Source organism: Kitasatospora sp. NPDC002551, from assembly GCF_040296005.1.
Taxonomy (GTDB): domain Bacteria; phylum Actinomycetota; class Actinomycetes; order Streptomycetales; family Streptomycetaceae; genus Kitasatospora.
Map to the genome: position 1 here is coordinate 1 of NZ_JBEOWI010000016.1, position 115343 is coordinate 115343.

98 protein-coding genes, 2 pseudogenes and 2 riboswitches (1 of these 102 running past the window's edge) are annotated in these 115343 nt (G+C 74.4%); of the genes and pseudogenes, 51 read left to right on the forward strand and 49 right to left on the reverse strand.

Going from position 1 to position 115343, the window contains the following annotated elements; genetic code table 11:
- The first annotated feature begins 1858 nt into the window (after positions 1-1858).
- Positions 1859-2197: a hypothetical protein gene (locus ABT093_RS16240; protein ID WP_350564664.1), complete on the forward strand. Its 339-nt coding sequence runs from the start codon at positions 1859-1861 to the stop codon at positions 2195-2197.
- A gap of 413 nt (positions 2198-2610) precedes the next feature.
- Here ABT093_RS16240 and ABT093_RS16245 read toward each other — a convergent pair whose 3' ends face one another.
- From ABT093_RS16245 to ABT093_RS16270, 6 genes are all read right to left on the reverse strand, one after another.
- The gene (locus ABT093_RS16245) at positions 2611-2877 is read right to left on the reverse strand and encodes a hypothetical protein (RefSeq protein WP_350564666.1); all 267 of its coding nucleotides are present in this window, start codon (positions 2875-2877) and stop codon (positions 2611-2613) included.
- 137 nt (positions 2878-3014) lie between these two features.
- The gene (locus ABT093_RS16250; RefSeq protein ID WP_350564668.1) at positions 3015-3782 is read right to left on the reverse strand and encodes an AAA family ATPase; all 768 of its coding nucleotides are present in this window, start codon (positions 3780-3782) and stop codon (positions 3015-3017) included.
- On the reverse strand, positions 3779-5545 hold the full coding sequence (locus tag ABT093_RS16255; RefSeq protein WP_350564670.1) for a TnsB C-terminal domain-containing protein: 1767 nt from the start codon (positions 5543-5545) through the stop codon (positions 3779-3781). The genes ABT093_RS16250 and ABT093_RS16255 overlap by 4 nt, the downstream gene beginning before the upstream one ends.
- Before the next feature lie 63 nt (positions 5546-5608).
- Positions 5609-6955, reverse strand: coding sequence for an AAA family ATPase (locus tag ABT093_RS16260; protein ID WP_350564672.1), 1347 nt, complete (start codon positions 6953-6955; stop codon positions 5609-5611).
- 229 nt (positions 6956-7184) lie between these two features.
- Complete coding sequence (locus tag ABT093_RS16265; protein ID WP_350564674.1) at positions 7185-7793, reverse strand: hypothetical protein; 609 nt, start codon at positions 7791-7793, stop codon at positions 7185-7187.
- Complete coding sequence (locus ABT093_RS16270; protein ID WP_350564676.1) at positions 7794-15233, reverse strand: polymorphic toxin-type HINT domain-containing protein; 7440 nt, start codon at positions 15231-15233, stop codon at positions 7794-7796.
- Positions 15234-15516: 283 nt separating this feature from the next.
- On the opposite strand from ABT093_RS16270, the gene ABT093_RS16275 reads away from it, so the two are divergent.
- Positions 15517-19986 carry a LamG-like jellyroll fold domain-containing protein gene (locus ABT093_RS16275; RefSeq protein WP_350564678.1) on the forward strand — a complete coding sequence of 1490 codons (4470 nt, stop codon included), beginning with the start codon at positions 15517-15519 and terminating at the stop codon, positions 19984-19986.
- Between the two features lie 83 nt (positions 19987-20069).
- Here ABT093_RS16275 and ABT093_RS40970 read toward each other — a convergent pair.
- Positions 20070-20491, reverse strand: a pseudogene (locus ABT093_RS40970) (transposase); the annotation flags it as partial.
- Between the two features lie 137 nt (positions 20492-20628).
- Here ABT093_RS40970 and ABT093_RS16290 point away from each other — a divergent pair.
- Positions 20629-20855 (forward strand): annotated as a pseudogene (locus ABT093_RS16290) (VOC family protein); the annotation flags it as partial.
- A 271-nt stretch (positions 20856-21126) separates the two neighbouring features.
- On the opposite strand, the gene ABT093_RS16295 reads toward ABT093_RS16290, so the two are convergent.
- Entirely contained in the window at positions 21127-21288 is a 162-nt protein-coding gene (locus ABT093_RS16295; RefSeq protein ID WP_350564682.1) for a hypothetical protein, read from the reverse strand.
- 472 nt (positions 21289-21760) lie between these two features.
- On the opposite strand from ABT093_RS16295, the gene ABT093_RS16300 reads away from it, so the two are divergent.
- On the forward strand, positions 21761-22003 hold the full coding sequence (locus ABT093_RS16300; protein WP_350564684.1) for a hypothetical protein: 243 nt from the start codon (positions 21761-21763) through the stop codon (positions 22001-22003).
- Between the two features lie 525 nt (positions 22004-22528).
- Here ABT093_RS16300 and ABT093_RS16305 read toward each other — a convergent pair.
- Complete coding sequence (locus ABT093_RS16305; RefSeq protein WP_350564686.1) at positions 22529-22765, reverse strand: hypothetical protein; 237 nt, start codon at positions 22763-22765, stop codon at positions 22529-22531.
- Between the two features lie 435 nt (positions 22766-23200).
- Positions 23201-23878, reverse strand: coding sequence for an Imm21 family immunity protein (locus ABT093_RS16310; RefSeq protein WP_350564687.1), 678 nt, complete (start codon positions 23876-23878; stop codon positions 23201-23203).
- 128 nt (positions 23879-24006) lie between these two features.
- On the opposite strand from ABT093_RS16310, the gene ABT093_RS16315 reads away from it, so the two are divergent.
- From ABT093_RS16315 to ABT093_RS16325, 3 genes are all read left to right on the forward strand, one after another.
- Positions 24007-24321, forward strand: a complete 315-nt coding sequence (locus ABT093_RS16315; RefSeq protein WP_350564689.1) for a hypothetical protein — start codon at positions 24007-24009, stop codon at positions 24319-24321.
- 605 nt (positions 24322-24926) lie between these two features.
- On the forward strand, positions 24927-26117 hold the full coding sequence (locus tag ABT093_RS16320; protein WP_350564864.1) for a GDSL-type esterase/lipase family protein: 1191 nt from the start codon (positions 24927-24929) through the stop codon (positions 26115-26117).
- Between the two features lie 423 nt (positions 26118-26540).
- Positions 26541-26693: a hypothetical protein gene (locus ABT093_RS16325; protein WP_350564691.1), complete on the forward strand. Its 153-nt coding sequence runs from the start codon at positions 26541-26543 to the stop codon at positions 26691-26693.
- Positions 26694-27237: 544 nt separating this feature from the next.
- Here ABT093_RS16325 and ABT093_RS16330 read toward each other — a convergent pair.
- From ABT093_RS16330 to ABT093_RS16350, 5 genes are all read right to left on the reverse strand, one after another.
- Positions 27238-27426, reverse strand: coding sequence for a DUF6296 family protein (locus ABT093_RS16330; protein ID WP_350564692.1), 189 nt, complete (start codon positions 27424-27426; stop codon positions 27238-27240).
- 87 nt (positions 27427-27513) lie between these two features.
- Positions 27514-27912 carry a DUF2267 domain-containing protein gene (locus ABT093_RS16335; RefSeq protein WP_350564694.1) on the reverse strand — a complete coding sequence of 133 codons (399 nt, stop codon included), beginning with the start codon at positions 27910-27912 and terminating at the stop codon, positions 27514-27516.
- Between the two features lie 56 nt (positions 27913-27968).
- Positions 27969-28373, reverse strand: a complete 405-nt coding sequence (locus ABT093_RS16340; protein WP_350564696.1) for a DUF2267 domain-containing protein — start codon at positions 28371-28373, stop codon at positions 27969-27971.
- 46 nt (positions 28374-28419) lie between these two features.
- Positions 28420-28635, reverse strand: a complete 216-nt coding sequence (locus ABT093_RS16345) for an STAS domain-containing protein (RefSeq protein WP_350564698.1) — start codon at positions 28633-28635, stop codon at positions 28420-28422.
- A 268-nt stretch (positions 28636-28903) separates the two neighbouring features.
- The gene (locus ABT093_RS16350) at positions 28904-29338 is read right to left on the reverse strand and encodes an Hsp20/alpha crystallin family protein (protein WP_350564700.1); all 435 of its coding nucleotides are present in this window, start codon (positions 29336-29338) and stop codon (positions 28904-28906) included.
- Positions 29339-29448: 110 nt separating this feature from the next.
- Between ABT093_RS16350 and ABT093_RS16355 the strand changes: the two genes are divergently transcribed.
- The 6 genes from ABT093_RS16355 to ABT093_RS16380 all read left to right on the forward strand — a co-directional run bounded on the left by ABT093_RS16355 (position 29449) and on the right by ABT093_RS16380 (position 33926).
- Positions 29449-30159, forward strand: coding sequence for a hypothetical protein (locus ABT093_RS16355; protein WP_350564702.1), 711 nt, complete (start codon positions 29449-29451; stop codon positions 30157-30159).
- Positions 30134-30382, forward strand: a complete 249-nt coding sequence (locus ABT093_RS16360; RefSeq protein WP_350564703.1) for a hypothetical protein — start codon at positions 30134-30136, stop codon at positions 30380-30382. Before ABT093_RS16355 ends, ABT093_RS16360 begins: the two co-directional genes overlap by 26 nt.
- A gap of 1100 nt (positions 30383-31482) precedes the next feature.
- The gene (locus ABT093_RS16365) at positions 31483-31935 is read left to right on the forward strand and encodes a hypothetical protein (RefSeq protein ID WP_350564705.1); all 453 of its coding nucleotides are present in this window, start codon (positions 31483-31485) and stop codon (positions 31933-31935) included.
- 121 nt (positions 31936-32056) lie between these two features.
- The gene (locus tag ABT093_RS16370) at positions 32057-32197 is read left to right on the forward strand and encodes a hypothetical protein (protein WP_350564707.1); all 141 of its coding nucleotides are present in this window, start codon (positions 32057-32059) and stop codon (positions 32195-32197) included.
- Positions 32198-32668: 471 nt separating this feature from the next.
- The gene (locus tag ABT093_RS16375) at positions 32669-33136 is read left to right on the forward strand and encodes an RICIN domain-containing protein (protein ID WP_350564709.1); all 468 of its coding nucleotides are present in this window, start codon (positions 32669-32671) and stop codon (positions 33134-33136) included.
- Positions 33137-33236: 100 nt separating this feature from the next.
- A complete protein-coding gene (locus ABT093_RS16380; RefSeq protein ID WP_350564711.1) occupies positions 33237-33926 on the forward strand; it encodes a hypothetical protein in 690 nt (229 codons plus the stop codon).
- 252 nt (positions 33927-34178) lie between these two features.
- On the opposite strand, the gene ABT093_RS16385 is transcribed toward ABT093_RS16380, so the two are convergent.
- Both ABT093_RS16385 and ABT093_RS16390 read right to left on the reverse strand, forming a co-directional pair.
- On the reverse strand, positions 34179-34850 hold the full coding sequence (locus ABT093_RS16385; protein WP_350564712.1) for a response regulator transcription factor: 672 nt from the start codon (positions 34848-34850) through the stop codon (positions 34179-34181).
- Positions 34847-36103 carry a sensor histidine kinase gene (locus ABT093_RS16390; protein WP_350564714.1) on the reverse strand — a complete coding sequence of 419 codons (1257 nt, stop codon included), beginning with the start codon at positions 36101-36103 and terminating at the stop codon, positions 34847-34849. Before ABT093_RS16390 ends, ABT093_RS16385 begins: the two co-directional genes overlap by 4 nt.
- Before the next feature lie 263 nt (positions 36104-36366).
- Here ABT093_RS16390 and ABT093_RS16395 point away from each other — a divergent pair, with 263 nt between their 5' ends.
- Positions 36367-37653 carry an alpha/beta hydrolase family protein gene (locus ABT093_RS16395; RefSeq protein WP_350564716.1) on the forward strand — a complete coding sequence of 429 codons (1287 nt, stop codon included), beginning with the start codon at positions 36367-36369 and terminating at the stop codon, positions 37651-37653.
- 1965 nt (positions 37654-39618) lie between these two features.
- Positions 39619-41241 (forward strand): alpha/beta fold hydrolase, encoded by a 1623-nt coding sequence (locus ABT093_RS16400; protein WP_350564718.1) that lies wholly within the window; start codon positions 39619-39621, stop codon positions 41239-41241.
- 380 nt (positions 41242-41621) lie between these two features.
- Here ABT093_RS16400 and ABT093_RS16405 read toward each other — a convergent pair whose 3' ends face one another.
- A complete protein-coding gene (locus tag ABT093_RS16405; RefSeq protein ID WP_350564720.1) occupies positions 41622-43232 on the reverse strand; it encodes an amidase in 1611 nt (536 codons plus the stop codon).
- A gap of 570 nt (positions 43233-43802) precedes the next feature.
- On the opposite strand from ABT093_RS16405, the gene ABT093_RS16410 reads away from it, so the two are divergent.
- Both ABT093_RS16410 and ABT093_RS16415 read left to right on the forward strand, forming a co-directional pair.
- A complete protein-coding gene (locus tag ABT093_RS16410) occupies positions 43803-44138 on the forward strand; it encodes a hypothetical protein (RefSeq protein WP_350564722.1) in 336 nt (111 codons plus the stop codon).
- Positions 44139-44146: 8 nt separating this feature from the next.
- Complete coding sequence (locus ABT093_RS16415) at positions 44147-44368, forward strand: hypothetical protein (RefSeq protein WP_350564724.1); 222 nt, start codon at positions 44147-44149, stop codon at positions 44366-44368.
- A 289-nt stretch (positions 44369-44657) separates the two neighbouring features.
- Here ABT093_RS16415 and ABT093_RS16420 read toward each other — a convergent pair whose 3' ends face one another.
- Positions 44658-45017 carry a hypothetical protein gene (locus ABT093_RS16420; RefSeq protein ID WP_350564725.1) on the reverse strand — a complete coding sequence of 120 codons (360 nt, stop codon included), beginning with the start codon at positions 45015-45017 and terminating at the stop codon, positions 44658-44660.
- 467 nt (positions 45018-45484) lie between these two features.
- Between ABT093_RS16420 and ABT093_RS16425 the strand changes: the two genes are divergently transcribed.
- Positions 45485-45853, forward strand: a complete 369-nt coding sequence (locus ABT093_RS16425) for a hypothetical protein (RefSeq protein ID WP_350564727.1) — start codon at positions 45485-45487, stop codon at positions 45851-45853.
- Positions 45854-46048: 195 nt separating this feature from the next.
- Positions 46049-47398 carry a serine/threonine-protein kinase gene (locus tag ABT093_RS16430; protein ID WP_350564729.1) on the forward strand — a complete coding sequence of 450 codons (1350 nt, stop codon included), beginning with the start codon at positions 46049-46051 and terminating at the stop codon, positions 47396-47398.
- Positions 47399-48359: 961 nt separating this feature from the next.
- On the opposite strand, the gene ABT093_RS16435 is transcribed toward ABT093_RS16430, so the two are convergent.
- From ABT093_RS16435 to ABT093_RS16450, 4 genes are all read right to left on the reverse strand, one after another.
- Positions 48360-49070: an NUDIX domain-containing protein gene (locus ABT093_RS16435; RefSeq protein ID WP_350564731.1), complete on the reverse strand. Its 711-nt coding sequence runs from the start codon at positions 49068-49070 to the stop codon at positions 48360-48362.
- 128 nt (positions 49071-49198) lie between these two features.
- Positions 49199-49525, reverse strand: a complete 327-nt coding sequence (locus tag ABT093_RS16440; RefSeq protein ID WP_350564733.1) for a MazG-like family protein — start codon at positions 49523-49525, stop codon at positions 49199-49201.
- A 247-nt stretch (positions 49526-49772) separates the two neighbouring features.
- Positions 49773-50438, reverse strand: coding sequence for a maleylpyruvate isomerase N-terminal domain-containing protein (locus ABT093_RS16445; protein ID WP_350564734.1), 666 nt, complete (start codon positions 50436-50438; stop codon positions 49773-49775).
- Between the two features lie 191 nt (positions 50439-50629).
- Positions 50630-51079 carry a hypothetical protein gene (locus ABT093_RS16450; protein WP_350564736.1) on the reverse strand — a complete coding sequence of 150 codons (450 nt, stop codon included), beginning with the start codon at positions 51077-51079 and terminating at the stop codon, positions 50630-50632.
- A 536-nt stretch (positions 51080-51615) separates the two neighbouring features.
- Between ABT093_RS16450 and ABT093_RS16455 the strand changes: the two genes are divergently transcribed.
- Together ABT093_RS16455 and ABT093_RS16460 are read left to right on the forward strand one after the other, a co-directional pair.
- Complete coding sequence (locus tag ABT093_RS16455) at positions 51616-51960, forward strand: hypothetical protein (RefSeq protein WP_350564738.1); 345 nt, start codon at positions 51616-51618, stop codon at positions 51958-51960.
- Between the two features lie 43 nt (positions 51961-52003).
- Positions 52004-52318 carry a hypothetical protein gene (locus tag ABT093_RS16460; protein WP_350564740.1) on the forward strand — a complete coding sequence of 105 codons (315 nt, stop codon included), beginning with the start codon at positions 52004-52006 and terminating at the stop codon, positions 52316-52318.
- Positions 52319-52388: 70 nt separating this feature from the next.
- On the opposite strand, the gene ABT093_RS16465 is transcribed toward ABT093_RS16460, so the two are convergent.
- From ABT093_RS16465 to ABT093_RS16500, 8 genes are all read right to left on the reverse strand, one after another.
- Positions 52389-53180: an ABC transporter ATP-binding protein gene (locus ABT093_RS16465; protein ID WP_350564742.1), complete on the reverse strand. Its 792-nt coding sequence runs from the start codon at positions 53178-53180 to the stop codon at positions 52389-52391.
- On the reverse strand, positions 53177-54313 hold the full coding sequence (locus ABT093_RS16470) for a FecCD family ABC transporter permease (RefSeq protein WP_350564743.1): 1137 nt from the start codon (positions 54311-54313) through the stop codon (positions 53177-53179). Before ABT093_RS16470 ends, ABT093_RS16465 begins: the two co-directional genes overlap by 4 nt.
- A complete protein-coding gene (locus ABT093_RS16475) occupies positions 54310-55269 on the reverse strand; it encodes an ABC transporter substrate-binding protein (RefSeq protein ID WP_350564745.1) in 960 nt (319 codons plus the stop codon). The genes ABT093_RS16470 and ABT093_RS16475 overlap by 4 nt, the downstream gene beginning before the upstream one ends.
- Before the next feature lie 179 nt (positions 55270-55448).
- A riboswitch (cobalamin riboswitch) is annotated at positions 55449-55531 on the reverse strand.
- A 72-nt stretch (positions 55532-55603) separates the two neighbouring features.
- On the reverse strand, positions 55604-56353 hold the full coding sequence (locus ABT093_RS16480; protein ID WP_350564747.1) for a class I SAM-dependent methyltransferase: 750 nt from the start codon (positions 56351-56353) through the stop codon (positions 55604-55606).
- Positions 56322-57581, reverse strand: a complete 1260-nt coding sequence (locus ABT093_RS16485; protein ID WP_350564749.1) for an MFS transporter — start codon at positions 57579-57581, stop codon at positions 56322-56324. The genes ABT093_RS16480 and ABT093_RS16485 overlap by 32 nt, the downstream gene beginning before the upstream one ends.
- Positions 57574-58839, reverse strand: a complete 1266-nt coding sequence (locus ABT093_RS16490; protein ID WP_350564750.1) for an ATP-grasp domain-containing protein — start codon at positions 58837-58839, stop codon at positions 57574-57576. The genes ABT093_RS16485 and ABT093_RS16490 overlap by 8 nt, the downstream gene beginning before the upstream one ends.
- Positions 58836-59858, reverse strand: a complete 1023-nt coding sequence (locus ABT093_RS16495; protein ID WP_350564752.1) for a cysteine synthase family protein — start codon at positions 59856-59858, stop codon at positions 58836-58838. The genes ABT093_RS16490 and ABT093_RS16495 overlap by 4 nt, the downstream gene beginning before the upstream one ends.
- Complete coding sequence (locus tag ABT093_RS16500; protein WP_350564754.1) at positions 59855-60754, reverse strand: GHMP family kinase ATP-binding protein; 900 nt, start codon at positions 60752-60754, stop codon at positions 59855-59857. Before ABT093_RS16500 ends, ABT093_RS16495 begins: the two co-directional genes overlap by 4 nt.
- 204 nt (positions 60755-60958) lie before the next feature.
- A riboswitch (cobalamin riboswitch) is annotated at positions 60959-61198 on the reverse strand.
- Positions 61199-61420: 222 nt separating this feature from the next.
- Between ABT093_RS16500 and ABT093_RS16505 the strand changes: the two genes are divergently transcribed.
- Positions 61421-62407 (forward strand): ferric reductase-like transmembrane domain-containing protein, encoded by a 987-nt coding sequence (locus ABT093_RS16505; RefSeq protein ID WP_350564756.1) that lies wholly within the window; start codon positions 61421-61423, stop codon positions 62405-62407.
- A 37-nt stretch (positions 62408-62444) separates the two neighbouring features.
- Here ABT093_RS16505 and ABT093_RS16510 read toward each other — a convergent pair whose 3' ends face one another.
- The 5 genes from ABT093_RS16510 to ABT093_RS16530 all read right to left on the reverse strand — a co-directional run bounded on the left by ABT093_RS16510 (position 62445) and on the right by ABT093_RS16530 (position 72173).
- Positions 62445-63428 carry an ABC transporter ATP-binding protein gene (locus ABT093_RS16510; RefSeq protein WP_502884236.1) on the reverse strand — a complete coding sequence of 328 codons (984 nt, stop codon included), beginning with the start codon at positions 63426-63428 and terminating at the stop codon, positions 62445-62447.
- Positions 63425-66241, reverse strand: a complete 2817-nt coding sequence (locus ABT093_RS16515) for a hypothetical protein (protein ID WP_350564757.1) — start codon at positions 66239-66241, stop codon at positions 63425-63427. Before ABT093_RS16515 ends, ABT093_RS16510 begins: the two co-directional genes overlap by 4 nt.
- A gap of 88 nt (positions 66242-66329) precedes the next feature.
- Positions 66330-69689 carry an FtsX-like permease family protein gene (locus ABT093_RS16520; RefSeq protein ID WP_350564759.1) on the reverse strand — a complete coding sequence of 1120 codons (3360 nt, stop codon included), beginning with the start codon at positions 69687-69689 and terminating at the stop codon, positions 66330-66332.
- A 310-nt stretch (positions 69690-69999) separates the two neighbouring features.
- Positions 70000-70581: an NADAR domain-containing protein gene (locus tag ABT093_RS16525; protein ID WP_350564761.1), complete on the reverse strand. Its 582-nt coding sequence runs from the start codon at positions 70579-70581 to the stop codon at positions 70000-70002.
- 50 nt (positions 70582-70631) lie between these two features.
- Positions 70632-72173, reverse strand: a complete 1542-nt coding sequence (locus tag ABT093_RS16530; RefSeq protein WP_350564763.1) for an alpha/beta hydrolase — start codon at positions 72171-72173, stop codon at positions 70632-70634.
- A gap of 537 nt (positions 72174-72710) precedes the next feature.
- On the opposite strand from ABT093_RS16530, the gene ABT093_RS16535 reads away from it, so the two are divergent.
- On the forward strand, positions 72711-73901 hold the full coding sequence (locus ABT093_RS16535) for a CapA family protein (RefSeq protein ID WP_350564765.1): 1191 nt from the start codon (positions 72711-72713) through the stop codon (positions 73899-73901).
- A gap of 147 nt (positions 73902-74048) precedes the next feature.
- Positions 74049-74870, forward strand: coding sequence for a universal stress protein (locus ABT093_RS16540; protein WP_350564767.1), 822 nt, complete (start codon positions 74049-74051; stop codon positions 74868-74870).
- Positions 74871-74965: 95 nt separating this feature from the next.
- Here the strand turns inward: ABT093_RS16540 and ABT093_RS16545 are convergent, their stop codons facing one another.
- Positions 74966-76957 carry a hypothetical protein gene (locus ABT093_RS16545; protein ID WP_350564769.1) on the reverse strand — a complete coding sequence of 664 codons (1992 nt, stop codon included), beginning with the start codon at positions 76955-76957 and terminating at the stop codon, positions 74966-74968.
- Positions 76958-77340: 383 nt separating this feature from the next.
- The gene (locus ABT093_RS16550; RefSeq protein ID WP_350564771.1) at positions 77341-78684 is read right to left on the reverse strand and encodes an SMI1/KNR4 family protein; all 1344 of its coding nucleotides are present in this window, start codon (positions 78682-78684) and stop codon (positions 77341-77343) included.
- Between the two features lie 307 nt (positions 78685-78991).
- On the opposite strand from ABT093_RS16550, the gene ABT093_RS16555 reads away from it, so the two are divergent.
- From ABT093_RS16555 to ABT093_RS16570, 4 genes are all read left to right on the forward strand, one after another.
- Complete coding sequence (locus tag ABT093_RS16555) at positions 78992-79633, forward strand: dihydrofolate reductase family protein (protein WP_350564773.1); 642 nt, start codon at positions 78992-78994, stop codon at positions 79631-79633.
- A gap of 4 nt (positions 79634-79637) precedes the next feature.
- Positions 79638-80480 carry an alpha/beta fold hydrolase gene (locus ABT093_RS16560; RefSeq protein ID WP_350564775.1) on the forward strand — a complete coding sequence of 281 codons (843 nt, stop codon included), beginning with the start codon at positions 79638-79640 and terminating at the stop codon, positions 80478-80480.
- Positions 80481-80723: 243 nt separating this feature from the next.
- Positions 80724-81176 (forward strand): AraC family transcriptional regulator, encoded by a 453-nt coding sequence (locus tag ABT093_RS16565; protein ID WP_350564777.1) that lies wholly within the window; start codon positions 80724-80726, stop codon positions 81174-81176.
- Positions 81177-81314: 138 nt separating this feature from the next.
- On the forward strand, positions 81315-82298 hold the full coding sequence (locus ABT093_RS16570) for an LLM class flavin-dependent oxidoreductase (RefSeq protein ID WP_350564779.1): 984 nt from the start codon (positions 81315-81317) through the stop codon (positions 82296-82298).
- Positions 82299-82481: 183 nt separating this feature from the next.
- Here ABT093_RS16570 and ABT093_RS16575 read toward each other — a convergent pair whose 3' ends face one another.
- A complete protein-coding gene (locus tag ABT093_RS16575; RefSeq protein WP_350564781.1) occupies positions 82482-83399 on the reverse strand; it encodes an NAD-dependent epimerase/dehydratase family protein in 918 nt (305 codons plus the stop codon).
- A 96-nt stretch (positions 83400-83495) separates the two neighbouring features.
- On the opposite strand from ABT093_RS16575, the gene ABT093_RS16580 reads away from it, so the two are divergent.
- Positions 83496-84026: a MarR family winged helix-turn-helix transcriptional regulator gene (locus tag ABT093_RS16580; protein WP_350564783.1), complete on the forward strand. Its 531-nt coding sequence runs from the start codon at positions 83496-83498 to the stop codon at positions 84024-84026.
- Positions 84027-84102: 76 nt separating this feature from the next.
- Positions 84103-84516, forward strand: coding sequence for a GvpU-like protein (locus ABT093_RS16585; protein WP_350564785.1), 414 nt, complete (start codon positions 84103-84105; stop codon positions 84514-84516).
- 16 nt (positions 84517-84532) lie between these two features.
- Here ABT093_RS16585 and ABT093_RS16590 read toward each other — a convergent pair whose 3' ends face one another.
- Positions 84533-85963 carry a peptidoglycan-binding domain-containing protein gene (locus ABT093_RS16590; protein WP_350564787.1) on the reverse strand — a complete coding sequence of 477 codons (1431 nt, stop codon included), beginning with the start codon at positions 85961-85963 and terminating at the stop codon, positions 84533-84535.
- A gap of 203 nt (positions 85964-86166) precedes the next feature.
- On the opposite strand from ABT093_RS16590, the gene ABT093_RS16595 reads away from it, so the two are divergent.
- The 3 genes from ABT093_RS16595 to ABT093_RS16605 all read left to right on the forward strand — a co-directional run bounded on the left by ABT093_RS16595 (position 86167) and on the right by ABT093_RS16605 (position 89646).
- A complete protein-coding gene (locus ABT093_RS16595) occupies positions 86167-86466 on the forward strand; it encodes a trypco2 family protein (protein WP_350564788.1) in 300 nt (99 codons plus the stop codon).
- Positions 86467-86549: 83 nt separating this feature from the next.
- Positions 86550-87770 (forward strand): glycosyltransferase, encoded by a 1221-nt coding sequence (locus ABT093_RS16600; protein ID WP_350564790.1) that lies wholly within the window; start codon positions 86550-86552, stop codon positions 87768-87770.
- A gap of 514 nt (positions 87771-88284) precedes the next feature.
- Positions 88285-89646 carry a TolB family protein gene (locus tag ABT093_RS16605; RefSeq protein WP_350564791.1) on the forward strand — a complete coding sequence of 454 codons (1362 nt, stop codon included), beginning with the start codon at positions 88285-88287 and terminating at the stop codon, positions 89644-89646.
- A gap of 76 nt (positions 89647-89722) precedes the next feature.
- Here ABT093_RS16605 and ABT093_RS16610 read toward each other — a convergent pair whose 3' ends face one another.
- A complete protein-coding gene (locus ABT093_RS16610; protein WP_350564793.1) occupies positions 89723-90427 on the reverse strand; it encodes a metal-dependent hydrolase in 705 nt (234 codons plus the stop codon).
- A gap of 127 nt (positions 90428-90554) precedes the next feature.
- On the reverse strand, positions 90555-91730 hold the full coding sequence (locus ABT093_RS16615; RefSeq protein WP_350564867.1) for a hypothetical protein: 1176 nt from the start codon (positions 91728-91730) through the stop codon (positions 90555-90557).
- A 212-nt stretch (positions 91731-91942) separates the two neighbouring features.
- On the opposite strand from ABT093_RS16615, the gene ABT093_RS16620 reads away from it, so the two are divergent.
- A complete protein-coding gene (locus ABT093_RS16620) occupies positions 91943-92854 on the forward strand; it encodes a LysR family transcriptional regulator (RefSeq protein ID WP_350564794.1) in 912 nt (303 codons plus the stop codon).
- A gap of 3 nt (positions 92855-92857) precedes the next feature.
- Here the strand turns inward: ABT093_RS16620 and ABT093_RS16625 are convergent, their stop codons facing one another.
- From ABT093_RS16625 to ABT093_RS16645, 5 genes are all read right to left on the reverse strand, one after another.
- Positions 92858-94057: an MFS transporter gene (locus ABT093_RS16625; RefSeq protein WP_350564796.1), complete on the reverse strand. Its 1200-nt coding sequence runs from the start codon at positions 94055-94057 to the stop codon at positions 92858-92860.
- 250 nt (positions 94058-94307) lie between these two features.
- Positions 94308-95180 (reverse strand): LLM class flavin-dependent oxidoreductase, encoded by an 873-nt coding sequence (locus tag ABT093_RS16630; RefSeq protein ID WP_350564798.1) that lies wholly within the window; start codon positions 95178-95180, stop codon positions 94308-94310.
- Position 95181: 1 nt separating this feature from the next.
- Positions 95182-95562, reverse strand: a complete 381-nt coding sequence (locus tag ABT093_RS16635) for a SchA/CurD-like domain-containing protein (RefSeq protein ID WP_350564799.1) — start codon at positions 95560-95562, stop codon at positions 95182-95184.
- Positions 95563-95633: 71 nt separating this feature from the next.
- The gene (locus ABT093_RS16640) at positions 95634-96596 is read right to left on the reverse strand and encodes an SDR family NAD(P)-dependent oxidoreductase (RefSeq protein WP_350564801.1); all 963 of its coding nucleotides are present in this window, start codon (positions 96594-96596) and stop codon (positions 95634-95636) included.
- A gap of 61 nt (positions 96597-96657) precedes the next feature.
- Positions 96658-97701 carry an amidohydrolase family protein gene (locus tag ABT093_RS16645; protein ID WP_350564803.1) on the reverse strand — a complete coding sequence of 348 codons (1044 nt, stop codon included), beginning with the start codon at positions 97699-97701 and terminating at the stop codon, positions 96658-96660.
- 410 nt (positions 97702-98111) lie between these two features.
- Here ABT093_RS16645 and ABT093_RS16650 point away from each other — a divergent pair, with 410 nt between their 5' ends.
- The 13 genes from ABT093_RS16650 (at position 98112) to ABT093_RS16710 (ending at position 108068) form a co-directional block, all read left to right on the forward strand.
- The gene (locus tag ABT093_RS16650) at positions 98112-98576 is read left to right on the forward strand and encodes an anthrone oxygenase family protein (RefSeq protein ID WP_350554376.1); all 465 of its coding nucleotides are present in this window, start codon (positions 98112-98114) and stop codon (positions 98574-98576) included.
- 89 nt (positions 98577-98665) lie between these two features.
- Positions 98666-99121: an ester cyclase gene (locus ABT093_RS16655; RefSeq protein ID WP_350564805.1), complete on the forward strand. Its 456-nt coding sequence runs from the start codon at positions 98666-98668 to the stop codon at positions 99119-99121.
- Positions 99122-99218: 97 nt separating this feature from the next.
- Positions 99219-99551, forward strand: a complete 333-nt coding sequence (locus tag ABT093_RS16660) for a TcmI family type II polyketide cyclase (protein WP_350564807.1) — start codon at positions 99219-99221, stop codon at positions 99549-99551.
- Between the two features lie 102 nt (positions 99552-99653).
- Positions 99654-99923, forward strand: coding sequence for a phosphopantetheine-binding protein (locus ABT093_RS16665; protein ID WP_350564809.1), 270 nt, complete (start codon positions 99654-99656; stop codon positions 99921-99923).
- 3 nt (positions 99924-99926) lie between these two features.
- Entirely contained in the window at positions 99927-100418 is a 492-nt protein-coding gene (locus ABT093_RS16670; protein ID WP_350564811.1) for an SRPBCC family protein, read from the forward strand.
- A 5-nt stretch (positions 100419-100423) separates the two neighbouring features.
- Entirely contained in the window at positions 100424-100852 is a 429-nt protein-coding gene (locus ABT093_RS16675; RefSeq protein ID WP_350554386.1) for a cupin domain-containing protein, read from the forward strand.
- Positions 100849-102135: a beta-ketoacyl-[acyl-carrier-protein] synthase family protein gene (locus tag ABT093_RS16680; protein ID WP_350564813.1), complete on the forward strand. Its 1287-nt coding sequence runs from the start codon at positions 100849-100851 to the stop codon at positions 102133-102135. Before ABT093_RS16675 ends, ABT093_RS16680 begins: the two co-directional genes overlap by 4 nt.
- Positions 102132-103367: a beta-ketoacyl synthase N-terminal-like domain-containing protein gene (locus ABT093_RS16685; RefSeq protein ID WP_350564815.1), complete on the forward strand. Its 1236-nt coding sequence runs from the start codon at positions 102132-102134 to the stop codon at positions 103365-103367. The genes ABT093_RS16680 and ABT093_RS16685 overlap by 4 nt, the downstream gene beginning before the upstream one ends.
- A 34-nt stretch (positions 103368-103401) precedes the next feature.
- Positions 103402-103767, forward strand: a complete 366-nt coding sequence (locus tag ABT093_RS16690) for an antibiotic biosynthesis monooxygenase family protein (protein WP_350564817.1) — start codon at positions 103402-103404, stop codon at positions 103765-103767.
- Between the two features lie 4 nt (positions 103768-103771).
- Positions 103772-105199 (forward strand): FAD-dependent oxidoreductase, encoded by a 1428-nt coding sequence (locus ABT093_RS16695; RefSeq protein ID WP_350564819.1) that lies wholly within the window; start codon positions 103772-103774, stop codon positions 105197-105199.
- A gap of 60 nt (positions 105200-105259) precedes the next feature.
- Positions 105260-105658 (forward strand): nuclear transport factor 2 family protein, encoded by a 399-nt coding sequence (locus ABT093_RS16700; RefSeq protein WP_350564820.1) that lies wholly within the window; start codon positions 105260-105262, stop codon positions 105656-105658.
- A 32-nt stretch (positions 105659-105690) separates the two neighbouring features.
- Positions 105691-106869, forward strand: coding sequence for an RCC1 domain-containing protein (locus ABT093_RS16705; protein WP_350564822.1), 1179 nt, complete (start codon positions 105691-105693; stop codon positions 106867-106869).
- Between the two features lie 149 nt (positions 106870-107018).
- Positions 107019-108068: a methyltransferase gene (locus ABT093_RS16710; RefSeq protein WP_350564823.1), complete on the forward strand. Its 1050-nt coding sequence runs from the start codon at positions 107019-107021 to the stop codon at positions 108066-108068.
- A gap of 145 nt (positions 108069-108213) precedes the next feature.
- Here ABT093_RS16710 and ABT093_RS16715 read toward each other — a convergent pair whose 3' ends face one another.
- Together ABT093_RS16715 and ABT093_RS16720 are read right to left on the reverse strand one after the other, a co-directional pair.
- Positions 108214-109068: a GNAT family N-acetyltransferase gene (locus ABT093_RS16715; RefSeq protein WP_350564825.1), complete on the reverse strand. Its 855-nt coding sequence runs from the start codon at positions 109066-109068 to the stop codon at positions 108214-108216.
- A 65-nt stretch (positions 109069-109133) separates the two neighbouring features.
- A complete protein-coding gene (locus ABT093_RS16720; protein ID WP_502884238.1) occupies positions 109134-110039 on the reverse strand; it encodes an SDR family NAD(P)-dependent oxidoreductase in 906 nt (301 codons plus the stop codon).
- Positions 110040-110228: 189 nt separating this feature from the next.
- Between ABT093_RS16720 and ABT093_RS16725 the strand changes: the two genes are divergently transcribed.
- From ABT093_RS16725 to ABT093_RS16740, 4 genes are all read left to right on the forward strand, one after another.
- A complete protein-coding gene (locus ABT093_RS16725; protein ID WP_350564829.1) occupies positions 110229-111893 on the forward strand; it encodes an MDR family MFS transporter in 1665 nt (554 codons plus the stop codon).
- Between the two features lie 319 nt (positions 111894-112212).
- Positions 112213-113187, forward strand: coding sequence for an NAD(P)-dependent oxidoreductase (locus tag ABT093_RS16730; RefSeq protein WP_350564831.1), 975 nt, complete (start codon positions 112213-112215; stop codon positions 113185-113187).
- 31 nt (positions 113188-113218) lie between these two features.
- Positions 113219-114850 (forward strand): outer membrane protein assembly factor BamB family protein, encoded by a 1632-nt coding sequence (locus ABT093_RS16735; RefSeq protein WP_350564832.1) that lies wholly within the window; start codon positions 113219-113221, stop codon positions 114848-114850.
- 77 nt (positions 114851-114927) lie between these two features.
- Positions 114928-115343 carry the 5' portion of an NAD(P)-dependent oxidoreductase gene (locus ABT093_RS16740; protein ID WP_350564834.1) on the forward strand. It continues 214 nt past the right edge of the window, so only the first 416 of its 630 coding nucleotides appear in the window; it begins with the start codon at positions 114928-114930; the stop codon falls past the right edge of the window.

A 115343-nucleotide genomic window follows, 5' to 3' on the forward strand; every position in this document is an offset into this window, starting at 1 on the left:
CTTGAGCTCCCGCTGGCGCGGGAGCGGCGGTGCTGACGCACCGCCAGGTGCGGGGGTGCCGGCTACGCCGTCACCGTGCGTGGTGTGACCTCGGCTACGCCTCGGCAGGTGGGTGCGGGGTTGGGGGAATTCGCCGGTGGCGAATTCGTGGGTGTGTGCGGGTTTTTGTGGGTGGGGGTTGGGCGTCGCTGCGCTCAGCCTTTCCGGTGGCTTTCTCCCGGGCCTACGGCCCGTCAATCGTTCTGCTTTCCGGTCTTTGCTGGGCCGGTGTTTTCACGGCCCTACGGGCCGGTTTGCTGGCAGGGTTTCCCGGGCTGCGCCCGGGGGTGAGCGTTGACGATGTGACGCGGAATTCGGGTAGTAGGCCATCCCTCCGGGCGGGCGGGGTGCCGGCCGGGGCCTGCGGCCCTCGGCGTTGACGATGTGTCGCGGACTTCCGGTATCAGTCACAACCCCACCCCCGGGGGGCCTCCCCCGGTCCCGGCCGGTGGCCGGTCCGCCGCCTGGTTGCTGGGCTGGCGGCCCATCCGGTGCCCCTGGGGCGGGGCCTGCGGCCCTCGGGAGCAACCTCCGGGCCACCCGGTCCGGCTCGGCCTTCCCAGCCCCAGTGGCGGGCCCTCACGGGCGCCCTGGACGGCGGTCCCTGACGGGCCCCCGACCGCAGACTCCCGGAGGGAATCCGAAGCGAATCCGGTGGCGTTTCCCCGACTTCCGTACAACCCTGTCATACCGACCCCCGGACGGGCTCGGGACGGGCGCGGGACATGAACAGGCAACCTCGCGGCAACCGCCCATCCAGGCCCTATCCGGCCGCACTTCCGGCGGGAATCTGAATTACCTTCCACTCCCTTTCAGGCGGCAATCGGAAAGCCTCGCGGGGCGCAGCGGCGATGAATCGAATTCAGGCACACCGGAAAGGGGCCTACGGCCCTCGCCACCGACACGGCGACCGCCATTCCAGACCGCCCAGGAAATCCCGTCCGGCGTCAACGGAGCAATTCCCGGAGCAGCGACACCAAACCGAACACCGAGCCAGGACGGCGGCCAGGGCGGGCCCCGAGACGGCCGAGCAACCCAGGGGCCAGGACGGGCGGCCAGGGCGCAGCAGCAGGCCGACCCGGCGGCGGGCGGGGACTCCACCAGGGCGGGCGCGGGCACGGCGGGCAGGACGGCCACGTCGGGCGCAGCGGGACGGCCTGGCGGCCGACCAGGACGGCGACCAGGCCCAGCAGCAGGACGGCGGGGCGCGGCACCGGGCGACGCGGGCAGCCGGGCGCGGGCCGCCGAGGCCGGCCAACCGGCCCAGCCCGGCGCAACACGAAGTGCAACACACCCACCCGCCCCCACTCCCAGCCACATAACACCTGGTCAGACCCGCAACACAGCCCCGCGTTGCACCCCACCGCAACACCGCGTTGCACCCCCACCCGCCCCCGCCGCCGAGCACCCAGCCACCGAGCACCACCACCAGGACCAGGCCGCCGACAAGGCCGGCCTTCCCGGGCGGCCGCCGTCCCGGCCGTGCCCCGCCGCCCCGGACAGCGCGCCCCGGACGGCGGCCAGGACCGCCAGCACCTGGCGGTCGTCGGCACCCGGAAGCGGCCACCACCCAGCAGCAGCCGCGGCCCCGCCCCGACACCCTGTCCCACCCACCTGTCGCGCCCGGACCACACACAGGGGAACAGCGGTATCCGCCCACGTCACAACACACGACAGCACCCCACGCGACAGGCAACGCGACAGCACCCGCGACAACCCCCACCCACCCCCGGGGAGCACTTCGGCGATTCACACCACCTGACACACCATCAGCAAGGACGATCAGAATGCCCCACCCGACACACCAGAGGAGCAGCCCATGAGCGACACCGACCCGACCCTGCCGACCCCCGTCGTCGAAGAAGCCGACGGAGTCATCCTGACCCCCATCGACGGCCAGGACGTGACCGTCACCATCGCCCCTTACCCCAACATGGAGGCCGGCGACCAAATCCAGCTGTTCTGGAACGGCCGCAGCGCCCCCGTCCAGCACCAGGTGACAGACGCACAGGACGGGGAGCCGATCAACATCACCATCCCCCTGAGCACCATCCAGGCCGCCGGTGACGGGACCTTCTACCTCCGCTACACGATCCAGGACCAGGCCGGCAACACCAGCAGGTCCGCCCCCACCCAGATCACCATCGAACAGCCATAGACCCCAACACCCCGACCGTGGTCGGCCCCGAACCACTGGGGCCGACCACACCCAGAGCCGACAGCACGGCGTCGCCAGGAACAGCCAGGGCCCGGACGGCACGGAGGCCCGGCAGCTCCACCCCGGACGAAACCGAACACCCACCCCGCCACCGCAATTCCGACCCGAATTCAGACCACAATCGGCAGCCAATCCGCCAAAACAGCCGAACGGAATTACTGGCGGAATTAACACCCCAAAACAAGCCCACAACACCGGACCGACCCCTCAGCGCGCCGACCCGACCCCCAACCCCACACACAGTCACCACCCCGAGCGAGTGGACGGCGCCAACCAGACACCCCAACAGGTCCAACCAAAGGTCCAGACAACTCACCGTGCGAGGCCATTTCACGCCCAAACCGGCCAACAGGTCACACCCTGCGGCCCTTCGCCGGGTAGAGCTTGGCGTGCAGCACGCGGTCTTCCCACCAGGGGTCATCCGGGGTGGAGACCAGTGCGGCCATCTGCTCGCGCTTGGTCGGGACGGGCAGCACCAGCGGGCCCAAGTCCTCGACGGCGCGGTCCTGCAAGCACTCGGGACACTCAAGCCGATCCGGGCCGGCCTTCTCGGTCAGCTCCAGCTTCGAGCCCTCCTTCCCGCCGATCGAGCCCCGGCACGTCCAGCACGGGCGCAGCACGGCGTTCGACCCCCGGGCCGCTTCCAGCGGCGAAGCGGCAGCGACCGGGCAAGGCGCCACAGTAGACGGGACGGCGGCAGGTCGGGCCGTAGGTCAAGGATGAACAACGGCACGGCCCGACGCCCGGCGACGGCGGCTCAGCCTGTCGGGCCGAGGCGGCTGAAGGCCCACCGGAGTACTTCCTGGTCGACGCGGGTGCGGCCGGTGCGCTGGAGGGCTGTGTGGGTGTGAGCGGTCAGGCGAGCCCAGTTGCGGAAGTTGCCGTGGGCCGCGTGCTGGTCGGCGAAGGCGATGTCGCCGGGGTCGGCTTCGGCCCAGATGGGGTGGTAGAGCGGGATGACGCCCAGGACCTCGTCGGAGGTGAGGCGGGCGAGGCGCTGCCAGATGAAGATCCTGGAGGAGAGCATCGGTTCCTTGCGCAGGGTCTGGTAGCAGCCTTCTCCGCCCACGAAGACGACGGCGAGCTGGGTGTAGGCGTCGTCCCAGAGGTAGCGGACGTACTCCAGCTGGTCGCTGGAGAGCCATTGGGCCTCGTCCAGGACGAGGGTGCGAGGGTGGGAGGAGAGCGCGGTCTTGAGGAGGTGGTCGAACTCGCTGGCGTAGCGCGGGGGCTGGCCTGGTAGGCCGAGGCTGGTGAACAGCTCGTGGCGCACGGCGCGGGTGGTGGGGCGGGCGTGGAAGGTGATGCGGTGGATCTCTTCGCCGGGTTCGAGTTCGCGCAGGCAGCTGGTCACCGCGACGGTCTTGCCGAAGCCGGCGCCACCGTGGATGCACATCATGGCGCGGGCGGCGATGGTGTCGGCGAGGTTCTCGCGCACGGTGAGCAGCGCGCGGGTGGCCACGAGGCGGGCCTGGGGAAGGGTGACGTACTGGTCAGTGGGTGCGGGCGGCAGGCGGCGGGTCACGGGGTGTCCTCGCGGTCGGTGGGCGGGGCGGGCCGGGCGGCGGTTCTCACGGTGGCCGGGGTGGGCCAGTCGGCGGGTGGCGGGGCGGGTGGGATCAGGTCCGGCAGCGCCAGCGCGGCGAGGTCACTCTCGTGGTGGCGGGACAGCTCCCGTGCCGCCTCGGCGGCGGTGGCGGCATGCAGGCGGCGCGGTGCGGTCGGGGTGGTGGCGGGGGCGAAGCGCTGGTGGCGCAGGTGCTCGGCCGTCTTGGCTTCGGCCCGCAGGCGCTGGGCGCGCCGGGTGCGGGCGCGGCGCAGCGCGCCGAGTTGTTCGGGGGTGGCGTGGTCGGCGAGGTGGGCGGTGCCCAGGCGGTGACCGGCGGGGTCGCAGATTTCGATCTCGTGGGTGTGGTGGGGCATGAACCGGACCTGGACTGCGCGGCCGGCCTGGCCGGTCATCCAGTCGGCGAGGTAGTCGCGGTTCTTGAAGCGGACCCCGTGGCTGGTGATGACGCGGGGTCGGCCGTCGTCTTCGAGCGTGAAGGACCACAGGTCCGTGGGCGGGATGTCGGTGATCGGTGTCGGGTCCGTCTGCCACGCCTGGAGCGGGGTGTGGCCGTTCAGGCCCTGTGGGTGGTGTTCGGTGTTCCACCAGGTGACGTAGGCCAGGACTTCGGCGGTGAAGTCCTCGAACGACAGGGCGGGTGCGGTGGGGAGGCGGTCGGGGCGGCGGCGGGGCTGCTTGGTGCGGTAGCCGGGCAGGGCGGCGAACAGCATCCTGGCCGCGCTGCGGTTCAGGTGCTCGATGCTGCCCTTCAGATGGGGGCTGTAGGCCGGCAGGTCGTCCACGGTCGTTCCGAACGCGTCGAAGGCCGCGGTGACGGTGCGGGAGAGGAAGTCCTTGCCGCGGTCGATCCGCACCGTCTCCGGCCGGCCCCCGACAGGCCCGTACGCCCCGGTGCGCAGCACCGCACAGCGCAGCGCCGCCAGGATCGACGCGCGCGACGGGCAGCCCGGGGTCACCGCCACCCCGGTGATCGCTTTCGTCGCGCAGTCGATGAACCAGGTGACGTACGGCCGCACCAGCTGCCCGTCGGCGACGACGCGCAGCGGGGCCTGGACGTGGTCGCCCTCCCAAACGTGGTTGCGCCAGGTGCGGGGGCGTTTGCCGAACACGTCCAGCGCGCGGGCCGCCTCCGGGCCACGGCGGTACCCGGCCCGCTCCCCCGCCGTCAGATCGCGGCGCACCGCGCGCAGGAACGTCGCCAGCGACGGAACCCGCTCCAGCACCGGAACGGCCGTCGGCGGCGCGCCGCCGGGGATCGCCGGGCCGGCCGACCGAGGCGGGAATGACGGCGTGGTGGCGTCACTGGTGGTGGTACCGGCTCCGGCGGCCGGAGTGTCGGCCCTGGTGGCCGAGTGGGCGCGGGCGACAAGCTCGCGGTGGACCGCGGAGGCGTTGCCGCGCCAGTAGGCCAGCAGCACCCGGACCTCAGGAGTGATCTCGAACCGATCGATGCGGCGCGCCCCGGGATCGTCCGCGCTGGCGGGTGCGGTCGTGGCGTCGGCCAGCCACCGCCACACCGTCCGGTCGGAGACCGCCAGGCACTGCGCCGTGGTGTGGACGTGCCCGCGGGTGAGTCGGCCCTCGGCACGCAGAGCGAGCAGACGGCGCACCGCGGGAACACGCAAGGCCTTCAACGACACCGGGTCCAGGACGGGCTCGGCCCCGGTCGGCGCAGGCGCCGCGACGGTGGTGGTGGCGTCAGGGGCGGGGGTGTTCACCGGTGTCCTTTCCACAGCGTGGCGGTCGGCACGGCAGCGCGGTGGCGACCAGGGTGGCGGGGGTCATGGGTTGGGGCCGAGCCGGGAGCACGCCCTGGACAACAGCGCGCCATCGGCCCCGGTACCCGGGCGCTGGTCCAGCGCCGCGTAGGCATGAGAGGTGATCTTCGCCCAGGTCCGAAAGTTCCCCCGCGCACAGGTCTCGTCCGCGTACAGGAGGTCGGCGTCGGCCGCGGTGTGCCACAGCGGATGGAACAGACGCAGCACGGCGGGAACCTGGGATGCCTCCAGGCGCGGGACGTGCTGCCAGGTCAGCACCCGCGAAGCCAGCGCCGGGGCCCGGGCCAGCGTGCGCTCGGCCCCGGCCCCGCACAGCACCAGCGAGGTCTGCGTGGCGGGAGCGTCCGCGAGCAGCCGCAGGTAGTCCAGCTCCGGGGCGGCGATGCGCTGCACGTCGTCGATCAGCACCACCCCCGGGGAGCTGAAGGCGTCGATGAGCGCGCGGTCGGCCGCATCCGTGCGGTTCGTCAGCGCGGTCGCCGGCAGGCCGAACGCGGTCAGCAGCGCGGCACGCAGCTGCGGCAGAGCCGGCTTCACCGCCACCTGCGCCTGGCGAGCCGGCACACGGCGCGGCAGCAGAGCCAGAGCCTGATGGATCGCGACCGTCTTGCCCTGCCCCGCATCCCCGTAGACGCAGGCGATCCCCCGCGCGGCGACCGTGTGTGCGAGTGCTTCCGTCACCTCGCCCAGCTGGCTCGTCGCGACGACGTGGGCGCCGGGAACGTACAACCGCACTCCCAGCGGCACGACCCCCGCGGAACCATCGGGCACAACCGCCTGCACGGGTTCGGTGGCGGGCGGGGCCTGGCCGGCCTCATCGACCGTGCCTGGCAGCGCCAGCTCCGCGAGCGCGCGGTCGTACACCGCCGACTCCACCCGACCACGCCCATGGCGCACGCCCTGCAGAACACGACCGGCCCGCTGTTCCCGGCGCACCGCCCGGTGCAGCGTCCCCAGCGATGGCACCGGCCTTGGGCCGTTCCCCGCCTGTGCGGTCAGTTCCCGGTGCAGCGCGGCGACGTTGCCGCCCAGCTCGGATAGCCGGTCCCACAGTTCGTCCGAGACCGTAAACCCCTTGCGGCGCGGAGCCATCTCCACCCGGCCCGTTTCCCGGGCCTCGGCCAGCCACCGCCACACCGTCCGTACCGACACCCCGGCCGTCTCGGCCGCGATCCGCACATGCACCGACGACAACTGCCCGACCTCATCCACCGCAAGCAGACGCCGGACCACCACCTGGCGGGTGAGCGCCCGCTCCCCCGAACGAGACACCAGCGGGTCCTGCGGCCTGGACGCCGCAGCAGCCCTGGAGCTCGGATCGGACGACACGGGCAAAGGCGCAACGGTCATGAGTACCAGCCCACTCCCCCACCGGGGCCGGTCGCACAGGAACGAGCGTCCTCATGTCAGCCACAGTCCTGGTGTGCTACGCCGAATCAGCGCGTCATGACAGCGAGATGGTCACCCCATGACAGCCAGGACCTGTGACGTCCCCAAACGAAAGTCGAGATCAGCAGCCCTCCCTTCTAATTTCAGGCGCTGCTGACCAACCCGCTGACACCACCCCACCCACTCACACTCATAGAAGGTCTCTAATATTCATCCAGGCATCGATGGATTGCTTCACGTCCGCGCTTTTCACCGCAGATGAGATCCACGGAAGAGCGGACAAAACCAGCTCAACATCTTGCAATTCAGGGAATCCGGTACGTGCTTCATGATTCACTGAGAAATCTTGCCCGACAGGCGCATAGAAGTCATCACCCGCCGCCAAGTAGGCTGCTTTCCTGGATTCCGATTCCTCGATCACCTGATCACGCGAAAGCGGCATTCGGCTTAGCGCCCACGACGCGGCCCCATCCGGCGAAAGAAGGGCAGGAAGCCCTCCGAGCGGCGGGTTGAAGCGAAGCGCAATGGCCGCGAGTCGCAGCATCCAGTACGCACCCACAGCAGGCCCGACACTCCCGGTGGATACGGCCAAGCTCACGACTTCCACTCCAATCTCGAAGTCACGCCTGACTTGACGCGGATCCGCGCCCCTTGCAGGGCTTACGCTGGTCTCCAGTGACTCGAAGACGGCCCGCCACCATTGCGGAGATGCCTCACCGGGAAGCCGATCAAGGATCCAGCGCGAAATATCAGGAACTGGAATTTCGCGAATCTCGTAAAGGATGTTCTCTATTTCCACTTACGGAGCCTTCCCGCCGTAGTCTCGAATCACTGCCAGAGGGACCCTTGCCCCCGCACCAGCGAAAGCATCAACGCCTCTACTGATGAACGATGCGGCACACTGTGCACACGGAGGCGTGTAGTGGCCCGTGAAGTTATCGAATGATGTAACCCTACCGCCACTTCCGAATGTGATCTGCCCCGCGCCAACAACTGGCGTCCCACCACTGGCGATGGTGTGATGCACACCCGGGAGGTCTTGAACGATATTTAGGTTTCCATGCTCCCCGACAGTCCACAGGTACCTTCCCCCGCCAGCAACCGCATTCGAGAACTCGGGAGACCCGGCTGCCATCGCGGATACGCCTTCAAAATCAGCCGCCATTTGCTCAAATGGAAGGTCATCGGGCTTGCTGTTGGCGACCACGCCATCGCCGCAATTGTGGACCAGGACCGGCGTGGTCCCTGCGAGCACATAGTACGTGTGGAGGTTGGCGACGGTGAGGTCGTGGGCTTCGGTCGGGGGGAGGTCGTAGTTGCGGACGGACTGGACGGTGATGGTGGTGCCGTCGTCGCTGCGGAGGGTGTGGCCGGGCTGGAGGTCGGCGGCGGGGGTCCAGCGGGAGGTGGTGGTGTCCCAGTAGGGGTGGTGCTGGGTGGAGGTGAGCGTGCTGGAAGTAGCGGTGGTGGAGGTGAGGGTGAGGTCGGTGAAGAGGGTGTCGTCGGGCGTGACGATGGTGTTGAGGACGGTTTCGGCGGAGGTGGTGTTGGTCTGGGGGTCGGTGGCCAGGACCTGGTCGCCGGCGGTGATGTCGCCGATGGGTTTGGTGCTGCCGTCGGCGAGGAGGACGGGTGTGGCCGGTGGGAAGCTGTGGGGTGCGCGTATGGGGAGCGGGCAAGCGGCGGCTGCGGCGTCTTCGGCTTCCTTGGCGGCCTTGGATTCGCGGCGCCAGGTCTTGAGGCCGTCGAAGAGTTCGCCGGCGAGGGTCTTGAGGGTCTTGGCGAGTTCGTAGGCCTTGTTCCAGCGGAAGGCGTACTTGGCGAGGAGCTTGGTGAGGGGGCCGCCGCTGAACATGCTGGTCACGACGTTGAGGGCGGTTTCGCCGCAGGAACCGAGGTCTCCGGTGGTGACGCAGTCGATGGCGTCGGTGATGCCCAGTTCATCGGCAACGATCTTGGCGAGCTTCTTGCCGGCGTCCATGACCTTCGTCTTGGCGTCCGAGGCCTTCTTGGCGCTCGTGTTCACCGGGGCGGGAGCACCACCGCCCCCGCTACCGCCAGTTCCCCCGCCTCCGCCACCGCCACCGCCACCGCTGGTGATGGCGGGCGCGTAGCCGGGAGCGCTTTGGTGCAGTCGGTCAAGAGCTTCCTTGGGAACGTTGTTCGCGGTGGTCTGCGCCGCGTTGTTCATGGTGATGGTGCCGGCGGGGCCGCAGGCGTAGAGGGTGCCGCATTCCTCGGAGCGCAGGCCGCTGGGGTCGGACTTGTTGACCGGGTCGTTCTCGGAGTAGGCGTAGCCGTTCCACTGTTGGGGGTCGCCGGCGTCGAGGACGGGGTCGAGGCTGAGGAAGCGGCCGGTGGTGGGCTGGTACTGGCGTGCGCCGAGGTTGGTGAGGCCGGTGACGTCGTCCTTGGTGCCGTTGACGAAGCCGTGGTCGCCGGCCCAGATGGAGGGCTGGGTGCCGCGGGGGTTGCCGAAGGGGTCGGTGGGGCGGCGGCTCTCGGTCAGGGTTCTGGCGTTGATGGCCAGGGTGTTGCTGCCGTGGTGGTCGGCGAACTGGTAGGTGAGTTCGTTGCCGCCCTGGCGGACCAGGGTGATGCCGCCGGGGATGGCGTAGTAGCGGGAGGCGGTGAGGGTCTGGGTGACGGTGTTGTAGACGAGTTCGTCGCCGTTGGCGAGGTTGATGGTGGTCTTGCCGGGGTTGCGGCGTACCAGTTGGTTGCCGTCGGCGTCGTAGACGTAGGTGGTGGTGCCGGCGCTGGTGCTGGTAAGGGATTCGAGGCGGTCCTCACCGTTCCAGGTGAGGGTGGTGGTGCCGGCGGTGTCGGTGACGGCGGTGGTGTGGCCGGCGGCGTCGTACTGGGTGCTGCTGGTGGTCGGGGTGTTGGTGCCGACGCGGTTGGTGGAGGTGAGCAGGGCGTGCGGGCCTCCGGTGCCGCCTCCGGTGCCGGGCGCGGTGGTGGGGGTGTTGCGGGTTCCGGGGGCCGGGAAGGTCTGGGTGGTGGTGACGTCCTGGGAGGTGTCGCCGCCGGGGTTGTGGGCGACCATGCCGGTGCGGTTGCCGGTCAGGTCGTACTGGTAGCTCTGCCAGTAGGGGGCGGAGCCGCCCACCGTGGTCTGGGCCGGGGCCTGGGCGCCGCTGGTGGGGGTGGTGTTGGCGCAGCGGCCCTGGCCGCCGACGGCGGGGTTGGGGTCCTGGTTGAGGCGGCCGGTGTCGCTCCAGGCGGTGGTGAGGCGTCCGAGGTGGTCGTAGGTGAAGCACTGCAGGTCGGTGGCGGCGGGGGTGTTGTTGGGGATGGTGCGGATGGCCGTGATGCGGCCGACCTGGTTGTAGGCGTAGGTGGTGTGCTGAACGGTTCCGGTGGTGGCGGTCTGCTTGTCGACGAACTGGTTGATCTGGCGGCCGGTGGGTTCGTCGTAGGTGTTGGTGGTGACGATCTGGGTGCCGTACGGGTTCATCGTGGAGCGGATGGTGCGGCCGTAGGCGTCGTAGTCGGACTGGACGTCGTAGGCGATGCCGCCGAGTCCGCCGATGTCGTGCAGGAGGCCGTATTCCTCGTAGTTGTAGGTGACCGTCTCGGTGAAGAGGTCGCCGACGGCGGGCAGGGACTGCTTGGTGGGTGCGCCGGTGATGGGGTTGTAGAGGGCCTGGTAGGTGAAGGTGAGGGGGCCGGTCTTGCCGACGTCGCTGCCGGGGATGGTGATGGTGGTCTTGGTGGGCCGGTAGGCGGTGTCCATCGCGGTGATCGCGGTGGTGTAGGCCGTGCCGTTCTGGCCGCCGACGTAGCGGGTGGAGGTGGCGGGTTTGCCCTTGGCGACGGTGTCGTAGGTGTTGCCGGTGAGGCGGTTGGCGGGGTCGGTGGTGTCCTGGTAGGTGCCGGTGCGGCGGCCGAGCAGGTCGTAGGTGGAGACGATCTTCTTGCCGCGGGCGTCGGTGGTGGTGGCCACGCGTCCGGCGGTGTCGTAGGTGCTGGTGCTGGTGCCGGCGTCGGGGTCGCTGGTGGTGGTGCGGCGCCCGCGCTGGTCGTAGGCGTAGGTCCAGGTGTTGCCGGCGGCGTCGGTGCGGGAGGTCTCGGTGCCGAGCTGGGAGTAGGCGTAGGAGGTGACGTCCGCGTCGGCGGGGTTGCCGGTGGGTGCGGGCGTGCGGTACTGCCACAGCTGCAGGGTGCGGCCGCGTGAGTCGCTGACGGTGGTGGTGGCCCGGCCGCCCGGGGGCGGGGTGACGTCGACGCGGTCGGCGCCGGGGTAGGAGGTGGCGGTGGTGGTCTGCAGGACGCCGTAGGCCAGGGACTGGCCGGCGATCACGCGGCCCATGCCGTCGTAGACGTTGCGGGACTGGCTGGGGACCTTGGAGCTGTCGGGCTCGAAGCGTGTGGTGCTCGGCGGGTTGAGGCTGTTGTAGTACGTGTTGTTGGTGGCTGCCGGGCGGCCGTGGGTGTCGTAGAAGGTGTCGGTGACCAGGCGGCCCGCGTAGGCGGAGATCGCCGGGTCGCTCTGCGTCTGCACGACGCGGGCCAGGGCGTCCAGGATCTGGATGGACTGCTGGTAGGTCTTGTTGGCCCGCAGCGTCTGCGTGGTGATGGAGGAGGGGCCGTTGTTGCGCAGCTGGTAGGTGAACTTGTAGTCGGCGGGCTCCGTGGTGGTGCGTCCGGCCTGCCAGACGGCCGTCAGGCGGCCGAGGGCGTCGTAGGTCTGGGTGACGGTGCGGCCGTTGGCGTCGGTGGTGGTCAGCGGCAGGGAGCGGGTGGGGTCGAGGGTGACGGTGGAGGTCCAGCCGGTGGCCGCTTCGGGGGTGCCGGCCGGGGCGGGGGCGATGACGGTGTTCTTGTTGGGCAGTTCGCCCGGCGCGGCGGGGGTGTAGAGGGTGGTGGTGGCGGCGCCGTTGGGGTGGGTGGTGTCGGTGGTGGTGGGGTCGGTGACGGTGGTGGGGCGGCCGTAGGCGTCGTAGGCGCTGGTGCCGGTGGTGGTCCACTGGGGGGTGCCGGCGGCGTCGTACTTCTCCAGCACCTGGAGGCTGGTGGCGGACGCGGTGGCGCCGACGGTTTTGTGAGGCTGGTTGTCGTAGAGCGTGCGGCCGGCGGAGACGGTGTTCGCGGCCGTGGGGGTGGCGTTGCAGGCGTCGGGGCCGGAGATGGTGTAGGTCTCGGCGACGGCGTTGGTGATCGGGGAGCCGGGGCTGGTGGCGTAGGTGGTGCGCACGCACGCGTCGGGGGTGCCGTCGGCCTGCTGGAGGACCTTGCCGGGGAGGTAGGGCAGGGCCGTGTCGGTGAAGGTGGTGTCCGTGGTGGTGCGCCAGCTTCCGTCGGCCTTCTTGGCCCTGGCGGTGACGGTGCTCTGCTGGGGCGCGGCGTAGCGGGCCTTGAGGGCAGGCAGGGCGGGGCCGCGGCTGTGGGTGGCGGTGATCCTGGGTCCGCCGTCGTCGCCTGTGGGGTTGGTGCTGGTGTTGACGCTGCTGGCGGTGGGGGTGGTGGCGTTGGCGTCGGCGTAGGTGTCGGATTCGAGGACCTGGCCGGCGAGCCAGTCGTGGTCGGTGACCGGGCCGCTGGTGGGGCCCTGGACGGTGCGGGTGGCGGCGCCTGGTGCGTCGTCCTGCATGCCCTGGTGGTAGTAGGTGGCGGTCTTGGTCTGCGGTTCCTGCGGCAGGTTGGGCGCGCCGGTGACGGAGGTGACGGAGGCGAATCCGCGGAACTGGTCCCAGGTGCGGTAGTCGGTGTCGATGCCTTCGGCGTCGTTGCGGTGCCAGGCGGCGGGGCCGTAGGTGTAGGTGGTGGTCTGGCCCAGCGATCCCCGGATGAAGTCGCGCGGGTCGACGGTGACGGTCCTGACGGGGTAGCGCAGGAACCAGTCGTCGACGAGGGCGTGGGTGTTGGGCTCGTTCCACTTGACGTTGTAGCAGGCCAGGGTGTTGTTCTCCGGTGAGGCCGGCATGACGTTGCTGGTGCGGGAGCAGGACTGGCCGATGTACTCGACGCGGATGGCGCCGCCGGTCTCCGTGGTGATGGCGGAGATGCGGGGGCGGTGGAACTCCGAGCGTGCGGGGGTGGTTCCGTCGACGCGGTTGCGCAGGGGGAGGGCGGAGAAGGTGACCGGTTCCAGGGTGACGTCGCTCTGGCCTGTGCTGTGGCCGGTGCGCTGGATGGAGACGAGCCAGGGGATGCGGGGTTCGATGGCGGAGGGGCTGCTGGGGTTGGTGCTGGTGTCGTAGGTCTTTTCGAGGGTGTGTGTCAGCTGGTAGGTGTCGACGGGGCGGTACTCGCCGTTGACGCGGACCTTGGTGGTGATGGTGGTGAGCCAGCGGGTGGTCCAGAAGCTGGGGCCGGCGTTGGCGCAGGGGTCGGTGGCCGAGCACTGCTGATCGAGGGGGACGTCGGGCCAGTTGCCGGCGTTGGCTGGGATGCGCTGGTCGGGCTGGCAGCCTCCGGCGAGGCAGCGCTCGGCGGTGTCGAAGACGACCTGGGAGGCGCTGGGGTGGTTGCCGTTGGCGCTCAGCTGGTCGGACAGGAGCTGGCCGTAGGCGATGGACTTAAGGGTGCCGGCGCGGGTGTAGGGGGTGTTCGTGCCGGTGCCGTGGTTCTGGCCCGCCCCGCGAGCGTAGTGGTTGGTCTCGGGGGCGTAGGTGAAGGTGGTGAGGTTGCCGTGGGGGTCGACGATGTGGTCGAGGTTCCAGCGCCAGGCGGCTTGGCACCAGGAGGCGTTGCCCTTGGCGGGGTCGTAGCAGGGGTCGCCGGGCTTGGGGGAGAAGACCGGGACGGTGAAGGCGGAGCGGGTCTCGGGGCCGGTGCTGGTGGGGGTGCCCTGGGCGGAGGGGAGGTGGTTGAGGCCGAAGTAGTAGACGGTGCCGCCGGTGTCGGTGACCTTGAGGTAGGAGCCGTTCCAGGTGCCGTTGTCGGCGCCGGTGAGGAACTGGACCGTGGTGCCGTCGTCGGACTGCAGGCGCCAGGTGCACTTGGACAGTTCGTTGCGCGGGTCGGCCGTGTCGCAGGAGCCGTCGTCGGGGACGAGCTGGCCCGAGTGGCCGGCGAGGGACATGGTCAGGTTGGCCCCGGCCCAGCACTGGTCGGCGGAGTTGTCGATGCCGGCCTTCGGGCAGGGCTGGTAGGAGCGCTCCACGAAGCCCGAGCCGAGGTCCCAGCCCTCGCCGATCCAGGACGCCTGGGAGTTGGTCGCGGAGGTCTTGCCGTCGACGGACGCGGAGTCGTAGGACAGGCCGATCTGCGGGACGCCGCCGCCCAGGCTCGGGGGCATCTGGACGGGGTAGCTGTAAGTGAACGAGCCGGAGGATCCGCCGGCGGACCAGCCCTGGCTGGGGTTCAGGCTGGTGGCGCTGTAGGTGCCGGCTTCGCCGCCGGCGGCTCCCTGCAGGGCGAGGACGGTCGCCGGCGCCGTGGTGGCGGAGCCCTGCGCGGGGGCGGTCGGGGCCTTGGCGAGCGGCGAGGCCGAGGGCTGGGCGGCGGGCAGGTCGATGTCGGCGACGATCCTGGCGCTCTGCGGGTCGTAGCGCGAGGGCACGGGGGTGCGGGTGCGGCACTGCTGGTCGCCCGGGCTGGTGAGCGCGCAGGCGGGCATGGCGACCAGGGTCGCGCGGCTCGCCCAGTCGCCGCCGTAGGCGGGGGCGAGCTGGGCGGGGTCGAGGCTCACGCGTGCGCCGGTCGCGGGGTGCTGGTCGGCGAGGGAGAGGGCGAGGAGCGCGCCGCTGACGCCGGCGGCCTTGGTGGTGGCGGCGTCGGCGACCGTGACGTTGACCTTCGGGTTCGTGTCCTGGGTCCTCGCGGCGCCCGAGCGCGGCGTGGGGGTCGTGGCGCCGTCGGCTATGGAGGCCACCCACACCGGGAGGTCGCCGGCCTGGGTGGCGGGCGCCGCGGCCGCTTCCCGCGCTGTGGTGCCGAGGCCGTCGGAGCGCGCGGTGGCCGCTTCGGTGGCGGGGGCCGGTGCGAGGGCGACCGTCGCCGTGCCGGCGGGTGCGGTGCGGCCGCTGTTGTCCGCGGGTTTGGCCGGGGCGGCCTTCGCGGCGGGCGCGGCGGGGGCCGGGGCGTCTTTGCCGGTGACCGAGGCGGTGCCGGGCAGCGGCGTGTTCGGGGGTGACCAGACACGGTGGTAGTCCGGGGCCTGGGCGAAGGCCACTCCCCCGGCGGGCACCACGAGTGAGGCGATGACCGTCAGGGTGGCGAGCAGGGCGGTCCGTGAGCGTCGCAGCTTGGCGGCCCGGGTGCGGGCCGAGTGAGCACGGTGAGAGAGCACCGTCACCCTCCGTTGGTGACCGCGCCCCGGGGACACGGCGAGTCGATCAAGGCCAGCCGACCTTATGGGTCGTTTACATCCCAAGTCGAGGAGTCAACAAAGAACCGTATGACGTGATTTAAATCACTCCGTGAGCGAATCGCGCCAACTGGTGTCAAATCAGTTCGCCGCCGTGGACGAACCATTGACGCGCCGTCATGGGTCACGGGAGGTTGCGTCTGTCCTGCGCGCAGCGCCAGCCGGCCGCGTCCGCACCCACTCTCCTCGTCGGGAAGGCTTCGCCATGCCCACGTCCCCCCGCCCACGCCCCGCCCGGCGCCGAACGCGGGCCGCGGCCCTGCGCCTGCCCGCGCTCGGCCTCGGACTCGTCCTGTGCGCCGGTCTTCCGGCGCCTTTCGCGCTGGCCGAATCCCAGCCCGGTACCAAGAGCCTGGCCGAGGTGATGGCCGAGGCCGACGCCGAGCACGTGAAGACCCGTCCGCCCGCGACGGAGACCGAGAAGGCGATCGCCCAGGCCAAGGCCACCGGCGTGGCGGTGCCGGTCGAATCACTGACCGACGACTACAGCGAGACCGTCGCCACCCCCGAGGGCCATCTGCGCAAGACGCAGCACGTGGAGCGGCAGCGGGTCAAGCAGAACGGCGAGTGGGCGCAGCTCGACGCCACTCTGGTGGCCGACCCGCAGGGCGGGTTCCGTCCGAAGGCCTCTGGTGCCGGCGTCCGTCTGTCGGCCGGCGGCTCCGGGGCGCTGGCGACCCTCATCAGCGACGACGGGAAGCAGCTCACCCTCCACTCGCCCTTTCCGCTGACCCAGGGGCACGTGGACGAGGACGGGGACGGCCTGCTCTACCCCGAGGTCGCCCCCGGCATCGATCTGAAGGCCACCGCCACCAAGTTCGGCGGCCTCAGCACCGTCCTCGTCGTGAAGACCCCCGAGGCCGCCGCGAACCCGGCACTGCAGTCGGTCACCTTCCCGGTGAGCACCACGGGTGTGAGCGTGACGTCGAACGCCGACTTCAGCCTCACGGCCGCCGCTGAGGACGGTACCGTGCGCTGGCACGCCCCCGCTCCGCGGATGTGGGACAGCACCACCGCTCCCCCGGCCCCGACCCTCCAAGGCGCCCAGGACACCCCGGGCTCCCCGGCTGCGCTGACGGGCGGTACCGCCTCCGCCACCGCGCCGGCCACCGAGACGGCCTCCGCAGCCGGCGACCTGGAGGGCCCGGCCACCAGCACCGTCGACGGGCCGGGCAGCAGCGCCCGGGTGTCGGTCATGCCCACCAGCGCCGGCGCCGCCGGCATCACCCTCAGCCCCGACCAGGACCTCCTCGCCCACGGCGAGGGGCCGTGGTTCATCGACCCGGGCTGGATCTACGACGACCGCACCGGCCACGGCTGGACCTGGACCCAGTCCGCCTACGATGACACGAACAACTACCTGAAGACCGTCACCGTCCAGGAACCGTACAACCGACCTGGTGTCGGGCTGCAGGACTACAAGGCCAAGACCGGGATCGAGCGTTCCTTCTTCCAAATCGACACCAGCGGCTTCGGCGGCGCCATCATCAACTCCGCCATCATGACGATGTGGCAGGCCAAGTCCTCCCTGTTCGACTGCAACAGGAAGTTCCCGCTCAACCTGTTCCTCGTGGACCGGCCGATCGGTTACGGCACGACGTGGAACAACTCCCCCCAGCACTACGGCGGGCAGGTCGGGGACACCGCCTGGGTCGGCGGGTCCGGCAACCCGGGCTGTCCCAACGGCATCGACTTCAAGTTCGACGTGACCTCCGTCTACCGCTCCTACGCGGGCTCCAACAACAACCTGACCTTCACCGTCGAGGGCAACGAGAGCGACAAGCTCGCCTTCAAGCGCCTCGACTACCGGCCGACCGTCGTCGTCGAGTACGACCGCACTCCCAACACCCCCACCGATCCGTACGCCTACCCCGTTCCGAGGACCACCTCGCCCGACCGGCTGATCCACGGCTGTGACGGCAACGGCTGGGGCTGGCTCGGCGCGGGCATCAACCTGAGCGGGGTCTCCCTCAACGCCAGGGTCAGCAGCTCCGTCCAGCAGCAGCTGTACTCCTGGAGCCACATCTGGGACTACATGGTCCCCGGCGTCCCCGACGTCGCCTCCGGATACAGCAGTCTCGTTGCCAGCGGTTCCTTCGCGGCCTTCCCGGTCCCCGCCGGCGTCCTGAAGGACGGCCACGTCTACGGCTACAGCATCATGGCCAGCGACCAGCTGGTCGGCCCGTCGGGCTCCACCCCCACCTGCCACTTCGGCATCGACCTGACCCCGCCCACCGTGCAGGTCCCCTCCCTCTACGAGCAGTTGTCCGACGACGCGCTCGCCACCCAGTTCCCGCCCTCGGGCAACGGGCAGAGCACCAAGCTGCGCACCCACCAGTGGGGGTACGTCCCCTACTCCCCCCTCGACCCCAACCCCTCGGGCGGCCAGACCTCCGGCGTCGTCTGCGCCCGCTGGAGCCTGGACCCCCAGTTCGAAGGGGCGACCTGGCAGTGCGGCAGCGCCATGCCGAACGGAGGCCTGCCCATCTACCCCACCGCCTGGGGCACCAACATCCTCTACATCCAGGTCGCCGACAACGCGGGCAACATCTCCCCCGTCGCCCAGTACGCCTTCTACGTCCCCTGGAACCCCGACGGCCCCCAGCCGGTCTTCGGCGACGTCACCGGTGACGGCGCCGCCGACATCCTGACCGCCGACCAGGCCGGCAACCTGCGCACCTACAGCATCCCCGGCAACACCGTCGCCAAGAGCCCCACCGCAGCCCTCGCCGCCCTGCCCTCCGACACCCCCAACCGGCAGACCTGGGCCACCAGTGCCGTCCAGTACAGCCACCGCGGCGCCCTCACCGGCGGCAAACACGTCGACGACCTGTTCGTCCACGTCAAGGACGACCCCAACCTCTACGTCTACGGCAACCCCGGCAACAGCCGCTCCATCGGCCGTTACAACAGCAAGGTCCCTCTCGGTCGACCGGCCTGCGTCACACCGCCCAACGACTCCGCCTACTGCACCGGCTACGCCGACACCTGGTCACGTACCCTGCGCGTCGCCGCCCTCGGCGACCCCGCCCACACCGATCTCGACATCAAGCTCGAGTTCAAGAACAAGACCGGTCTCGTGACCGTGGAAGCCAACAGCGACGGCAGCGACGCCTCCCTGTGGTTCTTTCCCGCCACCATGACCAACCACCTCGGCCAGCCCGTGCGCCTCGCCTCCGGCGGCTGGAAGGACATGGAGCTCATCACCCCCGGCGACTGGGCCGGCCAGAACCGCCCGGGCCTGTGGGCCCGCGACCTGCGCCCGCGCAACGCCTCCGCCACCTCGGGTGACCTGACCGCCTACACCTTCACCCCCGGCACCCTCGACGTCGTCGACCCCGACTTCGGCGACCCCGTCCTCGACGAGAACGGCACCCCCCTCGTCGTCCCGACCCTGACCGGCATCGCCGGCACCACCACCATCGGCAGTGTCCCCGTCGACACCTGGCCCGTCCTCGGCTCCGACGGCGACCTCCTGGGCATCGGTGCGCCCGGCCTGTGGGGCCTCAACAAGGACACCGGCGACCTCCAGATCTGGTGGGGCCACCGCACCGGAAACGCCACCAACCCCGGCATGGCGTGGGACGCCGGCCCCGAGAAGATCGCCAACACCCGCGTGACCCCGGACTGGTACACCCTCGACCGCCCCAACACCCTCCGCCCCGACCCCGGCACCCCGGTGACCGACAGCAACGCCACCAACCCCCTGACCCGCAGCGGCAACCCCGCCTTCACCGCCGACCGCAACGCCACCGCCGACCACGCGACCCTCCTCGACGGCGGCAGCTATTACCAGAGCTCCCAGGCCCCCGGCATCGACACCCGCCGCAGCTACAGCGTCGCCGCCTGGGTCAGACTCGACCAGGCCGACAGCTACGGCACCGTGCTCTCGATCAGGGGCAACGACCGCAGCCCCTTCTACCTCCAGCACTCCGCCGCCACCGGCACCTGGGCCTTCATCGCCCCCCACGAGGACTGGCGCAACACCACCACCTACTACACCGCCGCCGACTCCACCCTCGCCCGCCCCCAGGCCGGCCAGTGGACCCACCTGGTGGGCACCTACAACGCCGAGACCGCCACCATGACGCTCTACGTCAACGGACGCGCCGTCGGCGCCGCCAAGAACCCCCACCCCTGGTACAGCGGCGGCCCCCTCACCATCGGCGCCGTCACCAACGTCTACTACCCCGACGACGGCGGTTTCCGCGGCGCCATCAGCGACGTGCGCGCCTATCCCTATGCCCTCACCGACCCCCAGGTCAGCAACCTCGCCATCAACGACACCATCATCTCCGTGAGCAGCGCTCTCGACGGCGGCAAATGCCTCGACAACCTCGGTGCCGGAACCGAGATCGGCGTCTGGAACTGCTGGAACGGCCCCAACCAGCAGTTCAAGTTCAACACCGACAACCACGCCCTCATCATCCAGAACAAGTGCGTCACCGTCCGCGACGAAGGCACCGCCAACGGCACCCCCGTCATCCTCACCGACTGCGACAACCTCAAGGGCGGCCAGAAATGGCTGCGCCGCGCCGACAACAGCCTCTACAACCCCCACTCCAACCGCTGCCTCGAACTGCCCGGCTGGAACACCACCAACGGCACCCGCCTGGGCATCTGGGACTGCCACACCGGCGCCAACCAACGCTGGACCCTCAACCCCACCCCCTGACCCCACCCGCCCGCACCCAACCACCGGGCCCCCGCCACACCACCGCGGCGGGGGCCCACCCCATCCCCACCCCACCACCATGGTCAGCTCATGCCGTCCACCGCCCTACGGTGGCTCTGCCGCGGGCCGGGGCGGTGGAGAGCTGCGTGAAGAAGGGCATGGTCGGCGCGGTGGTGCGCGGACAGTTCGTCGAACAGGCAACGGTTCTTGAGGCAATGGTGGAGCTGGCCGCGGTTGAAGAGGTTGCGCTGCCGGCGGCATGCCAGCCGCCGTGATCGTCACGTCGCCGCCGGTAGTGCGCCTTCGCCGGGTGAGGCGGTGATGGTGGAGAACGCCCCGAGGTAGCCGACATGGTTGAGGCGGTCGTTCTTCGCCCAGCGGCGGGTGATGCCGGACTTCCTGCCGGAGGCCCGGGTCACCGGGGAGGCGCCGGCGTAGGTCTTGAGGCCGCGTGCGTCAGCGAAGCGTGCGCGGTCGCGCCGATCTCGGCCAGGACCCGGCCCCCGGTCCGCAGGACCGCGACCAGCAGGCCGCGGGAGGTCTCGATCGCGACCGGGATCGGGGCCCTCCTCAGTGTCGCCGTACTCGGCGAGCAGGTCCAGCAGCAGCTTGTAGCCGGCCGCGTCGTCGGTGATGTGCAGCCCGACGATCATCCTCAGCCGCAGGGACGAGCCGGGGAAGGGCAAGTCCCGACCGCACATCGACGTCAACGCCACCGACCGCGACATGGACGCCGAACTCGAACGCCTCATGGCGCTCAGCGCCCGCCCGGCTGACATCGGCCAGACCTGCAGGAGTCCTCGCACCTCCCAGCCGACCCGGAGGGCAACAAGTTCTGCCTGCTCAAAGCCCGCCTCAACCCGCTCTGACAGGCCGGCTGCTCTACCAGCTCGCTGGGCGATGGCCCCGGGGGCCGTCGCGGGTCACCAGGTGACGAGGACGTACCCGGGACCCCCGTCGGGGCCGCTGCCCCCGCCGCCGCCTGCCCCGCCTCCACCGCCGCCGGAACCCGGGCCGCCGAGGCCGCCGGGGCCCAGGGCGTAGACCGTCAGCTCGCTCCCCCCTCCGGGGCGGTGAACAGGTACTGGCCCGGCTGGGTGTACGCCTGGCTGCCGCCCGCCCGGGGACCGGCCGGGCCGGTCAAGCCGGTCGGACACCCCCGCCCCTGGCCGCCGGGACTCCAGGGGGCGCCTGGGCGGCGAACGCCGTCGGCGCGGTGAGGGCGAGGAGCAGCGCGGCGGCGCAGGCCGCACCGGTGGCCACCTGCGTGCGGCCCGCGGCCGGGTCGTGGACGGGGATCATCGGACGGACACCTCTCCTGGGGAACGTGACATGCGGTGGCGCCCACGCGCGCACCGGAGCGGACGGACCACCGGGCACTTCGTCAGCATGCGCACCAATGTGCGGTCCCCCACCCCGCCGCGCCACTCCGCGTTCGCCCGGACGCCCGCCGCGCCCACCCGCGACCGCCCACACCCCGGCGTGCCAGCGCGGAACGGCGCCTTCACAGCACCGGCCCCGGCACCACGCGATGCTGTTGGTGAAGTCCGGGCTCTGGTTACCTCGCCCCGTCGCTGTGCGGCGGGGCGAAGTGCTGTCAAGGGGGCTGGTCGCCGTCTGGATTGGCCAGCGCCTCGGCCAGGGTGTTCCAGCGCTGGCCACCGAAACGCCACCAGATCGGGCAGTCGGCGCCGGCGCAGCAGTGGCATGGTGGTGGCCACCACCGGGAGGGATGGGCGCGGGCGGTCACGTCGGCGCCAGGGTGGGCGGGGGCGTGCCAGGGCTACTCGGAGGCCGCCTCCACCTCCCGGATGCGGCTCAGCGGGCGCTGGTGGCCGTGCAGGCCGAGCGCCGGACGCACCTGGCCTCGCTGGCGGCCTTCAGCGGTGATCTGGAGGCAGTCCGGCAAGGGCTCTGCGAGGACGTGCTGGCGGAGTCGGCGCGTCTGGAGGAGGCCGAGCGGCAGGCCCGCCCACCCGGTATGGGCGGACGGGTTCTGGGCGGCTCTGTCGGGTGAGGGCCGGGTCACCGCCCGCAGCCGGCTCCAGCACGTCGGCGGGCCGGCGCAGCCCATGGAGAGCGCAGCCCGCGGCCGCATAGCCCGCCCCCGGTGCGGGCGGCGGTGGCTGGCCTGCGGTTCGTGGCCGAGGAGTGGGCCGGCCTTCAGCACGTTGCCTGGCGCCCGCTCAGCCGCCGCGCGGCAGCGTCGGCAGCGGCCAGGAGGGATCCGGCGCCCAGCTGGGCCAGCCGGCAGCGCGGCGGGCAGTGCGTCCAGCATGCCGATCGCCCGGCCACGGGCCCGGGCGAACCGGGGAGGCGGGTTCGGGCGCGGTGGGCGAGGCCGGACTCCGGCGACGGCGGCCGGGCCGGGTGGGATTCGTCATGCCGAAGGCTCTGCCCGACCGACCGCCGCGCTTACTTCGTCCTCGGCCGCCACCGAGGTGACCGCGGTCAACATCTGAATGAGCGCCTCGGCCCGGACCCGACTCCCTGCCGGGGCCGAGAGTCCGATGAGGAGCCGACCCCGTCTGCGGCCTGTGGCTCAGTTGTAGTACGAGACGACGCCGTCCCAGGTGTCCGTCTGATTGTTGCCGCGTCCCAGCGCCTGGAGGTAGACGGGCTGCCCCGGCGGGACGTAGACGTCGGAGGACGATGGGTCGGGGTCGGCCACCCGGACGATACTGCTGACCACGTGGTTCGACCCGCAGGCGATGAACCGGACGTCGATGGCGGGGCCATCGGTCTTGCGGACCTTGAACCAGCCGTCGGACGACGTCATACACTCGGAAATCGCCGTCCGCCACTCGGACTTGGACAGGGATGCCTCCGTGACATACCGGCCGACGTACGCAGCCGAGGCGGGTGTCGAGGTCAACAGTGCCGTCATCGCGGCGGGAACACAGAGAATCGCGACTTTCTTAAAAGTCTTCACATACACCATTGCGCGCTGTATTCGGGCGAAGAGACAAGACAGCCGAACGCGTATGACCGGAAGCGGTCAATAGTTGCCTGGTAGCCGCAGCCTTGTCACGACAGGCGTCTGCGACGGCCGGGTAGAGGTGGAGGGCGGTGGCGTCGGCCAGCGGCAGCCACACCACCGGCGCCCGGCCGGGTCGTCCTGCTCGGTTAGAGGGGGCATCGGGCAGGTGGGCGGTGAAGACCAGATGTCGGCGGCGGAACGGCGTACTCTCCCCCGGCCGCTCACTCTCTGGCCCTAAACGAAGCGCAGCACCGGCGCGGCAGGCAGCACAGCCAGGTCAAGGCCGAGTTCCTCAAGGAGTTCCCGGCGCGGCGCGTCGGCCGGCTCTTCGCCGTCCTCGTCCTCGACCAGGCCACCAGGCAGGGAGTAGTGCGCCCCACCCGGGCGCTCGCGCAGGATGAGGGCCAGGCGAACCCGTGGACAAGGGAGGCGGTTGGGCTCGATGCTTGCCGAGTCCACTCGGTAGCCGCCGGCGCCGAGTTCGAGAACAGTGCTGTCCGTGCGTGTCCCGGCCTCGGTGCCGAAGTAGGCGGCGTCGAACATGACGAGCTCGCCCGTGGTTTTCAGTACGGGTCCTTCTTCCCACTCGGCGGTGGGAAGTCCGGCCAGGACAATGTCAGCGACGCCTTCCTCGCTTTCTGCGTAGCACCAGCGGACGAGGACTCGGTGCTCGGGAAGGTAGGCGGCGGAGAGCGGTTCATCCCCGAGGACGAGCGCCTCGGCGTCACCAGGGAGAGCGAGGACACCGACCAGTTCCACCACCTCCCAGGCCCGGTCGTAGTCACCCTCCGTTCCCGACCAGTGCGACAGCGCATCGCATGGAACCACGATGAACGGGCCGCCCTCTGCCTCCAGCCTGCTGGACAGCAGAGTCGCAAGCCGTAGCAGCGGCAGCAAGATGACCGACCGCATCCAGGACTGCTTGACGCCGACAGAGCGATCCCGGCACCGATGAATCCAGCAGTTCGTCTTCCCCTTCGTCCCCTGCCATGACCCGCGCTGTCGGGGATCTCGGAGAAGGTGGATCAACTGGCCTGTCGGTGCACCGGGAACGGCAGCGGGTACTGGCCGCGGCCCGCGAGGAGCTTGGCTCGGCGCTCGGCAGTAGCGGTTCGCCACTGCTCGGGGTTGCGGTCCTGCTCGGGTCGCGCTCCTACGTGTGGGCGGACATCCGGGAGGTGCGGGTGGCCGTCCTGGAGGGCACGGTCTACTCGTCCGACGTCCCGGAACTGGTGCTGGCCTCCGGCGGGACAGACCAGTTGCACATGCTGGCGGGCCACGGCTCGGGCTGTACCAACAAACGGGTCAAGCGGCAGGTGGCCGAGTTGGAGGCGGCGCGCACGGACGCGTCCTGACTCCCCGGCGGCGCGCGGTACCGACAGTGTGCCGGTCCTCGGCCCCTTCACCGGGCAGGGAGTGCCGAAGACCGGTCTCGCGCCGGCGCCGGATCAGGCACACCCCGCCGTCGTGGACCAGGGCCGCGCACACCCGCTCCCGGACCGGCCCGGTCACCGTGCCGGTGGTCACCGCCGGGCCCAGCACGCAATCGCTACCGAAACCCCGGCCCCGGGCCGGTCGGCCGGGCACCGGCCGCTGGGCACAAAGGAGCCGGATCCAGCCGCACGATCCCAGGGCCGCACCCGGCGACGGCGCGGCGGGCGGCGCTGGGACGGCCGCCGAATGTGACACCGTGTGGTCACCCACCCTCACCCAACCCGTCCCGACCCTCCGGCCGCGCCAGCAGCACCACCAGGAGAGCGAGCACACCCAACGCACCCCGGCCCGGACCACGACGTCCTCCCCGTCCAGCGCTCGCCCCGCCCGGGTCCGGCCGGACCCGGGCGGGGCGGACCCGGGGGGAGCTCCGGCCGACCCCCTAGGCTCGGGGAGGGGCCCGATGGCTCCGGCCGGGTACCCGCTCGGCCAAACGGGCCGACGGTGAGGAGCGGTGGCGGTGGCGATGCGGGAGTATCCGCTGGTGGGCGGACCGGTGGAGGTGCGGGGTGCGCTGGAGCTGGAGAGGACGGCGGCGGGGGTGCTGCCGCGCCGGTTACCGGCGTGGACCACGGAGCAGTACCAGGACCCGTCGATCTACGGGGGAACGGTGATGCCCTCCGGCGTGCGGCTGGTGTTCCGCACCGATGCGCGGGTGCTGGAGTTCGAGCTCCTCACCTCCACGGGGCAGCTCGACGGTGAGCCCCGGCCGCGGCCGACCGGGATGCTGGATCTGACGGTGGACGGCGCTCTGGTCGGGCGCCAACGGGCGCCGTTGGGCCATGTGGTGCGCATGGCGGGCCCCGGGACCGCGCAGCGGCTGATACCGGGAGAGCCGGGAACGGCGCGGTTCGACGGGCTGCCGGCCGGCCTGAAGACCATCGAGCTGTGGCTGCCGCAGCAGACCCCCACGGAACTGGTGGCGCTGCGTGCCGACGGGGAGGTCCTGGCGCCGCTGCCCGACGGCCGGCCCCGCTGGGTGCACCACGGGAGCTCCATCAGCCACTGCCTCCAGGCCGACGGCCCCACCGGCACCTGGCCCGTGGTGGCGGCGTCGCTCGGGGGCGTGGAGGTGGTCAACCTCAGCCAGCCGGGCAACGCCATGCTGGACCCCTATGTCGCCCGGACGATCCGCGACATGCCCGCCGATCTGATCAGCCTCAAGACGGGCGTCAACATCGTGGCGCGGGCCGCCTTCCGGCTGCGGACCTTCGGCCCGGCGGTGCACGGGTTCCTGGACACGATCCGGGACGGGCACCCCGACACACCGCTGCTGGTGATCTCCCCGGTGAGCTGTCCGGCGCTGGAGGCGCGCCCCGGCCCGACCTCGGTGGGCCCGGACGGGAGGATCACGGCGCTGGGCGACCCGGCCGATCCGGCCGGTGGGGCACTGTCTCTGCAGATGGTCCGGGAGGAGCTGGCGAGGATCGTGGCCCTCCGGCAGGCGCACGATCCCCACCTGCACCACCTCGACGGGCGCGACCTGCTCGGTCCGGCCGAGGCCGCCGACCTTCCCGACGGGCTGCACCCCTCCGCGGCCGCGTACCGCCGGATGGGCGAGCGCTTCGCCGCCCACGCCTTCGCCGATCAGGGCCCGTTCCGGGCCCACCGACACGCGGAACCCACCGGCTACCAGCGGGGCGCAGCAGGGGTGTAGCAGGGGTGTAGCAAGGGTCGCCTTGCTGCGCGGGGAGCGGCAGCACGCCCGGGTGCAGCAAGGGTGGCCTTGCCGTACCCGTGGCCGTCCGGTCCGGCGGGCGGTTGCGCGGGCACGGCGACTTTTCCGCTGTCCTGGCTGCCGCTGTCCTCCCCGACCGACCCTGCCGCGCTCCGCCGGGGCCGGGACGCCGGGCAGGCCGCGGCCGTGTGGGTGCGGGAGCCGGCCGGTCGTCAGGGGAACGAGGACCACGCCCGGGGCCCTGGAGCACGCGGCCGCGGGGATCGAGCGGGCCGGCCGTCAGGAGGTGATTCCCGGCGGCGACGGCCGGCTCGCCGAGGAACCGCGCTACTCGCTCTGCGCGGACGTGCTGCTGGGCGCCACCCACACCGCCCCCTGCCCGACCTCGCGCCGGGCGAGCGGATGCCGCTGGTCGCGGTGTGCGCGCTCGCGGCCGCCATGCCGTCCCGCGTGCTCGGCGACCTGCCGCGCGTGCTCACCCCGCTCGGCGGCGAACTGGCCGCCGCGACCACCGCCGGCCGCGCCGCCACCACGGCCGCCGGTTGTGCGGGGTGAGCGTGAGCGGGCGCCGGGTGCTCGGTCCCGGCGCCGCCCGGGTGCCGGCCGATACCGTCCGGGCGCCCCGCAGTGCGCCGCCGTGGTCGCCGGCCGCCGTCGAAGGGGCCCTGCGCGCCGTGCTGGAGGAGTGCGGGCGGAGCGCCGGGCCGTGGCGGGAGTCCTTCGAGGAGTTGGACGAGGACGCAGCAGCCAGCCGTCCTTGCCCCGCGGTATCAGCGCCCTGATCCCGAACGCCGTACCCAGGCCACGCCCGGCGAGCTCGCCGCCGCCCAGGTCCTGCGCCTGCGGTCGGTGGCCGTCCCGGTGCCGGTTCTCGCCGCGGCCGCCGCGCTGATCGCCCCGCAGCTGACGAGCGAGGACCCGGCCGCCCGGGAAGCGGCCGGCGCCGTCCACGCCCGGCTGCTCGGCCCGTAGACGGCCGCCCACCGGCTCGGGGGGTGCGGCGCGGCGCCCGGGAACCGGGGGCCGCGGGCCGCGGGCCGGGGGCCGGGGGCCGGGGGCCGGGGGCCGCGGGCATCCGGGTCAGGGCAGTGGCACGGCGTCAAGGCAGGTATGGCGGCCGGGCCTCCTCTCCTTCGATCGCCACCCGGAATGCGCCCGCCTCATCCGCGTACACCGGTTCCCCGGCAGCGGTGTACGCACCGGTGAGGTGGACGACGACGACCTCGGGCGGCCCGTGCCGGCCGGGCGGGCCGGGCCGGGTGACCGCGTAGCGCTGGGGTCTGTCCATCGGTCGCCTCGCCTCGTCCGGTGTGCGGTGGGGTGCTTGCCAGGGCGGCGCGGAGCGCTCCCGCGCTGGCGGGTGGGGCCCGCTGCTTCAGGCGACGGCGGCCAGGTCCGCGCGGCCGAACAGCAGGGCGTAGCCGCGGGGCAGGTGGGTGAGGAGGCGGTCGGTGAGGGTGTCGTCGGTGAGGGTGGTGAGGGCGGCCAGGACGGAGGAGGCGTCCCAGCGGGCGGCGGTGAGGCTGGTGCCCAGGGTGTGGGCGAGGCTTTCGACGAAGGCGGGGGCGGTGACGGGACGGGGCAGGGGGATCTGGGCGGCGAGGACGGCGCGGGCCCGCTCGGGCAGGGCGGCGGCGAGGTCACAGCGTTCCTCGCCGGTGAGCTGGGATCCGAGGAGGGCCAGGACGGCGTCGAGGACGCGTTCGGCTTCCTCGTCGGTGGGGTAGCGGCCGAGGTTGCGGACCTGTTGGAGGAGGTGGCGGTAGCGGGTCATGACCGTGGGGCCTTCCAAGGGGGGCGGCCGTCGGCGGAACGGCGGCGTGTGCGTGGTCAGGGCCGTCCGCCTGTGGCCGGGCGGCCGAACAGCAGGTCGTAGCCGGGCGGCAGCTGGAGCAGGACCTGGTCCATGAGGTCGTCGCCGGCGGCGTCGGCCACCGTGGACAGGACGGCGCCGATGTCCCACAGGGCCGTGGCTTCGGTGGCGCCCTCGATCCAGGCCGCGGTGGCGCGCACGAACCTCTTGGCGCTGAGGGGCTCGGCGGCCTGCAAGGGGTTGAGCAGGATCAGGGCCATGGTGTCCGGCAGTCGGGCGGCCAGTTCCGCGCGTACCTTGCCGATCAGATGGGCGCCGAGCAGGGCCAGGACGACCCGGGCGGCGCGCTCGGCTTCCTGCGGGGTGTCGTACTCACCGCGTTCCCGGATCTCGTCCAGGAACGCCTCCCATCGAAGAGTCACTGCGGTTCTCCCTTCGTCGACAGGGGCCGGCGCGGCCGGCGCCCTGTCAGGGCTCGGCGGTCAGGCGCCGGTGAGAGCCGGTGAGCTTCAGCGGCCGCACCGCACGGCGGCCGGCCCCGTGCGGGACCAGGCGCCTGCCCCCGCGGTCGGCCCGGGTGCGGGCCCGGACCAGGGCGCCCGGGCCCGCGCGGTCCATGAACGTCACCTCCGCCAGATCGAGCACCACCTCCTGGTACGAGTCGAGCGCGGCCGGCCGGAGCACGGCGCGGCGCGGCGCGGGTGCGGGTGCGGTGCGGGTGCGGGTGCGGTGCGGGTGCGGGTGCGGTGCGGGTGCGGTGCGGGTGCGGTGTCGAGGTCGGTCCCGCCGTGCGCTCGCGCGATGAAGGGCGGGTCGCTCCGGCTGTTCATGGCGTTTGCGCGTCGCCGCGGGTAGGCCGGTCGGGGTGGCGCTGCGGGCAATCGGGGTTCCGGCCGCCCCCGTTGATCGAGGGGGGAGCGATCAGGGGGCGGCCGGAACGGCAGCGGGCCGGTCAGGCCTGGATCTGCTTGCGCTCGCCGCTGTGGCTGATCGCGACCTTGCGGGGCTTGGCCTTCTCGGCGACCGGGATCTTCAGGGTCAGCACGCCGGCGTCGTAGTCGGCGGTGATCCCGGCGGGATCGAGGGTGTCGGAGAGCATGACCTGGCGGGAGAAGACGCCGAGGGGGCGCTCGGACAGCTCCCACTTCACGCCCTCGCCCTCCTGGCGCGGGCGGCGCTCGGCCTTGACGGTCACCATGTTCCGCTCGACGTCGATGTCGATCGCCTCCGGGTCCACCCCGGGCAGGTCGAAGCAGATCACGTACTCGTCGCCGGCCCGGTAGGCGTCCAACGGCATCGGAGCCGGACGCGACCAGGTCCCCGTGTTGCCCAGGAACTGCTGGGTCAGGCGGTCCAGCTCGCGGAACGGGTCAGTGCGCAGCAGCATCGCGAAACACCTCCATGGATCGAATGGGTGCCAGTGCGCTTCACCTGACACCGTTCTAGCACGTCATCCATCCGATGACAAACTCTGGGCGTCGTCCATAGAATGACAGCATGAGCCAGAAGCCTCCCACGCCCGCCGCAGCAGCCCCGGCCCCGCCGCCCGGCCCGGTCTCCTTTCTCGCCGCCGCCGCCGCGCTGGCCGCCATCGACGACGCCGTACGCACCGCCCAGAACCCCGCGTCCCGGCCCCCGGCCGCCCCTGCCAGGCAGGACGGGCAGGACGGGCGGGAAGGCCCCGAGCAGGCCCTGGCCGCACTCGTCCTGCTGCGCGAACTGCGCGGCCGGCTCGCCGGCTGGGAAGCCGGCCTGGTGGAGAGCGCCCGGCAGGCCGGCGCCACCTGGGCCGACCTCGCCCAGCCCATGGGTGTCGCCAGCCGCCAGGCCGCCGAGAACCGCTACCTGCGCCTCAAGCCCGCCGCCGGCGACGCTTCGCGGTCCGCTACCGGCGCCGAACGGGTCAAGGCCGTCCGCGACCGGCGGGCCGCCGACCGGTCGGTCACCGTCTGGGCCCGCGACAACGCCGCCGAGCTGCGGGTCCTCGCCGCCCAGATCACCACGGCCGCACTCGCTCCCGGCGCCCGTCCCGCCCAGGCCGCCCTGACCGCCGCCCTCGGCGCCACCGACCCCGCCGACCTCATAGAGCCCCTCACCGCCATCCGCCCCCACCTCGGCACCGGCCAGGGCGACCTCGCCAGCCGCCTCGACGCCCTCACCCACCACACCACCCGGCTCCGCGATGACAGCGACCGACGCCGCGCCTGACCCTGTCGCCGCCGCCGAAAGGCGCTGGCAGGACCTCCTGGAGCAGATCCACGGCCTCGAAGCGCGAGTGGCCGCCACCACGAGCACCGTCAACGCCGCCCTCGACCACCACCTCGCCCGGCTCGACGCCCTGCGCCGCCACCTCGCCCACCCCAACTGGCCACGGCCCGCCCCTGATCCGGGCACTCCGCGGACCGCACCGGCGAACAACCGGCCGGCCTGACGAGGCCGGGAACCACCGCAACCACCCCGGGCCGCCGCAACCGGATCCCGTGTCCCGCCGGCGCACCCAGGTGGCCGGTCGGCGCTGGGGTCTCGGCGACGTACCGGCTCCGGGCGGCCCCGGTGTCCGCCGCGGCCCGCTCGGTGGTGAAAGTCGGCGTGGCCGAGCGCCTTCGCGCGGCAGGCCGGGCGCGACTTCCGAGGGCCTGGCCGGGTTCACCGGCCATGACGAACGTGATCACTCTGCCCGCGCCCACCGATCCGCCCACCGGGGACGAGGACCGGGCGCGGCAGCACGCGGTGAACGGGCCGCTCGCCGAGGCGGGCGAGGCGGGCGAGGCGGGCCGCCGGGCGGCCCGGTGGGTGCGCGACCTCGCCGGGCGGCAGACCGAGGAGACGCACCGGACAGTGCTGGGGCGGAGGCACACCGGACGGTGCTGGGGCGGGCGGCCGGCGCCGTCGCGCAGGCCCGCGGGCGGGAGGTCGTGCCGGGCGGCGAGGGGCAGCCGGACGGGGAACTGGCCTACGACCTCGGCGCCGGGGTCGTCACCGGCAGTCCGCTCGCCGCCGGACTGTCCGAGCCGGCGGTCGGTCAGCGGGTCGCGCTGGCGGCGGTGTGCGCCGGCCGCGGCGATACCCCGCACGGTGCGCGGCGATCTGGAGCGCGAGCCGGCCGTGCCGGCCGCCACGACGGACGCCGCCGCCCAAGCCGGCCGCAGCTCGGCGCACGGCCCGCCGGTTCAGCGCCCGCTCCCCTGAAGGACGCCGGCCTCGGCGGTGGCCGGGCCGGTGCGGACGGAAGGCCGCACACGCACGCCTCCAGCCGCTCAGCCGTTCCGGGCACCCTCTGCCGCCCGCGACGTCCTCGTCGCGGAGTCGTACGTCCAGCTCGCGGCCGATCGCGACGACGCCGTGTCGCGCGGGCGCAGCAGCGCGGTGCCCACGCAGCGGGCCGGCGGTGTGGCGGGCAGGGTGCGGTGCGCACCGCACGCGCGTTGACCTGCGGCGGGGAGTTTGGCGGGGCGGAAGTCACCGCCCGTGCGGGGCGGAGCTCACCGGGCCGGGCACGAGGGGAGACAGGGCACGGGCGAGCGGTGGGCGATGCGTGCCGGGGACGTCGTTCTCGGTGAGACCCGCATCGCGAGCATTCCGCAGCGGCTGCCCGCGCGGATCCGCAACGAGCCGGTCAGGACCGCCGCCCGGTGGCAGGCCGGGACGCAGCCGCACCTCGCCCGCGGCCGGCGCATCACGGTGACCGTGAGCGGCTCCCGCGAGGAGCCGGACACGGTGGCCGCCAGCCGGGACGTCCCCGTCGGCAGGGCCGCGCTGCGGCTGACCGCCGAACAGGCCGCGGCCCTCGGTCTCGCCGAGGGCCAGGAGTACGAGATCACCGGCACCGGACCGACGCCGACGGCCAGGCCCTCACCTTCCCCGGCACGGTCACCCGCACCGTCCCGGCCCGCCGGCCGCGCCCGGCCCGCGAGCGGCTGGGGCTCCACCCGGACACCGAGCACTTCCACCGCGCGCCGGTGTGCCGGGACACGGACGGCATGACACCGGAGGAGATCGACCGGGCGGCCGGCAAGGCGCCGGAGCAGCTGCACCACGTCCGGGGCCTGGCGCTGGAGGACCCGAACGCCGACCACGCGGTGCTCCCCCGAACGCCGACCACGCGGTGCTCCCCCGCGCGGCGGACCACCGCGAGTGGCTGCGGATCGCCGAGCGGATGCGCACGGCCGAACTCGCCGCCTACGACCCGCGGGCCGATCCGGACGCCGTCGCGCACCCGCCACTGGTCCGGTCCCGGCAGACCTGACGACGACCGGCGGTCCGGGCGGCGGGACGCCCCGCCCCTTGTCCCGGGCCCGGCGCCGGGTGCCGCTCCCCGGGCAGCCGGCCGACCTGTCCTGACCGAGCGCGGCGCCACTCGCGTTCGAGGACCGGTGACAAGCACACGAGGACCCGAAAGACGCCCCGTCCAGGGGCGCCCTTCGACGCTCCTGGCCAGGTCCAGACCTGACCTGACCGGACCGCTCACCGAGGCGGCGCGGCGGGCCGGCGGGCCCCACTCGGTCAGCCGCACGCACTTCCTCAGCACGAGCGGCGAACGACACCGGCCCTCAGGATCGACAGCGGGACACGTGTCGCAGCACGCCCCGGCGGTCGAGGGTGTGCTGTTCACGCCTTGCCGCCCGTTCCCGGGCCACGGCATGCGCCTGGGACGAAGCCACCACCGGTGGCCGGTGCGCGCGCCGCCCCGACCACTCCGAACACGAAGGGATCAACCGTGGAGCTCAAGGGAAACCTCGTCCGGATCGCCGGTGCGGGTGCGGCGGTCGCGCTCGGCTCGACGCTGCTGGTCGGCGGCGCCACCCCGGCGCACGCGGTGACCTACTACCAGGTAGCCGTCTACAACACCAACTCGTGCCTCCAGGTGAACGCCTCGACGGTCCCGGGGAACGTCATCCTCGGCACCTGCGACCGCAGCGCCAAGCAGGTGTGGACGATCAGCGGCGGCGTCTTCACGAACCCGGCCTCGAACCACTGCCTGGACGGAAACGGCGCGGACGTCTACACGTACCCGTGCAACGGTGGCGCCTACCAGAAGTGGACGACCACGTCCGGCAGCCCGAAGTCCATCAGGCACACCTGGAGCGGCAAGTACCTGGACGCCAGCGGAAGGGCCGGCGCCGAGGTCGGCTTCCAGCCCACCGCCTCGGCGGCGGCCCGCTGGGTGATCAGCGTGGTCGGCTGACCCCAGGACCGCAGAGCCCGGGCATCCCGTTCCCAGGAGAGGACCTGGCGAAATCCCGGAACGGCTCCCGCGTGCGCCGGAGGAGCCGGCGGGCACCGCGGTGGTCGAGAAGCTGGATGACCCGGTGCGCCTGCCGTGCGCACGCGGCCGGATCCGACCCGGACGTACCCGGCGACCCGGTTCCCCGGAACCGGGATCACCCCTGGACGGGAAGGAGCGGCCGGGCCGGACCGGCGGCGGCGAGGCCCTGATCGAGCGCCAGGCGCAGCAGAGTGAGGGCGTCGGCGGCGCCGGCGGACAGCCAGGGGATGCCGTCGGCGGCGCCGGCGGACAGCCAGGGGATGCCGTCGGCGGCGCCGGCGGACAGCCAGGGGATGCCGTCGGCGGCGCCGGCGACCGGGCGGCCGGAGATGAGGGCGATCCAGCTGCCCGCGCCGTCGTAGACCTCGGTCCCTCCCGCCAGGCGGCCGCGGTGTTCGGGGACCTGGGTGTCGGGGTGGCCGGGCCAGGTGAGGCGGACCAGTCCTGCGCCGAACGCGTAGTCGCGGCGCGGGCCGCCCAGGCCGCCGGAGCCGAAGCCGGAGCGGGCGCGGAGGGCGGGATCGCCGGAGCCGAAGCCGGAGCGGGCGCGGAGGGCGGGCTCGCCGGAGCGGGCGCGGAGGAAGACATCGAGGGCGAGGCCGGCACTGCGGTAGGTCCGGGGACAGCTGAAGCGGTCGGCGACGATGCGGCCGGGCCGGGCTATCGGGCATCAGCCAGGCTCGGCCGTCCCCGCGTTCGAAGCACTTGACGGTGGCTTCGCCGTCGGTCATCGCGGCCAGGGCGGGACGGGCGACAGCGCGCTCCGTACGGGCTGGCGGGAGGCGCGGCACAAGGAGACCACGTCCTCACGCGGTGCGGGTGCGCGGCGCCCGCACCGCGGCCCTGAACGCGGCCAAGGACCTCTACGGCGCCGCCAGCGCCGAGTACGCCACGGTCGCCGCCGCCGGGACCGCCGTCGACGCCGCCTGAGCCGCCGGCCCCGCCCGACAGCCGCCCGCGCCTACCCCGGCCCGACCAGCCCGCACTCGTACGCGAAGATCACCGCCTGTACCCGGTCCCGCAGACCCAGTTTGGCCATAACCCGGCCGAGATGCTTCTTCACCGTGGGCTCCGCGAGATCGAGGGCGGCGGCGAGTTCCGTGTTGGTCAGGCCGCGGGCGGCCCCCAGCAGGACCTCCCGCTCGCGCGCGGTCAGCACGCGCAGCCGCTCCACGTCGCCCCCGCCGCCGCCCTCCCCGGCGGCGGGAAGCCGGTGCGCGAAGCGGTCCAGCAGCCGCCGGGTCACCCGGGGGGAGAGCACGGCGTCCCCCCGGGCCACGTCGCGGACCGCCCCCAGCAGCTCCTGCGGCCGGCTGTTCTTCAGCAGGAAACCGCAGGCCCCGGCACGCAGCGCCTCGAAGGCGTACGCATCCAGGTCGAAGGTCGTGAGCACCAGCACCCGCGTCCCGGGCACCTCGCGCAGCAGGCGCCGGGTCGCCTCGATGCCGTCGGTGCCCGGCATCCGCACGTCCATCAGCACCACGTCCGGCCGCAGCCGCCGCGCCAGCTCCACCGCCGCCGCCCCGTCGGCCGCCTCCCCGACCGGCTCCATGTCCGGCTCGGCGCGCAGGATCATCCCGAACGCCAGCCGCAGCAGCTCCTCGTCGTCCACCAGCAGCACCCGCACGCTCACGGCGCGCCCCCTAGATCCAGCCGTACGAAGACCCGCCAGCCGCCGCCCGGCCGCGGGCCCGCCTCCAGCACCCCGCCGAAGGCCGCGGCGCGCTCCCGCATCCCCGTAAGACCCCGCCCGGACCCGGCGGACCCGGGGCGCCCGGCGGATCCCGGCCGCCCGGTCCCCGCGGCCGGCCCGTCGTCGGTCACCTCGACCGTGACCGCCCCGGGCGCGCAGGACACCCGCACCTCGGCGCGCGACCCCTGCGGCGCGTGGCGCAGCGCGTTGGTCAGCGACTCCTGGACGAGCCGGTGCACCGTCAGCTGCGCCGCGGCCGGTACCCCGGCGGCCCCGCCGTCCACCCGCAGCCGGGTCACGAGGCCCGCCGCCTCCATCCGCTCGCACAGCGCCCCGAGCTGCCCGATCCCCGGCGGCGACCGCCGGTCGTCCCCGGGCCCCGCGCCGGGCCCGGCGTCGGGACCGGCGTCGGGACCGGCGTCGGGACCGGCGTCGGGACCGGCGCCGGGACCGGTGTCCTGGAGCAGGCCCAGCGCCCGCCGCATGTCGGTCAGCGCCTGCCGCCCGGTCTGCGCGATCCGGGCCGTCACGGCGCGGGCGTCGGCCGGCCGCGCGTGCCCGAGCGCGTCCGCCAGCGCCACCACCACCGACAGGCCGTGCGTCACGCTGTCGTGCAACTCCCGTGCGATCCGGGCGCGTTCCTCCTCCACCGCCCGACGCTCCCGCTCGTCGCGGTCCCGTTCCAGCCGCGCCAGCCGCTGCGCCAGCGCGGCCCGCCGGATCCGGGCGTTCGCCCCGAGCAGCGCGCTCGCGGCGACCGCCGCCGTCATCGCGGCGGCCGACGCGAGGAAACGGCCCTCGGGCGCCCAGCGCGCCGCCGCCAGCACCGCCCCGGCCACCGCCACCAGACCCGCCGCCCACGCCGACCGGGACGGCGCCCGCGCGGTCACCGTCCCGAGGGCGACCAGCAACGCCGCGTCGGCCGGCAGCTGAACACCCAGCAGCCACTGCCCGAGCGCCGCGGCGGCGATCACCCCGAACGCGGCCCGCGGCGCCCGCCGCCGCCACACCAACGGCAGCACCAGAGCGGTCTGCAGCACGAAGCCCGTACCGTCCGCCACCCGCCCCGGCCCGAGCGTCACCAGGAACAGGGCCACCGCGAGCGCGGCGTCCGCCACCAGGGGCGGCACCCGCCCCGCCGGCCAGGCGAGGGCGCCCGGCGGGCCCGTCCGTACCGCGCCGGTCCCCGTCATCGTGTCCGTCCTCACGTCCGCGTCGTCCGGCGTCCTCGCCGGAGCCCCACCGTAGGGCCCCCGCGCCCGCGAAGGCGTCCGCCCACCGGCGGAGACCGGGGGCTCCCCCGGGACACCGGGGGCTCCTCCGCGCGGAGGAGCGGAGGAGCCCTGGGGCGACCCGCGCCCGCCGGCAAGATCGTCCCCCGGCAGGGCGCCCCGCACCCCCCGGCGGCGGAACCCTGATAACGACCCCGCAGCCGCACCGCCCGAGGAGCCCGCCCATGCCCCCGACCCGCCGCGCCCTGCTCGGCACGCTCGGCGCCGCCGCGCTCGCCACCACGGCCGCCGCCCCCGCCCCCGGACACCGCCCGGGGGCCCCCGCCCCGGGAAGCCGCCCCGCCGCCCCGGCCGGGGGACACGGCCCCGCACACGCCACCGGCACCCCCGTCCCGCCGCACCTGCCCGCGCCCACCGGGCCCTGGCCCGTCGGCACCGTCGCGCTGCACCTGATCGACGACAGCCGCCCCGACCCCCTCCTCCCCGCCAAGCCCTACCGGGAACTCATGGCCGGCCTCTGGTACCCGGCGCAACCCGGCACCGGGCACCCGACGGCCCCCTGGCTGCCCCCGGCCGCGGCGGCCGACTGGGACGCGCACTGCGCACCGGCCCTCGGTGTCCCCGCCGGCGCCGCCGACTGGCCGGGGATCAGGACCCACGCCCGCACCGGCGCGCCCGTCGCCCGCCGCGCCGGCCGGCTGCCCGTGGTGCTGTTCTCCTCCGGCGACGGCGGCTCGCGCGCCCTCGGCACCACCCTGGTCGAGGAACTGGCGAGCCGCGGCCACCTCGTCGTCGCCCTCGACTCCACCTACGAGGCCGAACAGGTCGAGTTCCCCGGCGGCCGGGTCGAACGCGCCCTCCCCCTCCCCGACGACCTCACCCCGGAGGTCATCGCCGCCCTCCTCGCCGGGCACTGCCGGGCCCGCCTCGCCGACGCCCGCTTCGTCCTCGACGCACTCGACCGGCTCGCCCGCGGAGACCGCCCCGACACCGGCACCGCCCCGCTCCCGGACGGGCTCGCCGAAGCCGCCGACCCGGCCAGGACCGGCGTGCTCGGGCAGTCCCTCGGCGGCTCCGTCGCCGCCCAGCTCGCCCACGACGAGCCCCGCGTCCGCGCGGCGGCCGACCTCGACGGCGCCCTCCTCCCACCCGTCGCCGACAGCGGCCTCGCCAAGCCCTTCCTGCTGATGGCCTCCGGGACGAAAACCCTGCGCACCGAACCGAGCTGGGCCTCCTGCTGGGCGGCATCCACCGGCCCCCGACACGCCCTGCGGCTACGGAACTCCGCCCACGGCTCGTACACCGACCTCCAGGTCCTCCTGCCCCAGCTCGTCCACCGCCTCCCGGTCCCCGACACGGCCGGACTCATCGGCACCGTCGACCCCCGGCGCTCCCTGGCCGCCCAGCGCACCACCGTCGCCGCGTTCTTCACGCGGTACCTGACGGGGCGGCCCACCGGCTTCCTCGACCGGCCCGGCGACGACTGGCCGGAGCTGGAGGTACTGCGCTGAACCGGCCCGCCCGGCACCCCTCGTGGCGCCGGCCAACAACCCGTCCCCGACAGCCTCGTCAACCACTTCCTCGAACCCGCGAACCCGCGCCCCCGCGAACCCGCGAACCGCGCCCCCGCGAACCCGCGCCCCCGCGGCCCGCACAACCTTGGCCATAGCCCACAACCGACACACACCCGCACGGCAGACGACCCGTCTGCCACGCCCCGCAACACCACGACAGACCGGACAACCAGCGGCCCCAGCCACCAACAGCGACGCCGCCACCGACAGCGGCCACGCCCCGTCAAACCAGCACCCACACCCCGCTCCCCCACCCTCCACCCTCCACCCCCCACCCTCCGCCCTCCGCCCTCCGCCCTCCGCCCTCCGCCCTCCGCCCTCCGCCCTCCGCCAGACCGTGACCGCACCGGTCCCCCCGGCCCAGCCGCACGGCGGACAAGCCCCCCCCCCCGCAAACAACCCCAGAAGCGCATGGCCTGCCTGCCTGCACACGCAGGACCCGGCCTGGTTCATCACCCTGCCGCGGGCCGGCCACGCAAAGGCCTGACACCCCACCCCGGCCGGGACAGCGATCAGCAATCAGCGATCAGCGGTCAGCGCGGCCTTCCCCCAAGCCCCCCGGGCCCGGCAGGCGACACCCGCTCAGCAGGCCGCCCCGCACAACGGACGCGGTCACCTGCTCGACCCCGGCTGCGCGCACACCGCCTTCGTCACCACCGCCCACGCCCGCGGCAAAGGCCGCAGCCCGCCCGGCCCCGATCCCCACCCCGAACACCCCACCACCGCGGCCGGGGAGGCGCACCGGCCCGCCGCCCACCTCACCCACACCGCAACCACCACCGGAGAACGGCGGCTTCCCACCTCCATCAAGCGCCACCGCCCCGCCACCGGCCACGAGCACACCGCCGCACAACCGGCCGCCGGCCCCCGGGAGCGGAAACAGAACGGCGAGAACGAGACAGGACTCGGCGGGCGCGGCAGCCGCGCCGGCGGCCCTTCCCACGACGACGGCCGGCGGCCCTGACCCGCACAACGACCTCCAGATGCGCAGCACGGCGGCGGCCCCACAGCCGCGCCACCGCCACGGACGGGGTCCGCACCGAAGCAGTTCCCTCGTCCCAGGCGGTACCGGCCAGAACGACGGCCGCCACCCGCGACAGCCGGACCCGCCCCAGCACCCCCCGTCAGCCGGACCGCGCAAGCACCGGGCAGGAACAAAAACAGCAGGCCGGCAGCGGCGGAGAGCGGCAGCAGCAGGCACCCCAACGGAGAGCGACAGCAGACCGGCAGCGGAGAGCGACAGCAGACCGGCAGCGGCAGTGCCGGACACGGCAGCCCCGTCAAAGACAGAGCCGACGACCGGGCAGAGATAGAAGCCGCCCACCACGACGAACGGCAGCCAGCCCCCCAGCGCCCGGCCGGGCCGTCCTGCTCGGTCCCGGCAACACGCTGGTGAGAGCCAGCGGGCAGCCAGACGGGGAAGACCAGATACCGGCAACGGAACAACACCCTCTCGCCCGGCCACTCACCCTCCTGGTCCCAGCGGTGACCGCCAGCGCCGCGGCGGTAGGTCCGGGTTCCTCCAACCACTCCCGGCACAGCGCCGCCGGCGGATCCTCCCCCTCCCCAACCAAACCACCGGACAGGCAGCGCTGCACCCCCCGAACACTCCCGCCAGCGGCACGTCAGAGCCAAACAGGCATCGTGAAACAGGACCGCACACACCCACACCCGGACCTACCGCCACAACGCTGGCAGTCACCACCGAAACCAGACCGAGCACACACACTCATGCCCCCCACCCCAACAACGACCCCACCCGAGAAAAGCCCACACTCAACCAAACCCAGCACCCACCCACCCACCACAAACCCGCAAACCCCAGCAACCCCACAACAAAGCCACAAGGGCAACGGTGATACTCCCGAGGGACGAAGGCCACGGCGTGAGTGAATAGGGGGCATGCTCTTCGAATTCGCGCACGACCACGACGGTGAACGGCTCAGCGGTGTACACGGCGGCGATCCCTCCGGGGTCACCGCCGTGGTGCTGCATGGCGCGGGCAGCAGCAGCACGGAGCGACTGCTCCCGCTGGTACGGGAGTTCGTGGCCCACGGCTGCCGAGGGGTCGCCTTCGACTTCTCCGGGCACGGCGAAAGTACCGGAAAGCTCAGTGAGTTGAGCCTGCGGCGACGGTTCGAGCAGGCCGTCGCGGTGATCGACGCGTATGGCGGGGCGGAGGGGCCGCTGGTCCTGGTGGGCTTCAGCATGAGCGGGCAGACGGTGGCGGACCTCGTCGCCCACTACGGGGACCGGGTGGCGGCGCTGGGGCTGTGCGCGCCCGCCGTGTATGCCGCCGCGGCTTGGGACGTGCCCTTCGAGGACGGGAACGGGCGGTTCAGCGGGACCATCCGGCGGCCGGACAGCTGGCGGGAGGCGCCCGCGCTTCAGGTGCTGCGGGCGTACGAGGGCCGGGCGGTGCTCGCCGTGCCGGGCACGGACGCGGTGATCCCGGCCGCGGTGACCGAGTCCGTCCAGGACGCGCTGGCCACCCGCTCCCAGTACACGCGGTTCGGCCTTCCGAACGCACAGCACCAGCTGGGGATGTGGTTCCGCGAACACACCGAGGACCGGCGGGAGTTCGTGGAGGCGGTGCTGACCGGCCTCGGCGACCAGGGCTGGTCGGCTACGCGTGCGTGGGTTGCCGAGCGCCTCGGAAACGGCCGCGAGGTCACCGGCTCGCGCCTCCTGTCCGGTGGTTGGAGCTCCCAGATGCGCCGGCTCGCCCTCGACGACGGCACTGCCCTGGTGCAACGGACCTTCGTCAAGCCGTTCTTCCGCCACCACGGGCCCGGGCTGCTTGCCCGCGAGGCGTCCGTCCTGACACTGCTCGGCGGGCAGGAGAGCATCCCGGCGCCCGACTTCGTCGCCATGGATGCCACGGCCGAACACTGCGACCACCCGACCCTGTTGATGTCCGCGCTGCCCGGCCGCGTCCGCGTGGACGAGGACGACCTCGACCGGCGTCTGGACCTGCTCGCGGCCCAGCTCGTCGGCATCCACGGCGTCGTACCGGACGAAAAGCCGCGCACGTACCAGGCGTGGACGTCCCCGGAACGCGTCCGCACCCCGGACGGCCCCCTGTGGGAGCGGGCCGTCGACGTGATCCGCCGCGACCCGCCGCCGTACGACGGCTGCTTCCTGCACCGCGACTTCCACCCCGGGAACGTACTCTTCACGGGAGCCGGTCCCGGGCTGCGGATCACCGGTGTCGTGGACTGGGTCGAGACCTCGTGGGGACCTGCCGACCTGGATGTGGCGCACTGCTCGACCGCGCTCGCGCTGCTGCACGGGCCGGCGTACGGGCTGGACTTCCGTGAGCGGTACGAGGCACACGGCGGCTGCGGCCTCGCCGACAACCCCGACCACCTGTACTGGCGGCTGCTCGACGCCCTGCACTACTGCCCCGATGCGGCGAAGCTGGCCGGGCCGTGGCGTGAACTGGGCCGGGGCGATCTGACGTCCGATGTGCTGGCGGAACGGCTGGAGGCGTACGTGGACGGCCTGCTGCAGCAATGCGGCTGACCGACCGTCGATCACTCGCCTGACACCGACCCGAGGAGACACGCGCATCGGCCGCCATGGTGCTCGTTCCTGGCCTGTAGCACCGTCCCGAACGCTTCGCCCTGGTGGTGGCAGAACCCCTGCGGACCGCGGGAACCGAGGCCGTCGCTCCCCAGCTCCACAAGGGCACGTCGCCGGCTGACACAGCCGCGGTCCAGGCCGCCATCGACTCGCCGCCGGAGCCTTTGATCGTGCCCGGTCACTCCTGCGGCGGGTCCGTGATCACCGGGCTCCGCGGGGCGGGACACCTGGTCATTCCGGCGGCCTCCGTGCCGGATGTCCGCGAGAGCGCGGCCACCGCGACACCCCCGCCCGAAGAACCCGCCCGCGGGACGGGCCCGTCAGGGCAGGGTGGGGAGGTAGTGCGGGGCGCGGCGGGCGCGGGTGGCCTGTTCGAAGGCGTAGGCGTAACCGAGGAGTCGGGTGTCGCTGAATCGGGTGCCGAGGAAGGACAGGCCCAGGGGCAGGGGCCCGGCGTAGCCGGCGGGGACGGTGATGTGGGGGTAGCCGGCGACGGCGGAGGCCCGGGTGGACGTCGCGAAGGCGTTGCCCGCGCCGCGGTAGTCGATGGCGGGGGCGGGCAGTTCGGTGGGAGTGACGATGGCGTCGAGGCGGTATGCGGCGAGGGTGTCGTCGATGGCGTGGCGCGCCTGGTCGGTGGCGGCCTGGCGGTGGCTGCGGTAGGTGGGGTCGTCGAGGTCGCCGTGGGTGTCCTGGGCCATCTGGAGGATGTCGGAGCCGTAGGTGCCTTCGGTGGCGGTGTGCCGGTCGTTGTAGGCGATCAGCTCGGCGAGGTTGCGGGGGTGGGTGCCGGGGGTGGCGGCGAGGTAGGCGTTGAGGTCGTGCTTGAACTCGGTCAGGACGGCGGGGAGCATGTGCTCGCCGGCCATGGTGTCCGTCTCGGGGATGTCGGTGCCCTCGACGACGGTGGCGCCGAGGTCCTTCAGCCGCTGGACGGAGGCCTCGAAGACCCGGTCCACGTCGGCGTCGACACCGGTGTGGCCCTGGCGCCAGACACCGATCCGTTTGCCCTTGAGGGCGTTGGGGTCGAGGATCGTGCGCCAGTCGGCGGGCAGGGTGCCGGCCGCGGGGGCGGTGTCGGGGTCGACGGGGTCGGTTCCGGCGATCGCCCACAGGGTCAGGGCGGCGTCGGTGACGTTCCGGGCGATCGGGCCGGCGCTGTCGTGGCGGGCGGTGATCGGCACGATGCCGCCGCGGCTGACCACCCCCAGCGAGGGCTTCACCCCGACGACGGAGTTCACGCTGGAGGGGCAGACGATCGATCCGTCGGTCTCGGTGCCGATGGTCACCGCCGCCAGGGAGGCCGCCGCGGCCACCGCCGATCCGCTGGAGGAACCGCAGGGGCTGCGGTCCAGGACGTAGGCGTTGCGGGTCTGGCCGCCGGTCGCGGACCAGCCCGCCGGGATGTCGGGGTCGCGGAAGTTCGCCCACTCGGACATGTTCGCCTTCCCCAGCACCACCGCCCCGGCCTCCCGCAGCCGGCGCACCAGGTCGGCGTCCTTGGCGGGCCGCGAACCCAGTAGCGCGGTCGACCCGGCGGTGGTGGGCTGCCGGTCGGCGGTGTCGATGTTGTCCTTGATCAGGACCGGAATGCCTTCCAGCGGTCCGCGTCCCTGGTGGGAGCGGCGCCGGTCATCGCTCTGCCGGGCCAGGGCCGCGGCGTCCGGGTTCACCGTCACCACCGCGTGCAGGCGCGGGTTCAGCTGCCGGATCCGCTGAAGGTAGGCCCGCGTCAGCTGCGCGGACGTCAACCTCCCGGCATCCATCGCCTGCTGCAGACCGGGAATCGTCACCCCGTCCAGGTCCACCCCCGCCACCCGGCCGTCCGACGCAGGACCGGTGTCGGCCCGCGCCGCCACCGGCGCCAGCAGAGCCATCGACACGGCCGCGACCGCGGCGCAGCGCAGCGGAGTCCTGACAAATGAACGCATCGTTCTCTCCTACCCCTGTTGCCGAGGCACCCCGACGCGGGGCGCCCGAAACGGGCCCCGCCGACGGCCCCGCCGCGCCGGGTACGGCGGGCGCGGCGCGCGGCCTCGATCCCGTACCCACCACGCTAGGCGCGCCCGCCCGCCCGCCGACACGGGGCGAACCCCCCGAACGATCAAGGGCCGCCCCCCGACCGAGGGGTGGGGATTACCCCACCTCTTCAGCGGCCCGGCCCGCGCCAACGGGCCGGCGAGGCGGGCGAGCGGGCCTGGAGCGGACCTGGGAGCGGAGGACCGTACCGGGCGGCGACGGTGACCCGACTCGCTGCGCGACCATGCGCACCGGCCGCGAGTTCACCGCGACGGCGCGCTGACGCTGGAGCTCCGGTTGTCCCCCGCCACATCGCGCCACGGAGTCGGTGTTCGAGCGCGTAGCAGGTGCGCCGGATGCGCAGGTGGGTGGCGGTGATCGTGTCGAGTTCGGCGGTGCAGCGGGTGAGGGCGCCGCGGTCGCCGCCGAGGCGGTCGTGGACTGCCCGGCCGACCCGCACGCCGGTGTACAGGGCGGTGAGGATGCCCTGCGACACCAGTGGGTCGAAGGCCGCCACGGCGTCGCCGGCGGCGATCCACCCGTCGCCGTGGACGGTGTCCAGGCGGACGGTGTGGGCGGGGGCACGCCGGGCGGCGGCCTGTGGCGTCGATCAGGCGGCGGCAGCGCGCCGTGCGGCGCTCGCGGGGGCCGCGCAGTTCCACGGTCCGGGTGCCGTCGCCGCCGCGGCCGGTGGGGCGGGCACTGGTGCGCTCGGCCACGTCGGCGCCGAGGAGGCGGGCACGCTCGCGCAGCTGCCGGTCGAAGCGGGCACGGTCGAGGATGCTGTGCTGGGCGGCGAGGCCGACAGGTTCGCGTAGCAGGGCAGGTGGCGGCGCGGATCGAGGACGTCCTGTGCGCCGAGGTCGTGGAACAGGACCCGGGCGGCGCTCCGGTGGCGGCGTCGGCGAGCAAGACGGTGCGGCCCGCGCCGCGCAGCGCGGGGGCGGCGGCGGATCCGGCCGGGCCGCCCGCCGACGACCACCACGTCGTACGCGGGCTCGGCGGCCGGGCGGACGGTGTGGTCTGCCGTCACGAGGGCCCTCGGTGAAGGCCGTTGGCGGCGTCCTCCGCGAAGGGGGCTTGTCGACGCAGCCGACGGCGATGTCTACGTACAGGGTGACCGGGTTCCGGTCATCCGACGCCCCCGTCTGCTCACCAGCCACCGGCGGCGTCGGCACGGACCTGCTCGACTCGGCCGCCTGAGGCCCCCGGGGCCGACCGACCCAGGGGCGCTGCCGCACGAGCGCCCGCCGGCACCCCGGCCGAGGAGCGTGCGGGCCCCTCCCCCCACGGCGCGGCGTGCCGGCACGGCGAGACGGCCCGCGGTCACGTCTCGATCAAGCGCCCCATCCGCCACTGCATTCCACGGCCACGTAGCGCTTCACACCGTTGTAGATCACCGGCGCCCAGGTGTTGTACTGAGGGGCGCCCGAGCTGCACCGGTACCAACCTCCGGTCTCTTCGTGTTCGCAGCTCTGCGGTGTGAGGCGGGTACCCGTGTACCTGGCGATCAGTTGGCCTGTGGAGCTCTTGGTTGCGCGGATGTTGATGTAGCCGACGTTGGAATCGACGTAGAGGTAGCAGGAGGCGGACGTATGGGCGGGGCCGGCCGCTTGCGCCTGGGCGGGCATGGAGATCGCGCCCAGGACGAGTGCCGTCCCGACCCCCGCGCTGGCGAGAACACCGTTCAGACGCATGAGTTCCTCCGTGGCTCGGCTTGCGATGCTTCCCGTCACTACCCGGATCCAACTTCCGCACCTGCCCGAGTCCGGCGCCGGCTTCTCGTGCGGATCCCGTCAGCCATTCTGATTGCCCCGTCCCGGCGACGGTAGAGGGCTCGGGAGCGCGCGCAGGGCGCGCGGTTCGACCGCGTACACCGAGCCTGACGGTGAACCAGCAGAGGCGACGCGGGAGAAGGGGTGACCGCGGCTCACTGCCGAGGCCGGGGCCACCTGGTCTTCGCGGGACCGCCGGGCAGCGGTGCGCGGGCGCCTGGGCCGGGGCGGCGCGGCCGGCCTCGGTGGCTGGTGTCCCCCGGGCCGGCGGTCGGACAGGACAAGCATCGAGGAGGTATCGGCCATTCCTCCTCGCGGAGTCTTATCGAGCTGGTCTCCCGCCCCGACCATGAACCTGTCCGTACAGGATTCCCGCGAGGGGAGAGAACATGGGACTGCGCGCGAAGATCACCGCAACTGCCGTGGGGGCGGCCGGGGTAGCCGTGATGCTCACCGCCACGACTCCTGCCGCGTACGCGGCGGCCGACACGAGCGGCCCTCGCCCCGGCGCGCGCGAGGTCTCCGCCGCCGGGTGGACACCGACCACCACGGTGAACAACGGCCCGATCAGGGAGTGCTACGCGGCCACCTGCGCCGAGGTGTGGCGGCCGGGCCCCGGCGAGACGGTGTACTGGAGCCACTACGCCTACAACTCGTCCAACAACCGGTGGTACTACGTCCAGTACGTCGTCGGCAACGGCACGCCCCATACCTTCTACGGCTGGATCTACTGCGGCAACGTCACCGCTCCCTGCTGAAGCGGCAGACGAGGACGGGCACGGGTGAGGTCCACGAGAGTCCTGGCGCCGGCCCTCCGCCCGCCGCGGTGCGGACCCCTGCGCCCGGTCCGGTCCAAGGCGCGGCACGGCCGTGAACATCGGCGGATTCCCGAGCGGTGGCGCGTCCGCGTCTGACAGCATCCTGGGGATGCCGCCGGAGAACGGGGAGAGTCGATGGAAGCGTTGCGGCCGGGCGACCCGGAGCGGATAGGCGCCTACCGGCTGGAGGGGAGGCTGGGAGCCGGTGGGATGGGGCAGGTGTTCCTCGGACGCACCCCGGGAGGGCGGCCGGTGGCGGTCAAGCTGGTCCACGCGCCGTACGGGCACGACGCGGGGTTTCGCCGGCGCTTCGCCCAGGAGGTGGAGGCGGCCCGGCGGGTGGGCGGCTTCTTCACCGCCCAGGTGGTCGACGCCGACGCGTACGCGGACCGTCCCTGGGTCGTCAGCGCCTTCGTGCCCGGGCCCACGCTGCAGGCCGCGGTCGCCGCCCACGGGCCGCTGCCGGCCGCGACACTGCGGGTGCTGGCGGCCGGGCTGGCGGAAGGGCTGGGCGTCATCCACCAGTGCGCCCTGGTGCACCGCGACCTCAAACCGGGCAACGTCATCCTGGCCGCCGACGGGCCGCGCATCATCGACTTCGGCATCGCCCGTGCCCTGGACTCCGTCTCGCACTCGACGGCCGGGTCCGTGCGCGGCACACCCGCCTACATGTCCCCCGAACAGGCACGCGGCAACACCTCCGTCACCGGTGCCAGCGACGTGTTCTCCCTCGGATCCGTGCTCGCCTTCGCCTCGACGGGCACCGCCCCGTTCGGCGACGAGGGGCCCGTCGCCACCGTGATGTACAGGATCACGCGGGAGGAGCCGAACCTGTCCGGCACCGACCACGAGCTGCGCGGCCTGGTGGCCGCCTGCCTGGCCAAGGACCCGAACGCCCGGCCCACGACGGCCGAAATCGTGCACGCTCTCACCGACACCGACACCGACACCGACCGGGACTGGCTGCCCGCCCCGGTCACCACGATGGTGTTCGACGCCGCGACGCCGGCCGACCCCGGCCTCGGTCGTCCCGTCGGCCCGCCTCCGCCCGCACGGCGGCGCGGCCTGTCGCGGTTCGCCCTCCGGCGCGGAGAACCGGCGGGCCCGCCCCCGGCCGCCGCGAACCCGACGGCGGTCGAGGACGGCTGGAACGGCCTGCCGTGGGGAGCGGGCATCGCACAGTTCCGGGCCCGCTTCCCGAACGCGTACCAGGAGGAGGGGTGGTGGCTGACCGGCACCGGCCCCGAGACGTTCTGCGGAATCGAGATGCACGCCCAGTACTCCTTCAACGACCGCGGCGAACTCGGCTTCGTGGCCTTCATCCCCGAGGCGGAGGACCGCGGGAAACTCCCCGTGGCCGTGATGAACACGCTCGGCGCACCCGACGGCACGACAACGGCATGGACCCGGGGTGACGTCGTGGTGGAGGTGAAGGTCGCAGGCGTCGTCGCCACACTCGCGCATCGGGTGTTCAGCGCCCGCTGACACCACCGCACACCGCCCGGGAACCATGGACGCCGAGCACCGGATCCGGGACTGCGCGCGGGTGGACCACGACGTGCTCGACCCGGTCCTCGGGGCGCACGGCGGCCCACAGGAGCTCGCGGGCATCACCGGGAGGCGGGCAGCCGGGCGGAACCGGCCGACCCCTCCCCTCGCCCCTCCACCCGACCGCGCTGTGCCACCACCTCGTCGGCAGGCCTGAATCAGCGAGCGACGGCCCTCGACCGTTGCAGCTCTGGGACACGGTGCGACGGCGGCCGAGCGGCAGCCTCGCCCCCTCCGGAAGTCCCGCCCTCGGCAGACCGCCTCGGCCGCCATCGGCCCGGCCCGCCGGTGGGCACTGCTCACCGGTCCCGGACAGAACAGCCTGTTCCGGGACCTCCGCAGCGAGACGTCGCCGACCGTGGCGATTCCGGGCGTCGGCGGTTCCCGCACAGCGGTGCGCCCCGACGGCGGACTGCCGGTCACGTCGATGGGCAACGTGTCGGACGTGTCAGTGGACCGGCCGGCGACCGTCACGTCGGGTCCCGGGCCGTCGGACGTCCTGGAGTTCAACGCGGACGGCGCGTTGCCGGCCACCGGCGACAGTACCGGGGCTGTCGTTCTCCGGGACAGTCAGGTGAAGCCGCGCACCGGGACCCTGGCCCGCACACAGCCGTCGCCGGGACACGTCACCGCACTGGCGTTCTCCCGCGACAGCCGCACACCCGCCGTCGCGACCCTGGACGGCGCCATCCGGCTCTGGGACCTCGCCGCCGACCAGCCGATCGGCGTCCCGCTCCCCTCCGCAGACGACACCGTGCACGCGCTCGCCTTCGGCCCCGACGGCACCACGCTCCACGCCTCCGGCCGGCACGTGCCACTGCAGCGCCGCGATCGGCCCGGCCGCCGCCGACCACACCTGCCGCCGCACGGGCGGCGGCCTGCTGACCGCGGTCTCCGCTCACCGGCTCTCGGCGGAACCGTCGCGCGGCATCAGGTAGTCCGACAGGACCGTCGCGGCGTCGGGCGTAGTGGCCCGCAGCGCGACCATGCCGGCCACGATCGCCTCGCACAGCTCGGCCCGGAGGGCCTGCGCGTGCGGGTGGTCGGGGCCGGCGCTGGCCCGTCCGTCGAGCGCGAGCGCACGTGCACCGGCCTCGGTCAGCGCGAGGAGCTGCCCCCTCAGCGGCGACTCGCCGGAGCCGGCGCGGTGCTCCTTGAGCTGCGTGTGGAGGCGGTCGATCTGCGCCCACACCCGCGGCCTGCCGACGCGCAGGTGGCCCTCCAGCTGTCGGACGTAGTCCTTGAGGTGCGGCGGGACCTTCATGCCCGCCACCTCGGCGATCGGCACCAGGCGCAGCTCCCGCCCCTCCCCGAGGACCAGCCGGCCGGGGTCGACATCGACGATCGCGTGGAAGTGGCGGGTGCCGCCCGTGTCGGTTCCGGCGGTGACCGGGTCGAAGGGCAGCAGGCCTTCGACGTCCAGGCCGGTCTCCTCGCGCAGTTCCCTGCGGGCGGTCTCGTACGGGGTCTCGCCGGCCTCGGCTCGGCCGCCGGGGACGACCCAGTGGCCGGGCCAGCAGATGTCCGGGCGGTCGTCGCGCCGTTGGAGGAGGATCTCGCCCCCGGGGGTGGTGATCATGATCTCGGCGCCGGTGAAGTCGGTGCTCATCGGTCAGGGCGTCCTTTCGGCGTGGGGAGCCTTCTGTTGGTGGGGCAGGACGGCGGCGCGGCCCGCGGCGAGATCGCGCAGGTCGGCGAAGGCACGGGCGGCGGGACCGCGGAAGCGACGGTGGGGTGTTACGGCGCGACCGCTCGCGGACGGGTGCGGGCGGCGACCATCCGCAGGTGCTCCTCGAAGAACCAGCGGGGGTCCCCGCCCATCCGGACCAGTAGGACGAGCGCGGTCACCGCCACGTCGCAGGCCTCCTTCCGCACGTCGTCCCAGTCATGGGAACGCCCCTTGCGCGGGTTCTCGCCGAGCGCCCCGATCGCGGCTTCGGCGACCTCGCCGACCTCCTCCTGGAGCTTCACGATCTGCACCAGCCAGCGCTGCTCACCGAGCATCGAGGAGTGTGAATCGAGGCTTTGGGCAAGGGAGTTGAGCGTGTTCCAGGTGTCGTCCATGGCGCGGGATCCTGCCGCTGTTCGAATTGCTCGTTCAACACGGGCGGTTCTCGGCGAGCCTGTGGCGAACGCGGCGTTTTCGAGCAGCAGTCCAGGCGGCCCCCGCCCCGGATCCGCCGGGCGTTCCCACGGCGGACCCGCTCCCACCTGGATCCGGGCCCTCCCCCGAAGTTCACCTGACCGGGTGCACCGCGGCGCGCCCGCCCCCTCACGTACGGGGCGGCCCTCACGGCAGAGGGGCAGCAGCTCAGCCGAGGAGCAGCGGCAGCTTCGGTCCGATACTCCCGAGCGCCGCCAGCTGCGAGCGCTCGGCGGGCGTCGCGGCGCGTCGGCCGGTGCCGACGAGCAGCGCGTCCGCGTCCGCGAACGAGGCCGGGAACGGGGCTCCGGCGACGCGTTCCAGCAGCCGCCGCGCCGTGCCGAGCCCCTCGGCGGGCGGGCCCGGCACCTGCGGCAGGTGGGCGACCAGGTCCAGGTGGTGCAGCGTCCACTCCAGCACGTAGGCGTCCAGGTAGTCGCCCGCGGTGAGCACCTGTCCCTGGGTGCTCACCCGCAGACCCGGGTCGGCGAGCTCCGCGGCACGCCCCGCCGCGGAGCCGACGTCGTCCAGGTGGAAGCGCAGCAGCGCCGGGTCCCCGTACGCGGCGGCCAGCCGGACGGTCAGGGCGGCCAGCGGCTCCTCGCCGTCCGGCGGCCTGTCGGCCACCTGCCAGTACGACGCCGCGTCCCTGGTCGGCTCCGCCGGGGAGGGGGTCACCAAGGTGATCAGGACGTCCTGGGCGTCGATCACCAGATGGCACACCAGGTCGCGGACCAGCCAGCCGGCGCACCCGGAGGGCCGGGCGAAGTCCTCGGCCGCGAGCCCTTCCACCGCCGCCCGCAGCGCCGTCCACGACGGCCCGAAGAGTCCCATCGCAGCACGCTACCACCGCCCGCGCCCGGGCTCCCGGGCGTGAACGCCGAGGATCGGCGCGCGACCACGACGGCCTGTCGCGCTGGGGCGCGGCGTTGGGGTGCGGCGTCGGTTCGGGCGCCGGGGGTGTGGTTGTGGCACGGTGGCGGGAGGCTGCCGGTGCCGTGCGCCGCGGGGGGGAGCGACCAGGGTCAGGAGGCGGCCGTGCGGGCCGCCTCCAGCTCGGCCACCAGCCGTCCGACCCGCTTGTTGGTCCCGCCCGAGCTGTGGCCCGACAGCATGTACAGCTGGTCCGTCGCGCCGGAGGCCAGCACCAGTTCCGGGACGTCGGACGAGTAGACCTTGCCCTGCAGCACGGCCACCCGGACCTCGCGGATGTCCGCCCACCCGTAGGAGCGCGCCCCGAGCAGCCCTGAGTACTTCAGCCCGGCCGGCCCGTAGGAGACGCCGAACACCGGCGCGCGCACCGTCAGCACCGCACCCGGGACGCCGAGGACCAGGACCGGTACCAGGGGGCCCACCCCGCGCGCCGCCTTCGTCGTCGCCCATCCCGTCGCGATCACCACGGCGATCAGCAGGCAGGCGCCGCCGAGCAGGAAATAGGTGAGCGAGCCGGCCGTACGCCTCTTCCGCTCCCGCATGTCCCTGCCCCTCTCCGCAGCGCGCTGCACCGTCCGTGGTCCGGGAAGGCCGCCACCACCCGTGGATCAGCATACAAACGGCGGCCCGCGCCACGGGGCAGGGCGTCCGGCCGACGGGATCGCGGCGATCGGGCCACGCGCCGGTGCGGCCCGTCGGCCCGCTCCGGTGCCACGCACCGCCGATGACCGCCGATGACCGCCGTGGTCCGCACCACGGCGGTTTCGCCGCCGGCGCGGGAACGGCCGTGCCTCCTGTCCGAGACGGCCCGACACGGCTCCCCCGGCGTTCGCGCTGTTCATCACACCTGCCCCGGCCCGTCCCGCCCCCGCCGGTCCGGCAGGGGAACGGGCCCGAATTCGACGGACCTCGAAGGGCTTTGTCCCATCGAATCGCACACGGTGAGACTGGACCGGCAGCCGCGAACGGGACCACCGGGACCGGCCGCAACGCACCGCCCGCGGCAAAGACCTGAGGGAGTGTCCGCGCCGATCGGGGCCCGCACTCCCTCGCCCGAAGCCACCACCGAGGAGTTCCCATGAGCCGTTCGCCCACCGTCCGTCTGCGCGTCAGCGCCGTGGCCCTCGTCGCCTCGGCCTGTCTGCTCGGGGGTGCCGCCGGCGCCCAGGCCGCTCCGGCCGGCGCCGAGGCCGCCCGGAGCGGCCCGAGCCGGGCGGTCGCCGCGACCGAGATGGCGACGTTCACGGCTGCCGGTACCGGCGGATCGATGGGCTCGGCCATCGAGAGCGCGGCCAACGTCGCCTACTCCTACGCCCAGAGGGCCGGCTGGCAGCGGAGCCAGTGCTATCTGCGCGCCTCCGAGGTCAGGTCGACCGGCAGCGGATGGTTCTCCGCCGTCGCCGAGGTGTTCTGCCAGCGCTGAGGCACAACCGATGTCCACCAGGAACGAAACGAAGGAGAATGACATGAAGTCGATGCTCGTCCGGGGCGGCGCCGCCCTCGTCCTCGCGGGTCTGGCCGTGCTCGCGCCGACCGCCGCCCACGCCGCCACCACCGCTGCCGCCACCACCGGCGCCGTCGCGCAGGAGACGCAGAACTTCACCGGATTCGCCTACGAGAACAGCCCCAAGGAGGCGAAGCGGGAGGCCGAGACGATGGCCCGCCAGCATGCGCTGCTCAGCGGGTTCCTCAACGAGCAGTGCGTGCTGCTCTACGCGAACTCCTACCGGCTCGCGCCCGGCTACTACGGGGCCAACGCCGCGATCAGCTGTACCCGCTGACCACGTCGGGCGTCCCGCTGAGGCGAACCGGCTCGGTTCGCCTCAGCGGGACCGCGGTCGCCCGCGTCGGCTACTGCGGCCGGCCGAGGCCGGCGGGCAGGAAGGTCACCTGCGGCGCGCCCGTCCGCGGATGGACGGCGACCTCCGCCGTCACGCCGTACACCTCCGCGAGCAGCCGCGGTGTGAGCACCTCGGCGGGCCGCCCGGCGGCGGCGATCCGGCCGGCCCGCAGCACGTACAGCCGGTCGCAGTAGTACGCCGCGAGGTTGAGGTCGTGCAGCGCCACCAGGACCGTCGCGGGCAGCCGCCGCAGCGTGCCGAGGACCTCCAGCTGGTGCCGGACGTCGAGGTGGTTGGTCGGTTCGTCGAGGACGAGCAGGGACGGCTGCTGGGCGAGCGCCCGCGCGATCAGGACGCGCTGCCGCTCACCGCCGGAGAGCCGGTCGAACGCCCGCCCGGCGAGCCCGCCGGCGTCGACCGCGGCGAGCGCGGAGCCGATCAGCGCGGCGTCCTCGGCGGTGTCACCGTCGAGCAGCCGCTTGTGCGGGCTGCGGCCCATCGCGACGACCTCACGGACGGTCAGATCGAAGTCCGCGACCTGGTCCTGCACCATCGCCGCGACGGTGCGGGCGAGCCGGCGGACGGGCAGCGCCCGGGTGTCGGTGCCGTCGAGAAGGACCCGCCCGGCCTCGGGGCGCAGCACCCGGTAGACGGCACGCAGCAGGCTGGACTTGCCGCTGCCGTTCGGTCCGACCAGGCCGACCACCTCGCCGGGCCGCGCGGCGAGCGAGACGTCCTCGACCAGGCGGCGGGCCCCGGCGGTGAGGGTGACCCCGTCGACGGCGAGGTCGGCCGCGCTCACGACGCGCCCCGGCCGGCGGCCCGGCGGGCGTCGCGGCGCATCAGCCAGAGGAAGAACGGGCCGCCGCAGAGCGCGGTGAGCACGCCGACCGGGATCTCGACGGGCGCGGCGACCACCCGGGCCGCGATGTCGGCCCAGACGAGGAAGACCGCGCCGCCGAGCGCGGCGGTCGGCAGGACCCTCCGGTGGTCGCCGCCGACGACGAGGCGCACCACGTGCGGAAGCATCAGGCCCACGAAGCCGATCGGCCCGGCCGCCGCCACCAGCACGCCGGTGACCAGCGAGAGCAGGACGAACATCCGGGCCCGGTAGCGCGCCACGTCCAGCCCCATCGTCGCGGCGGCCTCCTCCCCGGCGAGCAGCAGGTTCAGGTTGCGGGCCTGCGGCAGCAGGACGGCCAGCCCGAGCAGGACGGCGGCGCCGGGCAGCCACAGGGTGTCCCAGGTGACGCCGCCGAGGCCGCCCAGCGTCCAGGCGAGGACGGCGCGGGCCTCGTTGCCCCGGCCGGTGGTGAGCAGCAGCAGGTCGAGGACGGCGGTGAGCACCGCGGCGACGGCCACGCCGGAGAGCACCAGCCGGGCGGAGGTGATCCGGCCGCCGGCGCGGGCCGTGGTGTAGACGAGCAGCAGCGCGCCGAGCGCCCCCGCGAAGGCCGCGGCGGACAGCGACAGCCGGCCGGACAGGGCGGCCCCGAACACGATCACGGCGACGGCGCCCAGCGAGGCGCCGGAGGAGACGCCGAGCAGGTAGGGCTCGGCGAGCGGGTTGCGGACCAGGGCCTGGAGCGCGGTGCCGACCGCGGCGAGCCCGGCCCCGGCGAGCGCGCCGAGCAGCACCCGGGGCGCCCGGACGTCCAGCACGATGGTCTCCCGGGCCCGGGACCAGTCCGGGGGCGAGCGGTCGGCGCCCAGCGCGTGGGCGACGATGCCCCACACCTGCCCGGGCGGCACCCGTACCGAGCCGAGGGCGAGCCCGGCGGCGGCGGAGAGCAGCAGCGCGACGGCCAGCACGCCGAGGACGACGGCGAGGGCGGCGGGCCGCCGGTCAGTGCCGGCCGGCGGCCGCTCCGCCGCCGGGGCGCCGCCGGGGTCGGCCGCGGCCGGTGCCCCGGCGGCGGGACGCGGGGCCGTCACCGGAAGCTCCCGGGGTGCAGGCCGCGCGCGAGGTCCTCCACCGCGTACGCGGACCGGACGCCGACCAGGGCCGCGGTCAGCGGCAGGACGACGAACCGCCGGTTCTTCACGGCCGGCACGTCCGCCAGGGCCGGCTGCGCGAGCAGGAACCGCTCCTTCTCCTCGACGCTCCCGGCGTCGGCGTAGTCGTACACGGCGATGACCTCCGGCCGGCGCTCGACGACCTGCTCCCAGGAGACGTCGCCGAAGACGGCGTCGAGGTCGGTGAAGACGTTCCGGCCGCCGGCCAGCCGGATCAGCTCGGTGCCGAGGCTCCGGCCGCCCGCGGTGAACGGCGCCTTGTCGCCGCTGTCGTAGACGAAGACCGGTACCCCGGGGGTGCCCGCGACGGCGCCGGCCGCCCCGGCGACGCGGCCCTCCAGGTCCGCGACCAGGGCCTCGGCGCGCTCCTGGACGCCGAAGATCCGGCCGAGGGTGCGGACCTCCTCGTAGGTGTCCGCCATGGTGACCCGCCGCTCGCCGCAGTACTCGCGGTTCAGATGGGTCCGGATCCCGGCGTCGGTGAACGCCTTGCGCGAGCGGCCCTCGTTCTCGGCGAAGGCGCTGCCGTACCCGCCGTAGACGAGGTCCGGGTCGGCCTCCAGGATCTTCTCGAACGACGGCTCCTTCGCCGCCAGGACCGGGATCGACGCGTAGTCCTCGCGCAGCGCGGGCAGGACGGGCGAGTCGGGGAAGGCGGTGCCGACCATCCGGTCGCGCAGCCCGAGCGAGAGCAGCAGTTCCGCCGGGTGCTGGTGGACGGTGACGACCCGGGCGGGCGGCCGGTCGTAGGTGGTGGTGACGCCGCAGTTCCGGACGGTGAGGGGGAAGCCGCCGGCCGCCGGGGCTCCGCCCGCCGCCGGGCCGCTGCGGGCCGGGGTGCCGCAGCCGGCCGCGGCCAGCAGCGCGGCGGCCATGGCGAGGGCCGCGGCGCCGCGCCCGGCGCGGCGCGCGCGGGCCGGACGCGCAGGACGGACGGGACGGAGAAAGCGGAGAGGACGGGTAGGACGGAGAGGACGGGTAGGACAGCTGGAACGGTCGTGCACAGCAAGCCTCCTGGGGAGTCCGCGCTCCTCGGAACGGGCCCGCGACGGGCCAGTGTCCTGACTCCCGGGGCGGCGCGGCGCGCCCTCCCCGGTCACAGTGGCGGGACCGTGCCGGACTCGCACCGGCTTCCTGTCCCCGTCGCGGCGGTGTCGTGGTGGTGGTGCCCGGCCGGGACCGGGGGCGCGCACGCCCCCGGCCCGGTCGTCACGCCGGGCGGATCGCCCGCAGCACCAACCGCTCGGCGTTCTCGTCGTACGGGCGGCCGTCGAAGCCGCCGAACACCTCGATCCGCTCGAACCCCGCTTCCTCGGCCATCCGGCGCAGCTCCACCGCGCTGTAGACGAACCACACCAGGGTGGCGCGGGTGACGCGCTCGCCCCGCACCATCACCCAGTCGCTGCGCAGCCGCGCCCAGTCGTCCAGCACCGTGTCGGTCTGGACGACGAGGTCCTCGCCGCGCCGCACCACCTTCGGCGGGGTGACCCGGCGGGCCAGCAGTTCCTTGCCGGCCAGGTCGAGGACGAGCGTGCCGCCGGGCGTCAGGCTGTCGTGCATGGTGCGCAGCACCCGGGCGTTGTCGGCGGGGTCCTCGAAGTAGCCGAAGGAGGTGAACATGTTGAGCACCACGTCGAACTCGCCCGGCGCGTCGTACGCGCGCGCGTCGGCCCGCACGAACGTCACCTTGGCGCCGGCCGCGTCGGCCAGCCGCCGGGCCCGCTCCAGCATCGCCGGGCTGAGGTCGACGCCGGTCACCGTGTGGCCGCGCCGCGCCAGGGGGACGCTGAACACGCCGGGCCCGCAGCACAGGTCGAGCACCCGGGAGCCGGCCGGGAAGTCCAGCAGCGGGGAGGAGCCGAGCAGTTCCTCGGCCTGCGCGTGGCGCTGCTCGGAGAACAGGAAATCGTGGAACTCGGTCCAGAAGTCATCGTCCTGGAACCCGCCCGTCCGTGTCATGCGGCCTCAGTGCTCCTTCGTCGTCGTGCGGTCGGGGGTGGGGCCCGGCGGCGCGGGAGCGCAGCGCGAGCAGCAGCGGGGGCAGCAGCAGGCACTGCGCGGCGGCCAGCAGCCAGAACAGCCCGGTGTGGCCGGCCCGTTCGGAGAGTCCGTAGAGCTGTCCGCCGAGGACGCCGCTCGCGCAGGCGCCGAGTCCGGCGCCGAGCCGCTGCTGCCCGAAGACCACGGCGTCCGAGCGCGGGCTGCGGGCCAGCGCCTCCAGGTCGTTCTTGAGGAAGAGCACGATGTCGCCCAGGGTGATCAGCGCCCCGCCCGCCAGCAGCGCGGGCCGGGTGCCGGCGGCGAGCACGGCCAGCCCGGCGGCGAGCCCGGCGAAGCCGCCCGCCAGGGCGAGCGGGTAGGGCATCCGCCGGATCGCGTCGGACGCGAGTGGCTGCACCACGATGACCAGCGTGAAGCAGAGCAGCAGCACCAGGCTGTAGAAGGTGCCCGAGGCCCGCTCGACCGCGTACATCGCCAGGAAGTGCTGGAAGTGGAAGTACAGGTAGAAGGCGAGCGCGTTGGCCGCGAACGGCAGCGGCGCGATCCCGGCCAGCAGGCCCCGCCCGGCCCCGGGCCCCCGCTCCTTCGCGGCCCCGGCGGGCAGCCCGGCGTGGCCGGCGGTGACCAGCACGAACAGTGCCGTGGCGGCGAGGAACAGGTAGCCGGGCGAGGAGAGCACGAACGGCCCGGCGATCAGCGGCCCCACCGCCATGCCGGCGTTGAGGGCGGCGTTGCCCGCCGACAGGAACGCCGGCCGGCGCGCCTCGTCGACGCCCCGCACCAGGTACGCCTTGTTGGCGGGCAGGTACAGCGCGGCGCCGCAGCAGGTCAGCACGAGCGCGCCGACCGCCAGCGGCGGCCAGCGCAGCGCGAGCAGCAGGCCGACGAAGCCGGCCGTGCGGACGGTCAGCGCCCACAGCATGGTGCGCCGCAGCCCGATCCGCTCGGCCAGCGCGCCGCCCGCGATCCCGCCGGAGAACTGCACCAGGGAGGCCGCTGCCAGCACGACACCGACCGTGCCGAGGCCCATGCCGAGCCGCTCGTGCAGGAAGACCGACATGAACGGCAGCACCATGAAGCTGCCGAGCGGGATCAGGAACGAGCTGAGCAGCAGGAAGCGCAGCGGTCCGTCGAGCGTGCCGAGCGCGGCGCGCAGCCCCGCCGGGCCGGCGGTGCGGTCAGCCACCGTCGGCCCCGCCGCCCCCGCCCCGGGCCGCGGGCGGCGCGACCGGCTCGGTCAGCACCCGCAGGGCGTTGGCGGCGGCGACCGCGTGGTGGGTGGCCAGTTCGGCGGTCTCGCCCTCCGCGTAGACGATGCCCGCGTAGCCGCGGCTGTCGGCCAGGTGCTCGACCAGGTCGCCCGCCGACCTGACCGGGTACCAGGCGGGCGAGCCGGGCAGGCCGGCCAGCCGTTCCAGCCCGGCGACGCCCGTGAACACCCCGGGCGCGGCCGGGTAGCCGAGGACGAAGGCGACGGCCGGGCCGCCGGGCGGCTCGGCGTCCATCAGGGCGGGGCGGCGGCCGAGCGCGGCCTCGACCAGCGCCTCGTACACGTTGACGCCGAGCGCGCGGCACAGGCCCTCGCCGACCAGCGCGCCGCCGATCCGCGGGTTGATCTCGACGACCTCCGGGCCGTCGGCGGTCAGTACGAACTCCACGTGCGCGAAGCGGTCGGTGTAGCCGACGGCGGCGAGGACGTCGGCGAGCCACCGCTCCAGCGCGGCCCGGCGCGGCGGCGGGAAGGCCACCGGGAACGCCGTGATCTCCTCCCGGAAGTACGGCTCGGGGGACATCAGCCGGCTGGAGACGCCCAGCAGCCTCGTCCGGCCGTCCCAGCCGAGCGTCTCGGCGCTGTACACCGGCCCGCCGAAGTACGGTTCGGCGAACAGCCGGCCGCGGAACTGCCGCCCGGCGGCCTCGGCGAGGACGGCGTCCAGCTCCGCCGGGTCGCGCACCAGCCAGACGTTCTGGCTGCCGGTGCCCGCGGTGTCCTTGAGGACGGCGGGCAGGCCGGGCTCCTTGAGGAGTGCCTCCGCCGCCTCCGGGCCGCCCCCGGTGACCGGCACCGCCCGGCCGCGGGTCAGCCCGGCCTCGTACAGCCGGCGGCGCACCGCCGACTTGTCGCGGGTCAGCCGCAGCACGGCCGGGTCGAGACCGGGCAGGCCGAGCCGTTCGGCGAGTTCGGCGGCCACCAGCGTCCAGGTGTCGGTGGAGCTGATCAGGCCGCGTGGGCGGGGGGAGCGTTCCAGCAGCGCGGTGAGCCCGTCCACGTCGAAGGTGTCGGTCTCCACGACGTCCAGCGCGTCCGCCGGCAGCCGCTCCAACTCGTAGGTGTAGGAGGACCGGTCGCCGGTGAGCAGGGTCAGCCGCTCGCCGAGCGCGTCGGCGGCGCGCACCAGGTGGCCGAGGCCGAAGGTGAGCGATTCCAGGCAGACGATGCTCATGCCGCCCGCTCCTTCCGGTGCGGCGGGCACGCGGTGCGCCGCCAGGCCATCGTGGACCAGGGCATGGACATCTCCTCGGGGGCGGAGACCTCGACCGGTTTCAGCGCGACCGGGTCGGGGGCCTCGGCGTGCCGGGCGAAGACACGCTCGACGTAGCGGTGACCGGTGTCGGCACCGATCATCAGGTGCAGCCGGTCGGGGTGGCGGCGCGCCTCGTAGGTCGCGGCCAGGTAGCCGGCGCCGGTGGACAGCCCGGCGAAGACGGCGTGGTCGCGCAGCAGGGCGACGGTACCCGCCATGGCGTGGGTGAAGTCCAGCCAGTGGATGCCGTCGTAGAGGTGGTGGCGGACGTTGTCGAAGACGATGGACGAGCCGATCCCGGCGATGATCGCCTCCGGGTCGTGGTGCCCCTGGCTGCCGAAGGTGACGCTGCCGAAGGGCTGCACCCCGACCAGCCGCACCGACGGGTCGAGGGCGCGCAGCCGGGTCGCCACCCCGCCGGTCGAGGCGCCGGAGCCGACGCCGCCGACGACGGTCAGCGCGGCGCCGGGGAAGGCGGCCGCGATCCGGTCAGCGACCTCGTGGTAGCCGAGGTAGTGGACGTCGTCGTGGTACTGGCGCATCCAGTGCCAGTCCGGGTGCGCGGCGAGCAGCTCGCGCACCCGCCGCACCCGCAGCTCCTGGTCCAGCTTGAGGTCGCGGGACGGCACGACCTGCTCCACGGTGGCGCCGAGGATCTCCAACTGGGCGCGGGTGGTGGCGTCGACCGTGGTGGACGCGACGATGTGGCAGCGCATGCCGTGCCGGTGGCAGGCGAGCGCCAGCGCGTAGGCGTAGATGCCGCTGGAGCTGTCCACCAGGGTCTGCCCCGGGCGGACGGTGCCGCGTTCCAGCAGGTGGCGGACGGCGGCGAGCGCCGAGTATATCTTCATCGACTCGAACCGGACCAGCACGAGGCCGTCGGTGAGCCGGACGAGATCGGGGACCTTCAGGGCGTCGGCGATGTGGGGGTGGATCACCCGTAGCCTCCTTGGGCGAAGGAACACTGGTGGCCGAGCGAGTGGAAGAACGCGGACAGGTCCGACTTGAGCGCGGCGTCGGGGCGTCCGGGGAGCAGGTAGCCGATCAGGCAGCCGGTGTGGGCGACGAAGATCCCGTCGGCGCCGAACTCCTCGCGGTGGGCGAGTAGCGCGTCGAACGTCGCCTTGGGGAGCACCTGTTGGGAGAGCGCGGCGCTCACCGTGGCCGTCCGCGCGACGGCGGCCGGGTCGCCCGCGGCGAAGCCCTTGAGCAGGTCGGCCAGGCAGCGCCGGTACTCCTCGCCGTGCCGCCGGTAGTGCCCGAGCAGCAGGTCGGTGACGGCGGCGGTGTCCACCGTGCCGGGCTCGGTGATGTACGCGGTGTGGAAGCCGATGCCGGTGCCCAGCCGCCGCACCACCCGGTGCCGGCCGCTCAGGTACAGGGCGAACTCGTCGAGGAAGACGCTGTCGGCCCGCTCGATCTCGCGCAGCACGGCGAGCACCACCCCGGTGTCGTACGGCAGCGCGAAGAGCCGGAACAGGCAGCGCAGCGTCGCCACGATGTCGGCGGTCGAACTCGCCATGCCCACACCGACGGTGAGGTCGGAGTGCACGCACCAGCGGCCCGGCGGCAGGGTCAGCCCGAAGCGTTCCAGGAACAGCCGGGCCGCCGTCGCGGCCTTCGCCCCGAGCGGCAGCGGGTCCGGCGGGTCCGTCCCCCGGGTGAAGTGCACCCAGGAGTGGCGGTCGACGGGGAACGACACCACCGCGATGTCAGGGCGGGAACGGGCGCGCAGCGGTCCCTGGTACAGCTCGCCCAGGGTGCCGTGGCAGACGCCGGAGACCGTGCCGCCCGGCGGCGGGGCGGGCCGGGCCCCTCCGGTGGGGGTCACCATCGCGCCGCCCGGGCCGCCTGGGGGCGGGCCGGCCGTCGCCCGGTGCGGGCGGGCGGAACTCGCGCGGTCACGGACACGTCCTCCTCCTCGTTCCGAGCCCCGCGTCACGACCCGGAGGAGGAGGGCACGGCGCGTCGTCGCACGCCGCGCAGCCGTCCGTACCGCCGACCCAGTCCACGAGGTCACCGTGCACAGCCCGCACGTGGGGGTGCGGGCGCAGCGGCAGGTCTTCGGACTCGCGGGCCGGTGCGCCGGGGGGACCGGCGCACACCTACCGGCCGTCGCTTCCCAGGCCTTGGCGGAGCCGGGCCCAGTGCTGTTGACGGCTTTCGTTCCCACTCACCGCTGCGGGACAGTCCCGGATTCCCACCGGGTTCCCTCTTGCGTCGCGCCGCCGAAGTCCGGTCGGACAGGAGGCGCGAACCGGCTGCGGACATCAGCATACGAGGGCTCGCGCTCCGGTGGCAGGGCGCGCGCGGACGGTTGTCCGAATTGCGATCGGTCCGCGGGCCGGGGCGTCGGGGCGCTGCTGCGGAAGGGCCGTCGGCCCACGAGCCACTGTGGCCGGATAGGGGCTCGGCAAGCCGGAGCCCCTCCGCCACACTGGTTCGTCACACCGCCCGCCGCACACCGCCACCGGTGTCCCGCCGTTCGGGAAGGTCCACGATGCTGCCTGGGACGACGCCGGGGGACGACGGTTCGCACGCCCCGCCCGCCGCCGGGAGGCGGCCCGCCGGGCGCGGCGCCCTGCGGGCCGACCTGCGGGCCGCGCTGCCCGACGCGAGCGCGGCGGTCGGCGTCACCGCGGCGGTGTTCGTGCTGCTGTACGTCCGGATGGACGCGGGCACCTCGGCGACGGTGGCGGTCATGCCGTTCATGGACGACGCGGGCACGTACTGGATGTACCTGCTGAGCCAGGCGTTCGGCTGGTCGGGGCTGCTGTGGGCCTGGGGGACGGTGGTGCTCGGGCTGCTGCTGTCCGGTCCGCGGCCCGGCCGGCTGCCGGTCGCCCGGCAGACCCTGGAGCGCTGGCACCGCACGACGAGCCTGACCACGACGGCCCTGATGTTCGCGCACGCGCTGATGTTCGCGGCCGAACTCGTGCGCTACGAGGCCGAGTCGGCGTGGGGCGACCGGCTCTGGTCGGGGTTCGCCGACAGCTTCGTGCCCGGCTGGTACGACTCCGGCACCGGCCGGATCGCCATCCCGCTCGGGCAGGGCGCGCTCTACCTGGCCGTGCCGCTCGGCCTGTTGTTCTACGTGCGGCACCGGTTCGGGCCGAACACCTGGCGCCGGCTGCACCGCTTCGTGATCGTCGTCTACGTGCTGAGCGTCTGGCACACCCTGCTCTACGGGACCAACGTGTGGTTCGGCGAGTGGCCGCGCACCGTCGTGTGGCTGCTGCAAGTCCCGGTCGCCGTACTGCTGTTGGCCCGGCTGCTGCGGCCGGCCCGGCGGGCCGGGCGGCTGGGGGCGCCGGGGCGGGGCGGGGCCCGGTCGCTGCCGGTCTGGGTGGTGCGGGCGCTCGGACGGGTGGCGGTGGCGGCCCTCGTGGTCGGCCTGATCGCGGTGGTGGCGTCCGGTCACGACGGCGGGCGGGCGCGTCCGACGGCGCCGCCGGCCTCGGACGGGCAGGCCGACGGTACCGGGTGAGTCACCGTGCGTGACGCCAAGGCCCAAGGGGGGCCGTTCAGCTCCGGCCCCGTGTTCGGACCTCGGTGTCCTCCGGGCGCGGCCGGCCCCGGTCCGGCCACACCTCGATGTGGTCGGCCTCCAGCACCAGCCGCACCCGGTGCGTCAGGCCCAGCGGCTCGGTGAACTCGCGCGGCAGCTGGAGCCGGCCGACCCGGTCCAGCACGGCGTACTCCTGGCCCTCGGCGGCGCCGTCCGCCCCGGCGGCGGCCGGGTGGCGCAGCACCTCGGCGGAGGTGCGGCCGTCACGGATCCGCACCGTGCGGCCGACCTGGTCGGCCACCAGGGCGTCGTGGGTGACGATGAGCACGGTGGTGCCCAGTTCGGTGTTGGCGGTGCGCAGGGCGTCGAAGACCTCCTCGGAGGTGGCGGTGTCCAGTTCGCCGGTGGGCTCGTCGGCGAGCAGCAGTCGCGGTTCGTTGGCCAGCGCGACGGCGATCGCCACCCGCTGCTGCTCGCCGCCGGAGAGCATCGCGGGGGTGCGGTCGGCGGCTCCGGCGATGCCCATGAGGCCGAGGAGCTCCCTCGCCCGCTCGGCACGCCGTCGGCGTGGCGTCCCGGCGTAGCCCATCGGCAGCTGCACGTTCTCCCGGGCCGTCAGGTAGGGCAGCAGGTTCGCGGCGGTCTGCTGCTGGATCGTCCCGACGGTGCGGCGCCGGTAGGCGGTCCGCGCGCGCCCCTTGAGCGTGCCCAGGTCGGTGCCGTCCACCCGGGCGGTGCCGGCGCTGGGGGTGTCCAGGCCGGCCAGGATGGCGAGCAGGGTGGACTTGCCGGAGCCGGAGGCGCCGACCAGGGCGGTCAGTTCGCCCTCCTGGACGGTCAGGTCGAGCCCCTGAAGGGCCTGGACCTCGACCCCGTCGCGGGCGCGGGTGCCGGTGCGGAAGATCCGCACCAGGCTCTCGCACACCACCATGGGCCGGTCGCGCACGGCTGTGACCGTCGCGGTCACGGGCGTGGTCGGTGCGGTCGGTCGGACGGTCACAGGGCCTCCCCCAGTCGTAGCACGGCGCCCAGACCCCGACGGCGGGCGATCGCCGCCTCCAGGACGGCGGCCGCCGTCATCAGCACGGCGAGCGCGCCGCCGAGCGCCGCCGTGATCGTCCAGTCGATGTGGACGGCGGGCTCGAACGGCCCGCCGGTGATCGCCCCCAGCCGCAACCCGGGGCCGAGCGCGGCGGGCAGCAGCAGGCCGAGCGTGGTGCCGCCGGCCGCCGCCGCCAGCACCAGCGGTGCCAGCTGGAGCAGTTGCAGCCCGAGCACCGCCCGGCCGCCGATCCCCAGGGTGCGCAGGTAGGACGTGGTGCGGGCGCGTTCGGTGGCGCTGAGCAGCAGGTCCAGGGCGAACGCGCCGAGCCCGAGCAGCAGGCCGAGCACGGTGGTGACCCGGAAGGCCAGGTGCGCCGAGCGGGTCAGTCCGTCGCCGCGCAGCTCATCGAGCACCGCGGCCCGCTCGCGGAACTCGGCCGGCGGCCCGGCGTTCCCGCCGGGTACGAGCTGCGGGGCGAGGGTGCCGCGCACGGCGGCCGGATCCAGCGGCGGCCCGCCGGCGGCCGGGTAGAACAGGACGGCGGACGGCATCCGGTGCTGCGCGGGCAGGCGCTGCGCGGACGGGCCGGTGAACACCAGCAGCGCCCCGGAGCGCCGCGCGTCGCCGAGCACCGGTCCGAGCACCGGGTCGCGCAGCGCCTCCTCGGGCAGGGCTCCGACGACGCGGACCAGCGCGTGGTCCATGCCCAGCGCGGAGAGGTCGAAGACGCCGTCGGGGAACCGGGCGGCGAGCTCCGGGTCGGCGAGCGCGGTGAGCACGGGCGTGGCACCGTTGTCGCCGGGCGGCCGTACCGGGGCGTCGAGCCCGTCGGTGGTCGACAGGGCGCGGGCCAGCGGGGAGGCGGGGGCCGCGGCGCCCAGGGCGGCGGCGTCCAGCCCGACGAGCCGGGCCCGTTCGTAGCCGGTGCCGTCGTCCTGCGAGAGGAGGTCGCCGGTCGCGCCGGTGACGGTCACCCGGTGCGGTGCGGTGGGTGTGGGCGGCAGTCCCTCGGCGAACCGCGCCTTCGGCCCGACCAGGGCGGCCGGCGCACCGCCGGTGCGCCAGTCGGCGAGCCGCGTCCGGCCGTCCTCGACGGTGCGCGGGATCAGACCGCCGTAGACGCCGTAGCCCATGGCGAGCACCAGGACCAGCAGGGCGAGCGCGGCGGCGCCGCTCTGGGCGCCGGCCCGGGCGAGCGCCACCAGCGGGACCACACCGCGCGAACGGCGGGCCCAGCGCGTGGCCGCGAGCAGCAGCGCGGGCAGCAGCCGGACCAGCACCGCGACCACGACCAGCGCCAGGAGGACCGGCGCGAGGACGAGCTGGGCGTCGATGCCGGTACCCGCGTAGGCGCCGCGGGCCCGCAGTGCGACCAGCCCGCCGCCGGCCAGCAGCACCACCAGGGCCTCCAGGACCAGCCGGCGCGAGCGCGGCACCGGCCGGGCCCGCCCGGTGGCGGCGAACAGCACCGCGGCCGGGGCGCACCAGACCAGCAGGGCCGCCACCAGGACCGGTACCGGGGAGCCGAGGGCGGCGCCCGGTGGCGCGAGCGCGCGGCCGATCGCCCAGCCGGCCCCCGTGCCGGCGCCGACCGCCACCGCGGCCTCCGCCAGCAGTCGCCCGGCGATCCCCCACAGGCCGGCGCCGCGGGAGAGCTGGAGCGCGATGGCACCGGCCCGGCGGCGAATCCCGAGCCGGGCGGCGGTGAAGGCGGTGGCCACCACCACGGCGAGCAGTCCGGTGAGCGCGAAGCCCTGGAGCTGCTCGGTGCGCCCGCGCTGAGCGGCGAAGGCCTCGAGTTCCCCGCTGAGCCGCTCGGTGACGTCGACCAGCTCCACCGGCTGACCGGCCACCGTGCAGGCGTCGGTCGCGCACAGCTCCTCCAGGGGGGCGGAGCGCATCCTGGCGAGGGCCGCACGGGTGCCGGCCAGGCCGGCCGGGGTGGCGGCCGGCCCGGAGCGGTCGACCTCCGCCGGCAGCGCCCAGGCCGTCGCGAGCGGGGCACCGCGGTCCGCCGCCAGTTCCATCCCCCGGGCACTGGTCAGCATCCCGCCGTGGAGCACCTGGCCCTTGGGCGTGGTCACGAGCAGGGGCACGGTCAGCTCCGGGGCACGCCGCCAGAGCCGGTCCGCGCCGCGGTCGGTGCGGAAGACCCCGACCACGAGCACCGGAGTCGACAGGCCGCCCGCCAGGTCGAAGCGTTGACCCACGGCCATGCCGAAGCGGTCCCGGGTGGCCTCGGAGACCGCGACCTCGATCGGGGAGCGTTCATCGCCCGGGCCCGGGCGGGTGTCCTCGGGCTGCGCCGGCGCCCGGCCCTCGGCGTACTCGACCGGACCGTCCCCGGCGAAGGGCTGGGCGTAGACCAGGCTCCACTCCCCCGGCAGGCCGGATTCGCCGGGCGCCCCGGCCCCCCACGGGAACGCCGCGCCGGTGGTGACGTGGGCCCGCGGCCTGCCGAACCCGCCCGCCTGCGGACCGGCCAGGGCCCGCAGCCCGTCGCCGATCCGGTCCAGCTCCCGGTCCAGCGTGCCCTCCTGCGCGGGAGGGAGCCACGGCCGCGGGACGATGCTGCTCGCCGCGGAGACCAGTGGCCGCTCCCGCTGGGCCCGGTCGACCCGGTCGGCCAGGGTGGCGGCCGCCTGCCGGTCGAACCGCGGAGGCCAGCTCAGCGGGACCGCCGTGAGCAGCACGGCGAGCAGCGCGAGCACGGCCGCGACCGGCCAGGCGATCCGTGCCTCGCGCCGGATCAGGCGCAGTGTCAGCATGCCGGGCTCTCCCTGTCGCTTCGTCCGCGCGCGGGTGCGCCCGCCCGGTGGCCGTCTGTCTCGTCCGTCCTCCCGCCGCCGGCGGGCCTCATCCGTCCTCCCCCGCGCGCAGGGCCCGCACCAGGTCGACCCGGGCCAGCAGCCGGGTGAGGACCAGCACGGCGAGGGCGAGCAGCACACCGGCGGCCAGCGCCGTGAGCAGGGCGGCGGGTCGTCCGGGGGCGGCGGTCAGGGCCGGGAAGAGCGGACCCGCGGTGTCGTCCAGGACGGTGAACGCCAGCAGCAGGAACGCGAGCAGCAGTCCCAGCAGCCCGCCCAGCAGCACCGGCGGCACGGTCACCGCGATCTGTTCGGCGCGCAGCAGCGCGGTCAGCTCGCCGCGCCGCACGCCCAGCGCCCGCAGCACCGCGAACTCCCGCCGGCGGGCGCGGACCGTGCTCACGGTGTGCAGGGTCAGGGCGGTGACCGCGAACAGCGGTGCGGTGAGCAGGACGAGCAGCCAGGCGCAGCGCAGGCCGACCCGGAACGGGTCGGCCGCCAGGGCGGCGGCGGCGTTCCGGGCGCTCTGCGGGTGGCCCGGGCCTCCGCGTGCGTCGACCGCGGCCCAGGTCGCGGCCGGGTCGTCGCTGGCCAGCCACCAGTGGGCGGCGCGGGGCGGGGGCCCGCCGCTCGCCGCGCGGCTGTCGGCGAGGGCCCGCAGGTCCAGCACCAGGTGGCCGTTGCGCCGATCGTAGCCCGGCAGCGCGTCGATCTCTCCGGTGATCCGGACCCGCTGGGTGCTGTGCCCGTCACGCTCCCAGTCGAGCCGGACGGTGTCGCCGACCTCGGCATCGACGGCGTCCAGCAGCGCGCGGTCGGCGAGTGCGGGCAGGACGGGCGGCACGGGCGCGCCGGCGCCGTCACCGGATCCGGGCAGCACCGCGAGGACGGCGTTCTCGCCGACCGGGGTCAGCGGGTTCGGCGGCTGGTGGGAGCGCATCACGGTGTGCAGCAGGGCGCCCTCTTCGCTCTGCCAGGTACAGGCGTCGGCCCGGTCCTCGCTGTCCTGGTCAGGTGTGCGCCTGGTGCCGGGGCAGTCGATCGCGACCGGGTCGGCGCGCAGCGCGCTGGAGCGGGCCCAGGCCTGTCCCGGCGGGAGGGCGAGGTCGGTCCGCTGCCCGGCGGCGACGGCGGTGATCCGCGACACGCGCAGGTCGAGGGTGACGCGCCGGTTCAGCGTGCCGGGGAAGTGGACGCCCAGCCGGCCGAGCGTCAGGGCGCCGGAGCTCCGGCCGCGGCCGTCGAGCGGCACGCTCACCGTGTGCGGAGCGCCGTCGGCCGGCAGCGGGACCTCCACCTGCTCGGACAGCCCGGCGGCGTCCCGTATCCACAGCCGCAGACCCGGCCCGGGCGCCGGGACCGGCAGGTCGGTGACCGCCTGGAAGGTCACCTCCAGGGCGCCCGGCTCTCCCGGCAGGGCGATCCCCTGCGCGGGTACGCCGGCCAGCGGAGCCAGCAGCTCCGGGAGCGGACGCTCGCTCTGGTCCCGGCGCAGCGCGGGCAGTCCCGCGACGGAGGCGGCCTCGGTGTCCAGGCCGACCGTCGACACCAGGGTGCTGCCGACGAACGCGGACTGGTCGGCCACCGGGGTGAGCCCCGTCACGCCCGGCAGCGCGGCCAGCCGGGAGCGCAGCTGTGGCTGGGAGCCGGACGCCCCGGACAGCCGCAGATCGGCGCCGACCGTGAAGAGCGCCCGGTCGCGGTCGCTGTCCGGCAGGGCGCCCAGCACTCCGGCGGCCAGGCTGCTGCAGGCCACCGCCAGCAGCGTCACCAGCACCGGCACCGCCTGGCGGCCGGTGTCGCGGCTCAGCCGCCAGGCGCCCAGCGGCAGCACCAGCCCGCGGGCCCGGCGGGCCGTCCGCTCCAGCAGCCGCCCGGCCGCCGGCAGCACCCGCAGCAGCAGGACCGCGCCCGCCACGGCCATGGCCATCGGTGCGAGAACCAGCGTCACATCGGCGCGGGAGTCGAATCCGGCGCTGGTGGCGGTCACCACCACGCCCCCGTAGTGGCGCAGTTGGAGGTAGCCGAGGAGCGCCACGGTGAGCAGCGCCAGGTCCGCGCCGGCCCGCTGCAGGCCCAGCCGGCGCGGACTGCGACGGCGCAGCGCGCGCAGGGCCCCGGGGTCCAGCGCCTGCCGGGCGAGCGGCAGCAGCAGGGCCGCGCCGTGCACCAGGAGCGCGAACCCGGCGGCCCACCAGACGGTCCGGCCGTCGGCTGCGGCCAGCCCGTGCGCCCCGGCGGCACGCAGCAGGGCCGCGAGCAGCGGCTCGGCCAGCAGCAGCCCGAAGAGTGCCGCCGGGACCGAGGCCACCGCCCACTGCGCGGTCGCCGCCGCCAGCAGCCGGGGCGTACCGGCACCGCGGGTGCGCTGGAGCGCCTGCTCGGCGGCGACCGCGTCGGCCAGCCGGCGGGCCGTCAGCACGAGCACCAGGGCGGCGAGCAGGGCGAGCAGGGCGATCGGCACGGCCGTCAGGGACCTGGCCGTCAGGGCCGGCACCACCTGGCCGTCGACGGCGGCGGGCAGCCGGCTGCTCACCTGGGTTTCGTCCAGCGCGGGCCGACCGCCGTGGTAGACGGAGCGGGCGGGGTTCGAGCGGGTGAAGGCGGCCACCCGGTCCCGTAGCGCGGCGAGTTCGGACAGGCTCGCCCCGGCGGGGTCGGGCAGGGCCAGCCAGAGGGCCAGCGTGCGGCTGCGGTAGGCGGGGAGCGCGGTCAACTGGCGGCCGTCGACGGGCATCAGGGCGGTTCCCGCGCCGAGGGCGCCGCCGAGGCCGGTCCAGACCGCGGCGGCCCGCGGGTCGGCCCGGTAGACGCCGGTCACGGTGAGTGTGAGCGGCTCGCCGGTGCCGGGGGAGCTGATGACCGCGCTGCTCCCGGTGTCCAGGCCGAGCCGGTCGGCGGCGTCCTCCGGGAGGGCGACGCGCAGGTGGCCGCCGGTGGCGGTGTCCGCCGGCGCGGCCGTGGCAGCCGGCGCGTCCGGCCAGCTTCCGCCGCGCAGCCGGGCGTAGCGGGCGGCGTCCGGCAGCGCGACGGGGAGCACGGTGAGCGCGGTGTCGGTGGCCCACCGGCGCCCTTCGGGCGGCAGCGGCAGGTCCACGGTGCCGGCGGCGCGCAGGGCGTTCTCGGTGCGGAACGGGATCGCGCCCATCGTCTTGACGAGCGCGGCGTGCACCGCCGGGTCGGCGGCCGGCAGGCCCTGCGCCGACCAGCGCGCGGTCACCTCCACCGACCGCCCGGCGTCGGCGGCGAGCCGTTGGCGTACCCCGGCGGTGGCGGCCGACTGGGCCAGTCCGGCCAGCGCGGCGAGCACCGCCGTGGCCACCAGCACGCTCACGGCCACGGCCGTCAGCACCAGCCCGTGCCGCCCCGCCCGGCGCCCGATCCGGCGCGCCGCTTCCGCCACTGCCATCCACCGCTCCCCTCGCCGCCGTCCCAGCGGGAGGGGAGCACCTCCCCCGCGGACCTGCCACGGCGCGCATGTGGTCTGAACCAATCCCGATGAGCTCGCATCGTTCCAGACGGTTCGCCAACTCTTCGGACAGGAGGCCTGGTTGTGTCCGTCCGGGCCGAGGCTCTGCCCGAACGGACACGTGGCAACCGGCTTCGCCCGCCACTCCCCCCGCCCACTCCCCCGGTCACCGCCGCCGGGGCGACGGGGCGCAGGGTGTCCCTCCTCGCCGAGGTGCGACGGGCTCGGTGGGGTTGCGCGCCCGGCAGGCTCACACCCCGAGAATCCCCGCTCGTCGCGCCTGCAGTTCGGAGCGGACGAGTTCGAGGACGCGCCCTGACCAGTTACGGCCCCGGCCGGCGTTGTCGCCCCAGAAGGCCGAGTTCATGTCGTCGTAGATCAAGGTGGCGTCGTCCGTCGCCAGCAGGACCTCGGCCAGCTCGGGGTGCTGGTCGTACTTGGCGCGCAGCAGGCGCGTCATGACGGCGGTTCGGGCGTGTTCCCAGCCCTCGCGGCGGGGGGCCTCGGCCGCGAGGGTGCGCGCCGCGGCGGCGGTCCCCGCCGCGGCGATCGCGTGCCGGGTCTCGGGCTCGGCGGCCGACAGGGCCCAGTAGGCGTGGGCGACGGAGGGGTAGTCGGTGTCCGCGACCGTGATCGGGGCGGGGTAGTCGTGGCGCAGGCCGAGCTTGCCGGGATCGTCCACCGGCTTGCTCGGGAACGAGTGGTAGAGCTTGACGGCCGGGGCGCGCGGTTCCGCCGGTCCGTCCGCGGGGACGCGGGTGCGCGCGGCGGTCACCACGCGCAGCCGGGCACGCTGCGGGTCTTCGGGGGAAGGCGGGAAGGAGGCACGCACGCGGAGCCGGCCTCGCGGACCCCGTGGGGGCCGCGAGGCCGGCTCTCTTCCTACCGGCGGCGTGACGGGCGGGGTGACGGGCAGTCGGCGTCGCGGGCGGGGAGGACGCCGTCGAGGAGGTAGCGGTCGACGGCGGCGTCCACGCAGGTGTCGCGGGCGGCGAAGAGGCCCGCGTAGACGGTGTGGCGGTAGGCCCCGCGCAGGGTCACGAGCCGCGAGCCGGTCAGGGCGCGGTGGGCGGAGAGCTGGCCGGGGTAGGTGGCGGCCGGGTCGCCGTCGGCGCCGACCAGCAGGACCGGGACGGCGTTGCGCACCCGGGTGGGCGGTTCCGCGGGCTCGGCGGGCCAGAAGGTGCAGGGGGTGAGGTTGCGGGTGAGCGGGCCGAACAGCGGCTCGTCGGCGCGGTGGGCCTGGATGTCGCGGTAGTAGGCGAGCGGGTCGCGCGAGGCGGCGCGGTCCGCGCACATGATCGCGGCCTGCGTGGCGGCGTAGCCTCCGGTGTCGGGGGCCGCCAGGCCGGTCAGCACCGCCTCCAGCAGCGCGGTCGGCCGGGCCGGACGGCCTTCGGCGGCGTCGAGCAGGACGCGCGCCAGGGCGGAGAACTCCTCGTAGGCGGCGGCGTCGTCGCCGGCCGACACCGTCCACAGCACCTGCGGCAGCGCCCGGGCGTCGACCCGGTGGGCGCCGACCGCCAGCGGGGCGCGTTCGGCGGCCAGGCGCACCCGCTCGACCGAGGCCAGCACCTCGGCGGTGGTCGCGCCCAGGTGGTGGCGGTCGTCGTGGCCGGCCGCCCAGGCCGCCCAGGCGGTGAGCGCGGCCCCCATCGCGGGGCCCTGGGTGGCGGTCAGGTCGGGGCCGAAGCGGTCCGGGTCCATGGCGGCGTCGAACACCGCCCGCCCGACCCGGTCCGGGAACAGCTGGAGGTAGACCTCGCCGAGGTAGCTCCCGTAGGACGAGCCGAGGTAGGCGATCGTCGGCTCGCCGAGGACGGCGCGCACCAGGTCCAGGTCCCGGGCGGTGTTGCGGGTGGAGGCGTGCGGCAGCAGGGCGCGGTACGGCGCGCAGCGGGCCGCGAGGTCCTTGGCGAGCTCGGCGGCCCGGTCGAAGCCCAGCCGGTCGGGGCCGGCCGAGCCGGGGCCGGCCGTCGGCCAGCCGCAGTCGAGCGGGGTGCTGGCGCCGACGAAGCGCGGGTCCATGCCGACGATGTCGTAGCGGGCGCCGAGGGCCGGGGCGGCCTGCCGCAGGGCGAGGGCGAGGTGGCGGGCGGGGACTCCGGGGCCGCCGGGGTTGTAGAACAGGGTGCCCAGCCGGTGGGCGGGGTCGGTGGCGGGCAGCCGGGAGAGGGCGACGCTGAGCGTCCGTCCGTCGGGACGGCGGTAGTCGACGGGGACGGTGACCTCGGCGCAGCGGGCGCCGGCGGCGTCGAGCTCGGCGCCGGCCGCGTCGTCCGGGCCGGTCGCGCAGGCGTGCCAGCGCGGCTGTTGGCCGCGCAGCGTGGCGAGCGGGTCCGCGGCGGCGGTCGCGACCGGCGCGGTGAGGAAGGTCAGGGCCAGCGCCGCCACGGCGGCGGCCGACTTGGCGGCGCGGATCACGGTGTTTCCCCTCGGGTGCCTCGGCGGGCCGTCGGGGCGACCGTAGGGTGCCCCGACGGCGCGACGCATCCGCCTGCGGTAGCGGACTCCCCCGCCGAAGTGCCCCTCCCCCGCTACGACTTCAGGACCACCCGCGGTCGGGAGCGACACGCGGCCTACCGCCGACCGGAGGTGGTTTCCAGACGAACGGCTCAGCTGCGGGCGCGGCTCCTCGCGGATCGGGACGTCCTGGTGAGGGCGCAGCAGCGCCCCCCAGAGGGTCCCACCGCACGGAAGGAAGCAGGACTTCGTCGACATCGCGGCGGCCGTCCACCGTCGCTGAGCGCCGGCAACCGGTGCCGGCGCGGTGTGCCGGGGCCGGCCGTCGACCTCGTCGCGGCGGGAACGACCCGAACGCCCCCCACAGGGCGTCAAGTCCTTCCTGCCCCCCCGACCGCTCCCTCGGGTGACCCCAGGGCGTGGGGGCCGGGCCGGGCCGCCGGGGCGCCGCATAGTCGGAGTATCAGCAATACCGTCCGATCATGAGATGAGCCGACTATGCGCCTGCCCCGTCGACCGGCCCTCGTGGTGTCCGTCCCGCTGCTCCTCGTCGCCGCGGGCTGCGGCTCCCCGGCCGCCGGCCCGGGTGCCACACCGACGCCCGCCGCCGCGTCCCCGACCACGACCGGGTCCCCCACCGGGCCGCGCGCGTTCACGCTGGTCGCCACCGGGGACGTGCTGCCGCACACCGAGATCATCCGGCAGGCCAACGAGGACGCCGGTGGGTCCGGCTACGACTTCGCCGGGATGTTCGCCGACGTCAAACCCCTGATCAGCGGGGCCGACCTCGCCATCTGCCACATGGAGACCGTCTACGGCCCCGACGGCGGACCGTTCACCGGCTACCCGGCGTTCAAGTCGCCGCCCCAAGTCGCCCGGGCCCTCAAGGACGCCGGGTACACCTCCTGCGACACCGCCTCCAACCACACCCTCGACGACGGCCCCGACGGCATCCGCCGCACACTCGACGCCATGGACGCCGTGGGCCTCGCGCACACGGGCTCCGCCCGCGACGAGGCCGAGGGCGGGCGGCCCGCGCTGCTCCGGGCCGGCGGCGCCACCGTCGCCCACCTCGCCTACACCTACGGCACCAACGGCATCCCGCTGCCGGCGGGCCGCCCCTGGGCGGTGAACCTGATCGACCGCGAGCGGATCCTCGCCGACGCCCGCACCGCCCGGACCGACGGCGCGGACGTCGTCGTGGTGAGCGTCCACTGGGGCACCGAGTGGCAGGACGCCCCGAACGACCAGCAGCTCGCCCTGGCACGCGACCTGGCCGCCGCGCGGGCCGGGGACCGCCCCGCCGTCGACCTCGTCCTCGGCACCCACGCCCACGTCCCGCAGGCGTACGAGAAGATCGCGGACACCTGGACCGTCTACGGCCTCGGCGACCAGCTGGCCGGCCACATGTTCGGCTACGACGGTGCCGAGGACCCGCGCGGCAACTGGAGCTCGATCGCCCGCTTCACCTTCACCCCGCCGGACACCCCGCAGCGGCGCTGGACGGTCACCAAGGCCGAGTTCATCCCCCAGGTCACGGACCTCGGCCCGCCCTACCGCGTCCTCGACCTCCGGCAGGCGGCCCGCCGCGCCCCCGAGCGCGCCGACTACACCCGCGCCCTGGAGCACATCCGCTCGGTGGTCCTCAGCCGGGGCGCCGCCTCGGCGGGCCTCACCATGGCCCCCTGAGGTCCGGCGTCACGTCGCCGGGGCCCCTCACGGCGGGCGGGCAGGGCGGCACGGCCGGGGCGGCCACCGCTCGCGCTCCGCGCCGGGCGGCGCGCAGCATGGAGAGGGCGGCCCGCCGGTGGCGGGCGGCGGGATCGGAGGCGGACCGTGGCACGTGACCGGATCATCACCGGCTTCGACGGTTCGGAGCCCAGCCGGGCCGCCGCCCGCTGGGCGGCGCGCGAGGCCGTTCGGCAGGGGCTGCCGCTCGACGTGCTGCAGGCCGGTTCGCGGGGGCCGGAGCGGGCGCCCACGACCGAGGCCGACGCGCTGCGGACCCTCTTTCCCGGCCTGGACGTACGGGTCTCCCAGGCGCCGGACGACGCGGTCTCCGCGCTGGCGGCGGCCTCGGAACAGGCCGTGCTGCTGGTGCTCGGGTCCCGCGGCCTCGGCTCGCTGCGGGGCTTCCTGACCGGTTCGGTGAGCCATCGGGTCCTCGGCGCGGCGCGCTGCCCGGTGGTGCTGGTGCGGGGCGGCGCGGGCGCGCGACGGGCGGAGGAGCCGGGCGGCGTGACCGCGGGCGTGGACCTCGCGCATCCGTGCGATCCCGTGCTCGACTTCGCCTTCCGGACCGCCGCCCGTCGCCGGGACCCGCTCACCGTGGTGCACGCCTGGGGGCCGCCGGCCGGCACCGAGTACCTGCATTTCGGCTCCATCGGCGGCCTGGAGAAGCAGCTGGCCGCCGAAGCGCGGCAGGCGCTCGGCATGGCGCTCGCCCCCTGGCGCGAGCACCACCCGGAGGTCGCGGTGTCCACCGAGGTGCTGATGGGCCACGCCGGGATCACCCTGGTCGACGCGGCCGCCGGATCCGGCCTGCTGGTCATCGGGGCCCGGCACCACCACAACCCGCTGGGCGCCCACCTGGGCCCGGTGGCCCACGCGGTCGTCCATCACGCGCCCTGCCCGCTCGCCGTCGTGCCCCTGCACTGATCCGCCGGCCGCACCACCGGCCGGATCGCCGTGCCGGGCCCCGCCCACCACACCACCGTGGGCAGGGTCCGGCGCGGCGGACGGTCCTGTCGCCGTCAGGCGAGCTTCTGGCAGAGCAGCGCGTACGGCCGCGCCGCCCACAGCTGCCACCAGGGCTGGCCGTAGGCCACCCCCGCGACGAACTCGTCGTCCGCGCACTGGCCCTTGGCGAAGCCGTACGCGAAGTCACCGCCCCCGGCCACCGCGGGGCGGTTGTCGCCGTCGTCGAAGCGGAGCGTACGGGTCGACGCCCCCGGCGGGGTCGCCGACTTCGCGCAGAGCACGCCCATCGTCCGGCCGTTGCGGCTGTAGCCGGACACGAAGGAACCGGCGGGGCACTGGGCCTTGGCGTACCCCGGTGCCCAGTCGGTCGTCACGTAGGTGCCGCCGTGGTCGACGGCGTACGCGCGGCCGGCGTCCCAGAGGTCCGCCTGCGTGACGTCCGTGCACAGGCCGTCGTCACCGCCGTGGCTGAGCCCGATCAGCCGGCTGCCGTCCGGGCAGGACGCCTTGAGGGCGTACGGGTCCCAGTCCGGTCGGGTCTTCAGGTGGGCGGAGCGGTTGTCGTCGGCCAGGCCGGAGCTGAGCGGGGTCCAGTCCACGATGCGCGGCGGGTTCGGGCCGGTGCTCACCGAGGCCAGCCGCCATTCGCGGTGGAAGGCGAGGAAGGGCAGGTCCGCCGAGAGGACCGGGGTGCCGAGGATGGCGAGCTTCGCCATCAGGGCCCCGTTGATGTCGAGTCCGCCGTAGAGCACGGCCGTGCCGTTGACCTCCGGCGCGCTGCCGGCGCCGTCGAGGACGACCGAGCCGCTGACGGCGGCGCGCAGGTACGGCTCGATCGACGCCTTGACGCCGATCGTGTCGTACAGGGCGATCGAGCCTTCGGCGAGCAGACCGGCCTTCGCCGAGGCGGAACCCCTGAGGTCGAGGCGCAGCGGGGTGACGGTGGAGGTCCCGGGGTCGGTGGTGGTGGTCCAGCCCGGGCCCTTGACGTAGTCGGAGTGGACGCCCCACCGGCCGTCGTAGGCCTGCTCGGCGTCGAGGGTGACGGTGCCGTCGGCGGCGATGTCGGCGGAGAGGGTGAAGGTGAGGTTGATGACGACGGGCAGGGGACCCACCATCACCACGGGGCTGGCGCTGTACGTGGCCAGCGGTATCCGGGCGGAGGTGGCGCCCGCGAGGCTCCCGCTGACGCGCCAGTCGGCGTGTGCGCCCAGGCTGAAGCCGATCCGGGCCTGCTGGGGGTCGATCAGGCCGAGGCCGCCCTGGTAGGAGAAGTCGACGGCCGGGGTGAGCGAGACCGAGCCGGAGAGCGTCACCGAGGACCCGTTCGGCAGCGGGACGGTGGCGTCGGCGCTGAGCCCGAGGCTTCCGGAGACGGAGCCCTGGCCGCCGGCCGGCCCGAGGTCGGTGGTGACCTGGACGCCGCCGAGCCGGGGCTGGACCTGGAACGCGCTCGGGCTGACGGCGCTGTGCAGGCTGGTGCTGGTCGCGCCGAGCAGTTCGGGGAGGGTGGCCGGGCGGGTGGTGACGGCCACCGTCCCGTCGGCGGCCGGCTGCACGCCGGTGACGGCGACCAGCGCGCCGTGCGGGGCCGCGGGGGTGGGCGGGCTGTCGATCAGCTGCCCGGGCCGGACGGCGGCAGCGGCAGCGGCGGCGGCGCCGGGGGCTTCGGCCCGGAGGGACGGCGCCTGCGGAGCGGTGGCGGCCGGTGCGAGCACGGCGGTGCCGGTGGCCGGGTCGTAGGAGGAGAGCGCGACGCCGGGGTCGGCCGTGGCGGTGGCCGGCGCGCCGCCCTGCGCCGGGGTCGCCAGGGTCGCCGCGGCCGTCCCGGACGCCGGGGGTGCCAGCGTCGCCGGTGCGCCGGGCGATGTGGCCGAAGCGGCCGTCTCGGTAGTCGAGTTGGTCGTGGTGGTCGTGGTGGTCGTGATGGTGGTGGTGCCGGCAGCGGCGGCCGGTGCTGCCGCCGCTCCGTTCAGGACGGCGCCGCAGAGGAGGAGCACGGTGGTTGTCGCGGCTGCTGACATCGTCAGCTTGCGCACGGTCACGTGGAGGGTCCCTTCCGGTCAACAATGCTGGATCGGGGGTGACTTGTGGCGGGGCGCACGGCCCGGAGCAGCCGCACGCCGCTCCTGACCGACGGGTAACTTAACATTCGTCGACCGCGCCACTGCCCGGTTTCGCATGGTTCCCGGATCGCCATGACCGAGATTTCACGGCCCTGGAACAGACCTTTCCCCCATGGTTAACGCACCGTCAGCACACCGTGCCCGGCGAGCCCGCACACCTCCGGGACCGACCTGGCCGCCGGCGCCCGGGTGCCGGAGGACCCCGGGCCGTGCCTGCCGCGGCGCGGGGCGACCTCGACCGCCGTGTGCATCGCGGCTTCCCTCCGGATCGAGTTGGCCTCCGTCCCGCCGGTGGCGCGGGGCTACGACAGGGGGCCGAGGTCGCCGTTGATGACCGTCTCGGTGGTCAGCGGGCGGTCCCAGAGGGCGAGGATCTCGTCGGCCAGGGCCACGGCGAACCTCGGGTCCTGATGCCCGAAGCGCTGGAACGAGGCGGCCGAGAGGCTGCGCGGCACCGCTCCGGCGTCGAGCAGGACGCGCCAGTCCTCGGGCGCGAGTTCGAGGAACTCCAGGCCCGTCAGCTCGGCGATCTGCAGCGGGTCGGCGAGCGTGCCGGGGGCGGCGCGGAGCGTGCGCAGGCGGGGCAGCCCGACGAGGGGGGCGAGGCTCAGGGGTGCGCCGGTGCGCGACACGATGCTCAGGACTTCAAGCGCCGGCTGGGCGACGGCCTCGATGCTCCCGGCGCTCCCGTCGTGGACCATGGCCGTCAGCGGCGGCTTCTCCCAACGGTGTCCGGTGTACCAGGTGCGTTCGGGGCCGAGGACCAGATCGGTCAGCGAGTCGGCCCACAGCGACGCGCCGACGGCCTGCTCGTGGTCGAGCACGACGATCTGGCCGAGGTGGCCGCGGGGGCCGGGCGTCAGGTCGACGACGACCTGGTCCCCTCCGCCGGTGTCGCCGATGACGATCCACCCCGGGGAGCCGACGAGGTCCTGCACGGCGTCCTCCGGTCCCGTGAGGACGGCCCCCGTCGCCGCGTGCTCCCAGGAGAACGACGAACGCATCGACAGGTCGGCGACGAAGAGGTGCTCCAGGGGGATCGGGTCGAAGCCCACCGCGCCGAGGACGCGCTGCTCGGCCTCGTGGTCGTCCCGCCAGTCCTCCCACCGCGCGCGCGTCACCCGGTGGAGCGCCTTCACCTCCTCGGGCAGTGTCAGCCCCAGGCGCTCCTCCGCGGCGGCGATCTCCTCCTCGGTGGCGCCGATCGCGTCCGGTATCAGGTCGCGGAGCCTGCGCTCCAGCAACTCCGGGTCGGCGGACGGGGCCGGCCGGGCCCCGTCCACGGGTTCGGGCAGGCGCCGCCACGGCTCGGGGACGGCGCCCTCGACCAGGGTCAGCGCGCCCAGCACGCTGCCGACGGCGTCCTCGGTCGCCGCCGTGCGGTCGAACAGCCGGAGCACCACCGCTCCGCTCGGCGGAATCCGGGCGGCGAAGCCCATGTCCGTCATCCCGGCCGAGGCGAGGGCGGTCCTTACCCGCTCGATCGCGTCGCGCGCCTCCCGGTCGTCCGTCAGCGGCACGTCGTCCGTGTCGCGGCCGATGCTCCCCGACACCTGCCCTCCCGGCGCGGCCGCCTCCCGCGCGTGTGCGGTCCGCAGGAGCCGCAGCAGCGGCTCCCAGGTCGTGAAATCGTACGGCGAGGACACGTCGGTCTCCGGGTCGGTGTGGTGATCGCGAACGCCGATGATTCTGCCCGGCGCCTGTGACAGCCCGACGGGCGGAGGCGGCCGTCGAGGGCGGCGTCCTCCTTCACACGAACGGGTCAACCGGCCACCCGCCCCGGCGAGCGCCTGGCGCTACGCTCGCAGCGTGGAGCCGCCGACCGTCCGCCCGGTCCGGGACACCCACGGGGCCGCCGGGCGGGGAAACCGGGTGCCGACGCGGCGATGAGTTTTCCGGCCCCGGCAGGTCTACATCGCGAACCGGGACGACCGACTCATCGGGAGTACAGACATGGGCCTCATCCACATCGAACTGTTCACGACCCTCGACCTCGTCGGGCAGGCGCCCGGCGGACCCGACGAGGACCCGGAGGGGTTCCCGTTCGGCGGCTGGCAGGCGCCCCTGCTGGACGAGGCCACCGGGGCGCAGATCCTGGCCGCGTACGAGGGCACCGACGCCCTTCTGCTGGGCCGGCGCACCTACGACCTCTTCGCCTCCTACTGGCCGCACCAGCAGGAGGGCGAGATCGCCGAGCTCTTCAACCGCGTCCCGAAGTACGTGGCCTCCCGCGGCACGCCGGACCTCCCGTGGGCCGGGTCCACCCGGCTCGGCCCGGACCTGGCGGGCGCGGTGCGCGAGATCCGGGACCGGCACCAGCACGTGAAGGTCGTCGGCAGCCTGGACCTGGTGCAGTCCCTCCTGCGGGAGAAGCTCTTCGACCGCCTCGACCTGTGGGTGCACCCGATCGTGCTCGGCGTCGGGAAGAAGGTGTTCGACGGCGGCGCGGTGCCCACGAACGTCACGCTCCTCGAACCGCCGGTGGCCGGCCCCACGGGCACCGTGTACCTGCGCTACGGGCTCGCCGACGGGACGCCCGCGACGGGCGACATGAGCGCGCCCGACCGCGGTCTCGGGCACGACGGGGCCCGGTGATCCGATGACCACCGTCCATGTCAACGGGACGGACCTGGGCGTCGAGTCGTTCGGCGACGACGGCGCGCCGCTCGTCCTGCTCGCGGGCGGGCCGACGATGCTCTCCTGGCCCGACGCGCTCTGCGAGCGCCTCGCCGCCGGCGGGCGGCGGGCGGTCCGCTACGACCTGCGCGACAGCGGGGAGTCGACGGCGGCCGATCCGCAGGCACCCGCCTACACCCTGCGCGACCTCGCCGCCGACGCCGCGGCCCTCGCCGACGCGCTCGGCGGCGCTCCCGCGCACCTCGCGGGGATCGGTGTCGGCGGGATGGTCGCCCAGGTGGCCGTGCTCGACCATCCGGACGCGTTCCGCGCGCTCACCCTGGCCGGCACCCGCCCGGTCGCCCCCGGCCCGCCCGACGGCGACCTCCCCGACCACGACCCGGCGACGATGAGCCGGCTGTTCGCCCGTCCGCTGCCCGACTGGAGCGACCGCCGGGCGGTCGCGGAGTTCGCGGGCGCCGCCGCGGAGATCCTCGGCGACGACCCCGCCGCCGCGCGCGCCGTCGCCGCGCGCGTCTGGGACCGCACGCCCGGCACGGCGCCCCCGGTCCAGATGGCCAACCAGATGGGCCTGGTGTTCTCCAGGCTCGACTGCGCGCCCCGCTGGCGCGAACGCCTGCCGGGGATCGCCGTCCCCACGCTCGTCGTCCACGGCCGCCGCGACCGCTTCTTCCCCCTCGGCAACGGCGAGGCGATCGCGCACGCGGTCCCCGGAGCACGGCTGCTCGTGCTCGACGGGGCCGCCACCGCGATCCCCGCCGCGGCGGTCGGCGAGATGGCCGAGGCGATGCTCGGACTCGGATAGCGGGCCGCGGGTTTCGCCGAATTCCGGCCGGACGGGCGACGGTCCGTCGACATCGCTCGAATTCCCTTTCATCGCCATGGTCCGGCCGGACCTCCGACTCCTCCCGTTCGCCACCGAGCGCTGCACCAAGGGCCGGTCAGGTCAGCGGGCCGACCGGCATGACGGAATTCAAAAAGCCCGCCGATTTCGTTTTTATACCTTGCTACCGTCTCCTCCACACCACCCGAGCGGAGGATGATTCACGTGTTCACGCTGGAAATGATCGAGGAATCCCGCATCGCCTATTCGAGGCGCACCGGCCCCTATGGCGAGGCGAACGGGATCCGGATGGAGGAGCTCAAGTCCTGGGCCGCCGCCCACGGTCTGCTGCGAGCCGACTCCGCCGTTCTGGGCATCGCCCATGACGACCCGTCCCGCACCCCGCCCCACGCCTGCCGCTACGACACCTGCCTCGTCGTTCCCGAGGACACCGCGGTGCGAGGCCCCGGGATACAGGTGGCCCGCCTCGCCGGCGGGCGCCATGCCGTCCTCACCGCCGCCCACACCCCCGAGGGCCTCGCGCGGGCCTGGGCCGGGCTGTTCGACGGTCTCGCCGCCCAGGGCCTCGCGTTCGACGCCACCCGGCCCGTTCTGGAGCGCTACCGCCCCGCGCTGCTCGCCCGGCACCTGTGCGAGATCTGCGTCCCCGTCCGCTGATCCGCACCCGTCCGTACACCCGGCCGGGCACCTCGCGCCCGGCCGGGGCTGGACACCGCGGTCGCGGCGCGATCGACTGATCCTCACCGGCTCGCAGGCGGAGCCGGCCACCGGCCCACCGCACCCCCGAGGAGCCGCATGCCCCGCACCGACACCCACCGCCGCCGGGTCGGCGTCCTGCTGCCCCGCGACCTGCCCGCGCACGAGCTGGTCCCGTACGCGCGTCGGGCCGAGGAACTCGGGTTCGACGAGGTGTGGGTGGTCGAGGACCTCGGCTACCGCGGTGGCATCGCGCAGGCCGCGACCCTCCTCGCCGCCACGGGGCGGATCACCGTGGGAATCGGCATCATGCCGGCCGGCGCCCGCAACGTCTGCTTCACCGCCATGGAACTCGCCACCCTCGCCCAGCTCCACCCCCACCGGCTGATCGCCGGCATCGGCCACGGCATGCCCGACTGGATGCGCCGGATCGGCAGCTGGCCCGAGAGCCCGCTCACCCTGCTCCGCGAGTACGCCACCGCCCTGCGCGCGCTGCTGCGCGGCGAGCCCGGCCCCGCGGACGGCCGGTACGTGCGGTGCGAGGGGGTGGTGCTGACGGAGGTCCCGCACGCCGTTCCGCCGGTGGTGCTCGGTGTGCGCGGGCCCAGGTCGCAGGCCATGGCGCGGGAGGCCGCCGACGGGCTGCTGCTCGCCGAACCGTCCGCCCCCGCCTACATCACCGCCTCGCTCACCCGTCCCGGCGCCGCCGCAGCACCGGAGCCGGAGGTCGTCGTGTACGACATCGCCGCCGTCGACGACGACGAGGACGCGGCCCTCGACCGCGCCCGGACCGGACTCTCCGCGATCGGCGAACCCGACTGGGCGCCCCACATCGACCCGCTGCCCTTCGCCGCCGAGCTGCGCGCCCACCGGGCCGCGAGTTCCGGTCCCGAGGAGTTCGCCCGCACCCTTCCCGCCGACTGGGTGCGCGCCCTCGGCGTGACCGGGACCCCCGCCCAGGCGCGCGCCGCGATCGCGGCCCGGCACGCCGCGGGCGCCACCTGCGTCGTCCTCTCCCCCGCCGGCCCCGATCCGGTGGCCGCCCTCGACTCCCTCGCCCGCGCCCTCCCCGATCGCCCCTGACCGCCGCCGGGCGGGACCTCGTACGGGCGACGGGAGACGGGGCGCGGTACGCGCGGTGGGGCGGCCGTTCCGTACGGGGGCGGCCGCGCGGGCCCGACCCCCGTCCGGGCCCGCGCGGCCCCCGCCGACCCGGGGCGGGTGTGCCCCCGGGCCGGCCGGGTGGGGGTGTGGGGGTTGGGAGGGTCAGTCGACCGCGACGGCTTCCTGGGCGGCGTCGACGCGCCGGTAGGAGCCGGACTCCAGCTCGGTCACCGCGTCCGGCCGCTCCGGCCGCCAGCCGAGGGCGGTCCGGGCGGCGGCTCCGCTGACGCTCTGGTCAAGGGCGAGCGCGCCCGCGAAGAGCGGGCCGAAGGTCTCGGCGGCCTGTTCCACCGGCACCGCCTGCGGGGCGCCGGACACGCCGGCCGCACGGCCGGCGGCGCGGGCGAGGTCGCGCACCGGGACGGCCGACTCGCCGACGCCGTGCCAGACGGTGCCGGCCTCGGCCCGCTCGGCGGCGGCCACGAACAGCTCGGCGAGGTCGTCCACGTGGACGACCGGCCAGCGCACGCCCTCCGCGCCGTAGTACTCGGGCACGCCCTGTTGGCGGGCCCGGTCGACCAGGATGGCGGGGATGCCGCCGCCCCGGCCGTACACGATGCCGGGCCGGACGACGACCGCGCGCACGCCCTCGGCGCTCTCGGCCAGGACCCGCTGTTCGATCAGCGGGCGGTAGCCGACGATGTCGATCGGGCGGGTCGGGGCGTCCTCGGCGACCTCCTGGGCCTCGCCGGTGGCCCCGAGCACCCAGACGCCGCTGGTGTAGACGAACGGGCGGCCGGTGCCGCGCAGCGGAGCGGCCAGCGCCTCGATGACGGCGGCGTCGACGTCGGCGTCGCCGCTCGGGGGAGCCAGGTGGATCACGGCCTCGATGTCGGGGGTCACCGCACCGGCCAGCGAGGCCGGGTCGGCGGTGTCGCCGATCACCCGCGCGTGCCAGGCCCGGCCGGGCTGTGGCTCGCTGCCGCGGGTGAGTGCGACGACCTGGTGGCCGGCGGCGACGAGGTGCTCGGTCACGGCCGAGCCGATGTAACCGGTGGCACCGGTGAGCAGGGTTTTCATGTCATCCCCCAGTGTCGAACATTTCGATGTCAAAACTATAGGCAGATTCGGTCCGCGCCGTCAAACACTTCTACGTCGAAATGTTAGGCTGGGCGCATGACGGAACAGCAGCCGCAGCACGACGGCGTCGACCGCATCACCGCGCAGTGGCGCGCGGTCCGCCCCGACCTGGACGCCTCCCCCATGGCCGTGATCGGCCGTCTCTCCCGCGCCTCGCGCCTGCTGGAGCGCGGGATCAAGGAGAACCTGGCCGTGCACGGCGTCGAACCCTGGGAGTTCGACGTCCTCGCCACCCTGCTGCGTTCCGGGCCGCCGCACGTCCTCAACGCGGGCGAGCTCAGCTCGGCCGCGATGGTCAGCTCCGCGGCGCTCACCAACCGCATCGACCGCCTCGTCGAGAAGGGCCTGGTCGACCGGGACGTCGATCCGGCCCACCGCCGCCGGGTGCTGATCTCGCTGACCGACAGCGGGCGGGAGCTGGCCAACCGTCTCGTCGAACACCACCTGGCCGGCGAGGAGCGCCAGCTCACGGGGCTCACCACCGGCGAACGCGACCAGCTCGCCGCCCTGTTGCGGCGCGTCCTGCTCACCCTCGGCGACCACGCGGAGGATCCCGCCGAGCGGTGAGCGGGGGCGGCGGACGGGCGGGGCGGCGGACGCGCGATCGGGTCGACACGGCCCGGCGGGCACTACCCTCGGTTCCATGTCGAATCCCGATGGACTGCTCGTCAAGATCGCCGCGATGGTGGAGTCCGAGCGCAGTAACCAGATGCCCCTGACCGTGGTCGTCCCCGGTGCGGTCATCACCGGCCGGCTGGCGCCGGAGAGCCTGTGGCTCGAGCGGGTTGCGGAAGTCCTCACCGCCTCCGACTTCCTGAAGCCCTTCGCCGCGCTCTTCACGCCGCAGGCTGGCGGCGACGGCGCCGGTGCGGCGGCCGGTACGGGGGCCGGTGAGCACGGCACACCGGCCACCGCACGGCCGACCCACCTGCACCTGCACGTCGCCCGCATCCTGCAGGGCAGCTACGGCCTGCCCCACACCGGCGGCATGTACCGCATCGCCATCGCCGACATCAGCAGCTGGACGGTGGGAGACCTCAGCTACTCCGACCAGTGACGCCGCGGTGCTCGGGTCAGCCGACGCCCTGAGGTGAACGGGTGCGCAGCAGCCGCCAGGTGGCCGGGCCGATGAGGCCGTCCGCGGTGGCTCCGGCCTGCTGCTGCAGGGCGACGACGGCCTGCCGGGTGCGCTCGCCGTACCAGCCGTCGACGTTCCCCTGCCCGAGGTCGAAGCCCAGGCGCTGGAGGAGGCACTGGGCCTCGGCGACGTCGTCCATCGAGGTCCCGCCCGTCGGCGGCGGGAGCGGGAGGGTGGTGGTCCCGCTGAGGCCGGCGTACCAGAGGCCGTTCTCCTCGCGGAACGCACAGGCGTACGGGGCGTAGGGGGCGACGGTGAAGGGGACCCAGCCGGTCTGCCGGTGGGTGGTCTCGTCGGTGACGCGGGCCTGGTAGGTACCCGGCTTGTCGGTGCGGGCGCAGGTCCACTGCCAGGTCAGCGAGCCGCTGTCGGTCACGATGTTGCTCTGGCGGGTGCCGAGCGGGAAGAGCTTCCCGTCGGGTGAGCGGATCTCGTTGGTGTAGCGGCCTCCGGGGGTGAACCCGGAGGACGCGTTGAGGAGCCTCGTCCCGGGCTTGTCGCAGCTGCCCGTGACGCGGAAGTGCAGCGGCGGCTGCGCGGTGAGGCGCGCGGTGGCGAACCAGGCGGTCAGGGCGAGGAGGACCGCGCCGGTGCCGCTCCACAGGAGCAGCCGCGGCTCGCGCCACCGGGGCGCGGCCGGTGGCAGTGCGGCGGTGACGCCGACGGCGCGCAGTGCTTCGCGGCCCGCCTCGTCGGCCGCGGCCGCCCACCTGTCGGCGCGGCTGACCGTCAGGGTGCCCAGGCCCTCCTCGCGGCGGTGCAGCGAGACCACCCCGACGATCCGGCCGTGCGCCCAGACGGCCGATCCCGACATCCCCTCCCACGGGGAGCGGTCCGGGTCCGGGTCCCGTTCGGGTTCCTGGACCCGCAGCTCCAGGGTGCCCTCCCTGCGGTCGGCCAGCGGCGCGATCTCGCCGCGGGCGTGGCAGGAGTCCCGGTACGAGGTGAGGCCGTCGGCGTCGTCGCGCCGTTTGAAGAAGGGGAAACCGAGCGCGCTGGAGCGCAGGCCCGCGTCGCGCTCGCGGACCGCCGCGAAGCGCGCCGCCCTGACGCGCCGCGCGCTCCTTCGCGCGCCCCCCGCGCCGTCCGCGCCGTCCGCATCGCCCTCGCCCCCGGGGTCGGCCGCGTCCAGGGCGAGCAGGGCCGCGTCGGCGCGCGCGTCCGACCACAGGACGCGTGCCGGAGCGCTCCACTGCGCCGGGCGGTCCGCCTCGAAGCGGACCGTGACGCGGGTGGCGAGCCGCACCACGTGCGCGGCGGTCAGCACCACGCCCGCGCGGACCAGGTAGCCCGAGCCGCGGGTCTCGCGGCCGTCGGTGTGCCGGACGATCACTTCTGCGGCCCGCTCGCCGCGCAGTCCGGTCACCGCCGTGCCGCCGCCCCGGCGCCGGGGCCGATACCGATGCCAATGCCGATTCCGATGCCGATGCCGATGCCCGGGGAGGCTCCGTCAAGTCCCAATACGACGTTCATGCCCGGGAGTTGCCCAGGGCCGCGGCGCGCCATGCGGGACTTCGAGAAGTCCTATAGTGGGGTCGCGTCCAGCCCGAACCGACCCCGGAGCGACCAGTGATCGAGCTGTCGGATGTCATCCACGACCTGCGGGGCCAGTTGGAGAAGGCCATGGCCGACGCCGTCGGCCGGACCATCGCCTTCGAGCTCGGCGACATCGAACTGGAGGTCGCCGTGGCGGTCGAGCGTTCGGGGCAGGCGGGTGCCAAGGTGCGGTTCTGGGTCGTCGAAATGGGCGGCGACGCCTCGCGCACTCGCACCGACACCCAGCACATCAAGCTGACCCTGCACCCGCGCGTGGCCGCCACCGGCCGGCCCCCGGAGGTCTCCGGGAGGTCCCTGCCCCGCGAGCGGTGACCGGTGCCCGGTCCGGTCCGACGGCGACGGCCGCCGGGAGCCGCGGCCGGGCCGAGGGGCGTCCGCCCGGGGAGAATCGCGGTATGCGGATCCTGATCGTCACCGCCGGCTCGCGGGGCGACGTCGCGCCCTTCACCGGTCTGGGGCGGCGGCTGCTGGAGGCGGGCCACCGCGTCTCCGTGGCCGCCCACCCGTCGTTCGCCGCGCTCGTCGGCGGCTGCGGGCTCGACCACCGGTCCGTCCCGGGAGACCCGCAGGAGCTGGTCCGGGCCCGGGCGGCCTCGCCCGAGGAGGCCCGGGCGGCGTCGAGGGCGTACGTGGAAGGGCTCGCCGACGGCGTGGCGCGGGCCGTCGCCGACGGGGCGGACCTGGTGCTCACCGCCTTCGGCCCGTCCCCGTTCAGCCGCACGGCCGGGGAGGCGTTCGGCGTCCCCGTCGTCGGCACCTACCTCGCGCCGGCGTTCGCCACCGGGCAGTTCCCCCTGCCCGGTGCCCGGGACGCCGACGGATCGGGGCCGGAGGGCAACCTCGCGGCGGGCCGGGCCGTACTCGGCCGGGCGGAGGCGCTCTTCGCCGATGCCGTGACCCGGCTGCGCGCCCGCCTCGGGCTGCCCGCCGACGCGCGCCCGGCGCCCGGGGGCGTCCGGCCGGTCTTCCACGGCTTCAGTCCGCTGGTGGTGCCGCGCCCCGCGGACTGGCCGCCCGGGGTCGAGGTGACGGGCTACTGGTGGCCCGCCCGGCCGCAGCGCTGGCGGCCCCCGGCCGACCTGGTCGACTTCCTGGGGGCCGGACCGCCGCCGGTGTTCATCGGCTTCGGCAGCATGGCGCCCGGGCAGGGCGAACGGCTCGGCGAACTGGTGGCCGCCGCGGTGCGGCGAGCGGGCGTGCGGGCGGTGGTGCAGGCCGGTTGGGCCGGACTGAGCGGGCACGGCCCGGACGTCCTGGCCGTCGGTGACCTCCCGCACGACTGGCTGTTCCCCCGCACCGCCGCCGTCGTCCACCACGCCGGCGCGGGCACCACCGCGGCCGGGCTGCGGGCCGGGGTGCCCGCGGTGCCCGTCCCCGTCATGGCCGACCAGCCGTTCTGGGCGTCCCGGCTCCACCGGCTGGGCGTGGCGCCCAGGCCCCTGCCGTTCCGGGACCTCACCGCCGAGGCCCTCGGGGACGCCCTGACGGCCTGCCTGTCCGACCCGGCGCGCCGCCGCCGCGCGGCCGGGCTCGCCGGGCGCCTCGCCGCCGAGGACGGCGCGGCCCCGGTGCTCGCCCACGTCGCGGCGCACGGCGCGGGCCGCCGTGGCGGGTGATCACGTCATCGGCCTGGACGCCGGCCGCGAGGACCGCCGGCGGTCGGGGGAAGGGCTCAGCGCTCGGTTCCGGGGGTCTGGACCGGGATGCCGCCGAACCGTCTCCGCGTGGACCGCGGAGCGCTCGGCGAACCGGTAGAAGCCGCGGAACGGGGAGTCCACGGTGGTGCCGTTGGGCCGAACTGCTCCGGGCGGGCCGGTTCGGGTCGGCCCGCCCGGGGACGTAGAACCCGGGGACGTAGAACCCGTGGCTGCCGACGGCCCGGGCCACCTCGCGGGGCTTCGGTCCCTGGTCCAGCGCCTTCCGGACCTCGGCGCACTCGAAGCCGTACCCGCGCGGGGTGATGCCGCCCGCGACGGCCAGGCCCGACGAGCGCGGGCTGGTGGCGCCCTGATGTCCTTGCGCGCTGCGGCAGTCGCCGAGCGGGCGTTGACCGCCGGCCCTTCCCGGCTGTTGGCTCGGGGCATCGTCCCGGCCAACGGAGGCCGGGGACAAGCCTGTTGGGGAGGAACCATGCCCGTACCGCACCTTGCCCGAACCCGCACCGCGCTCGCCGGCGCGGTGGCCGTCGTGCTCGGCGCGGTCACCGCGGGGCCCGCCGCCGCGGGGCCCGCCGCCGTGCCGCCGCCGGTCGTACGGATCAGCCAGGCGCCCGGCGGGGCGCAGCCGGACGGCGACTCCTACCTCGGCGGCCTCTCGGCCTTCGGCCGTTACGCCGTCTTCACCTCGGACGCGGCCAACCTGGTGCCCGGCGACACCAACGGCAGTTCCGACGTCTTCGTGCGGGACCTGGTGACCGGCCGGACCGAGCGCGTCAGCGTCGCCGACGACGGCGGTCAGGCCACCGGCTCCTCCTCCGGGAGGGCGATCAGCGCCGACGGCCGCTACGTCGCCTTCGCCTCGGACGCCGGCGGTCTGGTCCCGGGTGACACCAACGGTGTCTTCGACGTGTACGTCCGTGACCGGGTCGCCGGGCGCACCGAGCGGATCTCCGTCGGGGACCCGTCGCAGCCACAGACCGGCGGCACCGACACCCCGGTGATCAGCTGGGACGGCCGGTACGTCGCCTTCGCCTCCGGGCGGGGCGACCTGGTGCCCGGGGACACCAACCACGTGGCCGACGTCTTCGTGCACGACCGCCGGACCGGCACCACCCGGCGTGCCAACGTGGCCGACGACGGCACGCAGGCCGAGAGCCCCGCTCGCCACCCCGCGATCAGCGCCGACGGCAGCCGGGTCTCCTTCATCTCCCGGGACAGCCTCGCCCCCGGCTCCGGCGGCGACCCGGAGGAGGGGGCGGCGGCGGACGGGCGGCTCGCCCGGACGTATCCGCTCTACGTCCACGATCTGCGCACCGGGACCACCCGCCCCGCGAGCGTGGGCCCCGACGGCAGGACCTACGGCGTCCTCGACGGCGGGCTGAGCCCGGACGGCCGCTTCGCGCTCTTCAGCTCCTACACGTCGCCGGCCACCGGCTACGCGCACCCGCAGGTCTTCGTCCACGATCTGCGGGCCGGTACCACCACCCTGGTCAGCACCGCCCACGACGGCGCGCCCGGTGCGGGCGACGGCCAGTCGTACTCCCCCGTGATGACCGCCGACGGCCGACGGGTCTACTTCGCCTCGAACGCCGCCAACCTGGTGCCGGGTGACGGCAACGGGGTCGCCGACGTCTTCCGGCGCGACCTGTGGACGGGGGCGGTGGAACGGGTCGGTCTGACCACCGACGGCTCGCAGCCCCCGGTCGAGTCGGACGGTCCGGCCGTCGACGCGCTGGGTACGTCGGTGATGATCGCCTCGGCCGACGCCCCCGGGATTCCGGGGGACACCAACCAGCACCAGGACGTCTTCCTGCGCCGGCTGCCGCTGTTCTGACGGTTCCGGTGCGGCGGCGCGCCACCGCTCCCGGCGCGGCGGCAGGCCGGCGTGCCGCCGCGCCGGGTGGCGGCTCTCAGCCGGTGGCCAGCAGGGGGGCGAAGGCCGCGAACCAGAGAGCCGCGAAGGTGGCGACGGTCATCACGGGCACCACGAACCGGGTCTCCAGCCTTCCGCCGGTCCGCCGGATCAGCACCAGCTCGAAGCGCCTCCGGTACGGCCACAGGAGGGGAGCGCCCCGCGGGGTCAGGCAGTCCCCCAGCAGGTGGGCCAGGGTCCCCAGGCAGACCGCGTACGGGATCCAGACGGCGATGCCGGGGAACCAGGCGGCCACCGTGGCCGTCCCGACACCGGCCAGGCCGACGGAGGTCAGCCATGCCGTCGGCCCGTGCCCGGGCGGGTGCAGGTGCAGCGCGCGGGCGGCGAGAGCGAGGAGGAAGAAGGTCAGGCCGAGGGTGAAGCCGTCTCCGAGGCGTGTGACGCCCGCCCGGGTGCCCCAGCCCGCGAGCGCCACGAACACCAGGGAGTGGGTGGCGTGGCGGTGGCCGCCGCACAGCCGGCCCACCAGGCCGCACAGCCCCCTGGAGAGCGGGCCGAACAGGTGGGCGGGCGTCGCGTCGCGGTGGTCCAGGTCGGGCAGCACCGCCGCCCCGGCGCAGAGCAGCGTGCCGACCAGGATCTCGCCCGGCCGCGGCTCCACGCCCACCAGCGCCTCCGGCAGGAAGGGCGCGGTCGCCGCGTAGGCCAGTGCCCCGCTGAGCGCGTGTGACTGACCCAGCACGACGACCCGCCCCCTTGCCTTCCGCTCCCGCCGGACACCGCCCGCTCCGCCGGTCGCGGAGGGCGGGGTCCGTCTGCCCGCCGCTCCCGTTCCCAATCCCCCGGGCCGGGACGGTGGCGGGCGGAGTTCAGCAGACGCCGACGCCGGGCAGCTGGTTGCCGGGCGACTGCAGGTAGATGTTCGTCACGTAGCCGCCGTACTGCGGCAGGTACGCCCACCAGTCGTTGAGGTAGGGCGGGACGGAGACCGACTCGCCCTGCTTCTGGCACGTCACCAGCGCCTCGACGCCGGCGGGCAGCACGGTGATCGGCGGCTGGGAGGTGTCGGGGCCCGGCCGTACCCGGACGTTCTCGCCCCAGGTCCCGAACCAGCTGCCGGCCGGCTGGACGGCACCGGGGACGTTCAGCGAGCGGGTGAGGCGGCCGAGATCGGTGTAGGCCTTTCCGTAGGTGGTGCCCACGGGGTGCGAGGTGTAGACGGCCACGATCGTGCGGTCGCCGGTGCCGACGGTGCCGGTGCTGTGCAGGACCGGGCGGGTGAGGTCCACGGCCGTGCCGCCCGCCGGGCCGGCGGGCGCGACCGTCGGCGGGTGGGGCGGCTGCGGTGTGCACCCGCCCGAGGAGAAGCCCGACCAGCCCTGCTTGGCGGCCCACGGCTGCTCGAAGGCCCCGGCGATCCCGAAGCGCTGGTCGAAGCCGTCCGTGCCGCACCTGGTCGAGGCGTGCAGGTTCCCGAGCACGTGGTCGCGTACCGCCGCCGGCGCCTGCTCCAGGAGGTAGCGGTAGATCCGTACGGTGTCGGCCGCGGTGAGGGCGGTGTAGCCCCAGTAGCCCTCGTAGGTCGCGGGCGGGCGGGCGGTGCCCGTCAGCGCCAGCCGGGTGACCATCCGGTCGACGATCGCGCCGGCGCCGTTGTTCGCCCAGTAATAGCTCGCCGCGTCGTCGTCGCTGCTGCGCAGCATGGCGTCCAGCCGGGCGCGGTCGGCGGACGGGATGTCGTAGGCGGGGCCCCGGTTCCACAGGAAGTCCAGGGCGATCAGCAGCTTGACCACCGAGGCGGAGCGGAACTGGGTGGTGGCGTTGAGCTGTTCGGTGAAGGTGCCGCTCTGCCGGTCGTAGACCGCCACCCCGGCGGTGACGCCGGGCGGCACCTGGAGCGAGGAAACGGCCCGGCCGCCGGCGGGCGGTGGGGAGGCCTCGGCGGCGACCGCCGTGGGGGCCGGAAAGACCGTCAGCGCGAGAGCGGCCGACAGCAGGGCGACAGCGGCACGCGCGCCGGACCGACGCGAGCGCGTACGAGACATCACGGCAGACTCCTCGACGTCGCGATGCGAGAGCCTCGGTCGGGACCTCGCATCCGCTCCGGCGGCCCGGCGGTGGCCGGACCGGCCGGCGGATCGGTCCAGACCTTTCCACAGTCCGGCACACCTGTCAGCATGTTTGACCACGGACGAAAGGAAGCGGCCGACCGATTGACCGTCATGAGGGCGGCGGGAGGTGGGCGTACGCTGCCGAGATGGAACGACGGACGGTGGGACCCCTGCTTCCCGAGCTGCCGCTGCAGGAGCTGGAGTGCTTCGCCGTGCTGGTCGGGGAGCTGCACTTCGGGCGGACGGCGGAGCGGTTGGGGCTCTCGCAGGGGCGGGTCTCCCAGCTGATCAAGCGGCTGGAGAGCCGGATCGGTGCTCCGGTGTTCCGGCGGACCAGCCGCCGGGTGGAGCCGACGGCGCTGGGGCGGGAGCTGGCCGAGCAGGTGGTGCCCGCCTTCGAGCGGCTGCGGGAGGGGTACGGGAGCGCCCGGGCGCGGGCGGCGACGGCGCGGCCGCTGCGGCTGGGCTTCCAGTGCGCGGTGTACGAGCCGGTTGCCCGGGTGATCGCGGGCCTGCCGGAGGGCACCACGCAGCTGGTCGAGCTGCCGTGGGCGGACCCGTTCGGCCACCTGGCCCGGGGCGAGGTGGACCTCGCCATCGTGCTCGCCCCGTGCCGGGAGCCCGACCTCCAGGTGCTGATGGAGTTCTCCCGGCAGCCGGTGCACGTGGCGATCTCCGCCGGGCAGCGCCTCGCCGGGGCGGGCGGGACGGACGGGGTGAGCGCCGAGGAACTGGCCGCGCTGCCGCTGATCGAGCCGCGCGGCCCGGCGCCCGCGTACTGGCGGCAGGTGAACGCGCCCCGGCGGACGCCGAGCGGACGGGAGCTGAGCTACCCGGCGGGGGCGGCGACCATCCAGGAGGGCCTGTCGATGGTGGCCGGCACCCGTCGGGGGCTGCTGCTCTGCGAGCGGAGCACGATGTACGTCCAGCGCCCGGACCTGCGCTTCCTGCCGGTGCCCGAGCTGGAGCCGACCACCCTGGAGGTGGTCCAGCACGAGCGGCGGCCGCACCGGCTGGCCGCGGAGTTCGTCGCGCTGCTGGCCGGGCAGGTCGACTGAGCGCTACCCGTCGCGTCGCCGGCCGCGCGGCCGCGACAGCGCGGTGAGCAGCAGTCCGGCGCCGGCCAGCCCCGCCGCGGTGAGCAGGACGGCGCCGGTGCCGGCGCGGTCGACCACCTGGCCGCCGGCGAGGGAGCCGAGCGCGATGCTCGCGTTGAACACGCCCGCCCAGAGCGCCGCCGAGGCCTCGATCGCGGCGGGGTCGGCGGTGCGGACCCAGGTCTGGGTGGAGACCGACACCCCGCCGTACGCGACACCCCAGAGGAGCAGGACGAGCAGCACGGTGACGACGCCTCCGGTGGCGTGCGGGAGCAGCAGGGCGGCCAGGGCGACGCCGCCGAGGGCGAGGGCGACGGCCGTCCTCGGGTGGCGCCCGGACAGCGGGCCGAGGGTGAAGTTCCCGGCGACCCCCGCCAGTCCGTAGCCGAGCAGGCAGGCGGCGATCGCACCGCTGCTCAGGCCCGCGTCGGCTTCGAGGACGGGCCGCAGGTAGGTGTAGCCGGCGAAGTGGCCGAGCACGACGAGGGCGGTGACGGCGATCGCGGTGGCGACGCCGCGGTGGCGCAGGGCGTGGGCCGGTCCGCGCCGGTGTGCGGGGCCGCGCGCCGGCAGCGGGGGCAGGGTGGCGGCGAGGACGGCGGCGCAGAGGACGCCGAGCGCGGCGAGCGCCCAGAACGCGGCGCGCCAGTCGAGCAGGGCGGCCAGGTAGGTGCCGAGCGGGACGCCGAGGACCGAGGCGACGGAGACTCCGGAGAAGATCAGTGTCATGGCGAGCGCGACCCGCGGGCCCTCGGCGAGGCGCGGGCCGAGGCTCGCGACCAGGCCCCAGACGATGCCCATCGCGACGCCCAGCAGGATCCGGGCGGCGGCGAGGACGGCGAAGTCCGGTGCCAGGGCGGACAGCGCGTCGGCCAGGGCGAGCAGGAGCATGAAGGCGACCAGGACGGCCCTGCGGTCGCGGCGGCCGACGATCCTCGGGGCGAACGGGGCGAGGGCGGCGGCGAGCAGTCCGGTGATGGTGAGGGAGAGACCGGTGACCCCGTCCGTGACGCCGAGGCTCTGCGACATCGGGGTGAGCAGGCCGACCGGCATCATCTCGGAGGACACCACGGTGAAGGTGGCGAGCGCGACGGCGAGGACCGGCGGCCAGCGGGTGGCGGTGGGTGGGGCCGACGGTGGTGCGAGGACTTCGGCGTCTGTCATGCGGCCAGCTCACCAGCCGGCGGAAGGGCCGAACAAGATCGATCAGCTCATCGACCGATGAGCCCGGCTCATCGATCGTGGTGCCGCGCCGGGCGGGGGGCCCCGCGCGCGCCCGGCCGCCCCCCCGGCCCCCGGGCCGGGCCGGGGCCCGGCGCGGGGGGCGGGCGGGGGGGGGGGGGAGCGGGGGGCGCGGGGGCGGGGGGGGGGGGGCCCCCCGCCCCGCCCGCCGTCCGCCCCTCCCGTCGCCGGTTCAGCCCTGGAGCCCCAGGATGCCGGCCGCCGCCGTGACCTGGCCGAGGTCCCCGGCGCACGGCATCAGCAGCAGCTCGTCGCAGCCCGCCTCGGCGTACTTGCCGACGATCCCGCGCAGCTTGCCCGGGTTGTCGGCGGCGCCGCGCAGGATGTGGTCGACGAACGGCCCGGCGTCCCGGTAGTACGACCGCAGGTAGCCCTCGGTGTGCTTGCCGGCGTCCTCGCCGAGCGCGAAGTACGCCAGCGCCACCAGCCGCGGCGCCCCGGTCCGGCCCTCGGCCGCCCACTGCTCGCGCAGCGCCTGGGCGCCCTGGGCGAACATCACCGGGCCGGTGCCGCCGCCGATCCAGCCGTCGGCCAGCCGGGCCGCCCGCCGCAGCGCGGCCGGCGAGTGGCCGCCCAGGATCAGCTCGGGACCGTCCGGCCGGACCGGCGCCGGGCCGACCGCCGGCTCCCGGCCGGACTGCGCGTCGGCCCAGTGCCGGCGCAGCTCGACCACCTGGGTGCCGGTGCGGGCACCCCGGCCGGTCTTCTCGACCCGGCCGACCTCGAAGTCGTCCGGGCGCGAGCCGACCGCCAGACCGAGGGTCAGCCGCCCGCCGGAGAGCCGGTCCACGGTGGCCGCCTGCTTGGCCAGCAGCGCGGTGTTGCTGCGCAGCGGCGAGATCAGGATGCTGGTCGCCAGGCCGATCCGCTCGGTCACCGCGGCGGCCGCGGCCAGCGTGGTGAGCGGCTCCCAACTGGTGTGCACCAGACGGTCGATGGTGCCGAGCGTGGAGAACCCGGCCTCCTCGGCGAGCCGCGCCCAGGCGACCACGTCGGTGCCGGCCGCACCGGCCAGCGAGGTGGGCAGTCCGATCCCGATCTTCATCTCACTCACCGTCGATCGGCTGGTCGTGGCGGCGGGAGAGCACGTTCTCCATCGAGGCCAGCCGGAAGAAGGCCTGCGCGCCCTCGCGGCTGGTCATGTCGCGCGGAACGGCGAGGTGCTTCTCCAGCTCCCGCTCGAACTCGCGGACGGCGGGCTGCTGGCTCATGTGCGCGGCCACCAGCGGCAGCGGGCCCTCGATCTCGATGACCCGCACGGCCAGCTCCTTGCCCACGAAGGCCTGGGTGCCGAGCAGCTTGCCGACCACGGTGCCGTCGGGCGTCTTGACGTCGAAGTCCGGGCGGCCGCTCTTGCGGAACAGCTCCTTGACGGTGTCCTCGCTGCCCGGCAGCAGCGGGTAGTACAGCGCGTGCCACGTGCTCATGGTCGTCTCCTGACGGTTCGGGGCCGGGCTCGGCCCGTCGGTGGGGTGGGATGTCGCGGGGGCGGGTGCCGTCACTGGCTGGCGGTGACGCCGCCGTCGACGTACAGCACCTGGCCGCTGATGAAGCCGGCCCGCGGTGAGGCGAGGAAGGTGACGGCGTCCGCCACCTCGTGCAGCTCGGCGGTGCGGCCCAGCGGGATCCGGCCGAGCACCATCCGCATGAACTCGGGGTTGGCGGCGTTCTCCTGGACGAAGTCGGTGCGCACGAAGCCGGGGGCGACGGCGTTCACCGCGATCCCGTGCCGGCCCCATTCGGCGGCCAGCTGCTTGACCAGCAGGTCCAGGCCGGCCTTGCTGGCGCCGTACGCGCTGAAGCCGCGCCGGGCGCCGAACTTGCCGCGCACCGAGGAGAGGTGGACGATCCGGCCGCCGCCGGCCGCGATCATCGCCCGGCCGACCGACTGGGAGAGCCAGAAGGCGCCCAGCAGGTTGGTGTCGACGATGGTGCGCCAGTCCTCCTCGGAGATGGTCTCGGCGCCGACGGTGACCAGCGCGCTGGCGCAGTTCACCAGGACGTCGACGCCGCCCCAGTCGGAGGCCACCGCGTCCACCAGCCGCTCGACGTCGGCGCGGTCGGCGACGTCCACGGCGTGCGGCACGACCGTGCCGCCGCGGGCGGCGAGCGGGGCGAGCCGTTCGGCGGCCTCCTCGGCCTTCTTCAGCGAGCGGCCGGCGACGGCGACCTTGGCGCCCTGGGCGGCGAGGTCCTCGGCGACGGCGGCGCCGATGCTGCCGTAACCGCCGACCAGCAGGACCCGGCGGCCGACGAACTCCCGGTCGGCGGGGACGCGTTCGGGCGCGGGCCGGGGCGGGACGGCGGCGCCGGGCGGGCCGCCGATGCCCGGGGGCGGTCCACCGGCTCCCGGGGGTGGTCCGCCGGGGCCCCGCGGCGGGCCGGCGATTCCCGGGGGCGGTCCGCCGCCCGGGCGTCCGCCGGGCGGGCCGGGCGGTTGGGTCGGTGCGGCTGCCGTCATGGCAGCACCTCCCTGTCGCGTGTCGGTGATTGCGGAAGCTCCGACGGTCGGTCGGAAGCGGTCAGGCCGCGGCGGGCGCGGCGGGCAGGCCGAACAGCTCGGCGGCGTTGTCGTGCCGGATCCGCGCGACGGTGGCGGCGTCCAGGCCGAGGCCGTTCAGCCGGGCCAGCGAGGCGTCCAGCGGTGCGCTCATCGGCGGGGAGTCGGTGCCGAACATGACGTTGCCGGCCCCGAAGGCGTCGACGGCGGCGGCCACGGCCCGCAGGCTCGGGGTCGCGGTGTCGACGAACACCCGGCGCAGCGCCCCGGCGAGCGGTGGGACGGCGGGGCCGTCGGGCCCGGCCGTCCCCGGTCCGCCGGGACCGCCCGCACCGGGCCCGCCGACGCCCGGCGGCGGCCCACCAGTGGGACCGCCGGGAGCGGCGCCCGGCCGCCCGAAGGTGACCGGCATCCGCCGGGCCAGCTCCAGCCGCTCCAGCAGCAGCGGCAGCCCGCCGCCGCAGACCGGGGCGACGATCCGCAGCTCCGGGTACTTCTCCAGCCAGCCGGCGAACAGTACCGCCGCCGTCCCGAGCGTGACGTCGCACGGCCGGGCGATCTGCTCGACCAGCCGCAGGTCGTCCAGCTCCCCGGCCCCGGCCGGCTCGGCCGGCGGGTGCAGCATCACCGGGGTGCGGTACTGCGCGGCCATCGCGAAGAAGGCGTCGGCCTGCGGGGTGTCCAGGAACCGCCCGGCGATGCTCGAGTTGACCATCAGCCCGACGAACTCCTCCTGCTCCAACCGCTTGGCGGCGGCGGCGAGTTCGGCGTCGGAGCCGAGCGGGTTGGTGTAGACGTAGCCGCGCAGCGCGGCGGGCCGGGCGCGGACCTGCTCGCCGAGCCAGTCGTGGAAGCGTTCGAGGGTGTCCAGCGGCTGGCGGTAGTTGTCCAGTCCGGGCGTGCGCACCATGGTGCCCGCGCCGACGGGACTGCCGACCAGGGACATGGTGATCCCGGCCGCCGCCTTGAGCTCCACCATGCCGTCGACGTCGGCGAGGCTCGGCGGCATGGGGAAGCGGCGGAAGAGTTCGGGCGACGTGATGTGGCCGTGCACATCGATCGTCATCGGCTCGGCACCTCCTGGGACGGCCGCCGGCCGGTCGGCGCGGCGGGGTGGTCACGGGCCTCGGGCACGCTGTGAGTGAGTGCCCGCTCGCACCGTAGGGTGCGTTCGGTGGGCGCGTCAACACGGCCTGGGAAGCGGCCGGTTGGTGCAACGAACGGGCTGGGCGCACGGCCCGGGACGGCCGGGACGCGGTCCGTGGGTGCCCGGGCGACGTCCCAGCCCGGTGGAGACGGATGCCTCCTGACACTGGGACCGCCCGGCGGCAAGGATGAGGCCGCGGGGCCGCCCCGGGGGCCGAGATGCCCCGGCCCCCGGGGTCCCGCCCTTCCGTATCGGGCGACCCCGCCCCGGTCCGCCGCGCCCCGTCGCGGCGGACGTCCCGCGATCCCGGATCGATTCGAGGAATCGATATGAAGGACTTGAAGAGCAACTCGGACGTCTGGCTGGTGACGTCGTCCAGCGTCCAGCTCGGCACGTTGTGGATCATGAAGACCTCGATCCTGCCGATGCTGAACTCGCTGCCCTACGACCGGTACGTCAACACCTGCCAGCTCATCGACATGCACGTGTTCCACCCGATCGCCTTCTGGAACGGCCTCGCCACCGCCGCCGTCGGCGCCACCAAGGCCGTCCGGACGGAGAGCAAGGTGGCCAAGGTGCTGTACGCGGCCGGCACCGTCGGCATGGCGACCGTCGCGGTCGCCTCCGAGGGCGTCAACCGCCCGATCTGGCGCCAGATCGAGCGCTGGAGCCCGTATCGCGACAGCGACGCCGCGTGGCGCGGCAAGCGCCGCCGCTGGCACCTGGCGCACGAGACCCGGACCATGGGCGCGATCGGCGCCGCGGCCTGCTTCGTGCTCGCCTCGCTGCTCTGACCAGGGTCTCCCCCTCTCCTTCCGTCCCCGGACCCGCCCCCGGCCCCGGCCCCGTGCCGGCCGGGCCGTCCGCCGAGCAAAGGACTGTCATGACCTCGTCCACCGAGAGTGCGGTGGAGGCCAACAAGGCCCTCATCCGCGACCTGACCGAGCGGGCGTTCAACGACGGCGACCTCTCCGCCATCGGCGACCGCTTCGCCGAGGACTACGTGGTGCACGCCCCCGGCCTGCCCCCGATGCCGCCCGGCCCGGACTCCTTCCGCCAGGCCGTGCTGCTCTGGCGCAACGCCTTTCCGGACGTCCACGTGACCGTCGAGGACGTGGCCGGCGACGGCGACCGCGTCTACGCCCGGTTCACCACCCGCGGCACCCACCAGGGCCGGCTGTTCGACATCCCGCCCACCGGCAAGCCGGTCACCGTGCACGAGATGTCCTGCCACCGGGTCGTCGACGGCCGGGTCGTCGAGTCCTGGATCGGCGACAACGTGCCCCGGATCCTGCTCGACATCGGCGCCATCCAGCCGGTCGGCCGCCCGCAGCACTGAGCCACCCGCGGCACCGAGGCCGCGGCCCTGAGCCCGCGGCACTGAGCCCGCGGCCCTGAGCAGCCCACCCACCCGAACCAGCCCGAGGGGAGCCCGCATGCACCGCACCCTGATCATCGCCCGGATGGTGCCCGGCGCGGAGGGCGACGTCGCCCGCGTCTTCGGCGAGTCGGACGAGACCGAACTGCCCCGTCTCGCCGGCGTCACCCACCGCTCGCTGTACCTGCTCGGCGACGCCTACGTCCATCTGCTGGAGACCGACGACCCCGGCCAGGAGGCGGTCGAGGCCGCCCGCCGGCACCCGGAGTTCGCCCGGGTCAGCGAACGGCTCACCCCGTTCATCTCCCCCTACCTGCCCACCTGGCGTTCGCCGCAGGACGCGGTCGCCCGGTGCTTCTACAGCTGGGAGCCCGGCGCCGGCGGTCGGTGAGCCCGCCCTCCGCCGCCGGCCACGGCCGACCCGGGGTCCGTTCACCCCGGCCGGCCGTGCGGCCCAGGAGCAGTCCCTACACCGGAGAAAAGAGGCAGCACCATGACCGACCACCAGGCCGGCGGGACGACCACCGTCGTCACCGCGGAGGAGATCGAGAGCGTCCTCATCACCAGCGCCGGCGCGGCGCCGGACGTCTTCGACGGCTCCCGGCACGTCCCCCTGGAGGAGCTCGGCCTCGACTCGCTGGCCGTGCTGGAGCTGGAGGCGGTGATCGCCGACCGCTACGGCCTGAAGGTCCCGGACGGCGCCGTCGCCCTCAGCGTCGACCAGATCGTCGCCGAGCTGCAGACCGCAGGGGCGGTGGGCTGAGCGATGGCCGGGCACACCGAGAACAGCATCGTCATCCAGGCTCCGCTCAAGCTCGTCTGGGACGTCACCAACGACGTCGCCGGCTGGCCGGAGCTGTTCACCGAGTACGCGGCCGCCGAGATCGTCGAGCGGCGCGGCGAGACCGTCCGCTTCCGGCTCACCATGCACCCGGACGAGGAGGGCCGGATCTGGAGCTGGGTCAGCGACCGCACCGTCAACGCCGCCGACCGCACCGTCCACGCCCACCGCGTGGAGACCGGTCCGTTCGCCTACATGCAGATCCACTGGCGCTACGAGGAGCTGCCCGGGGGCGGCACCCGGATGACCTGGATCCAGGACTTCGCGATGAAGCCCACCGCCCCGGTCGACGACCAGGGCATGACCGACCGGCTGAACACCAACTCGCCCATCCAGCTGGAGGTCATCAAGGCCAAGGTCGAGGCGCTCGCCGCCGACCCGAACACCGCCGACCCCAGCACCGCCGAGAAGGAGTGAGCGCCGTGGCCGCCAGGAACATCCGCATCATCGCCGTCGACGACGTCCCCGCCAACCGCAAGCGCGGCGGCGAGACCCGCGCGGTGCTCTCCCCGGGCACCGTCGGCTCCACCTCCGGCTTCATGGGGATCGCCCGGCTCCAGCCGGGCGAGCGGATCAGCGAGCACTACCACCCGTACAGCGAGGAGTTCCTGCTCCTCATCCGCGGCGAGCTGACCCTCGACCTCGACGACAAGCCCTTCGAGCTGTTCGCCGGCCAGGGCCTGGTCATCCCCAAGGACGTCCGGCACCGGCTGCGCAACACCGGCTCCGAGGAGGCCTTCGCGGTCTTCCACCTCGGCCCGCTGGCGCCGTCCCCCGAGCTCGGCCACGTCGACACCGAGGACGGCCCGGGCACCACCGCGGACGCGCACATAGTGCTGGGGGAGCGATGACCGCCTTCCCCGCCACGGACGGCCGCCGGGTGGTGGTCACCGGGATCGGCGTGGTGGCGCCCGGCGGCACCACCCGGGAGACCTTCTGGGACCTGATCACCTCGGGCCGCACCGCGACCCGCCGGATCTCCGCCTTCGACGCCTCGGCGTTCCGCTCGCAGATCGCCGCCGAGGCCGACTTCGACGGCGCCGCCGCCGGGCTCACCCCGCTGGAGCTGCGCCGCGCCGACCGCTACGTGCAGTTCGCGCTCGCCGCCTCCCAGGAGGCGGTGCTGGACGCCGGCCTGGAGCTCGACGAGCGCACCCGGGACGCCACCGGCGTGGTGCTCGGCTCGGCGGTCGGCGGCACCATCGTCCTGGAGGACGAGTTCGTCGTCGCCAGCGACTCCGGCCGCAACTGGCTGGTCGACCCGGACGTCACCAGCCCGTTCCTCTACCAGGGCCTGATCCCCAGCAGCCTGGCCGCCGACGTGGCCGTGCGGCACGGGGCGCACGGCCCGGCGGTGGTCGTCTCCACCGGCTGCACCTCCGGCATCGACGCCATCGGCCACGCCTACCAGCTGCTGCTGGACGGCGAGGCCGAGGTGATGATCACCGGGGCCTCGGACTCGCCGATCTCCCCGGTCACCGTCGCCTCCTTCGACGCCATCAAGGCCACCACCCCGGACAACGACGACCCGGAGCACGCCTCCCGGCCGTTCGACCGGGACCGGCACGGCTTCGTGCTCGGCGAGGGCTGCGCGGTGCTCGTCCTGGAGGAGCTGGAGCACGCCCGCCGGCGCGGCGCCCGGGTCTACTGCGAGGTGGTCGGCTACGCCAACCGCGGCAACGCCTTCCACATGACCGGTCTGCGCCCGGACGGCCTGGAGATGTCCGAGGCGATCAACGACACCCTGCGCCAGGCCCGGTTCAACCCCGAGGACGTCCGCTACATCAGCGCCCACGGCTCCGGGACCCGCCAGAACGACCGGCACGAGACCGGCGCCTTCAAGCGCTCGCTGGGGCACGCCGCCTACGGGGTGCCGATCAGCTCGATCAAGTCGATGGTCGGCCACTCGCTGGGCGCGATCGGCGCGATCGAGATGGCCGCCTGCGCGCTGGCCGTCGAACGCGGGGTCGTCCCGCCGACCGCCAACTGGCAGAACCGCGACCCGGAGTGCGACCTCGACTACACGCCCAACACCGCCCGCGAGGTGCGGGTGAACGCGGCGCTCTCGGTCGGCAGCGGCTTCGGCGGCTTCCAGTCCGCGATGCTCTTCGCCAAGCTGGGGAGGGGCCGATGAGCACGCGGCGTGCCGTCATCACCGGCATCGGCGTGGTCGCGCCGAGCGGCATCGGCAGCGAGGCGCACTGGAAGACGGTCTGCGGCGGCGAGAGCCGGATCGGGCCGATCACGCTCTTCGACGCCACGTCGTACGAGACCACGCTGGCCGGCGAGGTCCCGGACTTCGACGTCAACCGGTACGTCGAGCGCCGGCTCCAGGTGCAGACCGACCGGTGGACCCACCTCGCCTACGCCGCGACCGAACTCGCCCTCGGCGAAGCCGAGCTGGACCCGTCCACGGTGGAGCCGTACAAGCTCTCGGTGGCCCTGGCCAGCTCCTCGGGCGGCAACCAGTTCGGCCAGCGCGAGCTCCAGCGGCTCTGGCAGCCGGACACCTCGCGGACCGTCGGCGCCTACCAGTCCATCGCCTGGTTCTACGCCGCGACCGTCGGGCAGCTGGCCATCCGGCACCAGGCCAAGGGCCCGTCCAGCGTCCTCGTCTCGGAGGGCGCCGGCGGCCTGGACTCGCTGGCGCACGCCGCCCGGCTGGTCCGCAGGGGCGCCGACGTGGTGCTCGCCGGCGGCACCGAGGCGCCGCTCGGCCCGTACGCGCTCGCCTGCCAGCAGCGCAGCGGCCGGCTGTACACCGGCACCGACCCGGGCTCCGCCTACCTGCCGTTCGACGAGCGGGCGGACGGTTACGTGCCCGGCGAGGGCGGCGCGGTGTTCGTCGTCGAGGACCTGGAGCACGCGCTCGCCCGCGGCGCCCGGATCCGCGCCGAGATCGCCGGCTGGGCGGCCACCCAGGACGCCGTCGCCGCCACCCGGACCGCCACCGGCTCGGTCCGCCAGTACGCCCGGGCGCTCGGCACCGCGATCGAACGGGCCGGCCTCGCGCCGTCGGACGTCGACGTCGCGTTCCCCGACGCGGTGGGCGTGCCCGGCTACGACCGCACCGAGGCCGAGGCGCTGCGCGCGGTCTTCGGCCCGGACGGGCCGGCCGCCGTCACCACCCAGAAGCCGCTCACCGGCCGGCTCTACCAGGGCGGCAGCGCCCTGGACGCGGCCACCGCGGTGCTCGCCATGGACTACGGCCTGATCCCGCCCTCGGCGGGCCCGGCCCGTCCGGCGGACGGCTGCGACCTGCCCTTCGTCCGCGAGGAGCAGTCCGCCGAGGTGCGCAACGCGCTGATCGGCGCCCGCGGCTTCGACGGCTTCAACAGCGCCGTCCTGCTGCGCGCCCACTCCTGATCCCGATCACCCACCGACCCGGAAGGAGACCGCCATGCCGGTCGCCGAGGGCGCGGCACAGGGCCGCGTGCTCTTCCTCATCACCGTCAAGGAGGAGCGCCGGGAGGACTTCCTCACGGCGTACGAGCAGATCCGCCACCTGGTCGCCGAGGGCGTTCCCGGGCACGTGCGCGACCAGGTCTGCCAGTCCTCCACCGACCCGGAGCAGTGGCTGATCACCAGCGAGTGGCGCTCGCTGGAGGACTTCGTCGCCTGGGAGCGGACCGAGGAGCACCGGGACCTGGTGCGCCCGATGCGCGAGTGCTTCAGCGACGCCCGGTCCATCCGCTTCCACATCAAGGCCGAGACCTCGCGGGACACCCCGCGGGCGGGCCTTTCCACTCCTACCACCGCGGGGTGAGGTCATGACACGGACAGTGATCATCGGCGGCAGCGTCGCCGGCCTGGTGGCCGCGCTGGCGTTCGCCGACCTGGGACACGACATCACGGTGCTGGAACGGGACGCCAACGAGGCGCCGGACACCGTCGACGACGCCCACGGCGACTGGCAGCGGCCGACCGTGCCGCAACTGCACCACTCGCACGCCTTCGGCTCGCTCGGCACCAACCTGCTGCGCGACCGGCTGCCGTCCGTCTACCGGGCCCTGGTCGCGGCCGGCGCCCGGGAGATCGAGCTGGGCAAGGCCATGCCGCCGACCCTGGCCGACAAGACGCCGCACCCGGCCGACGCCGAGCTGCGCATGCTCGGCTGCCGGCGCACCACCTTCGAGCTGATCCTGCGCCAGGAGGCGCTGCGCAAGCCCGGAGTCTCGTTCCGCCGGGGCGAGACGGTGCGCGGCCTGACCGTGGCCGACCGGGGGCCGGCCCGGGTGACCGGCGTGGTCACCAAGGACGGCCGCACCGTCGAGGCCGACCTGGTGATCGACGCCAGCGGCCGCCGCTCGCAGGGCCACGAGTGGCTGCGCGAGCACGGCCTGACCGAGCCCGAACTGGTCGCGCACAGCGCCGACATCACCTACTACACCCGCTACTACCGGGCGCTCGGCCCGCGCCCGGTGGGCCCGCTCAACCGCGGCTTCGGCGCCGGCGGCCTCTGGGACCACTACACCGGCGTGATGTTCCTCGGTGACAACAACACCTTCGCCATCTCCTTCGGCATCCTGCCGGACGACGCCGAGCTGAAGCGGATGCGCGCCGAGGACGTCTTCACCGCGGTGGTCCGGGCCACCCCGCTGCTCGCCCCCTGGGTGGCGCCGGAGGCCTCGGTGCCGATCTCCCCGGTGCACGCGATGGGCGGCCTGGACAACTCGCTGAAGCTGTACGGCCAGGACGCCCAGCCGGTGCCCGGCTTCCTGCCGGTCGCCGACGCGGTCTGCACCACCAACCCCGCGTTCGGCCGCGGCGTCTCGCTGGCCATCGCGCACGTGCTCGGGCTGGCCGACCTGGTGCGCGAGCACCCGGAGCCGGACGCCGAGCAGGCCGCGCTGGCGGCCGGCCTGGCCGGGCGGACCTTCCGCCCGTGGTTCGAGGACGCCGTCCGCAACGACGCGGGCCGCGCCCGGCTCTGGCGGGCCACCGTGGCCGGCCAGCAGCTGCCGCCGCTGCCGCCGGACGTGCTGACCTTCGGGACGGTCGCCGAGGCGGCCGCCACCGACGAGGTGGTCTGGCGACGGCTGGTCCGCACCATGATGTCGCTCGACAACCCGGCCGGCCTGTACGAGGACGAGGAGATCCGGCTGCGGGTCAAGCAGGCCGCGGCCGGCTCGCCGCCGCCGTTCCCCGCCCCGGACCGGGCCACCCTGGTCGACATCGTCCGTCGCGCCGCCGTCTGACGCTTCGTCGGATTCCTTTCGGGCAAAGCCCCGCACCGCACCAGCCACAGGAGGAGAGTCATGAAGGTCGTCGACCACCCGAACGCCAAGCTCATGGAAGCGGTCTACGCCGCGTTCACCGTGGGCGACGTGCAGAAGGCCGCCGGCTACTGGACCAAGGACTGCGTGCACTACTACCCGGGCACCAGCGAGCTGTCCGGCGCGCACGAGGGCATCGAGTCCGCCCTGGCCTTCGCCGGCCGGATGTTCGAGATCTGCCAGGGCCGCATCCAGATGGAGATCCACGAGATCGGCGCCAGCGACTCGTTCGCCTTCGCCACCGTGTTCACCCGCTACGAGCGCGAGGGCAAGAGCCTGGAGATGCCCTTCGTCAACGTGGCGCGCATCCAGGACGGCCTGATCGCCGAGTTCTGGACCTACCCCGAGGACCAGTACGCCGTCGACCAGTTCTGGGCCTGACCGCCCCCCGACGATTGAGAGGTCGCATCACCATGGCAGGCATCATCAGCAGTTGGGGTGACAACACCAACGGTCAGCTGGGCGACGGCGGCACCGTCAACCGGTCCGTCGCGCAGGAGATCAAGGGCCTGGAGAACGTCGTCCGGGTGGCGGCCGGCAGCGGCCACGCGCTGGCGATCACCGGCGACGGCGAGCTCTGGGGCTTCGGGCGCAACGCCTTCGGCCAGCTCGGCGACGGCACCACCGAGAACCAGGCGAGCCCGGCGCGGACCGTCGGACTGCCCGGCCGGGTCCGCACCGCCGGCGCCGGCGGCGGCCACAGCGCCGCGCTGCTGGAGGACGGCACGGTCTGGGCCTGGGGCGCCGGCTTCTTCTGCGCGCTCGGCGAGGCCAACTTCGGCGTGCAGCCCGTCCCGGTCCGGGTCGAGGGCCTGGAGGACGTCGTCGACCTCGCGGTCGGCGGCGCCCACAACCTGGCGCTCAAGGCCGACGGCACCGTCTGGTCCTGGGGCCGCGACGACCGGGGCCAGCTCGGCGACGGCCCCGGCTCGACCCGTGAGGGCCGGATCGTCCGGTCCTACATGACCGCCTCCTTCGACTGCCGGCCGCGCCCGGCCGTGGTCGAGGGCCTGGAGCCGGCCGTCCGGCTGGGCGCCGGCGGCGGCCACAGCATGGTCGTGCACGCCGACGGCACCGCCTCGGTCTGGGGCTTCAACGACCGGGGCCAGCTCGGTGACGGCACCACCGTCGACCGCGCCGCCCCGCAGAAGATCGCGGGCCTGCACGCGGTGACCCAGCTGGTCGGCGCCTACCACCACACGGTGGCCCTGCTGGCCGACGGCACCGTCTGGGCCTGGGGCCTGAACGACGGCGGCCAGCTCGGCGACGGCACCACCGCCGACCGCGCGGTGCCGGCCCCGGTGCCCGGCCTGACCGGCGTCAAGGCGGTGACGGCCGGCGGTGGCGGCACCGACGCGGCCCCCGGCAACGGCGGGCACGCGCTGGCGCTGCTGGCCGACGGCTCGGTGCAGGGCTGGGGCTGGAACAACTGGGGCCAGCTGGCCGCCGGCCAGGTCCAGATCGTCCCGACCCCGACCCGGATCGCGCTGGCCGGTCCGGCGGTGGGCATCGCCGCCGGCGGCGAGATCCCGCCGACCAACAAGTTCATGGCCAACCCGGGCGGCGGCTTCGCCTTCGCCCTGCTGGGCTGAGGCCCGGCCACGTGCGAACGCCGGGCGGCCCCGGCCCGTCCAGGGCCGCCCGGCGCGGGCCCGTCCGGCCCCGCCCACCCATGACCGCTGACCCCCGGGCCGGGGCGCCGTCCGCCCCCGGCCCGGTCCCCGCAGGGAGGCCTCACCCCATGACCGCCGTTCCCCAGACCGCCCCTGCCTCGGCCGGCGCGGTGTTCCTCTCCGAATTGATGTTCCCGTCCACCCCGCGCTGCCTGGCCCTGGCCGCCGAGTTCAGGATCGCCGAGCTGCTCGCCGACGGCCCGCTTCCGGCCGCCGAACTCGCCGGGCGCGCCGGGGTGGCCGCCGGACCGCTGGCCAAGGTGCTCGGGCTGCTCGCCGAGGACGGCGTCTTCGAGGAGACCGAGCCCGGCGTCTTCGCCAACACCGAACTGTCCGAGCTGCTCCGCCCCGGCGTGCCGGGCTCGATGGACGCGATGGCCCGGATGGTCGGCGCCGAGTGGCTCTGGTCCTCCTGGGGCGCGCTGGACCACAGCCTCGAAACCGGCAAACCCGGCTTCGAGAAGGTGCACGGCACCGCGCTCTGGCCCTGGCTGCAGCGCAACCCGGCCGCCGCCGCGACCTTCAACCAGGCCATGACCGACTTCACCGACGCGCTCTCCGACGCCCTGGTCTCCGCGTACCCCGAGTTCGCCGAGGCCGGCGCGGTCTGCGACCTCGGCGGCGGGCAGGGCACCTACCTGGCCGCGATCCTGCAGCGGTACGACGCCGTCGGCCGCGGTGTGCTGGCCGACCTGCCGAGCGTGATCGAGCAGGCCCGGACCCAGCCGGACGTCGCCAAGCTGGCCGAGCAGGGCCGGCTGGAGTTCCAGCCGGTCGACTTCTTCGCCGGGGTCCCGGCCGGCATCGGCACCTACGTCACCAAGCAGGTCTGGCACTCCTGGCCGGACGAGGCGCTGGTGCGGCTGCTGCGCCGGTGCCGCGAGGCCTCGCCGGGCGCCCGCTTCGTCGCGGCCGAGCTGGTGCACCGCGAGGGCGTGCCGCGGTTCGTGAAGAACTTCGACCTGGTCATGCTGGTCACCATGAGCGGAGAGGTGCGCACCGAGGAGCAGTTCGCCGAGGTGTTCCGGCGCGGCGGCTACCGGCTGAACCGGGTGGTGTCGACCGGGACGGCCTTCTCGCAGCTGGAGGCCGTGCCGGACCCCGACCCGCTGGACTGAGCACGGCCGGTTCCGGAGCATTCCTCCGGAACCGCTCCGGCGGAATTCCGGAGAAGCACGGAAAAGGGCCCGGATCCCTCGCGGATCCGGGCCCCTGGCTTTTCCCCGGGCCGCCCCCGGAGAAATTCCCCGGGGGCGGTTCCGGTCAGTCGAAGCGGAATTCCGCGAGGCCGCCGGACGGCCGGAACCCGAACGACTCGAAGAGATTCCGAATGGCGCTGTTCCCCTCGGCGGTGACGGCCAGGCCGACCGGCGGCCGCTCCCCGCCGTGCACCTCGGCCAGCACTTCGGCGAGCAGCGCCCGGCCGTAGCCGCCCCGGCGGTTCTCGGCCCGGACGTACATCGGGTTGTACCGGACGACGCCCGCGACGGTGGCGGTCCGGCCGAGGATGGCGACCGGGCGGCCGTCCTCCTCCCAGACCCGCAGCAGACCGCCGGCGATCTGCCCCTGGACCGAGCGTGCGGCGGTCTCCCGGCTGAGCCCGGCGCCGTGCGCGGCCTCCAGGCACCAGTCGGTGAACAGCTCGGACTCGTCGGCCGCGGCGGCCCTGGTCCGCCCGGACGGCGCCGGGCGGCCGAGCGGCAGCGGTGCGCCGTCCAGCCTGAGCACCTGCTCGCGGCGGTCCGGGCGGGCCGGCCGGCCGGTGGCCTCGGACCAGGCGGCGGCGAACGCCGCGGCCGCCGTGTCCGGCCCGATCACGCCGGGCAGGAGGTCCGGTCCGGCGCCCAGTTCGGCGCCGAGGGCGGCCGCCGCGGCGTCCGGCATCCCGCTCAGCACGACCAGGTGCGGCGCGGTGAAGGCCGCCACGCCGACCACCGGCGCCGCGCCGGAGTCCGGGTCCTCGACCCGGCTCCAGGTGATCGGCGGGGCGGTCGGCGGGCGGAACTTCGCCCCCGCCATCATCGTCAGCAGGATGGAATTCTCGACGGGGTTGCCGGCAATCCACTCACCGGTTTCCGAGACGAACTTTTCGGTGTTTCGCGTGGTTTTTACGAGCATGCCGAAAAAGTATCCCGGGGGTGGTTCGCTGGCAATGGTGCGCGCCGGTGGGGACCGTGTTCCGGTCAGTTCGCGCCGGGTCGGCCCGCACCCGGAGCGCCCGCGCCCGGAGCACCCGGGCCGCCCGGTCCCGGACGGCCGGGGCCGCCCGCGCCGGGACCGCCCTGGCCCGGGCCGCCGCCGCCCGGCCGCCCCATCGTCCCGGCCGTGACGCCGGCCGTCATGCCGCCCTCCAGCCCGAACAGCGAACCGGTGATGAAGCTGGCCGCGTCGCCGGCGAGGAAGACGACCGCGTTGGCGACCTCCTCCTCGGTCGCGATCCGCCCCAGCGCGGTGGCCGCCCCGGCCCGCTCCAGCGCGCCCGGCTGGCCGCCGACCCGCTGGCGGAAGTCCTCCGTGTCGACCGGACCGGTGATCAGCGCGTTGACCCGGATCCCGGCCGGGCCGGCCTCCAGCGCGGTGGCCCGGGTCAGGCCGACCACGCCGTGCTTGGCCGCGGTGTACGCGCCCAGGCCGAAGGCGGTGCCCTGGACGCCGGCGGTGGAGGCGTTGTTGATGATGCTGCCGCCGCCGTTCGCCCGCATCGCGGCGATCTCGTGCTTGAGCGAGTGGTAGGTGCCGATCAGGTTGACGGCGATCACCTGGGCGAAGGCCTCGGCCGGGACCCGGTCCAGCGGGCCGAACGCCCCGCCGCCGCCCGCGTTGTTGAAGGCGACGTCCAGCCGGCCGTGTCGCTCGACCGTGGTACCCACCAGGCGGGCGACATCATCCTCGACGGTGACGTCGGCGGCGATGAAGTCCGCCTGCCCGCCCTTCTCGCGGATCCGCTCCACGACGGCGTTGCCCAGCTCGGCGCGGCGGCCGGAGACCACCACGTGGGCCCCCGCGGCGGCGAGCGCCAGCGCGGTTGCCGCCCCCATGCCCGAGGTAGAACCGGTCACGAGCGCGATCTTTCCCTGCAGTTGACTCATCGTTAGCTGCCCTTCCGGGCGGCCGGGGGCCGCCCTTGATGTTGGCTCTTGACGGCTAATTTTGATTGTATAGTCTATACGAATTCAAGCTCGGAGCAAGGACTCCGAGTCGGCGAGCGCCTCCTCGAGGAGTACCCCATGAGCGCCCCGTACGCTGCACCCGCCCCGGAAGTGCCACGTAAAACCTTCTTGACGATCTTCGCCGCCCTGGTGCTTGCCATGTTCCTGGCGGCGCTGGACCAGACGATCGTGGCGACGGCCCTGCCGACCATCGCCGGTGACCTCGGCGGCGTGACCCACCTGGCCTGGGTCGTCACCGCCTACATGCTGGCCGCCACCGCGGCCACGCCGCTCTGGGGCAAGCTGGGCGACCTCTACGGCCGCAAGCTGATGTTCCAGTCGGCCATCGCGATCTTCCTGCTCGGCTCCGCGCTGTCCGGCCTCTCCGGCAACATCGGCCAGCTGATCGGCTTCCGCACCCTCCAGGGGCTCGGTGCGGGTGGTCTGATGGCGCTGGCGATGGCGCTCATCGCCGAGCTGGTGCCGCCGCGCGAGCGCGGCAAGTGGCAGGGCTACGCGCAGTCCTGCTTCGTGCTCGCCGGCGTGGTCGGCCCGCTGATCGGCGGCGCCTTCGTCGACCACCTGTCCTGGCCGTGGATCTTCTACATCAACCTGCCGATCGGCGTGGTCGCGCTGGTGATCGTCACCTCGGTGCTGAAGCTGCCGGTCAACAAGCAGAAGAAGCAGCTGGACTACCTCGGCTCGGCGCTGCTCAGCGGTGCCATCGTCTCCGTGCTGCTGGTCTCGGTCTGGGCCGGTGACCAGTACTCCTGGGGTTCGGTGCAGATCATCGGCCTGCTGCTGCTCGCCGCGGTGCTGCTCGCCGCGTTCGTCTGGCAGGAGAACCGGGCCAGCGAGCCGGTCGTCCCGCTGGCGCTGTTCAAGGACCCGGTGGTCCTGGTGGCCACCCTCGGCCTCTTCCTCACCTCGGTCTCGCTGTTCGTGGCGACCGTCTACACCCCGCTCTTCCTCCAGGTCGCCAACGGGGACAGCGCCACCGAGTCCGGCCTGCTGCTGGTCCCGATGATGCTCGCCACCGTGGCCAGCCTGACGCTCTCCGGCAAGGTCGTCGAGAAGACCGGCAAGTACAAGATCTTCCCGATCGTGGGCCTGCTGGTCATGGCGGTCGGCCTCTACCTGATGTCGACCCTCAAGGCGGACTCCTCGCAGGTCTCCGCCGGCATCTTCCTGGCGGTCTTCGGCATCGGCTTCGGTCTGGTCACCCAGGTGCTCATCGTGGCGGTGCAGAACTCCGTCGAGATGCGGCAGCTGGGCGTGGCGACGGCGGCGGCCAACTTCTTCCGCTCGCTCGGCGGCGCCATGGGTGTGACCATCTTCGGCGCCATCCTCAACTCGCAGCTGCGCGAGTGGCTGCCCAAGAAGGTGCCGGCCGACGCCCTGCAGCGGCTCGGCACGGACGGCCTGCTGACCGCGCCGGCCAAGGTCCGGGCGCAGGCGCCGCCGGTGCGCGACGGCGTCTCCGCCGCGCTGGCCGAGTCGCTGCACGTGGTCTACCTGATCGGCATGGTCATCGCGCTGATCGGCGCCGTGGTGGTGCTCTTCCTCCAGGAGCGGCCGATGCGGGCGCCGATGGGCGCGCCCGGCGGCCGGGGCCCCGGCGGTCAGGGCGGCCCCGGCGGTCCGGGCGGACAGCAGCAGGGCCAGGGCGGCCCCGGTGGCGGCCAGTGGCAGGGTCAGGGCGCCCCGGCGGGCCAGGCCGGCCAGGGTGCCCCCGGCGCCCAGCCCGGTCCCGGCGGTCCGGCCGGCGGCCGACCGGAGACGGCGGCCGGCTGACGGTCGCCGCGGGACCGTCCGCGTGGCCGGACCGGTGTCCGTCCCCTCGACTCCTCCTCCCCCACCGTTACCCCCGGCGGTGGGGGAGGAGGCTTGTCCGGAAACGGAACTGACGGGACATCAATCGTGGGGCCGGCGTGGGATACGGCTCGAAACGGACGCCGGAAGCCATCGCGGAGTGAGTGTTCACCCGCTAGGCTGGACGGGCAGTCGGCACCCCGGCCGCGGTGGGGCGGGGTGTCTGGCACGGCCTTCCCCGCCGCAGTCCGAGCGCCGGGAAACCCGGCGCGACCAGCCCACCAGGAAGCGGGTCGACTCCATGGCCGACATACCCAGCCCGCGGCGTGCACTCTCCCGGGACCTCCCGCCCGCCGCCGCCCCCGGCATACCCCCGGCGACCAGGATCGGTGTCATCGGTCTCGGCGTGATGGGCGGCGGGATGGCCGCCCGGCTGCTCGACCAGGGCCACCGGATCGTGGTCCACAACCGCACCCCCGAGCGCACCGCCCCGTTCGCCGCCCGCGGCGCGGAGGTCGCCGCCACCCCGGCCGACCTGGCCGCGCGGGTGGACGTGGTACTGCTCAGCCTCGCCTCCGAGGCGGCCGTCGAGGAGCAGCTCTTCGGCGCCGGCGGGGTGCTGGAGACCCTGCCCGCGCACGGCATCGTGATGGACACCAGCACCGTCTCCCCGGACTTCGCCCGCTCGGTCGCCGAACGGGTCGCCGGGCGCGGCCGCAGCTCCGTCGACGCCTGCATCATCGGCAACGGCCAGCACGCCAAGGACGGCGAACTGCGCTTCATGGTCGGCGGATCCGCCGAGGCCTTCGAGCGGCTGGGCCCCGTGCTGGAGCCGCTCGCCAAGGAGATCCGCCACCTCGGCCCGAGCGGTCTGGGCGCCACCGCCAAGGTCATGCTCAACGTGCTGATGGGCGTCGAGATGCAGGTGCTCGCCGAGTCCGTGACGCTGGCCCAGCGGGCCGGCATCGACCGCGAGCTCGCCCTGTCGATGATCAGCGAGAGCGGCTTCAGCTCGCCGGTGATGCGCTACAAGGCCGGCGTGATGCGCCGCCGGGCGTACGGCGACCCGCAGTTCCGCCTCGACCTGATGCGCAAGGACCTCCGGCTGGCCACCGCCGAGGCCGGCCGCCTGGGCGTCGCCACCCCCGTCTGCGACGCCACCCACGACACGCTCGTCGCCGCCGCCGAGGCCGGCCTCGGCGAGCTGGACTGCGCTGCCGTGCTCTCCCACGCGGAGGCCGCCGCCGGTCTGGCCGGCACCCCGGACCGTACGTGAACCACTCGACCTCATCGAGGAGTTGATCCACGTGTCCCAGCCCAGACGGCCCCGGGCAGCCGGTTTCGGCACCGGCCTGGTGGCTCTGCTGACCGCCCTCGTGCTGCTCGCCGCCACCAACGGCGCCGGCGCCGAGGACGCCGAGTCCCGTCCGCGCTCCGGAGCCTGGACCAGCTGGCAGCACGACCCGGCCGGCAGCCGCTTCAACGACCAGGAGTACCGGATCACCCCGTCCACCGTCGGCAACCTCGACCTGAAGTGGGCCTTCGGCCACGCCAAGGTCCCGGGCGTCTACCTCGGCAGCCAGCCCGCGGTGGCGGACGGCACCCTGTACGCCGGCGGCGTCGAGGGCACCTTCCACGCCCTGGACGCCCGGACGGGCGCGGCCCGCTGGACCTTCGACGTCGCGCCGGTGGCCGGCGCCCACTCCACCACCAACCCCGACCCGGTGCGCAGCAGCCCGGCCGTCTCGGGCAACACGGTCTACTTCGGCGACAACCGCGGCTACCTGTACGCGCTGGACCGCTGGACCGGCGCGCTGCGCTGGTCGCTGAAGCTCGACAACCACCCGCAGGCCCAGATCACCAGCTCGCCGCTGGTGTACAACGGCCAGGTCTACGTCGGCATATCCAGCAAGGAGTCCGGCGCCACCTTCGACCTGACCTACCCCTGCTGCACCTTCCGCGGCTCGGTCGTCGCCGTCGACGCGTACACCGGGCAGCTCACCTGGCGGCACTGGACCAGCCCCCAGCCGCAGCCGGTCGGCACCTGGCCGAACGGCGCCAACCGCTACGAGCCCTCCGGCGTCGCCGTCTGGAGCTCGCCGGTGATCGACCGGGAGAGCGGCACCATCTACGTCGGCACCGGCCAGAACTACTCGGGCGCGGGCGGCGACACCGACTCAGTGCTCGCCCTCGACGCCGCCACCGGCGCCGTCCGCTGGCGCGCGCAGGAGGTCTTCCCGGACACCTTCACCGTCGCCTGCGGCATCGCCGGCGCCGACGCCTACTGCCCCAGCAAGGCCAACGGCACCGACCACGACTGGGACTTCGGCTCCAGCGCCAACGTCTTCAGCATCGGCAACCGCCGGGTGGTCGGCATCGGCCAGAAGAACGGCGTCTACCACGTCTACGACGCGCTGACCGGCGCCAAGGTGTGGGACCGCGCGGTGGTCGCCGACCCCAACACCAAGGGGGGCAGCTCGGGCATCCAGTGGGGCACCAGCTACGACGGGACCCGGCTCTACGTCGCCACCTGGTTCGCCAACCCCGGCACCCTGTACGCGCTCGACCCGGCGACCGGCGCGATCCTCTGGCAGACCGAGAGCCCGGCCGACGGCTGCCAGTGGGGCGGCGCGGCCGCCAACCCCGAGCTCTGCCAGCGCGCCTTCACCCCGGCCGTGAGCGCCAGCCGCGGCCTGGTCTACGAGGGCGGCGCGGACGGCAAGATGCGGGTCTTCTCGGCGAGCACCGGCGCCGTGCTCTGGCAGTACGACGTGGTCCGCGACTTCACCACCGTCAACGGCGTGCCGGCGCACGGCACGGCGCTGTCCGGCGGCGGTGGCGCGGTGGTCGCCGACGGCATGCTCTACGTCCAGGCGGCGTACTACCCGCAGTACCCGAGCACTTCGGGCGGCGCGCTGCTCGCCTTTTCCCTACGGTAGGACCCGTCGGCGTAAGCGAAGGTCAACTCACGGCCGGCGGCGTTCAGTTGCCGCCGGCCCTGGCAAGGAGGAAAGTCATGGAGATCGTCGTGGTGGGAGCGGCCGGCCGGACCGGTCGGCTGCTGGTCGAGAAGGCCCTGGAGAACAAGCACGGCGTCACCGCCCTGCTGCGCGACCCGGCCAAGCTGCCGGTCGAGCACGAGCGGCTGACCAAGGTGCGCGGCGACGTGTTCGACGTCGACTCGCTGACCGGACCGCTGCAGGGGAAGGACGCCGTGGTGGTGGCGCTGGGCGTGACCAGCCGCACCACGACGACGGTGTTCTCCGACGGCGTGCGCAACGTCATCACGGCCGCCCGGGCGGGCGGGGTGCGCCGGCTGCTCACGATGTCCTCGGCGGGCCTGGAGACCGCGCACCTGCCGGCCATGCAGCGCTTCGTCGCCGAGTTCGTGGTGGACCGGGTCTACCGGAACATCCACCTCGACCTGGGCCG

Coding starts and splice junctions, on each gene's coding strand:
- ABT093_RS16680 (WP_350564813.1), top strand. CDS start 100,849: ATGACCGCCTTCCCCGCCACGGACGGCCGCCGGGTGGTGGTCACCGGG.
- ABT093_RS16730 (WP_350564831.1), top strand. CDS start 112,213: ATGGCCGACATACCCAGCCCGCGGCGTGCACTCTCCCGGGACCTCCCG.
- ABT093_RS16390 (WP_350564714.1), bottom strand. CDS start 36,103: ATGACGGGGACCGGCGCGGTACGGACGGGCCCGCCGGGCGCCCTCGCC.
- ABT093_RS16365 (WP_350564705.1), top strand. CDS start 31,483: ATGCGTGCCGGGGACGTCGTTCTCGGTGAGACCCGCATCGCGAGCATT.
- ABT093_RS16435 (WP_350564731.1), bottom strand. CDS start 49,070: ATGAGCACCGACTTCACCGGCGCCGAGATCATGATCACCACCCCCGGG.
- ABT093_RS16440 (WP_350564733.1), bottom strand. CDS start 49,525: ATGGACGACACCTGGAACACGCTCAACTCCCTTGCCCAAAGCCTCGAT.
- ABT093_RS16580 (WP_350564783.1), top strand. CDS start 83,496: ATGACGGAACAGCAGCCGCAGCACGACGGCGTCGACCGCATCACCGCG.
- ABT093_RS16450 (WP_350564736.1), bottom strand. CDS start 51,079: ATGCGGGAGCGGAAGAGGCGTACGGCCGGCTCGCTCACCTATTTCCTG.
- ABT093_RS16685 (WP_350564815.1), top strand. CDS start 102,132: ATGAGCACGCGGCGTGCCGTCATCACCGGCATCGGCGTGGTCGCGCCG.
- ABT093_RS16355 (WP_350564702.1), top strand. CDS start 29,449: ATGAGCCAGAAGCCTCCCACGCCCGCCGCAGCAGCCCCGGCCCCGCCG.
- ABT093_RS16600 (WP_350564790.1), top strand. CDS start 86,550: ATGCGGATCCTGATCGTCACCGCCGGCTCGCGGGGCGACGTCGCGCCC.
- ABT093_RS16690 (WP_350564817.1), top strand. CDS start 103,402: ATGCCGGTCGCCGAGGGCGCGGCACAGGGCCGCGTGCTCTTCCTCATC.
- ABT093_RS16705 (WP_350564822.1), top strand. CDS start 105,691: ATGGCAGGCATCATCAGCAGTTGGGGTGACAACACCAACGGTCAGCTG.
- ABT093_RS16260 (WP_350564672.1), bottom strand. CDS start 6,955: ATGACCGTTGCGCCTTTGCCCGTGTCGTCCGATCCGAGCTCCAGGGCT.
- ABT093_RS16425 (WP_350564727.1), top strand. CDS start 45,485: ATGGGACTGCGCGCGAAGATCACCGCAACTGCCGTGGGGGCGGCCGGG.
- ABT093_RS16555 (WP_350564773.1), top strand. CDS start 78,992: ATGGGCCTCATCCACATCGAACTGTTCACGACCCTCGACCTCGTCGGG.
- ABT093_RS16430 (WP_350564729.1), top strand. CDS start 46,049: ATGGAAGCGTTGCGGCCGGGCGACCCGGAGCGGATAGGCGCCTACCGG.
- ABT093_RS16695 (WP_350564819.1), top strand. CDS start 103,772: ATGACACGGACAGTGATCATCGGCGGCAGCGTCGCCGGCCTGGTGGCC.
- ABT093_RS16480 (WP_350564747.1), bottom strand. CDS start 56,353: ATGACACGGACGGGCGGGTTCCAGGACGATGACTTCTGGACCGAGTTC.
- ABT093_RS16700 (WP_350564820.1), top strand. CDS start 105,260: ATGAAGGTCGTCGACCACCCGAACGCCAAGCTCATGGAAGCGGTCTAC.
- ABT093_RS16335 (WP_350564694.1), bottom strand. CDS start 27,912: ATGACCCGCTACCGCCACCTCCTCCAACAGGTCCGCAACCTCGGCCGC.
- ABT093_RS16710 (WP_350564823.1), top strand. CDS start 107,019: ATGACCGCCGTTCCCCAGACCGCCCCTGCCTCGGCCGGCGCGGTGTTC.
- ABT093_RS16615 (WP_350564867.1), bottom strand. CDS start 91,730: ATGTCTCGTACGCGCTCGCGTCGGTCCGGCGCGCGTGCCGCTGTCGCC.
- ABT093_RS16405 (WP_350564720.1), bottom strand. CDS start 43,232: ATGCGTTCATTTGTCAGGACTCCGCTGCGCTGCGCCGCGGTCGCGGCC.
- ABT093_RS16570 (WP_350564779.1), top strand. CDS start 81,315: ATGCCCCGCACCGACACCCACCGCCGCCGGGTCGGCGTCCTGCTGCCC.
- ABT093_RS16645 (WP_350564803.1), bottom strand. CDS start 97,701: ATGACGATCGATGTGCACGGCCACATCACGTCGCCCGAACTCTTCCGC.
- ABT093_RS16620 (WP_350564794.1), top strand. CDS start 91,943: ATGGAACGACGGACGGTGGGACCCCTGCTTCCCGAGCTGCCGCTGCAG.
- ABT093_RS16715 (WP_350564825.1), bottom strand. CDS start 109,068: ATGCTCGTAAAAACCACGCGAAACACCGAAAAGTTCGTCTCGGAAACC.
- ABT093_RS16520 (WP_350564759.1), bottom strand. CDS start 69,689: ATGGCAGTGGCGGAAGCGGCGCGCCGGATCGGGCGCCGGGCGGGGCGG.
- ABT093_RS16500 (WP_350564754.1), bottom strand. CDS start 60,754: ATGGTGACCCCCACCGGAGGGGCCCGGCCCGCCCCGCCGCCGGGCGGC.
- ABT093_RS16305 (WP_350564686.1), bottom strand. CDS start 22,765: ATGACGTCGTCCGACGGCTGGTTCAAGGTCCGCAAGACCGATGGCCCC.
- ABT093_RS16330 (WP_350564692.1), bottom strand. CDS start 27,426: ATGGACAGACCCCAGCGCTACGCGGTCACCCGGCCCGGCCCGCCCGGC.
- ABT093_RS16490 (WP_350564750.1), bottom strand. CDS start 58,839: ATGAGCATCGTCTGCCTGGAATCGCTCACCTTCGGCCTCGGCCACCTG.
- ABT093_RS16320 (WP_350564864.1), top strand. CDS start 24,927: ATGCGGGAGTATCCGCTGGTGGGCGGACCGGTGGAGGTGCGGGGTGCG.
- ABT093_RS16625 (WP_350564796.1), bottom strand. CDS start 94,057: ATGACAGACGCCGAAGTCCTCGCACCACCGTCGGCCCCACCCACCGCC.
- ABT093_RS16640 (WP_350564801.1), bottom strand. CDS start 96,596: ATGACGGCAGCCGCACCGACCCAACCGCCCGGCCCGCCCGGCGGACGC.
- ABT093_RS16475 (WP_350564745.1), bottom strand. CDS start 55,269: ATGGCCGCCGCGCTGCTGGCCGCGGCCGGCTGCGGCACCCCGGCCCGC.
- ABT093_RS16670 (WP_350564811.1), top strand. CDS start 99,927: ATGGCCGGGCACACCGAGAACAGCATCGTCATCCAGGCTCCGCTCAAG.
- ABT093_RS16515 (WP_350564757.1), bottom strand. CDS start 66,241: ATGCTGACACTGCGCCTGATCCGGCGCGAGGCACGGATCGCCTGGCCG.
- ABT093_RS16295 (WP_350564682.1), bottom strand. CDS start 21,288: ATGATCCCCGTCCACGACCCGGCCGCGGGCCGCACGCAGGTGGCCACC.
- ABT093_RS16665 (WP_350564809.1), top strand. CDS start 99,654: ATGACCGACCACCAGGCCGGCGGGACGACCACCGTCGTCACCGCGGAG.
- ABT093_RS16650 (WP_350554376.1), top strand. CDS start 98,112: ATGAAGGACTTGAAGAGCAACTCGGACGTCTGGCTGGTGACGTCGTCC.
- ABT093_RS16445 (WP_350564734.1), bottom strand. CDS start 50,438: ATGGGACTCTTCGGGCCGTCGTGGACGGCGCTGCGGGCGGCGGTGGAA.
- ABT093_RS16635 (WP_350564799.1), bottom strand. CDS start 95,562: ATGAGCACGTGGCACGCGCTGTACTACCCGCTGCTGCCGGGCAGCGAG.
- ABT093_RS16505 (WP_350564756.1), top strand. CDS start 61,421: ATGCTGCCTGGGACGACGCCGGGGGACGACGGTTCGCACGCCCCGCCC.
- ABT093_RS16460 (WP_350564740.1), top strand. CDS start 52,004: ATGAAGTCGATGCTCGTCCGGGGCGGCGCCGCCCTCGTCCTCGCGGGT.
- ABT093_RS16605 (WP_350564791.1), top strand. CDS start 88,285: ATGCCCGTACCGCACCTTGCCCGAACCCGCACCGCGCTCGCCGGCGCG.
- ABT093_RS16720 (WP_502884238.1), bottom strand. CDS start 110,039: ATGAGTCAACTGCAGGGAAAGATCGCGCTCGTGACCGGTTCTACCTCG.
- ABT093_RS16395 (WP_350564716.1), top strand. CDS start 36,367: ATGCCCCCGACCCGCCGCGCCCTGCTCGGCACGCTCGGCGCCGCCGCG.
- ABT093_RS16420 (WP_350564725.1), bottom strand. CDS start 45,017: ATGCGTCTGAACGGTGTTCTCGCCAGCGCGGGGGTCGGGACGGCACTC.
- ABT093_RS16585 (WP_350564785.1), top strand. CDS start 84,103: ATGTCGAATCCCGATGGACTGCTCGTCAAGATCGCCGCGATGGTGGAG.
- ABT093_RS16535 (WP_350564765.1), top strand. CDS start 72,711: ATGCGCCTGCCCCGTCGACCGGCCCTCGTGGTGTCCGTCCCGCTGCTC.
- ABT093_RS16560 (WP_350564775.1), top strand. CDS start 79,638: ATGACCACCGTCCATGTCAACGGGACGGACCTGGGCGTCGAGTCGTTC.
- ABT093_RS16660 (WP_350564807.1), top strand. CDS start 99,219: ATGCACCGCACCCTGATCATCGCCCGGATGGTGCCCGGCGCGGAGGGC.
- ABT093_RS16575 (WP_350564781.1), bottom strand. CDS start 83,399: ATGAAAACCCTGCTCACCGGTGCCACCGGTTACATCGGCTCGGCCGTG.
- ABT093_RS16350 (WP_350564700.1), bottom strand. CDS start 29,338: ATGCTGCTGCGCACTGACCCGTTCCGCGAGCTGGACCGCCTGACCCAG.
- ABT093_RS16360 (WP_350564703.1), top strand. CDS start 30,134: ATGACAGCGACCGACGCCGCGCCTGACCCTGTCGCCGCCGCCGAAAGG.
- ABT093_RS16455 (WP_350564738.1), top strand. CDS start 51,616: ATGAGCCGTTCGCCCACCGTCCGTCTGCGCGTCAGCGCCGTGGCCCTC.
- ABT093_RS16325 (WP_350564691.1), top strand. CDS start 26,541: ATGCCGCTGGTCGCGGTGTGCGCGCTCGCGGCCGCCATGCCGTCCCGC.
- ABT093_RS16240 (WP_350564664.1), top strand. CDS start 1,859: ATGAGCGACACCGACCCGACCCTGCCGACCCCCGTCGTCGAAGAAGCC.
- ABT093_RS16410 (WP_350564722.1), top strand. CDS start 43,803: ATGCCCTGCGACACCAGTGGGTCGAAGGCCGCCACGGCGTCGCCGGCG.
- ABT093_RS16655 (WP_350564805.1), top strand. CDS start 98,666: ATGACCTCGTCCACCGAGAGTGCGGTGGAGGCCAACAAGGCCCTCATC.
- ABT093_RS16400 (WP_350564718.1), top strand. CDS start 39,619: ATGCTCTTCGAATTCGCGCACGACCACGACGGTGAACGGCTCAGCGGT.
- ABT093_RS16630 (WP_350564798.1), bottom strand. CDS start 95,180: ATGAAGATCGGGATCGGACTGCCCACCTCGCTGGCCGGTGCGGCCGGC.
- ABT093_RS16275 (WP_350564678.1), top strand. CDS start 15,517: ATGCCCACGTCCCCCCGCCCACGCCCCGCCCGGCGCCGAACGCGGGCC.
- ABT093_RS16310 (WP_350564687.1), bottom strand. CDS start 23,878: ATGCGGTCGGTCATCTTGCTGCCGCTGCTACGGCTTGCGACTCTGCTG.